The organism is Sphingomonas elodea ATCC 31461 (assembly GCF_000226955.1).
In the GTDB taxonomy this organism is placed as follows: domain Bacteria; phylum Pseudomonadota; class Alphaproteobacteria; order Sphingomonadales; family Sphingomonadaceae; genus Sphingomonas; species Sphingomonas elodea.
In genome coordinates this window covers 1-87580 of sequence record NZ_AGFU01000050.1, presented here as the reverse complement: position 1 = coordinate 87580, position 87580 = coordinate 1, and the positions used below count along the sequence as shown (strand labels likewise).

The following is an 87580-nucleotide window of genomic DNA, read 5'->3' as shown; positions in this document are numbered from 1 at the left end:
TGGAGAGTCCCCCACCCCAACCCCTCCCCTGAAGGGGAGGGGCTTAGAGTGCTGCGCCCGTTTCGCCCGCCATTTCGCTCGCAAAAGGAGAAGGCCATGCGCCTCTCACGCTTCTTCATCACCCGCCCGATCTTCGCGGCGGTGATCGCGATCCTCATCACGATCCTGGGCGGCATCGCCTATTTCGCGCTGCCCATCTCGCAATATCCCGACATCGTGCCGCCGACGGTCACGGTGACGGCCAGCTATCCCGGCGCCTCGGCCGAGACCGTGGCGGAAACCGTCGCCGCGCCGATCGAGCAGGAAATCAACGGCGTCGACGACATGCTCTACCAGTCGTCGCAGTCGACCGGCGACGGCAATGTGACGATCACCGTCACCTTCAAGACCGGCACCAATCTCGATGCCGCGCAGGTGCTGGTGCAGAACCGCGTCGCGGTCGCGATCCCGCGCCTGCCCGAGGAAGTGCAGCGCCTCGGCGTCGTCACGCGCAAGACCAGCCCCGACTTCCTGATGGTCGTCAACCTGATCTCGCCCGACAACTCGATCGATCGCAGCTACATCTCCAACTATGCGCTGACCCAGGTGAAGGACCGCCTCGCGCGGCTCGAGGGCGTGGGCGACGTGCGCATGTTCGGTGCGCGCGACTATGCGATGCGGGTGTGGATTGATCCCGGCCGTGCCGCCGCGCTGAACCTCACCGCCGGTGACATCGTCCAGGCGCTGCGCGGGCAGAACATCCAGGTGGCGGCGGGTTCGCTCGGCCAGCCGGGCTCGCAGCGCAGCGGCAACGCCTTCCAGCTCAACGTCGAGACGCAGGGGCGCCTGAAGACCCCGGCCGAGTTCGGTCGCGTCGTCATCCGCACCGATAGCGAGGGCCGCCAGGTCCGCGTGAGCGACGTGGCGCGCGTCGAGCTCGGCGCCGCCGACTATTCCTCCAACACCTATCTTTCGAACAAGCCGACCGTGATCCTGGCCGCCTTTCAGCGCCCGGGTTCCAACGCGCTCGCCGCCGCGCTGCGGATCAAGGCGGAGATGGACACGATTGCGAAGACCTTCCCCAAGGGCCTCGAATATCGCGTGATCTACAACCCCACCGAGTTCATCGCCCAGTCGATCGACGCGGTGTACCATACGCTCGGCGAAGCGGTGGTGCTCGTCGTCCTCGTCGTGATCGTGTTCCTCCAGAAGTGGCGGGCGGCGATCATCCCGGTGGTGGCGATTCCCGTATCGCTGATCGGCACCATGGCGATCCTGCTGCCGATGGGATACTCGCTCAACAACCTGTCGCTGTTCGGGCTGGTGCTCGCCATCGGCATCGTCGTCGACGACGCGATCGTCGTGGTCGAGAATGTCGAGCGCAACCTGGCCCAGGGCATGACTCCGCTCCAGGCCGCGCGCACCTCGATGGACGAAGTGTCGGGCGCGCTGGTCGCGATCGTGCTGGTGCTGTTCGCGGTGTTCCTGCCGACCCTGTTCCTCAACGGTCTGTCGGGCGCCTTCTACAAGCAGTTCGCGGTCACCATCTCGGTCGCCACCGCCATTTCGCTGCTCGTTTCGCTGACGCTCTCCCCGGCGCTCGCCGCGGTGCTGCTCAAGCATCACGAGGGCGAGGCCAAGGGCCGGATCGGGCGTGTGTTCGGCCGCGCGGCGGATGCCTTCAATCGCGGCTTCGAGCGGATGAGCAACGGCTATGCCCGCCTCACCCACAAGCTGGTCACCCGGCCCAAGCGGATGATGGTGGCCTATCTCGGCCTGATCGCCGCCACGGTCGCGACCTTCTGGGTGACGCCGGTCGGCTTCATCCCGGCGCAGGACCAGGGCTATTTCCTCACGGTAATCCAGCTGCCGCCGGGCTCGTCGCTCGAACGCACCGATGAAGTGATGCGCAAGGTCGTCGCGCGCATCCTGCCGATCCCGGGCGTGAAGGGATCCGTGATGCTCGCGGGCTTCGACGGCCCGTCGCAGACGCTCGCCCCGAACAGTGCTGCCGCCTACGTCCCGCTGCAGAGCTTCGAGGAGCGCAAGAAGCTCGGCGTCAACCTCGCCGGCATCATGGCCGAGGCACGCAAGCGCACCGCCGACATCAACGAGGCGATGCTGCTCGTGGTCCCGCCGCCGCTCATCCAGGGCATCGGCTCGGCCGGCGGCTATCGCCTGATGGTCGAGGATCGCGGCGAGCATGGCTATCAGGCGCTGGGCAACACCGCCTTCGGCCTGATCGGCCAGGCCAACAAGACGCCGGGGCTCGCCCAGGTCTATACCTTCTTCAACACCGCGACGCCGCGCGTCTTCGCCGACATCGATCGCCGCAAGGCCGAGATGCTGGGCGTGCCGCCTAGCCAAGTGTTCGAGGCGCTGAGCGTCTATCTCGGCTCCGCCTTCGTCAACGACTTCAACATGCTCGGCCGCACCTACCGCGTGACCGCGCAGGCCGACGCGCCGTTCCGTGCGACCGAGGCCGACATCGCCAACCTCAAGACGCGCTCGGACGCCGGCTTCATGGTGCCGATCGGATCGGTCGCGACCTTCGAGAACAAGACGGGCCCGTACCGCGTCACGCGCTACAACCTGTTCCCGGCGGTGGAAGTCGACGGCGATACCGCCCCCGGCTACAGCTCGGGCGCCTCGCTCGACGCGATGGAGAAGATTGCCGCCGAGCTGCCCGCCGGCTATGCGGGCGAGTGGACCGGTATTGCCTATCAGCAGAAGATGGCGGGAAGCACGGCGGGCCTGGTATTCGCGCTGGCGGTGCTGTTCGTCTTCCTGGTGCTGGCGGCGCAATATGAGAGCCTGACGCTGCCCCTGGCGATCATCCTGATCGTGCCGATGTGTCTGCTGGCGGCGATGGCGGGCGTGAACCTGCGAGGCATGGACAACAATGTGCTGACGCAGATCGGGCTGGTCGTGCTGATCGCGCTCGCCGCCAAGAACGCGATCCTCGTGGTCGAGTTCGCCCACCAGGCGGAGGTCCGCGACGGCCTGTCGCCGGTGGAAGCCGCGGTACGGGCGGCGCAGGACCGGTTACGGCCGATCCTGATGACCAGCTTCGCCTTCATCCTCGGCGCGGTGCCGCTGCTGATCGCGAGCGGCGCAGGCTCCGAGCTCCGCCAGGCGCTGGGAACGGCGGTGTTCTTCGGGATGATGGGCGTCACCGGCTTCGGCCTGCTGTTCACGCCGACCTTCTACGTGGTGTGCCGCGCGCTCGGTGCGCGGCTCGCCCGGCGGCGCGGGCGGGGTGGCGAACACCACCAGTTCCAGCCGGCCGAGTAAATTGAACCAATCGGCGGGCGCATCCCACGCGCCCGTCGCAGGAGATTTCGCATGCAACGCATGGCTTCGATCATGGCCGCAGTCTCGGCGCTGGCGCTTTCCGCCTGCGCCGCCGGCCCGAACTACACCGCGCCTACCCGGCCGCAGAGCGCGGCGGGAGCGTTCCTCTCGACCGGTCCGGCGGTCTCGACCGCGCCGGTGCAGCAGGGCTGGTGGCGGCTCTACAACGATCCGGTGCTCGACCGGCTGGTGACGGAAGCGCTCGCCGCCAACACCGATGTCCGCGTGGCGGTCGCCCGTATCGAGCGCGCCCGGGCGACGTTGCGCGGCGCAACTGCCAACCGGCTGCCGCAGGGCAGCGCGAGTAGCGGTGCCAACTATGCCCGGTTCCCGCAGATCCAGCGCCCGATCGGCGTGAGCGGCGAGACCTGGCAGATCGATGCCGGGCTCAGCATCAACTACGAGGTCGATCTGTTCGGTCGGCTTTCCCGCAACGTCGAGGCGGCGCGCGGCGATGTCGCGGCGGCGGAAGCGGATGCCGAAGCGGTGCGGGTCATCGTCGCGGCGGACACGGCGTGCGCCTATGCCGATGCGGTCTCGTCGGCCGAGCGACTGGCGGTGGCCGAGCATATCGTCGCGCTGCTCGACCAGTCGATCGACCTCACTCAGCGCCGCCGCACCGTCGGCCTGGCGACCCGGCTCGACGTCGCCCGCATCGCGGCGCTGCGCAACCAGCGCCAGGCCGAGGTGCCGGCACTCGCCGCCCAGCGCGATGCGGCGCTGTTCCGGCTCGCCACGCTGATCGGCAAGACCCCCGCCGAACTGCCCGCCGAGGCGCGCGCGCGCCGCACCACGTTGCGGCTCGACCAGCCGATCCCGGTGGGCGACGGCGCCGCGCTGCTCGCCCGCCGCCCGGACGTCCGTGCCGCCGAACGTCGGCTCGCCGCCGCCACCGCGCGGATCGGGGTGGCGACGGCGGACCTCTATCCGCGCATTTCGCTCGGTGCGTCGGGCGGGTCGACGGGGACGGATCTTGATGGCCTGTTCGGCGCGGGGCCGCTGCGCTGGTTGCTGGGCGGGCTGATCAACTGGACGGTGAATCCCGCGCCTGCCCGCGCCCGCATCGCCGCTGCCGAGGCCGACAGCCGCGCCGCGCTCGCCACGTTCGACGGCACGGTGCTGACCGCGCTGCAGGAAACCGAGACGGCGCTGTCCGCCTATGGCCGCGCGCTGGAACGGCGTACCGCGTTGCAGGCGGCGCTGGAGGAAGCCGAGGCGGCGGTGCGGATCGCCCGCGCGCGCCAGACCGAGGGGGATATCAACTCGCTCGACCTGCTCGATGCCGAGCGCACCTTCGCCGATGCCCAGGCCGCGCTGGCGACGGCGGATGCGGCGATCACCGAGGCGCAGGTCAATCTGTTCCGGGCGCTCGGCGGCGGCTGGCAGCGGACGGCGTGAGCAAGAGCGCGGTGGCGCCTACGCCGCCACCGCCACGCCGAGCAGCAGCGATCCCGCCTGCCGGAGATGGCAATGGGAACGCCCCTCGGTCGTCTCGGCGATCCAGCGGTCGGCATCCAGCACCCGGGTGTCGATCGCCGCGGGATCGATGGCGGACGCGATGCCGATCCGCTTGGCATGCGCCTCCTTGGCAACCCAGCAGGCGGTCCAGTCCAGCGGCGCGGCGTTCGCTATCCCCTCTCGCTCGCGCGCCGTCATCGCGTCGTCGGGCAGGGGGGCGTCCAGCATCTCCTCGAGATCGACGCCGATCGGCCGACGCGACACGCCGATCAGTGCCGCCGCCCCGCGCCCCGCAATGCTGACATGCCAGCCGGCGGGCTCGATCACCTGCGGCGCGCCCAGCGGCGAGCGCGTGAAGGCGATCGTATCGGGGTGCATTGCCGAAACCCGCGCGAGCAGCAGCCGCGTCAGCTGCCGCCGGCGGAGGCGCAGCGCGGCGCCCGGCCTGGTCGCGAGGTCGTGCCGATCCTCTGGCAGGATCGCGGCGGACCGGTAGAGCGGGTCCATCGCCGCATCGTCCAGCCGGACATGCCAGGCGATCGGCCGATCCGCTGTCGGCCAGTCCGCAACCGGGCCGGACAGCCAGACCGGCCCGGTCACGCCTCCTTCGCGAGCTGCGCGGGCGAGCCTTCCCACGACGTTCCCGCAGGCAGCGTCTCGCCCTTCATCACCACCGACAGATCGCCGAGCTGGACGTCCTCGCCGATCTCGGCATCGTAGAGCACGATCGCATAGGAGCCGATCGTAGCCCGGTCGCCGACCGTGACGCCGCTCACCTTCATCACCCGGTCCTCGAACAGATGCGTCTGGAGACCGGCGAAATCGTTGAGCGCGACGTCGTCGCCGATTCGTACCAGATCCTGCTCGGTCACGTCCGTCGTGTCGATATAGCAGCGCTTGCCGATCTTGCAGCCGAGCAGGCGGAGATAGGCGGGTAGCCAGGGCGTGCCGCGCAGCGGCTCGAGCAGGTTGGGCACCGCGAGATTCTCATAGGTCGCGGTCACCAGCTCGGTCCGCCAGACGAAGGTGCTCCACAACGGCTGGGTCGTCGGCTTGTACCGGCCCATCACCAGCCACTTCAGCAGCACGACCGACATGCCGCAGGCCAGCGCGAAGCCGACATAGAGGAAGGGGAAGGTCACGACGATCCAGTGGCCGCCGCCTCGCAGGTCGTCCAGCTCGCTGACGATCGACAAGAGCAGGCTGAAAAAGGCGACGAACAGGGTGAGCGACAGCGTCACGCGGATCGCCTCGATCGATAGACGGGTGGCGATCAGCCGTTTGCTCGGGTTGAAACGCGCGCCTTCGTCGAACAGGCCCACCGTCTGGCGGACCGGGAGCGAGATCGGCGGCGAGCCGAACCAGGTGCCGTCCGGATTGGCCGCGCTGCCGTCCTCGGGGGGCTTGGAAAGCACGCCGATCAGCACGCCGTCGCCGATCGTGGCGCCGGCCGGCAGCAGCGCCGAGTTGCCGATGAACGAGCGCCGGCCGATCCTGGTATGCGCCAGCTGGATGGCGCCGGGCTCGACGCGCGCGGCACCGAACAGCACCGCGTCGGCGATGAAGCTTTCCGGCCCCACCTCGACGAGGTCGGGCACGATCGCCGCCGCGGTCGAGATTTCCGCCCGCCGCCCGACCTTGACGCCAAGCGCACGGTACCAAGGGACCACATAGAGCGTCGCATAGATCGGGTGGAGCAGCCGCAGCGCCAGGTCGTTCACCTGCTGGACGAACCAGAAGCGGACATAGAACCAGCTGTGGATCGAATAGCGCCCCGGCGCGACACGCCCGAGGAACAGCCTTTTGGCCGCTACCGTCAGCACGCACATGAGCAGCACATAGGTGACCGCGAGCAACGGCGAGATCAGCAGGTAGCTGTAGCTCTCGGTGTTCCAGTCGATCTCGATCATCCAGACGAGGCCGGGCGCGATCGGCAGGATCGCGACGATCGGCAGGAGCAGCGCCCCGATGGTCAGCGCAACGCCGGTGAGCAGGCGCTGCAACGGCCCCGCCTCGCTGTCGTTCTGGCGGGGGATGCCCGTCGCGATCGATCGAGCGGGGGAGCCGCTCCAGCGCTCGCCGGCGGGAATGGCGGTGCCTACCGGCAGCGCCGACAGGTCTTCCAGCGCGGCGCCTTCGCCGATGGTGCAGTCCCGCCCGACCACCGCCATCGAGCCGAGGAAGGCGCCCGCCCCGATGGTGGCCGAGCCGAGGCGGAGCAACCCGCGCTCGACCGAGCTGGTCGCGAGCATCGCATAGTCGCTGACCACCGCATCGTCGCCGATCGAGACGAGATCCGCCGCGTCGATATTGCCGCGACCGATAAAGGCCCGCTTGCCCACCTTGGCGCCCATCAGGCGATAATAGGCTCGGATCATCGGCGTGCCGGCAAGATACGGGGTGGCGATCACCTCCGAGAAGCGGCGCACGAACCACCAGCGGAAATAATAGCTTCCCCACAGCGGATACTCGCCCGCGCGGTATCGACCGATCACTATCCACTTCACGACGATCGAGGCGAGCATCGCCAGCGGCGGGATGGCGAGGAAGCTCAGGCCGCTGAACAGCAGCGCCGGCACCCGGTCGAAGTCCCCGGTCAGGTGGACATAGGCGACATAGGGAAAGAACCATTGCAGGCCGGCGATCGCATAGATCGGCACCAGCGCGATGGTCTGGGCGATCCAGCACAGCCAGCGGGTTGCCGCCGGCGTGTGATGGAACGGCAGTTCGACGGCGTTCTCGCCGGTCAGCTTGTCCTTCAGCCGCTCGGCCAGCGCGCGGATATTGGGGGCGGCGTAGAGGTCCTGGATCGAGATGCCGGCCAGCCCCGGCGTCTTGCGGATCGCCGAGACCAGCCGCGCGGCCTTGAGCGAATGGCCGCCCAGATCCTCGAACAGGTCGTCGGTGACCGAGACCTTCTGCGGTGCGAATGCCTCGGCCCACACGGCGTGGAGCTGCGTTTCCAGCGGGGTGGCCGGGGCCACCGTCTCGCGGTCGCTCGCCGGGGCGAGTGCCGGGCGCTGGAGCGCCTTGCGATCGACCTTCCCCGAGGCGGCGAGGGTGGGGAGCGCGTCGAGCAGCTGATAGCCGGCCGGGCGCATATAGTTGGGCAGACGCTCACGCACGCGGGCGCGGACCGCCTCAAGGTCGATGGCGGCACCGCCGCGCGCGACGAGGAAGGCGGCGAGGAATTCGGCGCCGTCGTCGTCGCGGAACAGGTGGACGACCGCCTGGGCCACGGCGGGGTCGTCGGCGATCACCGCCTCGATCTCGCCGAGCTCGACGCGGAATCCGCGGATCTTTACCTGGGTGTCGATACGGCCGATGAATTCGATGTCCCCCACCGCATCCAGCCGGACCAGATCACCCGAACGATAGATCTTGGCCGGCTGCCCGTCCGGCCCGTGAAAGGGCGTGAAGACGAACTTGTCGCCGGTCAGGTCCGGACGGTTGACATAGCCTGCGCCGACGCCCGGTCCGCCGATGACCAGCTCGCCTTCGGCACCCGCCGGCACCGGCCACAGCTGCTCGTCGACGATCCAGGCGGTGTAGCCGGGCAGCGGGCGGCCGATGGTGACGCGGCGGCCGGGCTGGACCTCGGTCCAGGTCGCGGTGACCGTTGTCTCGGTCGGACCATAGGTGTTGAGGATGCGCAGGCCCGGTCTCGCCCAGCGATCGACCAGATCGGGCGGGCAGGCCTCGCCGCCCAGATTGAGCAGCCGAAGCGCCGGCATCTCGGTTTCGACAAGGGTGAGCAGCGAGGGCACGACGTGCCAGATCGTCACCTTCTCGGCGGCGAGCACTTCGGCCATGTCCGGCCCGGCCTTGGCCAGCGCCTCGTTCGCGACGAGCAGCTCCGCACCGACGAAGAAGGCGCTCCACATCGTCTCGACCGACATGTCGAACGCGAGGCTGAACCCGCCAAACACCTTGTCCTCCGGATCGAGCGCGAGGATCGCGCATTCGGAGCGGACGAGATGCGCCGCGTTGCGATGGGTGATCATCACGCCCTTGGGGCGGCCGGTCGTGCCCGAGGTGTAGATGATATAGGCGAGGTCGTCGGGCGTGCTGCCGGTCTCGGCACGAGGGAGCGGCAACGCCTCGCGCGCCGCAAGATCGCCGAGTGCGGTGTCGACCGCAAGGACGCGCGCGGTCATCTCCGCGGCGCGGGCGCTTTCGGTAACGACGAGCACGGCGCCGCTATCCTCGACGATGAAGTCGATACGGTCCTGTGGATAGGTCCAGTCGACCGGCACATAGCAGGCCCCGGCCCAGAGCACGCCGAGGATCGCCATGTACTGGTCGATCCCGCGGGGCAGGCAGAGCACGACACGGTCGCCGCGCCGGACCCCCATCTCGCGCAGCTGACGGGCAAAGCGCAGCGCGCGGTCGCGCAGCTCGACATAGCTGAGTGCGGTACGGCGGCTGCTCTCGGGATCGTCCCCAAGCAGGCGAACCGCGCAGCGCCAGCCATGCTGGCGGGCGGTCGCCTCGAACAGCTCGTGCAGCAGCTCGTCGCGCGCATAGGGTTCTTCCTCGCGCAGGGCGGGGGAGGGCGCGATCGAGGCGAAGACCGTCTGGACGGGTTCGCTCGCGGGGTCGTCGATCCTTGGGCTCATGCGGGGTGCTTACGCTCCGATGACCCGTCTGGAAACGGGCGAACGCCAATAGGCGCATCCCTGCCGTAAAATGCCCTGAACGAGCGACTAGGCAAGCGCGTCGAGGCTTGCCACACTTGCCGGAGCATAACCCAACGACATGCGGGGAACGACCCGCCCACCAGGGAGAGAAGATTGATGGCGACCAGCCCGCCCGATGCCACGCCGCGTCATCACGAGGCGACCCGCAGCGAGAAGCTGGTGATCACCGCCAGCTCGCTCGGTACCGTGTTCGAATGGTACGACTTTTACCTGTACGGGCTGCTGACGACGATCATCGCCGCACAGTTCCTCACCGGGCTCAATCCCACCACCTCGTTCATCATGGCGCTGCTGGTGTTCGCCGCCGGCTTCCTCGTGCGGCCGTTCGGCGCGCTGGTGTTCGGCCGGATCGGCGACATGGTCGGGCGGCGTTACACCTTCATCATTACCCTGCTGGTGATGGGGCTTTCCACCTTCCTGGTCGGCTGCCTGCCGACCTACAAGACGGCGGGGGTCGCAGCACCCATCCTGCTCGTCGTGCTGCGCATGTTCCAGGGGCTGGCGCTGGGTGGCGAATATGGCGGCGCGGCCACCTATGTCGCCGAGCACGCGCCGGAGGGGAAGCGCGGCTTCTACACCAGCTGGATCCAGATCACCGCGACCGCCGGCCTCGCCATGGCATTGCTTATCGTCATCACCGTGCGCTCGCCGGTGACCGGTGTCGGCGAGGCGGCGTTCGCGGACTGGGGCTGGCGGATTCCCTATCTGCTCTCGGGCCTGTTCCTCGCGCTCGGCCTGTGGCTGCGGCTGAAGCTCCACGAATCGCCGGTGTTCAAGAAGATGAAGGCCGAGGGCACCGCCTCCAAGGCGCCGCTGACCGAGGCGTTCGGGCGCTGGGGAAACCTCAAGATCGTGCTGATCGCGTTCTTCGGCGCGATCGCGGGGCAGGCGGTGATCTGGTATACCGGCCAGCTCTACGCGCTGTACTTCCTCGAGAAGATGCTGAAGGTCGACGGTCTCACCGCCAACACGCTGGCGATCACCGCGCTGGTGCTGGCCACGCCGTTCTTCCTCGTCTTCGGCTGGCTGTCGGACAAGGTGGGCCGCAAGCCGATCATCCTCACCGGCTGCGCGCTGGCGACGCTGACGCTGTTCCCGGTGTTCCATGCCCTGACCAGCGCCGCGAACCCGGCGCTGGCCCGCGCGCTCGCCTCGGCCCCCGTCACCGTCGCCGCCGACCCGGCCGAATGCTCGTCGCAGTTCGATCCGGTCGGCCAGAACAAGTTCGACGCTACCAGCTGCGACATCGTCAAGAACGCGCTCGCCAAGGCGGGGGTCAACTATGAGAATGTCGCGGCCGCACCGGGCACGCTCGCCACGATCACGATCGGTGGCAAGCAGTTCACCGCCCCCGATCCGCGCCAGGTGACCGGCGATGCGCGCAAGACGGCGATCGCCGCCTTCACCGCGCAGGTGGTCGGCGTGCCGGCCGTACCGGCCAAGGGCGACGCGGCCGCCCGGCCCGCGGTCACCGGCGAGCTCGCCAAGGTGGGCTATCCGACCAGGGCCGATCCGGCGGCGATCAACAAGCCGCTGGTGGTGGCGCTGCTCTTCTACCTCGTGCTGCTGGTGACGATGGTCTACGGTCCGATCGCGGCGATGCTGGTCGAGCTGTTCCCCAGCCGCATCCGCTACACCTCGATGTCGCTGCCCTATCATATCGGCAATGGCTGGCTGGGCGGACTGTTGCCGGCGATCGGCTTCGCGATGGTCGCGGCCAACGGCAACATCTATTACGGCTTCTGGTATCCGGTGGTAGTCGCCGCCGCGACCCTGGTGTTCGGGCTGTTCTTCCTGCCCGAGACCTTCCGCCGCGACGTCGACGGCTGAGCTGACCTCAACCGGCGGGTTGATCCGAACCCGCCGGCATCGTGCGCGCGAGGCCGATCATCCGGTTGGCGGTCTCGCGCTCGCCCATCACCACCTCGTCGGCGCCGAGGCCTTCGAGATGGGCGACCTCGTCGGCGGAGTGCGCGCGCACCACCACCGGCACGCCGGGGGCAAGCAGCCGGGCGTGCTGGAGGATCGCGCCCCCTTCGAAGCCGGCCGGGATCGCGATCAGCAGCTTGCTCGCCTGGCCGATGCCGGCGGCGACCAGCGTCTGCCCCTCCAGCGCATTGCCTTCGACGACGGTGATGCCCTTTGCCCGTGCCGCTGCCGCCATGTCGCCCTGGTCCTCGATCAGGGCAAAGGCCTTGCCGTGCTGCTGCAGGTCCTCGGCGATCATCCTGCCGACCCGGCCAAAGCCGATCAGGATCACATGCCCTGCCGGCAACGTGACCGGCGCGATCGGACCCTTGGCGGGTTCGGCCACGTCGTAGCGTTTCGCCACCCAGGCGAACAGGAACGGATTCAGGAAGATCGACAGCATCGCCGCCGCCAGCACCACGTCGCGCGCCGCCGCCGGCATCAGCCCGAGATCGGTGCCCAGCCCGGCGAGGATGAACGAGAATTCGCCGATCTGGGCGAGGCTGACCGCCACCGTCAGCCCGGTCTGGTTCGAATAGCCGAACAGCCGGACGATGGCATAGGCGGCGAGCGACTTGCCGACGAGGATGATCGCCACCGCCGCCGCCAGCACCAGCGGCTGTTCGATCAGCACTGCCGGATTGAACAGCATGCCGACCGAGACGAAGAACAGCACCGCGAAGGCGTCGCGCAGCGGCAACGTCTCTTCGGTCGCGCGGCGGCTGAGCGAGGTTTCGCCGAGGATCATGCCGGCGAAGAAGGCGCCGAGCGCGAACGACACATCGAACGCCAGCGCCGCGCCGAAGGCAACACCCAGCGCGATCGCCAGCACCGCCAGCCGGAACAGCTCGCGCGAACCGGTGCCGACCACCCATTGCAGCGTCCAGGGGATCACCCGCCGTCCCACCACCAGCATCAGCGCGACAAAGCCGGCGACCTTGAGGAAGGTGGAGAGCAGCGGCTGGAGCAGCGATCCGCCGCCGTCGCCGCCCATCACCTCGCCCAGCACCGGCAGCAGCACCAGCGCGATCACCATCGCCAGATCCTCGACGATCAGCCAGCCCACGGCGATGCGGCCGCGTTCGGTCTGGACGATGTCGTGCCCCTGCAGCGCGCGCAGCAGCACCACCGTGCTCGCCACCGAGAGCGACAGGCCGAAGACGATCCCCGCCGTCAGCCCCCAGCCGGCGGCGATGGCGAGTCCGATACCCATCGCGGTGGCCGCGGCGATCTGCACCACCGCGCCCGGCACCGCGATCCGCCGAACCGACAGCAGGTCGCGCAGCGAGAAATGGAGGCCCACGCCGAACATCAGCAGGATCACGCCGATCTCGGCGAGTTCGTTGGCAAGGCCCGAATTGGCGACGAAGCCGGGGGTGAACGGGCCGACGGCGACGCCAGCGAGCAGATAGCCGGCGATCGGCGATACCTTCAGCCGGTGCGCGATGGCGCCGAACAGGAAGGCGACGACCAGTCCGGCGACGATAGTGGCGATCAGCGGCGCATGATGCGGCATGGATCCTCCTTTTTGGATGTGCGGCGAACGGCACCGATCCGGGGTTGCAGGTCGGTGCCGTCGCGCTCAGGGCTGGGCCGTGCTGATCGCCGCCGCCAGCAGCGCCGCGGCGCCGGCAATGCCGGTCCACAGGGCGGGGGCGAACCACCAGGGCGGCCTTTTGCCGCGTCTCTTTCGCATGGAACCTCCTCTGTCGCGGGCACGACGAAGACGATGTGCGGGGTGGGGTGGCGCTATGCGCCTAGCCACGTGCGCGGTGGCGCGCGTGCGCCCAGACCGGTGCGGTACTCCGACCCGCGCGGCATCGGGAGCACGGCCGGCGAGGTCCGTGCGGACGGCAGGAAGAGCAGCGAAACGGCCGCCGCCGGCACCACGATGGCGCCGTGGCCGGTCGCGCCGTCGAACCGGGGCCCGTCGCCGGTGCGGTGCAGGGCCGCCACGACATGCGGGTCGCCGCGCCTGGCGGCGAGTGCGACGCTGGTCGTCGCCGGGTTGAACGCCGCGCCGTCGATCAGCGTGTCGGGCGGCCCCAGCGGGGCGACGGCGCCGAACAGCAGCGCCGCCACGAACAGCCACACCAGCCGGCCGGACAATCGGCCGCTGGTGGGGCTGGTGTGGAAACGAAGGCTGGCCATCGCCCGCTCAACGTATGAACGGCACGTGCGTGCCGTAACGAAATATGTACGCGAACCGATGGCCTCAGATATAGGTGCGCAGCAACTCGCCCAGTGCGCAGATCGCCAGGCTCTGGCCATAAGGCATCGAGGTGAGGCGGATATCCTTGTAGAATTGCAGGGTGTCGCCCATCGCGGTGCCGAAGCTGACCTGCTGCAGCTCGCCCGCCGCGTCGATATTGTCGAGCACACCGCGCACCGCCTTCAGGCCCACCGCTTCATAGTGCCGCGGCAGATAGCCCTTCCGCACCGCCTTCAGGATGCCATAGGCAAAGCCCGCGGTGGCCGAGGCCTCGAGATAGCTGGTCGGGTCCATCACCAGCGTGTGCCAAAGGCCGCTTTCGTCCTGCGTCTCGGCCAGCGTCTTCACCTGCGCGGCGAGCGTGTCGATCAGGAAGGTGCGGAAGGCGTCGCCTTCGGGCAGATCGAGAATCTCGATGATCTCGGGGATTGCGATCGTCACCCAGCAATTGCCGCGCGCCCACAGCGCCTCGGCGAAATTGTGCCGGCCGTTGAAGTCCCAGCCGTGAAACCAGAGGCCGGTCTTCTTGTCGAACAGATATTTGATATGGACGAGGAACTGGCGCTTGGCCTCCTCCACATAGTGCGGACGGTTCAGCAGCAGACCGATCTTGGCGAGCGGCAGCACGCTCATCATCAACGTGTCGTCCCACATCTCGCCCGGATTTTCGTCGTTATAGACGATGTGCTGGAAGCCGCCCTCCTCGGTCTTGGGCAGGCCGTCCGGCGCCATCAGCCATTCGGCCCAGGTGTCGAGATAGGGCAGGTAGCTGGGATCGGGTTCGTGCTCGTACAGCCAGGCGAGCGTGATGAACGGCGCCACGGTGTTGATGTTCTTGGTCGGCGTGCCCTCGGCGAAGCGGTCGGCGAACCAGCCCTTGATGATGCCCAGCGCCTTCTGGTCGCCGGTCTGCTCGAAATAGCGCCACATGCCGAACAGGCCGACGCCGTGGGTCCATTCCCAGCCGGCCCAGCCCTTGGTGTCGATGATGCGCCCGTCTTCGAGGTGGAGCAGGAACTCGCCGGTCTCGTCCTTGATGTGGACGAGATTGTCCATCAGCAGGTCGATCTTCTGCGTGACGAGGCTGCGGGGAATGTCGTGCGAGGCGGCCAAGGGATGTGTCTCCGTACGTAAAAGGGGGTCAGAGGCCGTGTCGGCGCGCGAAGCGCTCGAACAGGCCGGGCCAGGGATGGGGCGTGCCGTCGGGATCGACCAGGGGCAGGCCGTGGCCACCCTTCTCGAAGATCATCAGCTCGGACGGGAGCTTCGCTGCCTGCAGCGCGGCGAACAGGATCAGGCTGTTGGCCGGCTGCACCACCGGATCGTCGGCCGCGTGGGCGACGAGGGTGGGGGGCATGTCGGCCGGCAAGTCGTGTTCGGCGGAGAAGCGGCGGACCTGCTCCTCGCTTGGGCTGGTGCCGAGCAGTTCCTTGCGCGACCCGCCATGCGCCTCGGGCAAGCGCATCGTGATCACCGGAAAGAACAGGCCAAGCGCCACCGGGCGCGCCGAAAGCCGGTCGGCGGCGTCGACCGGTGCATAGGTGGCAAGGCTCGCGCGGCTGCCGAGCCGGGCGGTGAGATGGCCGCCGGCGGAAAAGCCCATCGCGCCGACCCGCGCGGGATCGATCTTCCACCGCGCGGCGCCGGCGCGGATCAGCCGCATCGCGCGCTGCGCATCCTGCAGCGGCGCGTCCGGACCCGCCGCCCAGCCGTCGTGCGGCAGGCGGTAGAGCAGCTCGAATACGGTAGTGCCGCGCGCGGCGAAGTGGCGGGCGATGCTGGAGCCGGTGCGGCCCAGTGCCACGCGGGCATAGCCGCCGCCGGGAATCATCAGCAGCGCCGAGCCGTCCGGCTTTTCAGCGGGAACGACGTTCAGCATCGGCGTCGCGACATGCGGCCAGGCGATGTCGTCGGCGTCACCGGTGGGGGAGCGCTTGACCCATTCGTCCTTCGCGGTGACGCCCTCGCCGCCGGGCGGACGACCGGGCCAGAGCGGCAGCCGCTCGATCGGTTCGGCGCGGACCGGGACCGCGGCAGCGGCGGTCGCCGCCGCCGAGGCGGCGAGCAGGGTGCGGCGGGTGATCATTGCAGCTCCTCCGGGCGCTGCGGTGCTGCGACCATCGCGACCGGCAGGCCGCCGCGAACGTTGCGCAGCGGTACCAGCTTCACCGGTTCCAGCGCATTGCCGGGCGCGCCGTCCGAGGTGACGGCCAGCGCGATGCTGTTGGCCCCGCGATGGTTGAGGATGCCCTCGGGCACCGGAAAGACGCGCTGGGGCCCGACATGGGCGATGAACTGGCCCATGTTCCAGCCATTGACGAAGATCAGCACGCGGTATCGGGCGCCGGGCGAGCGGGGCTTGCCGGTGTCGCCGAACGCCACGCCGATCGTCGCGTCCTGGCCCTTGGGCAGGTCGAGCGTGAAGCGGCTGCGGTACCAGGTCGTGCCGGGGGCGGCCGGCCCCGCCGCCTTCCAGCCGCGATCGTCGAAGCCGGGGAGATGCCAGCCCATCCGCTCGCCATATTGGCCGCCGTTGTTGGCCACGCCGCGCGCCGGATCGCGCAGATCCTCGCCGCCCTTGCTCCCCTGAATCTTCCAGGTGACCGGCACGGCGAAGCTCGGTCCCCCGGCGGGCTCGATCGAGGCGAAGACGATCCCGCGCGCTTCCTTGTGGAAATCGTCGGCGTCGAGGTCCCAGTTATGGCCGTTGTTGCGGACCATCACCGACAGGACATGGGTACCGGGCGACCGCGCTGCGGCGGGCAGGTCGAACTCGGCGACGCCGGTGGTGATCGGGCGGGGCAGGCCGGCGGGGATCTCGTCGCTGCCGACCAGCCTGCCGTCGAGGAACAGCTGCAGCATCCCTGCGCCGCCCGCGCCGTAATGGATGCGGATGCGCTCGGCGGCGGCGCTGCCTTCGAACCGGCCGCGATACCAGACGTCGCCGTCGTGGAAGCCATAGGCGTCCATCAGCATGTTGGGCACGCCGTCGGGCCGCGCGGTGATGCTGGCATAGGCGCGGTTGTCGATCGCCTGCCAGTCGCGGTCGTCGAAGTCGGGCGCTGCCTCGGGCGTGCCGGGGGCGGAAACCCAGGCGAGATCGGGCAGGGCGATCGGCACGGGGCCGGGGAGGGGCCCGGTCGCGACGAAGCTGCCCGAGGGGGTGCGGGTCGTCGCCACCGGCGCCCCGTTCCAGCGCAGGCTTCGGGTGGCCGCCGGTGCCCAGACTTCGAGCGGCGTCGGCCCTTCGGTATCGCCGGTGAGGGCGAGGCTGCTGCCTTCCGGCGTGGCATGACGGACGAGCGCCGGACCGCGTACCAGCAGGTCCCCCATCCGCCAGAAGCGCGCGCCCTCCGCCTCGTCGCCGATCAGCAGGATGCTCTCCGGCCGGCCGCCGCCGGTGATCCGCAGGCGGGTGAGGCCCTTGTGGGTGTAGGCGAGCTTCAGGTCGCCGCGGGCCGCATCGAAGCTGGAGGCGGCGGTGCCTTCCAGCACCTCGACCTTGGGGGCCGAGCGATAGCGCAGCACCGTTTCGCCCGTCTCGCCGGCGCGGCCGTAGAGCAGCAGCAGGTCGCGGCCGTCCTGGCGCAGCGCCGCCTGCAGCTCCGAACTCGCATAGACCAGCCGCTGTCCGCCCAGCGTCACCCCCGCGACCAGCCACTTCGCGTCGAAGCCATTGAGCGCCATCGGCCAGCTGTACCGCCCGTCGGGCAGGTCGGCGGTGACGGTGAAGCGGTCCTCGGTCTGGCCGTTGGAGGGCTTGTGGGTGACGAGCAGGAAGCGGGCGTCGGTCTCCGGGCTTTTGTTGTGATAGATCTGGATGCGGTCGGACGAAACTGCCACGGGCCCGGCCGGCACCATGCCAGCGAGATCGGGCACGCTCTGGATCAGCCCGGCGAGCTGCTTCAGCTCCTCGGCCTTGGGGCGCAACGCGCGCGTTTCGGCGATCGCCGAGCCATAGTCGTAGCTGGTGAACACCACCGGTGCGGGCAGCCAGCCCCAGCTGGTACCGCCAAAGCCCATGTAGAAGCTCTGGATGGAGATGCCGTTGGCGAGATTGGTGCCGTAGAACACGCGCTGGAACCGCTTGCCCCGCTGGATCGCGTTGCACTCGTAGCCGCCGTTCGATCCCCAGTAATCGAACCAGCCGCCGCCGAATTCGGCGAGGAAGCCCGGCGTGTTGGGCGAGGCGGAGGCGCCCCCCTTCGCGCCGCCGGGGCCGTAAAAGCCCCAATCGGGTGCCGCCGAGCCGCGGGTCGGCTTGCCTGCCACGGTGCAGGTGCCGCCGGGATAGCCGTCGAACGCATACAGGTCGTTCGGCCCCTCGACCGTCTTCTCGACGCCGCCGCCCGCCGGCACCCAATAGCCGTTGCGGCCCTGGTCGTTGTGGAACAGCGGCACGGTGATGCCGTCGGCGCGCGCCTTGGCGGCGAGATGGTCCATGTAGCGGCGCTGCGAAGGCGTGGTCAGCGCCAGTTCGTTCTCGATCTGGTGGAGGATCACATTGCCCTTGTGCCCCTTGCCGTCGCCGTTGATCTGGTGCCGCGCGATGATCGCATGAACCCGGGTCAGCCACTCGTCGGCGGCGGCCATATAGTCGGGATCGTCGGTGCGCGCCCGCGCCCGCTGGTTGATCAGCCAGCCGGGGAAGCCGCCGCGGGTCAGTTCGGCATTCACATAGGGCCCGGCGCGGGTGATGACGTAGAGGCCTTCCTCCTCCGCCATGGTGAGCAGCCGGTCGATGTCGCGGATGCCCGAAAAGTCGTAGACACCGCGCTTCGGGCTGTGAAAACCCCAGTCGAAATAGAAGGCGACGGTGTTGAAGCCGCTGGCCTTCATCTTCTGCAGCACGTCGCGCCAGAGGTCGGGCGAGGGCAGGCGGAAGGCGTGCATCTCGCTCGACCAGATCACCAGCCTTTTGCCGTCGATCATCAGCGAGCGGGCGTCATAGGACACGCGGCCGAAGGTCTTCACCGGCGCGGCGAGATTGGCGGTGGGCTTCGCTTCCTGCGCGGCGGCGGGCAGCGCGGCCAGCAGGGTCGAGGCGAGGAGCGCGGTACGCATCATGGCAGGTAGAAGACCGGGAGGAGCGGCCATTCGAGCGGCTGGTTGTCGGGCGCCACTTCCATCAGCGGCGCCATATGGTCCCACCAGCGGCGCATCACCGGATGGGCGGGCAGCTGGTCGTTGGTGGCGTCGTCGGTGAGCTTCAGCACCGCGAACAGCGCGCCGGTCGCCTCGTCGAGGAAGATCGAATAGTCGCGGATGCCGGCATCGTGCAGTAGCGCGGCCAGCTCCGGCCAGATCGCGTCATGGCGTGCCTTATATTCCTCCGCCATGCCGGCCTTGAGCTGCATCCGGAACGCATGTACCCGCATTTCCCCTCCGCTCCACTATGTGGAACTGTTATGCACGATATGGTAGCAATGCGAGGCGTCGGCGTCAAATGCGATCCGCGTATCGGCTGCATCCTCGAGCAGGATCGGCGCGCGTGCATCGCCGCCGCTCCGCTGGAGCGACAGGCGGGCGCCGCCCAGCCTGCGGACATGGCGTGCCCACAGCCCCCAGGCGGGGGTGGGGCCGAACATGCTCGGTTCGGGATAGGCATCGGCCAGCTCGGGCGGGGAGGGCGGCAGATGGCCTTCCAGTCCACCGTCGAATCGCAGGTCGATATCATACAGGCGGACGTCCTCGATCGGATGTCCGGGCAACCCGGCGAGGATCGCGGCGAAGCGGGGATCCACGCCCACGGCGTTCAGCCCGTGGATGCCGATGTTGCGAAGCGCGCCGACCCGCGTTCCCGCCGGCCCCCGCAGCCGCGCGCCGAGGCGGAGGAACAGCGGCGCGGTGGTGACTTCTTCCATCGTCAGATTCTCGGCGCGCACATCCTCGATCGTGCCGCCGTCGACGCTTTCGATCGCCAGGCCGCGGCTGCGTTCGAAGCGACAGTTGGTGATGGCGATGCGGCGGAAGTCGCCGTTGCTCTCGGTGCCGAGCTTGATGCGGCCGGTCACCCGGTCGCGGTCGGGGGAAAGCTGCTGGGTGCGGCCATGGCTGCCGTCGAGCAGCGTGCCGAGATCATAGCCGGAGATGGTGCAGTCCTCTATGGTCACGTCCTCGCAGGACGTGCGGCCGAGCGCGAGGCTGGTCTTGAGCACGATCGCGTCGTCATTGGGCGTGTTGACCCGGCACCGCGAGACGCGCGCACGGCGGACGCCGTCGAGGTCGATGCCGTCGCGGTTGCTGTCGATGGTGAGGCGGGTGCAGGCGAGGTCCTCCACCTCGCTTGCCAGGATCGCGAAATGGCCGCCGCGGAAAATCGTCAGACCCTCGATGGTGACGCGCCGGCAGCGGGCCAGCGCGATCGCCTTGTTGCCCTGGCCGCGCATCGCCGCGGCATCCTGTTCAAGCCTGGCGACGTCGGCGGGCGTCATCGTCGCCATCGAGAGCGGGCGTTCGCCGCGCTGGGCGCTCCACGGCGTGCCGGGGCCGTTGCGGGTGAGGCCGGCGCCGTCGATCCTGCCCTTGCCTAGGATCGCGATGTCCTCGGCGTCCTCGGCCCAGATCAGGCTGTTGTGCCAGTGGCTGTGGCCGAAATCCTGGTAGAGCTGGGCTCCGCGATCCTCGGGGAGGTCATAGGCACCGTCCGGTCCCGGCGTGGCGGCGAGCAAGGTGGCGCCGGCCTCGATGGCGAGGGTAACGCGGGAAGGCAGGCGCAGCGAGAAGCTGCGATAGGTGCCCGGCGGCAGCAGCACGATCCCGCCGCCAGCCTTGTGCGCGGCGGCAAGCGCGGCGGCGATGGCCGGGCCGTCGAGCGCAACGCCGTCGCCGCGCGCGCCATGGTCGCGGACGTCGAGGACGAGGCCGGTGCGCATCAGCTTCCCGCCGGGCGTTCGCTGCTGGCGGCCAGGCTCGGGGCGAGCCCGAGGCTGTCGAGCGCCGGCGGATGGGCCGGATCGAAGCGGCGCGCTTCGGGGGTGAGGTGGGCGGCGAGGTCCGGCACCGCCTCCGCCAGCCCTGCCGCCACCGCCCGCGCCAGCAGCCAGGCGCCTTCGTTGTTGTGGTGCGTCTTGTCGCGCCCGCCATCGTTGAACAGCTTCGCCGCCTCGGCGGGGCCATAGGCTTCGTACAGCGCGATCGTTGCGGTCTGCAGGTCGACCAGCGGCACCTGCTCTTGCCGTGCGACCTTGCGCATCGCCTCGGCATAGTCGGCCAGCGTGTGGCGGATGCGGCCGGCGTCGAAATTGCGCCGCTCGGGTGAGGTCACCAGCACCGGCCGCCCGCCGCGCCGCCGGACCTCGGCGATATAGGTGCGCAACCAGGCGGGATAGGTGACCGCCGGGTCCGCATAGGTCTGCGGCCATTCGGCCTTCTGGTCGTTATGGCCGAACTGGATCAGCACCCAGTCGCCCGGCTTCACCTGCGACAGCAGCTTGTCGAAGCGCAGCTCGGTGACGAAGGACTTGAGCGTTTCGCCCGATTCCGCGTGGTTGGCGACCGCGATGTTGGGCTGGAACAGCGCCGGCAGCATCTGGCCCCAGCTCGCGGCGGGTTCGGTGCGTTGATCCGTCACCGTGGAGTCCCCCGCGAGGAACACCGTCGGCACCGTCACCGGCTCGATGGTGACGCGCTGCACGCGCGGATCGCCGAGGAACTCGAGGGTGAGCTTGTCGTCCCAGGTGTAGCTGCCCGCCTCACGCGACTTGAGCCGTACCGCGGTGCCGCCGGGGGCATTCAACGGCGGCGCGGCGAGCGTGGCCGTGCGCACATTGACGACGAAGCTGGCGGTGACGAACTGCCCCGGCGCGGTGGTGATGGCGCGCAGCATCAGCCGGCGCGATTCCGCCTTCACCGTGGTGCGGCTGGCCGCGCGGGCATCGCCCAGCCGCACCGTCACCCGGTAATTGCCCTCGGGCACCGCTACCGAGAAGAGCCGCTCGCGCGCCTTGCCCCCCGGCTCATAGCCGAAGCCGCCCGGCTGATAGGGCGTGCCCTCGGCCACCGCGACGCTGCCGGGCCGGGCCGGCGCACCGGGCGCGAGATCGAAGGTCTGCGGACCGGTCACCATCGCGAGCATCGCGAGCATCCACATGGGGTCCCGGCCTATTTGTGCGTGGCAAGGTCGAACGAGAGATGCGGCGGCTGGTTGTACGCCGTGTTCTGCCAGGCGATGCCGAGCCGGTAGACCGGATCGTGCATCAGCGTCGGCAGCCGGATCGCGGTTGGGTACGGCGTGGCGTAGATGCGCAGCTCGCGGCTGTCGGTGCTGGGCAGCACCAGTTCCTCCCGCCAGTCGCCGAGGATGTCGGCGGAGAGGGCGGGGTTGCGCTTCGTGCCGTTGTTCGAGGTGGTGCCCGGCGGATCGAGCAGCAGCTTCTCGGTACTCGTGGTCCAGTCCCATTTGGTGATGCGGGTGCCGTCGAGCAACTCGGCCAGCGCGTCGCCATCCCAATAGATGCTGAAATTGGCCGCGCGCGGATGGCCGCCGGGGATCACCGTGCCGCGCGCGTCATAGAGCTCGGGCGAGTTGCTCGCCCAGGCCTCGGCGCCCGGGAAGCGGGGGTCGATGTCCACCGCGATGCCGCGGCCGGTATCCTTGTCCGCGGGGGTGGACCAGAGCAGCGCGCCGGTGCGCGCATCGAGCATCGCCGCGCCGCGATTGCCGCTGCGTCGCATCTCCTCGTGCACGCCGAACTTCTCCAGGCCGGGCCGCGTGGGATCGAGATCGCCGACATGCATGGTGTCGCCGTGCCCGAGGCCGGAGGACCACAGCCCCTTGCCGTCGTCGTCCACCGCCATCGATCCGTAGATCACCTCGTCGCGGCCATCGCCGTCGACATCGGCGACCGAGAGCTGGTGGTTGCCATTGTCGCCATATTTCTCGTTGCCGGGCGCCGCGCTGTCGAACAGCCAGCGCTGGGTGAGCTTGCCGTCGCGCCAGTCCCAGGCGGCGACGGTCGAGCGGGCATAATAGCCGCGGCCGAACACCAGGCTCGGCCGGTGTCCGTCGAGATAGGCGACGCCCGCCAGATAGCGCTCCGAGCGATTGCCATAGCCGTCGCCCCACAGCGCCTTGAGGCCGGCTTCGGTGTCGGCGCCGCGCGGCGGGGCATAGGGCGCGGTGGCGAGTGCGCGGCCGGTGCGGCCGTCGAACACGGTCAGATATTCCGGCCCGTCGAGGATGCGGCCCTTCAGGTTTGCCAGCTTGCGGCCGTCGCTGGTGACCGTGGAGCCGGTGCGATCGCCCACCTCCACCGTCGCATCGCCGTGGCGCCAGTCCTTGCGCGGATCGCCCACGGCCTTTCCGGTGCCGTCGATCGTTCCGTCGGCGGTCTTCATCGCGATTTCGGCGCGGCCGTCGCCGTCGAGGTCGAACACCATGAACTGGGTATAATGCGCGCCCGATCGGATGTTGCGGCCCAGGTCGATCCGCCAGAGCTTCCTGCCCTCCAGCGTATAGGCGTCGATCAGCGTCTCGCCGGTATAGCCGGCAAACGCATTGTCCTTGGCGATGCCGGGGGCCCATTTGACGATCAGCTCGTAGCGGCCGTCGCCGTCGAGATCGCCGACCGAAACGTCGTTGGCGCTGTAGCTATAGGGCTCGCCCTCGGGGGTGGTGCGGTCCGCCGGCTTTTCCAGCGGTACGGCGAGATAGCCCCCGGCCCAGACACCCACCGGACCCCCGGCCGCGCGGCCGTTCACCGCCAGCGCATAGCGTGAGGTCGGGGTACCGGCCTTGTCGAGGAAGCTGGTCGGCTGGCCGGCGGCGATGCTGGCGATCGGCCTGCCGTCGCGGTACAGGGTGAAGCGGATTCCCTTGGGGTCGGTACCGAGCAGCCGCCATGCGACATGCACGCCGCCGTCCGCGCCCGGCACCGCCACCAGCACGCGGTCCAGCCGTTCGACCTGGCGACCCTGCAGCGTGTCGGTGGTCTGCGCAGCGAGCGGCGCGGCAAGGGCGGCGGCGAACAGGGCGATACGCATCAACGGCAGCTCCTGGATACGCAAAAAAACGGGCCGCCGGGGTGAAAACGGCGGCCCGAGGGGAGGTAAGGGTCAGAACTGGAAATTGACGCCGAAGTTGAAGGTGCGCCCGATCCGCGTCTGGAACAGCGTGTCGCGGCGGACGCTGTCGATGTAGAGGTTGTTGCGCTCGTCGGTGAGGTTCTGCACCTCGGCGATCAGCTTGATATGGTCGTTCAGATTGTACGAGGCCGAAGCGTCGACGAAGGTGTTCGGCGAATTGCCCTGCAGGTCGCTGCCCGGCGAGGCCGGGATCGCGCGGATGTAGCGATCGCGGTAGCTGGCCGTCGCGCGGATGCTGAACTTGCTGTCTTCATAGAACAGCGTGCCGCTCGCCGTGTTCTTCGAAAGGCCGACCAGGTCCGCCGTTGTCGTCACGGTCGGCACGCCACCGGCGCTCGCCAGGATGTAGCGGATCTTCGAGGTCACGCGGGTATAGTTGCCCAGCACGCCCAGATTCTTCAGGAACCCCGGCAGGAAGCGCATCTGCACCTGCGCATTAACCTCGATGCCGTTCAGCTTGCCGCCCGGCGTGTTGACCGGCTGGCCGATGGTGAAGTCCTCGGTCGGTGCGGTGTTGGTGTTGTCGAGCAGCGCGACCGGCAGGCCCAGCTGGTTGAACGGGATCTGGCTCGTCACCCGCTGGATGTAGGTTTTGATGTTCTTGTGGAAATAGGCGACCGAGAGGAGCGAACCGGGCTGGAAATACCATTCCAGCGCAGCGTCGAACGTGTCGGCGCGGATCGGATCCAGATAGGGGTTGTTGATGTTGCCCACCCGCGTCGTGGCGGTAACGCCGCTGGTCGGGGCAAGCTGGCCCAGCTCGGGGCGGGACATGACCTTCGCGGCGGCAAGGCGGACGAGCAGGTTGCGGGCCGGCTCGATGACCAGGTTCGCCGAGGGCAGCCAGTCGTCATAGCCCCGCACGACCTGGCCATATTGTCCGCGCAAATTGGTCGGCGTCTGTCCGGCCGCGGCCACGCTGATATAGCCTGCCGCCAGCATGTCGGTCTTCACATAGCGCACGCCTGCGTCGCCGCGCACCTTGAACGGCAGCGCGAAACCGGTGTCGAAGGTCGCCATCGCATAGACGCTCTTCACCGATTCCCGGATGCGCGAGGCGACAGCACCGCATTCGGTGCGGCAGAACTGGATCGCGTCGTAATTGAAGACCTGCGCCCATTTGTCTGCATCGATCGACGCCCAGCTCTTGGGCGCGCCGCTGCCGAACAGCTGGTCCAGCCCGCTGATCTGGCGGGTGATGCTGGCGAGCGAGGTGCCGGCCGGCAGCGCCTGGACGATCGTCTGCGCCGCATAGGGCAGCGACGTATAGGCGTTGAAGTCGGCGTTGCGATACTGGCCGCCGACGCGCAGCTTGAGCGCGTCGCTGAAGCTGTAGTCGAGGTTCAACTCGCCGGTGAAATTGTCGGTCTGGTTCTTCGAGGGCTTGCCCTGGAAGCTGAACCCGCCGAGCACCGTGCCGTCGGCGCGGCCGGGGGCATAGCTGAAGTTGGCCGGGTCGGAGACGTCGAAACCGAAGCCGATCAGCGGGGTGCTGCGGCCGTTCCGGAAATCGACCGAGAAATTGGGCGTGTCGATCGCGTCCATGAAGGTCTGGAAGCGCTTGGGATTCCACCAGACCGACTGATTCTTGCCGACGAACATCTCGATCTGCAGATGATCGTTGAAACGGTGCCGCAGGTTGGTGTTCACCTGGAGGAAGTCGGAGGTCCAGTGGTCGACCAGGCCTTCGGAGCGGACGTCGACCCCGTCGAACAGGCCATAGACGAGCGAGCCGTTCGAGGTGAACTGCGCGTCGCGTACCGAGACCATCGGCTGGCCGTTGTTGGTGATCGAGCGACCGAACGAGATGCCGGCGATATAGTTGTCGCGGCGGGTCACCTCGAAGCGCGAATAGATCGCGTCGACGCTGATATCGGTGTCATCGTCCGGACGGAACTGTAGCGACAGCGTGCCGCCCATGCGTTCGGTGTTCTGCTCCGAATTCACGTAGCGGGGGAGGCGCGGCAGGAAGGCGCCGCTGCCCGGCACGTTGGGCAGGTCGGCGCGGCGGAGATTGGCGATGGTGTTGTATGCTGCCAGCGTGCCGGTGCGCGGGTTGCCGGTGCTGCACAAGGTCGCGGTGGCGCCTTTGGTGCCGACCGCCGGGCTGATCGGGGCATAGCCGACGGGCGTGCAGAAGGGCTGAACCGGTGCCGGGCCGGCCGCACCGTCGGGATCGACACCGTTGGTGTTGGCGGAGAGGATGTCGACCGCCGAATAGCCGACTTCGCGCATCCGCCGCTTCTGATAGGCAAAGCTGGCGAGCACGCCGAACCGGCCGTCGGCGAACTTCTTGCCGACCAGCAGCGAACCGCGCGGGTCGGTCTTCTTGCTGATCTCGTTGTAGACGCCGCGCAGCGTGGCGGTGAGAGTGAAATCTTTCTTGAGGTCGAGCGGCTTGGGGGCGCTCAGGTCCACCGTCGCGCCGAGCGAGCCTTCCTCGACATCGGCCGAGGTCGTCTTGCGGACGGCCAGCGCCGAGAAGATTTCGGTCGGGAAGACGTTGAAGTCGAAGCTGCGGCCCGAATTGCCCGCGCCGTAGATGTCGGACGAGCCGGTCTGCGAGCTGCCTTCCATCCCGTTGATGCGGACGCGGGTGAAGGCGGCGCCCAGGCCGCGGACCGAGATGTTGCGGCCCTCGCCGCCATCGCCGCGCGAGAGTGCGACGCCGGGCACGCGCTGCATCGATTCGGCGAGGTTGCTGTCGGGGAACTTGCCGATGTCCTCGGCGACGATCGAATCGACCGCCGCGGTCTCGTTGCGCTTCAGGCTCAGCGCGCTGTCGAGCGAGGCGCGGAAGCCGCGGACGACGATTTCGGCCTCTTCGGGCGGTGAGCTCTGGTCCTGCGCCGGGGGGCTGCTGGTCTGGGCTACCGCCGGGGCGGTCGCCGCGATGGCGATGGCAAGGGCGAAGCCCGAGGCGCCACGACGGACCGCGAGGGCATGCAATGCGGAACGATGGGACATTATCCTCTCCCTTTTCTAGGTTTCCGCGGGCGATGCGCCCGTCGGTTGCAGCGGTCTCACGCCGTGCTGTCCCAATATGTATTACGTAGTTCCATCATTTAGCCAAGCGGTTTTTTAGCGCAGCACGGCCGATCGCCGGCGCGAAGCGACGGACGGCAGCAGCCCGGGAACGGGGCGTGGAGATGGGGCGGGGCCGGGCGAGCCGCGCTGCGACTCGCCGCGCGATCAGCCCGGGGTGGGCACCAGCCGGACGGTGGTCGCCTCGCCCGCGAGCGGCACGGCCGTGGCACCCCGCTCGGGGGTCCCGCCCTCGACGCGATAGGCGCGTCCGGCGGTGGTCTTTTGCAGCCGCACCAGCGCGCGGGGCGTCGTCGCGTTGCGCGGATCGAGCGTCAGCGTCACCGTGCCGGTCGTCGGTACGTAGCGGGCAGCGGCGATCTTGCCGGCCTCGAGCGTGATCCACAGGCCCGCAGGCGCGACGAACAGGCGGCTGCGCGCGCCGTCCCTGGGCTGAATCGTGATCGCATCGGGGGCGACGCGAACATTGCCGCCATAGCCGAGCCAGCCGAAGGTCGGATCCTGCACCAGATAGGTGGCGGCGCCGTACGCATGGGCGAAATAGCCCGAGCCATAGTCGCCGCTATAGGGGTCCCATTCCATCCGGTCCGGCCAGCTGTGGAACGCCGCCGATCCGAAGCCGTCGCGATCGATGTTGGTGATGCCGCCCATCAGCCCGCCATAGGCGACGCGCAGCAGGTGCAGGTCGGACGGATTCGCGCGGAATGCCTCGAACAGCGGCAACGCGTTGTTGGTCGAGCCGTAATGGTGGATCTGGCGCTCGATACGCGGATATTTGCCGCCATAGAGGAAATCCCAATAGCGCCGGGCATTCCCGTTATAGCCCCAGTGCGGGATCAGCGGGTCATAGCCCAGGATCACCTCCACGGTTTCCGCCGCCTGCTTCGGATAACCGAAATAGCGCATCCAGGCATAGACCTCGGGCTGGCCGGTCGAATCCCACGCCATCTCACTGCCGAACGGATAGGCAAGGCCCTTCCAGTGATCGGCGCGGGACTTCATCAGCGCCTCGATCTGCGCGGCGCCGTCGGCGATCCCCTCGCGCTTCAGATCGTCGAGCACGTCGACGAAAACCTCACCCTCCATCTGGCCGAACTGGGTATAGTAAGGCGCATCGCGCATCATCGCGACGATCGTCAGCCGCGCATGGTCGAGATACCAGCGCCAGTCGTGATGGGTGACGAGCCCCGGATGGTTGCGCGCCAGCCGGTAGAGCGTCCAATAAGCGAGCGCGACATGCGGGTAGTTGAACGAGCGGCCGAGATCGCCGGCATCCTTCTTCGACCAGCTGGTCCAGCTCTTCCAGTTGGACTCGGGATCGTAATAGCCGGGCATGCCTTCGGGATCATAGTAGAAGAGGCTCTTCTTCACCGCGCCGATATGCTCGCCGTCTGCCACCTGCAGCTTGCCGAAGATCGTCTTGTCGACCAGCGTCTCCAGCCGCTCGATCTCGGCCGGGTCGGGATTGTCGAGCTGCTTCATGATCGCGGCGATCCAGCCGCCGGCGCCGCCCTCGTCGCTCATGCCGGCGATCCACACGCGCGGTTCCTGGGTCAGGACCTTGCCCGCCTCGCGATCATAGCTGAGGATCGCGGGCGACCGGCCGAACGGATCCTTGGGATCGTCGAACCACTGCTTGGTCGTGGTGAAACGGCCGAGATCGGCCATCGTCGCCTCGAGCGGCTTGGTGACGAAATACTGCACCGTCTGCGCGGTGCCGTCGGCATAGGTGATGGTGAGGCGGGCGCGGCCCCAGCCGGTCCCCCGCACCGCATAGCGCCGCCAGCCATTGACCATTCCCGCCGCCGTGACGGTCATCGCGCCGGCAGGCGAGACGTCCACCTTGCGCACGGGCTGGGCGTATTTGAGGAAGAGCGCGGCCTCGAGGTCGTTCGGCACGACATAACCGGGCACGCCCAGCGCCACGGGGCGCCCCTGTGCGACGAGGGTCGACTGGATGCCGCGGATCGACGGCGCCTGCACCAGCCGCACGCCGATGGTTCGCGCTTCGCCCGGCGCCAGCGTGAAGCTGGTGGGCGGATTCCATTGTTCACCCGCCTTGCGCCATTCCTGCTCGACAAAGCCCTTGGAGGCGACGGTCCAGTCGTAAAAGCCTTCGGAAACCTGGCTGCGCGGGCTCTTGTCGGTGAAGATCGCCAGCGGCTCGCGCGGGTTCTTGAGCGGCGCGTAACTCTCCAGCGGCGTTCGGCCGTCGGGCAGCACCAGCAGCGCCGGACCCTTGCCGTTCAGCCGCGTGACCTGGAGATAGCCGGCATCGCGGCCGATATAGGGATCGACGAAGCTCGCCGCCGCATGCGCCGTCTCCAGCGTGCGATCCTGAAGGATGTTGTCGAACACCATCGGCAGCCCCAGCCCGCCCACCTCGACCGGCGCGGCGGAGGTGTTGACCAGCCGGAAGCGCAGCACCGGCACGCCGGCCGCGTCCACCCAGCGCCGTTCGACGCGCAGCGGGATACCTTCCCCCATGCTGGCGGTGATGTCGGCCGCGGCGAACACGCCCGGCGTCCGCGGCAGCGCGGCGATGGGCTTGCGCGCGCGGGCCGAGGCGAAGTCCCGCCAGGCGCCACCCGCGGTTCGCAACCGGATGTTGATGTCGCCGACATGGTTGTAGCCGTCGCCTTGCCGCTCGGCCTCGCGTCCGCCGGGCACGAAATCGAAGCCGGGCTCTGCGACAGGCGATAGCCGGGCGAGCGTGCCGGTGTCGCTGCGCAGGGCGAGCAGGAAGGCGCCCACGCGCATCGGCGTGGTGCGGATCGGCGGATAGACCGGCTTTGCCTCCTGCTTCTCCTGCGCGAAGAGGGGGGCGGCGAAGGGCAGGCTGCTCACGCCGGCAAGGGCGGCGGTGGCAAGGATGAGGCGCGGGGCATGCAGTCGCGCCACACGTCCGCTGGTGCCATGCCGCCGATCCGCTACCATTCTCGCAACTCCCCTTGCAGGATCCGCGGTAGACCATGGCCGGTACAGCCGGTCAAGAATATTATACGATATAAGATGGCCGCGGCGGACGCTGCTTGACCGGACCGCGAAGCCTTCGTAGATCGTATACGATTGGAAGAGGGGTAGGAATGGCACGCACGCGAAGAGAGTTGTTGGCGGGGGCCGGCGGGGCATTGCTCGCAGCTGGGGCGCTGCCAACCGCCGTACGGGCCGCGGGTGCCACGATACTTCCGGCGAAGCTCTCGCCGCTTCCCTTGACGGCGATCCGCCTGCGCCCCTCCGATTATGCCAGCGCCGTGGAGGTCAACCACCGCGCGCTGCTCCAGCTCGAGCCCGACCGGCTACTCCACAATTTCCGCAAATATGCCGGACTGGAGCCGAAGGGTAAACTCTACGGCGGATGGGAGAGCGACACCATCGCCGGCCACACGCTCGGCCACTATCTCACCGCGCTGGTGCTGATGTGGCAGCAGACCGGCGATCCCGAGATGCGCCGCCGCGCCGACTATATCGTGGCGGAACTGGCCGAGGCGCAGGCGAAGCGCGGCACCGGCTATGTCGGCGCGCTGGGGCGCAAGCGGAAGGACGGCACGATCGTCGACGGCGAGGAGATCTTCCCCGAGATCATGCGCGGCGAGATCAAGTCGGGCGGCTTCGATCTCAACGGCAGCTGGTCGCCGCTCTACACCGTCCACAAGGTCTTCGCCGGGCTGCTCGACGTCCATGCCGGCTGGGGCAATGCCCAGGCGCTGCAGGTGACGCTGGGCCTTGCCGGCTATTTCGAGAAGGTGTTCGCCGCGCTCAACGACGCGCAGATGCAGCAGATGCTGGGCTGCGAATATGGCGGCCTGAACGAAAGCTATGCCGAGCTTTATGCCCGCACCCGCGATGCGCGCTGGATGGTGGTCGCCAAGCGGCTCTACGACGATCGCGTGCTGGGTCCGCTGAAGGCGGGCGAGGACAAGCTCGCCAACTTCCACGCCAACACCCAGGTGCCCAAGCTGATCGGCCTGGCGCGCATCCACGAGCTGACCGGCGATGCCGGCGACGCCACCGCCGCCCGCTTCTTCTGGGAACGGGTGACCGGGCATCACAGCTATGTGATCGGCGGCAATGCCGACCGCGAATATTTCTCCGCGCCCGACAGCATCGCCCAGCACATCACCGACCAGACGTGCGAGCATTGCAACACCTACAACATGCTCAAGCTGACCAGCCATTTGTTCGCCTGGCAGCCGAACGGCGTGCTGTTCGACTATTATGAGCGCGCCCACCTCAACCATGTGATGGCGGCGCAGAATCCCAAGACCGGCGGCTTCACCTATATGACCCCGCTGATGAGCGGCGCCGAGCGTCAATATTCGCAGCCGAACGAGGATGCCTTCTGGTGCTGCATCGGCTCGGGGCTGGAGAGCCATGCCAAGCATGGCGAGGCGGCGTTCTGGCAGGGCGAGGGCGCACTGCTCGTCAATCTCTACATCCCGGCGGAGATCGACTGGAAGGCCCAGAAGGCGAAGCTGGTGCTCGACACCGCCTATCCGTTCGAGGGCACGGCGACGCTCAAGGTCGAGCAGCTTGCCCGCGCGGCACGTTTCGCCATCGCGCTGCGCGTGCCCGGCTGGGCCGAGGGCAAGGCGGTAGTGACGGTGAACGGAAAGCCGGGGGACGCGGTGTTCGATCGCGGCTATGCGATCGTCGCGCGCAGCTGGAAGAGGGACGACACCATCGCCATCAGCCTGCCGATGGCGTTGCGGCTGGAGGCGGCGCCGGGCGACGACAGTACGGTCGCAGTGCTGCGCGGGCCGATGGTGCTGGCGGGCGACCTCGGTCCCACCTCCACCCCGTGGAATGCCGGCGATCCGGCGCTGGTGGGGACGGACTTGCTCGCCGCCTTCACCCCCGCGCCCGAGCCTGCGGTGTTCGAGACACGCGGCATCGTACGCCCGGCCGACCTGCGCTTCGTGCCCTTCTACCGCCAGGTCGAGCGGCGCAGCGCGGTCTATTTCCGGCGCTTCAGCGAGGCGCAGTGGCGGCAGGAACAGGCCGCCTTCCTCGCCGAGCAGGCCCGGCTGAAGGACGTGGCGGCGCGCTCGGTCGACGTGATGCACCTGGGTGAGATGCAGCCCGAGCGCGACCATGACCTGCGCTCGGACATTTCCTACCCCGTCTCCTATCGCGGGCGGCAGGGGCGCGATGCGCGCTCGGGCGGCTATTTCGACTTCAAGATGAAGGTGAAGGACGGCCCGCTGCTGCTCCAGGCGACCTATTGGGGTGGCGAGCGGGAGCGCAGCTTTGACATCTTGGTCGACGGCGTGAAGATCGCCACCCAGACGCTCAACGACAAGGAACAGCCGGGCAAGTTCTACGACGTCACCTATCCGCTCCCCGAGGCGCTGACCAAGGGCAAGAGAAGCGTGCGCGTCCGCTTTGTGCCGCACGATCGCAGCAGCGCCGGGCCCGTGTTCGGCGTGGTGCTGTTCACCGCCAGGCCGTGAGCGTGGCGACGCAAGGATCGGGTGTCCGCCTGACATTGGACGAGGTTCGCGCGCTCGCCCGGCGGGTGCTGCTTGCGGCAGGCCTTGCCGAGGACCATGTCGAGGCGGTCGCCGAGACGATGGTCGCGGGCGAGCGCGACGGCTGCGCCTCGCACGGCATCTACCGGCTGCTGGTCGCGGCGAACACCATCGCCAAGGGCAAGGTGGTGCGCGATGCCGTGCCGGTGCTGTCCGAGCCGGCCCGCGCGCTGGCCCGCGTGGAGGGCGGTGGCGGCTTCGCCCAGCTGGCCTTCGCAGTCGGCAAGCCGGCCTTGATCGCGAAGGCGCGCGCCTATGGCATTGCCGCGCTCGCGCTCAACAACGTCGTCCATTTCGCCGCGCTCTGGCCCGAGGTCGAGGCACTGGCGGAGGAAGGGCTGGTGGCGCTCGCCTTCACCCCCAGCCACGCCTGGGTCGCGCCCGCCGGGGGCACGCGGCCGGTGTTCGGCACCAATCCGATCGCGTTCGGCTGGCCCCGCCTGGCACCGGCGCCGCCTTTCGTCTTCGACTTCGCCACCAGCAAGGTCGCGCGCGGCGAGATCGAGCTGCACCGTCGCGCAGGCAAGGCGGTGCCGGAAGACTGGGGCATCGATGCGGAGGGTCGGCCGACCACCGACCCCGCCGCGATCCTCGACGGCGCGATGCGCACCTTTGGGGGGCACAAGGGATCCGCGCTCGCCGCGATGGTGGAGCTGGTCGCCGGCCCGCTGATCGGCGACTGGACCAGCGCGGAATCGATCGCCGCCGATGCCGGCGCGGGTGCCTCGCCGCTGGGCGGCGAGCTGATCGTCGCGATCGATCCCACCGGGTTCCTCGGCGAAGCGGTCGCTGGGCACCTGCTCCGGGCCGAGGCGCTCTTCGACGCGATCGAGGGGCAGGGCGCCCGCCTGCCCTCGGCGCGCCGCTATGCCGCCCGTGCGCGCAGCCTTGCCGAAGGGGTGCGGATCCCCGAGAAACTCTATGCCGACATTCTAGCGCTGGAAGCGAGCCTCACGCCATGAAGCCCATTCTCCTCCTCACCGCCGCCCTGCTCGCCACCGCCGGGGCGCCCGCGCCGAAGCCGGCGAGCCCCGATGCCCGCCTCAAGGCGATCATCGACAGCGAATACAAGTGGCGGACGGAGCAGCAGGGCCCGGGCGAGGACACGCCGGCGGCCAAGGGCGGCCTGCCCGATGTCGGGCCGGCAGCCCAGGCGGCCCGGCTCGCGCGCTGGACGGCGGTGTCGCGCCAGCTCGCCGCGATCGACCCGGCGAAGCTGAGCCCCAAGGGCCGGATCGACTATCTGGTGTACAAGGGTCAGATCGATGCACTGCTCGCCGAACAGCGTTTCCGCGATTACGAGAAGCCGCTGACCTCGGACACCAGCTTCTGGAGCGATCTCGCCGGATCGGCGCGGGAGAGCTTCCTGACCGAGGACCAGTACCGCGCCTACATCAAGACGCTGCGCGACATGCCCCGCTATTTCGACCAGAACATCGCCAATATGCGCGCCGGGCTCGCCCGCGGGTTCACGCCGCCCAAGGTGACGCTCACCGGCCGCGACATCGGTGTGGCGCAGGTGGTGGAGGCGCCGGTCGAGCAGAATCTCTATTACACCCCGTTCCAGAAATTTCCGGGCGCGATTCCGGCATCGGTTCAGGCCGAGCTGCGCCGCGAAGGGGCGGCGGCGATCCGTGAGGCGGTGATCCCGGCGCATGCCAAGCTGCTCGAGTTCCTGCGCAAGGACTATATCCCCGGCGCCCGCACGCCGCTCGCGGCGACGACGCTGCCCGACGGCCAGGCCTATTACCGCTCCAAGATCCGCGAATATGTGACCCGCGACATGACCGCCGAGCAGGTCCATGCCGTGGGGGTGCGCGAAGTGGCGAAGATCCGCGCCGAGATGATGACGGTGAAGGCCGAGGCGAAGTTCGACGGCGACCTGCCGGCGTTCCTCAACTTCCTGCGTACCGATCCGCAATTCTACGCCAAGACGCCGCGCGAGCTGCTCTACCACGCCGCCTGGGCGGCCAAGCAGTTCGACGGCAAGGCCGGGCAATATTTCGGCCATCTGCCGCGCCGCCGCTTCGCGATCGTGCCCGTGCCGGACGATCTCGCCCCCTTCTACACCGGCGGGCGCGGCGGGCCGGGCGTCTATCTGGTCAACACCTATGATCTCAAGTCGCGGCCCTTCTATCAGCTCACCGCGCTCACCCTGCACGAAAGCGCGCCGGGCCATGCCTTCCAGATGCCGCTGGCCAATGAGAACAAGGCGCTGCCGCCCTTCCGCCGCGATACCTATCTCTCCGCCTATGGTGAGGGCTGGGCGCTCTATTCGGAGAAGCTCGGCGTCGAGATGGGCATGTACGAGACGCCGTACGATCATTTCGGCATGCTCAGCTACCAGATGTGGCGCGCCGCGCGGCTGGTGGTCGATACCGGCATCCACGCGATGGGCTGGACGCGCGAGCAGGCCCAGGCCTTCCTCCGCGACAATACCGCGCTCAGCAATCACGAGATCGAGACCGAGGTCGACCGCTACATCGCCTGGCCCGGTCAGGCGCTGAGCTATTATATGGGCGAGCTGGCGTTTCTGGACGCGCGGGCGCGGGCCGAGAAGGCGCTCGGCCCCAAGTTCAACCTCCGCGCCTGGCACGATGCGATGCTGCAGCTGGGATCGGTGCCGCTGACCGTGATCGACCTGCGCACCGACCAGTTCATCCGCGAAGGCGGCAAGGGCCCCTATCCCGACGAGGAGTGACGCTCACCGCTTGCAGCGGGCGACGAGCGCCTGCGCCGTCGCGGCAGTCAGCGCCTCCTGGTGCCGGCCGCAGACCTGCCCGTCCGCGCCGATCGCCAGGCTGTAGGGCAGCCCGGCGGTCTCTTCGGAGATGGTCCGCCACAGCCGCCGCTGGATGCCCGTCTCGGGGTCCCAGCGCGCGGTGCGGGGTACCTGTTCGAGCATCAGCCGGGTGGCGCGGCTGTCGTCCACCGGCACCACCAGCACGCGATACGGCCGGGCGCCGCCGGTGATCTCGGCAAGGTGGCCAAGCTCGCCATGGCAGGGCGCGCACCACGCCGCGACGAACAGCAGCACGCTTTCCGGCGGATAGGGAAGGGGCTCCTCGCCTGCTGCGGGCGCCGTGCTTGAAAGTACTGCCGCCAAGAGCATGGCGCAGCGTCCGAAAATTTTGCCGCGGCTGCTTCTCGACATTGTCGCGCCTGCATGATTGGGTGGCTGCATCGATATGGGGGGTATCACAATGTCTTCGCTGATTCTTGCGCTATTGCTCGCAGGTGCCGCCGATCCGCAGCAGCAGGCGGGCGTGCCCGCCCTCACGTTGCAGCAGCTGTTTGACAAGGCGACCAAGGCCGCCGCCGACGGCGAATGCGCCGAGGCGGTGGCGACCTTCGCGCAGATCGAGAAGAACCCCAAGGCGATGGCGAGCGCCACCGTCCGCGCCGCGATCGACGTGCGGAAGGGCTATTGCCTGATCACGCTGGAGCAGGTGGAGGAAGGCGAGGCGGCGATCCGCCGCGGGCTGCCGGTGCTGGCGGCAAAGGGCGGCAGCTTCGAGGAGGAGGTGCTGCAGGCCCATCTCGCGCTGGGCAAGATCGCGGTGCTGCGGTTCGACTATACCACGGCGGCCGCCGAATTTCGCATCGCGCTGGACAGCAGCACCGGTGACAGGCGGATCAAGCCGCTGCTCGCGCTGTCGCAGGTGCTGATGTTCGACCAGGATGGGGAAGCGTTGCGCTACGCCACCGAGGCGCGCAGCCTGATCGTGGCGAACCCCAAGGCCGATCCGGGCGCTGTGGCGGCGGTGCAATCGCTCTATGCGCGGACCCTGCTCAACGCCGGCCGCGCCCAGGAAGCCTATGCCGAGCTCAAGAACAGTCTGCGCAAGCAGGGCGGGCTGAGCCTGAAGGTGGATAGCGCTGGCCTGGCGACGCGTTCGGATCTCGCCATCGCGGCGTGGATGAACCGGGATTTCGAATCCGCGCGCAATTATCTGGCCTATACCGGCGCCGGTCGTTTCCGCGATTCCCCGTTCGGTCGCGCCACCGAGATGGACCCGCCGCCCTGCGGCGAAGCGACAGGATTGAAGCCGGATGACGTCGCGATCGTCGAATTCTCGCTGGCGGAGGACGGGCATGTCGAAGGCGTACTGCCGGTCTACACGCTGGCCGGTCGGAAAGCCGCGTTGGCGTTCTCGCGCGCGGTGGCGGGCTGGTCGTGGACTGCGGAAACCGCGAAGAGCGTGCCGCTCTTTTTCCGTCGGGCGACCCGCATCGAGCTGCGCTGCTCGAACGGCGGCGATAATCCCTCGCTGATCCAGCCGCTTGCCGCCACCTTCGCCGATTGGATTGCCGGGCAGGGCGTTGCCGAAGGTGCCGACAAGGACGAACCCGACGCCAAGGCCCTGCCAGCACAGCAGGCTGCGCTGGCGACGGCGCGGGCGAAGGGCGATCGCGCCGCCGTTCTTGCCGCGGCTGTGGCGATCGGCCGGAACAGCGTCGCCGGCCAGGACCAGCGCAAGGCGATGCTGGGCGAGGCGGTCGTGCTGGCCGACGCGCTTGCCGCACCCATCCCGGCGCGCGCGTTCCTCGCCATCGAGCAGGCGAGCGTTTCGAGCCATGACGGGGGCTATGTGCAGCGGTTGCGCGCGCTGCTGGCCCGGCCCGAGTTCCAGCAGGATCCGCTTGCCGCAGCGACGCTGCGGCTGCTGGTCGCGCTGCCGCGTTCCCGTCGCGGGGTGCCTGGCGACGCCGATACGCTGCTCGCCCAGGTGATCGCGGCCCCGGCGCTGCCCGATCGCCATCCGCTCAAGGTGGCGGCGCTGCTCCAGCGGGCGAACCTCGCCGCGGCGAAGGGGCGCGTGGAAGAGGCGCAGCAGGCGTTCGCCGGTACCGGGCTGACCAGCAAGCAATGCGCGCTGCTCGGGCTCAAGCCGGCGGTGCGGTCCTACGGCAATACCGACCAATTTCCCGACACGGCGTCGCGCTTCGGCTTCGAAGGCTGGGTCCGTTCGGAGTTCGACGTCGCGCCAGACGGGCACACGCTGTCGCCGCGGGTCGTAAGCGCCTATCCCGCCTTTGTGTTCGACGAGGCCGGCATCGGCGTGGCCAAGGGCCTGCGGTACACCAGCAGCTACCGTCCGGAAGAGGGGGCGGCCTGTACCGCGCAGAACATGACGATCGCATTCCAGCAGTTCGGTCGTTGACGCGCTGGGACGGAGCAGCTTGAAGGCGATATGACCAACGCCTCCCACATTCTCTCGCGTCGGACGCTGATCGGCGCCGGCATGGGTATCGCTGCCTGCCCGTCGACGCTGCTGGCACGCACCTCTGCCGCGACCGGGCTGATCGCCGGCACCTATGCGAACGGGGGTGGGCCGGGGCTGGTGCGGCTGGTCGCAGGTCCGCAGGGCTGGCGGGCAGCGACGCCGCTGCCGGCGATCCGCAACGTGTCGTTCGGCGTGCGATCGGCGACTACGGGGCTCCGCTATCTGCTCGACGAGCAGACCGAGGGGCGGCTGGGCATCTACGATGCGCGGTTCAACAGGCTGGCGGATCTTTCCACGCTGGGCGCCGATCCGTGCCACGCTGCGCTTTCGCCCGACGGTCGGCGCCTCGCCGTCGCCAATTACTCCAGCGGGTGCGTCGCGCTGTTCGCGCTCGATCGCGCCGGGCGTCCGCTGGGCGAGGGCACGCGGATCCAGCATGAAGGCAGCGGCCCCAATCGCGATCGCCAGGCCGGGCCGCACGCGCACTGGGTGGGCTTCACCGCGCGCGGCAGCCAGCTCCATTCGGTCGATCTCGGCGCGGACGCGGTGTTCCTCCACCGGCTGGGGGCTGGCGGTGCGATCGATACCAGCATCGCCTACCGCACCGAGGCGGGCGCCGGGCCCCGTCATCTGGCGCGCCACCCGCGCCTGCCGGTCGCCTATCTCGTCACCGAGCTCGCCAATACGGTAACGGTGCTGCGCGCGCATCCCGATGGCAGGTTCACCGCGCTGGCGACGCTTTCCACGCTGCCCAAGGGCTTTGCCGGCGCCTCGGCCGCCGCGCATATCGCGGTGAACGCAGCCGGTACCCGGCTCTACATTTCCAATCGCGGGCATGACAGCATCGCGGTATTCGCGATTCAGCGCGACGGCGGGCTTACCCTGCTCCAGCATGCCGGCTGCGGCGGCCATTGGCCGCGGCTGTTCCTGCTGCGCGAGGCAGGCGGCGAGCTGCTCGTCGCCAATCAGCGGTCGGGCAACATTGCGCGGCTGCCACTCGCGCGAGACGGGCGGCTGGGCACGCCGTCGCGCGGGCTGGCGATGCCTGGCGTGGTATTCGTCTCCGCCTGACCCGTCAGCGAGCGAGCCGCACCGCGGCGGTGCCCTCCGCCCAGACCGGCAGATACAGTCCCTGGCCGGAAGCCTGCAGCGTGCCCGTCCGCGTCCGCTCCAGCCGCGCATCGATGCGCAGCGGCCCCTCGCGTCGGGTGTCGATTGCGCGGCTGACCTTGCCGAGCAGTTCGGCATAGTCGCGCTCGAAATTCTGCGTGAGCGATGCGGCGATGAAGCTGCTCATGCCCGGCGCGTTCATCAGCCGCAGGATGAGATCGCCGCCCGTCATGTCGGTGGTGCCGCTGACGCCGAGGCTCTGGAAGTCGACGCGGCGGGAGTTGGGCAGATTGACCGGCGTGGCGATCAGCCACACCGTGCCGCGCGTGCGCCCGATCCGCCCGGCGACATCCTCGGCGGCGAACAGCAGTCCGACGGCCATCTGCCCGCCCTTGGTGCCGTAGATCGTCGCCGTCTCGAACCGGGCGCGCACCGGACCGACGCCGGGCACGTCGAACGGCCGGGCGGAGCGCTTGACCAGCGCCTTCATCAGCACCGGTTCCAGTTCCCGATAATCCGCGATCACCGGCACGAACAGTGATACCTTCCCCATCGGCCCCTGGAGCGGCTGCATCGCGGGCAGCGGCGTGGCCGTGGGGTCGGCCGGCCGCTGGCCGACAAAGGTCTCGGTCAGCGCCTCCATGCCCAGCCGCAGCTGGAGCCGGTTGCCGGTGATGGCGTAGCCGCCATAGCGCAGCTGCCTCGGCGTCACCCGCATCCACACCGGCGGGTTCTCGCGGTTGAGCGACAGGGTGGTGAAGGCGGAGCGCCATGCCTCCTCGATCTTCTGCCGCACGCCGAGCTTGCGCAGTTCGCCGGGCAGTTCGCGTTCGAGCTTGGCGATCACCGGCGCCAGCTTGCGATCAGCCTTGTCGGTAAACTCGATGCGCTGGCCGAGCAGATCGACATGCGGCGCATCCCGCCACGCATAGTCGATGCTGATCTTGCCGCGCGGGTTCCAGTCCGGTCCGAGCGAGAGGCGGATCACCGCGTGCGCCATGGCGTCGGCCGTCGCGGTCTCGCGCTTCAGCACGCCGCCGATATCCTCGGCGCGGACCACCGCGTGGAGCGGCATGGCCAGCCGGATCGTCTCGCCGCTGCCGCCGATGGTCATGCGACCGCGCGTCACCTCGCCGACAATGCGGCACTTGATCTTGGGGGTCTTGAGGGTCGCGATGCCGAGATCGACGTGCTTCTGCGCGACGCAGGTCTGGCCGGGTGCGTCGATCCCCCACAGCCGGCGCGGCACCGCACGCTCCAGCGTGGCGGCGAGATCGGCAAGATTGGCTTCCAGGGGCAGGGTGAGCGTCGACAGTTCGGGCGTCACCGTGATCCCGTCCTTGGCGCGCGGCGGGGCGCCGCCGCCCCGGTCGCCCGAGCAGCCGGCCAGCACGAGCAGCACCAGCGTCCAGAGATACTGCCCGCGCATCGCTTTCCCCTTGTTGCCGGACCGGAACGAAGGGGCTCAACCAGCCGGAGGGCGAGCGGGTTCCCTGCGGATCAGTGCAGCATATGGGCCGGGGCTCGGGCGCCATGCACGGACGCGCGCGTGTCCGCCCGGAAATGGCTGGCCTTGTCGCTCAGCACCGCCACTTCCTCGGCCAGCTGGCGGGCGGCGACCGAGGTCTGCTCGACCATGGTCGCGTTCTGCTGCATGGATTCGTCCATCCGCGCCAGCGTGGCGCTGATCGCATTGACCGCGCGCGATTGCGACTGGTTGGCGGTCGCCATGTCGGCGAGGTCGGTGCGGACCTCGTCCACGTCGGTGGCGATCCCGGCAAAGGCGTCGTCTACCCGCTGGACCATGCCAAGCGCTTCCCCCACTTGAAGCTGGGTCGAGGTGAGCTGGTCCCGTGCGCGGCCCGCTTCCTCCTCTGCGCGCATCGCCAGGGCCGAAACCAGATCCGCCACGACCGCGAAGCCGCGGCCCGCCTCGCCGGCGCGGCCGGCTTCCACGGCGGCGTTCATCGCCAGCACGCGCGTCTGGAAGGCGATCTTGTCGAGCCCTTCGATCACGCTGTCGATGCCTTTGGCGCTCTCGTGCACGCGGCCCATCGCGCCCACTGCCTCGCCGGCGGCCGCGCGGCCGGCCTGCACCGTGACGACCGCATCGTTCGCCCGCGCGAGCGTGCGTCCGGCAGCGTCCGCGGTCGCGACCAGCCCCTCGTCTATACGCTTTACGGCGCCGGTCGTATCGCGCAGCGCGGCGGCATTCTCCTCGGTGCGCCGGCTCAACTGGTCGGCCACCTGGGCGATCTCGGTCGACCCGCCGCGAATGGCTGCGGCATTGTCGTTGATCGCTGCCAGCAGCCCCCGCAGTTGCTGCAGCGTTTCGTCGAACGCGCGTTCAAGGGCGGCATAGGCTTCCGGGAGGCGGCCCTTGAGCGACTGGCTGAGGTCGCCTTCGGCCAGTGCCGCCAGACCATCGCTCAGGATCGTGACGATGGTGCGCAGCTCCTCCGCCTGCCGACGGCGCGTGTCGGCGGTGGCGGTTTCGGCATCGGCGCGGTGCGTGCTTTCGGACTGAAGCGCCCCGATCAGACCGTTGATGCTGCCGGTCAGCAGGATCAGCGCGCCGGCCTGGGACACCAGGATCACCGCGTGCAGCACGATGCGCGGCAGGCCGCCGCCATTGGTGAACACCCAGTCCGGCACGAGCAGCCCGAACAGCAGGTGGTGCACCGCGACGACCGCCGTACCGGCGACGATCGCGCGCGCGTCGCACAGCACCGCGCAGGCCGCGAGCGCGGCGAAGAAGATCATGTGCAGGTCGGGCTGCCAGGCCTGACCGCGGAACACGATGAGCAGCAGCGCAGGCTGGGCCACGATGGTCATCGACACGATCAGGCGACATCGGGGATCAATCGCGCCCTGCAGCGCGAGGAGCAGCGGATAGGCCGCCACCACCAGCGAAGCGCCGGCGAGCATCGCCTGTCCGGTCGCCAGCCCGCCGACGGCACCGGCCAGTGCCAGAAGCGCCATCAGCGCGGCGAGCAGCCGCATGCCGGTGGATCGGAGGGAGTCGAGGGACAGGCGCGTCATCGGGGTTCCGAAGCGACGGGATCGCTGCAGAAGGGAGGGCTTCCGCGCAGCACCAGCACACCGTGCGCGAGCATGCGCGGCATGATCCTGTCGCGCGTGCCGGTGACGAACCGTGTCCCCGGCAGGCGGCCGACGCCGGTGATCGCCGCACCGGACTCCTCGGCCAGCCGCGCCAATGCGGCGGCACCGGCGTCCGTCAGCGGGATCAGTACCATGCTGCCATGGCTCGGCGGTACGAAGCCGAGCACGCCCACACCGGCGAGCGCGATCGCCTGCGCCGTCAGCGCAAAGGGTCCTGGCCTCCGCGGTGCGGGTGATCGACGGGAAAAGAGCATAGGTATCTATAGGCGATGCGCGGCTTCCCGGCGCTGCCAAGCACCTGTCTTTATGGACATACGGGCCGCCTCGGGGGCGGCTTACCCCGCGAGCAGGCGAAAGGCGCGCCGGTTGGCGATGGCCACGGCAGCATGGCCGCGCATCAGCCGTTCGGCCCGATCGGCATCGCCGCCGGCGATCGCCTCGAACACCGCCCGGTGTTCGTGATGTGCCGCCAGCAGGTGGCGATACTCGCCCTCCAGATCTTCCCAGTCGAGCGCCAATGCCGCTGCCGAGGCGAAGGGCAGGTGGTTGTTGCGTCCCAGCGCCAACGCGATCGAGGGATTGCCGCTCGCCGTGATCAACAGGTCGTGAAAGGCCAGATTGTAGCGGTAGAATCCGTCCAGGTCGCCGTCCGCCAGATGCCCCTTGGCGAACAGCGTGTCGCCATCGGCGAGGATCGCGGTGAGGTGTGCCTGTTCCTTCTCGGTCAGCCCGCGTTCGGCGAGACGACGTGCCGCGAGCCCCTCCAGCACGCCGCGCACCTCGATCGCGCCGGTGATTGCCGCGGCGTCGACCGCGCGCGGCGTATAGCCCCGCGCGCCGAGCTTCACCACCAGCCCTTCATGCTCCAGCGCCCGCAAGGCGGTGCGTACCGGCATGCGCGAGACGCCCAGCATCTCGGCGGTCGGGATCTCGGCGATGCGGTCGCCCGGCTGGATCGATCCGTCTGCGATCATTCGGCGAAGGGCGACCAGCACCTGCTGGCCCGGCTTGGCAGGCTTTTCCATCACCCGCGCTTAAAGCATTGGCGCGGCGTGGCGCCAAGGGGTCAGGCGGCGGCTTCGACTTCCGGGCGCCGCTCCGCCGCGATCGCCCGGTCGATCATCAGTCGGGAACGCACGCCGCCGGCATCGATGTTGAGCTTCATCAGTTTGCGCTCGGGATAGCGCAGCAGATTGGCCTGCTGGCGTTCGAGCATTTCCAGATCCTCGCCGAAGATCGTGCCCTGGCCGGTGCGGATCGTATCGGTCAGCGCCGTGTCGGCCACGGCGAAGCGGCGCGCCATGCCCCAGAAATAATGGTGCGACGTCTCGGTCTCGGGGGTGATGAAGTCGACGACGATGCTGGACGCCTTCCAGCGATCCTCGGCATCATAGCCGCCCTTGCCGGCGAGCGCGACGCCTACTTCGATCAGCACGTGGCTGGGCAGGGTGAAGCGGCAGATCTGCCAGCGATCCACCGGCTGGTCATCGGGTAGGCCCGCGCCGCGCAGCGCCATCTTCCAGAAGGGCGGTGCCTCGATCCCGTCCATGAACCGGCGAGTGACGACCTGTTCGCCATCGATCAGCGTCTCGACCGGCGCCTCGTCGATCTCCTTCTGGCCGATGCTGCTGCTGTGGACATAGGTCTCATGGGTGAGGTCCATGAGGTTGTCGATCATCAGCCGATAGTCGCAGTGGATGTGGTAATAGCCGCCGCCATAGGCCCATTCGGGGCTCTCCGCCCATTCGAGATGGTGGAGCCTAGCGGGATCGGCGGTCTCGAAATCGCCGGGCCAGACCCAGAGAAAGCCATAGCGTTCGATCACCGCGAAGCGGCGGACGCCGGCGAATCTGTCGACACGCTGGCCGGGCATTGACGTGGCGCGGCCCGTGCAGCCCATGACCAGCCCGTGATAGCCGCAGACCAGTTCGCCATCGCGGACGAAGCCGAGCGACAAGGGCGCGCCGCGGTGCGGGCAGAAATCCTCGAGCGCGATCGCCTGGCCCTCGGCCCCGCGGAAGAACACCATGGGCTGGCCACAGATTGTCCGGCCCAGCGGTCGGTCGGCCAATTCGCCGGCGGATGCGGCGACATACCAGGCCTCTTTGGGCCAGGTCTGGGGGGCGCGGTGCGTGGTGGCGATCTGCTCGACCATGGGTGTCCTCTCCGTTATTGGATCCAATAGAGGGTCAAACGGAGAGGGAGTCAAGTGCCCTATGCTCCGGCAATGCGGCCAGCATCGTCTTGGCCGCCCTCGCAAAGGCGGCGCAGTCCTCCTGCGCGGAGGGCAGCGCCTGGCGGAAATGGATGAAGCCATGGATCATGCCTTCGGCCTCCAGCCGTTGCACGGGCACGCCTGCCGCTTCCACCCGATCGGCATAGGCATGGGCGGCGTCGCGCAGCGGATCGAGGCCTGCGGTGTGGAGCAGCAACGGTACCGGGGGAATCGGCCCATGGATGCAGTCATGGCGCGGGTCGCCGGCGGGTGCCTGGTACTGGGCGTCGAACCAGGCCATCTCGTCCTTGCTGAGGAAGAAGCCTTCGCCGAACCTGCGGTAGGACGGCCAGTCGGTACCGCCGCCCATATAGGGATAAAAGGCCCAGCAGGCGCGCAGCGGCACCGCGGCGGGACGCAGCGCGAGCTGCTGGGCGGTGACGATGGCGAGATTGCCGCCCGCGCTGTCGCCGCAGGGGATGACGCCGGTAACCTGGAAGCCGAACGCGTCCGGCGTCGAGCCCACCCAGCGGGCTGCAGCCTCGGCATCCTCGGGCGCAGCGGGAAAGGGATGTTCGGGCGCGAGACGATAGTCGACCGCCAGCACCGGCAGGTCCAGCGTGTCGGCCAGCCAGGTACAGAAGCTGTGATGGGTGCCGAGGTCGCCGATGACGAAGCCGCCGCCATGGAAGAACAGGACCAGCGGGCTCGCAATGCGGTCGAGGCGTCGGTCGTAGAGCCGTGCGGGAAGCGGCCCGGCGGGGCCGGGTATGGTCCAATCCTGTACGCGCGCGATCGACAGCGGTGGCAGATCGGCTACCGCGCAATTCGCCCGCATCACCAGCCGCCCGGCTTCCACCGGCAACGCCGAAAGTGGGGGCGAGGCGTTTTCTGCCAGATAGGCGAGGAAGGCGGCGACGTCCGGCCGCAGCGTGGTTTCGGTCATGAATCCTGCTCCATCAGCAGCACCGGCTTGATCACGGCGCCGGTTTCCGAATCGTGCACCGCCTGGTCGATGGCGGCGAAGGGATAGGTCCGCACCAGTTTCTCCATCGGCAGCCAGCCGGCGCGATAGTGCTCGATCAGCTCGGGCACGAAGCGCTGCGGATCGATTCCGCCCTCCACTACCCCGACGATCCTGCGACCCAGGCTCATGATCGCCGAGGCGTCGATCGCGAGCTTGGGATCGGAGGGGTAGGCGCCGACCAGCGCCAAGGTTCCCCGCGCGGCAAGCAGGTCGACCGCCTGGACCAGCAGCGCCGGGACCCCGGTCGTGTCGACGACGAAGTCGAATGGCCCGCGGAGGGCGTCGATGCTCGTCGCGGTCTCCGTGGCGCCGAGCTCGCCGCCGAGGTCGAGGCGATGGGCGTGGCGGTCGAGCAGCGCGATCCGGCCGGCACCGGCGATACGCGCGGCCATCACGGCCGCAAGCCCGACCGCGCCCGCGCCGAACACCGCGATCGACTGGCCCGCCTGGAGTTTCAGCGTCTCCAGCACCGTGCCAGCACCGGTCTGGATGCCGCAACCTAGCGGCGCGAGCAGGTGGAGCGGCAGGTCCGCGTCCACCTTCACCACGTTTCGCGGATGGGCGAGCGCATGGCTCGCGAAGGCGGACTGGCCGAAGATGTTGCTCCCAACCCGTTCTTCCCCACGCCACAGGCCGCCCTGCCCGGGTGCCAGCGCGCCGAGGAAGTTGCGCGGGAAGAATTCGGGGCAATAGCCCGGCTGATGCTCGTGGCAGGCCGGGCATGCCCCGCAGCTGTCGAAGCTGAGCAGCACCGGGTCGCCGGGGGCGAGGCCGGTCACCCCCGGCCCCACCGCCTCGACCACCCCCGCGCCCTCATGGCCGAACACGGCGGGGAACGGCACGGGGAGGGCGCCGTCGCGCATCACCATGTCGGTGTGGCACACGCCGCAGGCGGTGATCCGCACCAGCACCTGTTCCGGCCCCGGCGGATCGATCCGCAGCGTCTCGATCCGGAAGCCGCCGCCTGCCGCCTCGGTGACGGCTGCCTGAATGTCCATGGAAGCGCTCCCGTCAGAACTTGAAGCCGAAGCGCGCATACCATTCGCGCGGGCGGCTATAGGTGCCGAAGAAGGTGCCGTCGGCGATGTTCGAGCCGCCGGAGGTGAGATAGCGGTTGTCGGTGAGGTTGGTGCCCCCGACCGTCAGCGTCCAATGCTCGCCGGGTTCCTGATAGGCGATGCTGGCATTGACCAGGTCGACCGCGGCACGTCGGAGGATGAAGGTGCGCTGGGTGTCGTTCCACAAACTGCTGGCATGGCTCCAGTCGGCGAGGAAGATCAGCGATCCGCCATTGCCGATCCGCGTTTCGTAGCGCGGCGAGAGGTTCACCTTCCAGTTCGGGGTCTTGGGGAGCGACGTGCCGACCAGCGTGCCCGCCTGGAACGCGTTGGTGCCGCCCACCGCGGCCGCGGCCGCCGAGACGCGGGTGTAGACCGCGTCGATATAGCCCAGCGAGGCGTTGACGGTCAGACCCCGCACCGGCGCGGCGATCGCTTCCAGTTCGAATCCTCGGATCCGCGCGTCGCCGGCATTGGCGATGGTGGGCGAGGTGCCGATCTGGATGTTGAGCTGGATATCCTTGTAGTCGGTGCTGAAGGCGGCGGCGTTCAGCTGCAGCTTCCGGTCGAGCAGCGTCGACTTCACGCCGACTTCCCAGGTCGTCGCGGTCTCCTCGTTGAAATCTGGCGCGACATTGCCCTGCGGGTTGGTGAGGCGGGTGGTCCAGCCGCCGGTCTTGTAGCCGCGCGACCAGCTGCCGTAGAGCATGACGTCGTCATTCGGGTGCAGCTGCACGCCGAATTTGGGCGAGAAATCGCTGAACGACTTGCGGTTCATTCCCGGCACATAGACGCGCACCGGATTGCTCGGATCCGGATAGCCCAGACCCACCCGGCAGGGGATGGGGGCGAGCGGGAAGGGTCCGTTCGGCGTGATGTTGCCGTTCGCGTCCGAGCAACCGAACAGCTTGTAGTTGAAGCCGTTCAGCTCCTGCTGGCCGCCCTCGAACCGCTTCTTCTCGTTGGTGTAGCGGCCGCCGACGGTCAGGCCGAGCCAGTCGGTCGGGCGATAGTCGATCTGGCCGAACGCGGCATAGTTGGCGGTTTCCAGCCGGTTGGGGCCATCCACCTGCACCTGGCCCTCGGCGAACGTCACGAAGTCGTGGAGGTTGCCCGCTTCCTTGAAATAATAGCCGCCGAGCACATAGTTCAGCTTGTTGTCGAGCGCCTTGCCGAGCAGCTGCACTTCCTGGCTGAACTGCCACTGGCGCATGTTGAAGCTGAGCTGGAGGAAGTTGAGCGGGGATCCATCCGCGTCCAGCCCGGCGCTCCAGTCGAGCTGGCGATAGGCGGTGATCGACTTGAGCGCGACCGCGTCGCTCAGGTCATAGTCGATAACGCCGGAAAAGCCCCAGTTCCTGAGATCGGAAAAGGCGTTGCCGGTGGCGTAGCTCTTGTCCGGATCGGAGAGCACATAGCGGCTGTCCCAGGGCAGGCGGTTGTTCGCCGGATTGCCGTCGACATTGACCCCGGCATAGCTCGGCACCTGAAAGCGTGGATTGAACTGGGTGCCGGAGGTGCCGCACAGCGCCTGTGCGCCGCGTGCGGCGATCTGCGCCTGGGTCGCTCCGATGCAGAAGTTGTAAAGCCCGGCGAAGTTGAAGCCGGTGGTGCCGGTTGGGTCGAAGCCGGTCCCGGGCAGGTTGGTGGTGCCGGCGAAGTTGCCGGGCACGGTCTCGGCCGTGCCGAGCAGCTTGTTGGCGCTGGTACCCTTGTCGCGGCTATAGTCGCCGGAGAGGGTGAGGGTGAGCGGCCCGCCGTTGGACCATTTGACCTTGCTGCGCAGGTTCCAGTTGTCGTTGCCGCCTTCGCGCTGGGCATTGCCATAGCCTGCGGCCGAGAAGGCCGTGTAGGACGGGGTATTGTTGGCGCGCTGGTCCGGATAGGGGATGCGCTCGAGGAAGCCGTCGCGCGACTGCACGCCAAAGCTCAGGATCGCGCCCAGCCCGTCGGTGATGGGGATGTCGATCGACCCGCGCGCACCCAGCCGCTTGTAGCTGCCGGTGGTCACGTCGCCCTGAACGCGGAAGTCCTTGCCCGGATCGCGGGTGACGATCGAGATCGCGCCGCCGATCGTGTTGCGGCCGAACAACGTGCCCTGCGGGCCCTTCAGCACCTCGACCCGGGCGACGTCCATCAGGTCCTGGTTCGCGCCCACCGTGCGCGCGAGATAGACGCCGTCGAGATAGAGGCCGACGCCGGGATCGATGTTGAAGGCGAAATCGTCCGAGCCGATGCCGCGGATATAGGCGGAGAGCACGGCGGGCGATCCCGAAAAGGGCGTGCCGGCATCGAGATTGACGTTGGGCGCGATGGCGGACAGCTGGGAGACGCTACCCACGGCGCGCTCCTGCAGCGTGTCGGCGCCGAAGGCGGAAATGGCGATCGGCACGTCCTGGACGTTCTCGGCGCGCTTCTGCGCCGTAACGACGATCTCCGCGATGCCGCCATCCTGCTGTTTGGTGTCCGGCTGGGCGGGTTGTTCGGTGGTTTGGGCCCAGACGGGCGCCGCCCATGCTGCCGACGCGAGCAGGGCCGTGGCGAGACCAATGCGCATTTTCCTCTCCCGATGACACGCCTTCTGCGGCGCTTATGGGGAGAGGCTAGCGCGGACCCGGCGGCCCGTCTTGGACGGGCGCGCACCGCGATCAGGACGGACGCGCACCCTTGCAGCGCCATTCGCGTGGGGTGGTGCCGAAGCGGCGGCGGAAGCAGCGGCTGAAAAACGCTGCATCGTTGAAGCCGAGCGCGAAGGCGATGTCGGTCACGCTGCGGCCGGGCTCCGTCACCAGCAGCTCGGCCGCGCGGGTAAGGCGGCGATCGGTGACGAAGGCGGTGGGGGTGAGGCCGGTTTCGCGGAGGAATGCCTTTTGCACCGCACGCGGGCTGAGCCCGGTCGCCGCACACAGGCTCGCGGTGCCGAGCTCGGGATCGCTGAGGTGGCGCAGCGCATAGGCGACCGGCGTCTCGGCGCCGCCGGCGATGAAGGAAGCACGGCGCTGCTGGCGGCAGACCAGCCGCGTCGCGTCGACCAGCAGCTCGCCCACGCCGTCATCGACGGCGCCGAGCATCGCGCGCTGGTCCCAGAGTCCCAGCAGCATATGGTTGAGAAAGGCGACGTGAGGGTCCTGTCCCGATAGCAGCCGGCCGTGCAGCGGGCCGAGCCCGATGCCGTCGCCGAGCAACGCTGCGGGCACTTGCAGGATCAGGCACTCGTTCGCGTCCGAAATGTCGATCGCATAGGGCCGGCTGTCGTCGGCGATCAGGATGTCGCCCATGCCACCCGAAACGGCGGTATCGCCGTGCAGCATCGTCAGCCGTCCGCGGCGCTGTAGATGGAGCAGCAGGTTATGCCCGTCGCGGTTGCCCTCGCGCCGCACCTGCGCCCGCGCGCTGCGGGCGCGGGCGAGGCCCACCGGACCCAGGTTCCACCGGGCGAGATCGGCGCGGATGCCTTCCGGAGCGATGGCGGTCATGCCCGGAAAGGCTTCGGCGACGATGTCGCGCCAGAAGAGGTGCCGCCGCTGGAGCGGCACCCCCTGGGTGGTGAAATGCTCGACCGCGCTCAGGCGGCCGGCTCCAGCTCGACGGCGTTGACGATGTGCGCCTGGGTATATTCGTGCAGCCCCGCCTGGCCGAGCTCGCCGCCGAGGCCCGACTGCTTCGATCCGCGGAACGGGATGCGGGGGTCAATGGCGAGGTGCTGGTTCACCCACACCGTGCCGCTGTCGATTTTCATCGCCACTTCGGTCGCCCGCGCGACGTCGCGACCCCAGATCGTGCCGCCCAGCCCGTATTCGGAATCATTGGCGCGGGCGATGACCTCGTCGATATCGCTGTACTTCAGCACCGGCAGTACCGGTCCGAACTGCTCTTCGCGGACCAGCGGGGCGTCGTCGTCGAGATCGCGGACGATCGTCGGCGGAATGAAATAGCCGGGCCGATCGAGCGCATCGCCGCCGGCCAGCACGGTGCCGCGCTCCTTGGCATCCTCGATCAGCGCCTTCACCTTCTCGAACTGCATCGCGTTCTGGACCGGGCCGACCTTGGCACCCTGCTTGGCGCCATCATCGACCACCGTGTTGCGGGCCAGTTCGGCGATCTCGTCGCAGAATTCCTCGTACATCCCCTCGGGCACATAGGCGCGCTTCACCGCGACGCAGATCTGCCCGGCATTGTACATCGCGCCCTGGAAGACCTTCCTGGCCGCCAGCGCCGGCTCGACATCGTCGAGCACGATCGCGGCGTCGTTGCCGCCCAGCTCCAGTGTCACGCGCTTCACGCCGTCGGCGGCGCTCGCCATCACCTTCTTGCCGGTGGCGGTCGATCCAGTGAAGGCGATCTTCGCGACATCGGGATGGGTGGTGAGCAGCGCGCCCAGATCGTTCTGGTCGCAGATGATGTTGATCACGCCCGGCGGCAGCAGTTCGGCGAAGATCTCGCCCATCAGCAGCGTGGTGAGCGGCGTCGTCGGCGCCGGCTTGAGTACCATGGTATTGCCGGCGACCAGCGCCGGGCCGATCTTGTTGGCGGCAAGGATCATCGGGAAGTTCCACGGCGTGATCGCCGCGACCACGCCCAGCGGGGTGCGATGCTCGACGATGCGATTGCCGCCCTCATCGCGCAGCACCTTGGTTTCCGGACGCATTTCTGTGAAGGCGCGCAGGGTGAACACCGTGCCCATCACCTCGCCGGTCGCCTGGTCGAGCGGCTTGCCCTGTTCGCTGGTGAGCAGGCTGGCGAATTCGCTCAGCCGCTCCTGCAACCGCGCGGCGACCGCCTCGACCTTGGCCGCGCGTTCCTCGATCGGCGTCGCGGCCCAGGCGGGGAAGGCGGCCTTGGCGGCAGCGACGGCGGCGTTCAGCTGATCGGCGTCCGCCTTGGGGCAGCGCGCAAAGGGCTCGGCGGTGGCGGGATTGATCACGTCGAACTGCGAGGCGCCGTCGACGGCCTCGCCATTGATCAGCAGCTTGAAGGTGCGTTCCAAAGCCATTCTCCTAAAACAGGCCGCGACTCGCGGCGGCGGATCTTCTATTTTCCCAGAATGTATCCCAGGCATACCGATTGGACAAGATGACCCAGACCATAGCCCAGGACCCCGAACTCGACATGCTGATCGGCTATCAGCTGCAGATGGCCCGCCTGCGCCTGATGGAGGCCGCGCACGCCGCGCTGGCCCCCTATGGCATCTCGCCCGCGCGGGTGACGGCGCTGGCGCTGATCCGCAGCCAGCCGGGCCTCGACCAGTCCGCGCTGGGCCGTGCGCTCTCGATCAACCGGGCCAGCGCGATGAAGCTGGTCAACCTGCTGGTCGAGCGCGGGCTGGTCGAGCGCCGTCCGGGGCGGAACCTGCGCAGCCACGCGCTGCACCTGACCTGCGAGGGCGCGACGCAGCTGCCGGAGATGATCGCGCGGCTGCGCGAATCCGAAGCGCCGCTGCTCGCCGACCTGGACGATGCCGAGCGTACGGCGCTGCTTGCGTTGCTGCACCGGATCCACGCCCCGCTCAGCCGCGATTGAGGTCGTAGGCGCCGAGGCCCGGCTTGTAGCTCTTCTCGTCGATGAACTGGCGGATGCCTTCCTTGCGGCCCTCGCTCTTGTCGTGGAAGTTCGCCGCCTCCTGCATCCGGACCAGATAGTCCTCGGCCTCGTCATAGGTGAGATTGCCTACCCGGCGCACGGCATCCTTGGCGAATTTGAGCGCGACGGGGTTCTTCTTCAGCAGCAGCTCGGCGATTTCGCGGGTGCGCGCCTCCAGCCGGTCGAGCGGTACGCTCTCGTTGACCAGCCGGCAGGCGGCGGCTTGGCGGCCGTCGATCAGGTCGCCGGTCAGCGTCAGCCACATCGCGTCGCGCATCGGCAGCAGGTCGACCACGACCTTGGTGACGCCGCCGCCCGGCAGGATGCCCCAGTTGATCTCGCTGAGCCCGAATTTGGCATCGTCCGCCGCCACCGCCAGGTCGCAGGCGAACAGCGGGCCGAAGCCGCCGCCGAAGCACCAGCCATTCACCATCGCGATCGTCGGCTTCTGGAACCAGCGCAGGCGGCGGAACCAGCCATAGCTTTCGCGCTGCGACTTGCGGATGCCGCCCAGCCCCTGCGCCTCGGTTTCGCGGAAATATTCCTTGAGATCCATGCCGGCGGACCAGGCATTGCCCTCGCCCCCCAGCACCAGCACGCCGACATCGTCGCGGAACTCGAGCTCGTCGAACACTTCCGCCATGCGCCGGTTGAGCGCGGGGTTCATCGCGTTGCGTTTTTCGGGCCGGGCGAAATAGACCCATGCGATGCGGTCCTCGACGCGATACGAAACGCCGTCCTTGGTGATCATCCGAACCTCTCCATCGATTGCCGTTTGAATGTATCATTGGCATACAATAAGCCGTTCGGGAAGGGGCAGCGTTCGATCTGCCCGCAAGGAGGGTTGTCCATGTCCAAGCCGTTGCCCAGCTTCGTTTTTCTCTGCGGATTGCTTAGCGATGCGCGGGTATGGGCGCCGGTGGCGGAGGCGCTGCCGGGACGGATCGTCGCGTTTCCGGGTTTCGAGTCGCTCGCGGTGATGGCGGAGTCGGTGCTGGCGGAAACGGAAGGCCCGCTGGTGCTGGTCGGCCATTCGATGGGCGGTCGCGTCGCGCTGGAGGCGGTGCGGCAGGCGCCCGGGCGGATCGCGGGGCTGGTACTGGCCAATACCGGTGTGCATCCGCCTGCGGAAAGCGAGGCGGCCGGGCGGCAGCGGATGATCGACATCGCCCGCGGCCAGGGCATGGCCGCGCTGGCCGAGGCCTGGCTACCGCCGATGATGGGTGCGGCGCCCGATCGGGTCGCGGCACTGATGCCGGATCTGCGAGCCATGGTGGAGACCTATTCGCTGCAGGCCTATCTCGGCCAGATTGCCGCGCTGCTCGGCCGCGCCGATGCGGGTCCGGTGCTGGCCGGTTATGGCGGCCCGGTGCTGCTGCTTTCGGCCGATCACGATCGCTGGTCGCCGCCGGCGCAGCACGAGGCGATGCACGCGCTGGCCCCCCAGGCAATGCTCCGGATCATCGTGGGCGCGGGGCATATGCTGCCGGTGGAGGTGCCGGAGGCAACCGCCGCGGCGATCCGCGACTGGGCGGTGGCGAACGGCCTGCTCGGCGATGCCGCGGCGTCGGCCTAGTCCTGTCGGGCCGCCGGTATGGGATAGGGGTCCCCATACCGACGGCCCTCCCCGGGGAACTCAGGCGGTCAGCATCAGCGCGTCGAGCGCCACCGCCCCGTCGGGACGGGCGATCACCGGATTGAGGTCGATCTCGCGAAGGGCCGGCGTGCCGGCGAGCAGCCGGCCGAGCGTCTGCACGATCGCCGCCACTGCATCGAGGTCCACCGCCGGGCTGCCGCGATAGCCGTCGAACAGCGCCGCGCCCTTCAACCGGCGGAGCGCTGCGACGATGCTCTCGCGGGTGAGGTCCGGGGGCAGCAGGCACACGTCCTTCATCAGCTCGGCGGTCACCCCGCCCAGGCCGACCAGGATCACCGGCCCCCATTCGGGATCGTTGCGCGCGCCGACGATCAGCTCGACGCCGCGTTCGCCCATCGCCTCGACCACCGCGCCGTCCAGCAGGATGCCGGCATCATAAGCCGCGACATTGGCATAGAGTTTCCGCCACGCCGCCCGCAGCGCCGCTTCGTCGGCGATGGAGAGGATCACCCCGCCCGCGTCGCTCTTGTGGCTGAGCGCTACCGCCTGTGCCTTCAGCGCAACCGGATAGCCGACCCGTTCCGCGATCGCGACGGCTTCGTCCGGGGTCTGGGCGAAGTCGCCCGGCGGGAACGGGATGCCGAGCGGGGCGAGCGCGCGCTTCGCCAGATATTCGGGCACCACGCCGTTCGGCAGCTCGATAGCCACCGGCGTCGCGGCCTCCACCGCCTGGTGCCGCTCGGGCTCGAGCAGGCGCGTCAGCGCGCGGAAGGCGCGGTCGGCGGTGGGGAAATAGGGGACGTTCTCGGCGTGCAGCGCCGCGATCATCTCCGGCGGCACCGGTGCGCCTTCGTCCAGCCCGGCGAAGATCACCGGCTTGGTCGGGGCAAGCGCCCGCACCGCTTCGGTGATCGGCGGGAACTTGCGCGCGCAGGTGCCCGCGTCCGTCTGGATGATGCCCAGCACCACCGCCGCATAGGCCGGGTCGGCGAGCAGCGGGTCCAGCGTGCGGCGGTACAGGTCGGGATCGACCAGCGCCTGCGCGGTGAGGTCCATGGGGTTGGAAACGCCGATAAAGTCCGGCAGCGTCGCGCGGATCGCGTCATGGGTCGCGCCGCCGATCGCCGGCAGCGGCATGCCGATCCGCTCGGCGAGGTCGAGCGTCAGCGCCTTGAACGCGCCCGATTCCGCCAGCACCGCCACGCCGCCCTGCGGCAGCGGCGGGGTGCGCGCGAGGATCTCGGCAACGTCGCCCAGCTCCTCCAGGCTTTCGACCACCACCACACCGGCGCGGGTGACCTTGGTCTTCATCAGCGACCAGTCGCCCGCCATGGCGCCGGTATGCGTCGCGGCGCTGTCGCGCGCGGCGCTCGACGTGCCGGGGTGGAGCAGCACGATCGGCTTGCCCGCCGCCTTGGCCTGCGCCGCGAGTTCCAGAAAGCGCGCCGGCTTGCGAAACTGCTCGACGATCATCGCGATCACGCGCGTGTTCGGCTCGTCGATCAGCCAGGCGACATAATCCTCGACGCCGGAGGCCGCTTCGTTGCCGGTCGAGATCCAGGCCGAGACGCCGAGCTGCTTGGCCGTCAGCGTGGTGCCGAGCACCGCCGCCATCGCGCCGGACTGCGAGACGATGCCGACGCAGGGGAGGCCCGTCACGTCGAGCGGTGGCATCTCGACGAAGGTGAGGGGGACGCCGGCGACATTGTTGGTAAGGCCGAGGCAGTTCGGCCCTTCCACCACCATGCCGTGCTCGCGGGCGATGCGTGCCACTTCGGCCTGCGCCGCCAGCCCGTCCGCACCGCCCTCGGCGAACCCGGCCGAGAAGATGATCGCGGCACCCACGCCGCGCGCGGCCAGCGCCCGGATCGCGTCGAGCACGGCGGGGCCGGGGATGGCGAGGATGGCGGCGTCGACGCCTTCCGGCAGCTGGTCGATCGAGGCGAGGCAGGGCCGCCCCTCGATCGTGTCGCGCTTGGGGTTGATCAGGTGGATGTCGCCCGCAAAGCCGTGGCGGACGAGGTTGGCGAGCACCGTCGCGCCCAGCGCGCCGGGTTTCTCGGAAGCGCCGACGATGGCGACCGAACGGGGGGTAAGCAGGCGGGCGAGATCCATTGCTGGCGTCCGTTTCTCAAAAGGGCAGGGGAAGATCAGCTGCGCGCGCGATCCTTGTCGTACGCGCCGAGACCGGGCTTGTAGCTCTTCTCGTCGATGAACTGGCGGATGCCTTCCTTGCGCCCTTCATTGTCGAAGCTGTTGGCGGCCTCCTGCGCGCGGACCAGATAGTCCTCGGCATCGTCATAGCTCATGATCGAGACGCGACGGACCGCATCCTTGGTCGCCTTGAGCGCCACCGGGTTCTTCTTCAGCAGCACGTTCGCCACTTCGGTGACACGCGCCTTGAGCTGGTCGAGCGGGTGGGCCTCGTTGACCAGGCCCCATTCGGCGGCCTTCTTGCCGTCGATATTCTCGCCCATCATCGCATGGTACATGGCGTTGCGGAACGAGGTGAGCTCCACGGCGACCTTGGTCGCGCCGCCGCCCGGCAGGATGCCCCAGTTGATCTCGCTGAGACCGAACTGCGCCTCTTCCGCCGCAAAGGCGAGGTCGCAGGCGAACAGCGGGCCATAGCCGCCGCCGAAGCACCAGCCATTGACCATCGCGATGGTCGGCTTCTGGTACCAGCGCAGGCGACGCCACCAGCCATAGCTCTCGCGCTGTGCCTGGCGTGTGGCGCCCAGGCCGCCGGCTTCGGTCTCGCGGAAATATTCCTTGAGGTCCATGCCCGCGGTCCAGGCGGCGCCTTCGCCGGTGAGCACCAGCACGCCGACATCGTCGCGGAATTCGAGCGCGTGGAGTACCTCCATCATGTCGCGGTTGAGCGTCGGCGACATGGCGTTGCGCTTCTCGGGGCGGTTGAATCGAACCCACGCGATTCCGCCTTCGACGTCGTAGGCCACGACGCCGTTGCTGCTTGTCTCGGTCATGTGCAGTCCTTGGTTTCGATTAGATCGGATAATGGCCGGGCTGGGTCTCGATGGTGATCCAGCGCAGCTCGGTGAAGAAATCGATGCCGGCCTTGCCGCCGAAGCGGCCATGGCCGCTGGCCTTGACGCCGCCGAAGGGCATCTGCGCCTCGTCGTGCACGGTGGGGCCGTTGATATGGCAGATGCCCGACTGGATCCGCCGTGCGACCCGCAGGCCGCGCGCGGTGTCGCGGGTGAAGACCGATGCCGAGAGGCCGTATTCGCTGTCGTTGGCCAGCGCGATCGCGGTCTCCTCGTCGGCGGCGCGGATGATGCCGACCACGGGTCCGAAGCTCTCCTCGCGGAACAGCCGCATCGCAGGGGTCACGCGATCCACGACATGCGCCGGCATCAGCACGCCGTCCGCCGGGCCTCCGGCGACCTGCACCGCGCCGTCCGCCACCGCATCGGCGACGAGCGACTGGACATGGCCCACGGTCTTGCGGTCGACCACCGCGCCCAGTGGCGCCTTGCCCTCGCGCGGATCGCCGACGGCCAACGTCGCGACCTTGGCGGCGAACTTCTCGACAAAGGCATCGGCAACGGCATCGAGCACGATGATCCGCTCGGTCGACATGCAGATCTGGCCCTGGTTCATGAACGCGCCGAACGCCGCGGCCTTTACCGCCTCGTGGAGATCGGCATCGTCGAGCACGATCAGCGGCGCCTTGCCGCCCAGCTCGAGCAGCACCGGCTTCAGATGCTCGGCCGAGCGCTGGGCGATGATCTTGCCGACATGGGTGGAGCCGGTGAAGTTGATCCGGCGGATCTTGGGATGGTCGATCAGCGCGCCGACCACCTCTGCGGCGTCTTCCGGCGCGTTGGTGACGATCGAGACCGCGCCGTCGGGCAGCCCGGCGTCTGCGAACGCTTCGGCGATCAGGCTATGGGTGCGCGGACATTGCTCGCTGGCCTTGAGCACCACCGTATTGCCGCAGGCGAGCGGCACCGCCACGGCCCGGACGCCCAGGATGATCGGCGCATTCCACGGCGCGATGCCGAGCAGCACGCCCACCGGTTCGCGCACCGCCATGGCGATGCAGCCGGGCTTGTCCGAAGGGATCACCTCGCCACCGATCTGGGTGGTAAGCGCGGCGGCCTCGCGCACCATGTTGGCGGCGAGCATCAGGTTGAAGCGGGCCCAGCCCTCGGTCGCGCCGATCTCGCCCATCATCGCCTCGACAAAGGCGTCGGCGCGGGCCTCGAGCGCATCGGCGGCGCGTACCAGCGCGGCGCGGCGGGCCGTCGGCCCCAGCCCCGACCATGCCGGGAAGGCGGCGTCGGCGCGCTCGACCGCGGCCGCTGCATCGGCGGGGGTGGCGGCAGTGCTGGTCGACGCCACGGCGCCGGTTACAGGGTTCAAACGGTCGAACGTGGTGGTCTTGGTCGCTTGCTCGATGGCCATCGACATCGTGCCTCTCCTTTATTGTTATGCGGCATAACTTAATCGGAAAAGCGGCGCAAGCGGCTTTCCTTCATGCCGGTGCGGCCGCCTCGATGCGCTTGAGCAGGGTGATGAGCGTCTCGCGCTCGGCCGAGGACAGCCCGGCCAGTAGCCGATCCTCGTGGCGGCGGATGCGTGCCAGCCCGTCCGCGACGGCGGCCGACCCCAAATCGGTAAGCTGGAACACGAAGGCACGGCGATCCTCGGGCGACACGGTGCGCAGGATGAAGCCCGCATCCATCAGCTCGTTGATCAGCGTCACCATATTGGCACGCTGGATGCCGAGCGCGGCGCCGATCCGGCCCTGGTTGATGCCGGGATTGGCCGCGATGATGGAGAGGACGCCGAACAGCACCTGGCGGATGCCGGTGCCGGCCATCGCCGCGTTGAAGTCGGCCGCCATCAGCGCCGAGCTGCGCCGCATGTGATAGCCGACGAAGGTGTCGAGCGGCCCCAGTGCAATGCCGTCGTCTTCCGCTGCCATGATGTCTCCCTGTTTCAACGCCCTGCCTAGTCGCGGGGCGGGGGCGGCTTCAAGCACCGACTGGCCGGATGGCATGCCGGACGGGTGACATGTGTCACTGGGCCGGTGCCTGTCGCTGCGGCACCCTGGCGCAAGGCAAGGAGCGGTGCGCACGGCGGCATCGGTGCCGGGAGGACCAACATGATGGACGATCTCGCCGCCGTCGCGCGGCTGTCGATGGTGACGAAGCGGCTGGGCGGCCGGGTGGTGCTCGACGGTCTCGACCTGGCGATCCGGGCCGGGGAGGTGACCGCGCTGCTCGGGCCGAACGGTGCCGGCAAGACGACCTCGGTGGCGCTGCTGACCGGCAGGCTGGCGCCGGACGCGGGCACGGCCTGCCTGTTCGGGTTGGATCCGCGCCGGCCGGCGGCGCGCCGTCGGCTGGGGGTGATGCTGCAGAGTGCCGGGCTTCCCGACGTGCTCACCCTTCGCGAGCTGGTGACGGTGCATGCCGGCTATTATCCCGATCCCCGCCCGATCGAGGAGACGCTCGCGCTCGCCGGACTGACCGATCTCGCCGATCGTCGCTGCGGCCAGCTTTCGGGCGGGCAGGCACGGCGGGTGCAATATGCGCTGGCGATCTGCGGCCGCGCCGACCTGCTGGTGCTCGACGAACCGACCGCCGCGATGGACTGCGGCGCGGCGCGGGCGCTGTGGGCCACGGTCCGCGCGCTCGCCGATGATGGCGCGGCCGTGCTGCTGACCAGCCATGATCTCGCCGAGGCCGATTCCCTTGCCGACCGCGTGCTGGTGATGGACGCCGGCAGGATCGTGGCCGACGACACGCCCGCCGCGCTGCGCGCCCGGGCAGGGGGGTCGGTGATCCGCTGCCGTTCCACACTACCCCCGAAGGCAGCCGCGCTGCTGCCGGCGGTGCGCGAGGCGGGGATGGAGGGCGCGGACCTGCGACTCGTCAGCGCCGATGCGGCGGCGACGGTACGCGCGCTGCTCGACGCGGACGGCCGGCTCGAGGCGCTCCGCATTGTCGACGCGACGCTGGAAGACGCCATCGCCGCGCTGCTCGCCCCCACCGAGGAAAGGATCGCCGCATGACCGCGCTGACCGCACCCGCCGCACCCGCCGGCATCTGGCGCCGCGAGGCGCTGACCGAAGTGAAGCGCAGCCTGCGCCTGCCGCAATTCCTGCTGCCCACCGCGCTGACCCCCGCCGCCTTCTACGCACTGTTCACCCTCGCGCTGCCGCATCCGCAGGCGCCCGGCTATGCCGCCGCGACGCTGGCCGGCTACGGCGTGTTCGCCGCGACCGGCCCGGCGCTGTTCGGCTTCGGCGCCGGCGTGGCGGTGGAGCGCGAACAGGGCCTGATCGAGCTGAAGCGCGTTTCGCCGATGCCCGCCGGCGCCTATGTCATGGCCAAGCTCGCGGCGGCGATGACGACGACGGCATTCGCGCTGGCGCTGATCTATGCGCTGGCGATCGTCGCGGGCGCGCGGCTTTCGGCCGGGACCTGGGCGATGATGGCGATGCTGCACCTTGCCTCCTGCATTCCTTTCGCACTGCTCGGCTTCGGCATGGGCATGCGGATGACCGCCAAGGGTGCGGTGGCGGTGGCCAATGCGCTGTTCCTCGGCTTTTCGGTGCTGGGCGGGCTGTGGATCCCGAGCGCGATGCTGCCCGGCTGGATGCAGACGCTGGGGGCATTCACGCCCTCCTTTCACCTCGCCCAGATCGCCCGGGCGGTCCTGGCACTGCCGGTGACGGGGGCGGTCGGGGTGCACGCGGTCACCGTGGTGGCGATGACGGCGGCGGCGGGCGGCTGGGCCTGGGCCGGCTGGCGGCGGAGCCCCGCTTGACCGACCGCCTGCCGATCCGCGAGGCTGGCGCCATGCAGACGCACACGCCCTATGAGCGGGCAGCCGGAAACGGCTGGCCCTGGCTTGCCTATCTGATCTTCGTGCCCTTCCCGTGGCTGTGGGCGACGCCGGACGTCACCATCATCACGGCAGCGGCGGTGGCGGTCGGCGTGTTCCTGCCGCTCTACCTGTTCTCGGCACGGATGTCGCAGCGAGCGCTGCCCTTCGTGGCAATGGCGATGCTGGCGATCGGGATCGCGGTGGCGCCGCTGCCGCTGGGCTGGACCACCTTCTGCATCTACGCCGCAGTGATCGCCGCGCGATTGCGCCCGCGCCGCCGCGCCCTGCTCGGCATCACCGCCGTCGCGCTGGCCACCGCGGCGACGGGGCTGGCCTGGGCACAGCCGGTCCTGTGGTTCGGACCGGGCGTGCTGTTCGTGGTGATGACCGGGGTCGCCACCATGTCGAGCGTCGCCTTCTACGAGCGTACCCAGGCGCTGCTCGCCAGCCAGGAGGAGGTCCGCCGTCTGGCGGGCACCGCCGAGCGCGAGCGGATCACCCGCGACCTGCACGATGTGGTTGGCCGAACGCTCACGCTGGTGGCGCTGAAGGCGGACCTGGCCGGGCGGCTGGTAGAGCGCGATCCGTTGGCGGCGCGGGCGGAGCTGGCGGCGATCGCCGCGGCGGCGCGTTCGGGGCTGGCGGAGGTGCGAGCGGCGCTCAGCGGCCAGCTGGGCGGCTCGCTCGCCAACGAGGCCTCGGCGTCGCTTGCCGCGCTGGAGACGGCGGGGATCGAGCCGGTGCTCACCGGCGATCCGGCCGCGGTGCCCGCCGATGCGGGCGCGATCCTGGCGATGACGCTGCGCGAGGCGGTGACCAATGTGATCCGCCATGCCGGCGCGCGGCGCTGCGCGATCGGGATCGAGGCGGGGAACGGCGACGCCCGGCTGGTGGTGGAGGATGACGGCGTGGGCCTTTCCTTCCGCGAGGGCAACGGCCTGCGCGGCATGCGCCAGCGGCTGGTCGCGGCCGGCGGGCGGCTGGAGCTGCAGGCGCTCCACCCCGGTATCCGTCTGGAAGCGAGCGTACCGGCATGATCCGCATCGTGCTTGCCGAGGATCAGGCGCTGGTGCTGGGCGCGATCGCCGCGCTGCTGGCACTGGAGCCGGACTTCCGGATCGTCGGTCGTGCCGCCAATGGCGACGAGGCGCTGGCGCTGGTCCGCGACCTGACGCCGGACATCCTGCTGACCGACATCGAGATGCCCTCGCGCACCGGGCTGGACTGTGCGCAGATCCTGGCGGCGGAGAAGGCGCGGACTGCGGTGGTGATCGTCACGACCTTCGCGCGGCCCGGCTATCTGGAGCGCGCCCGTGCCGCCGGGGTGCGGGGCTATCTCCTCAAGGACACGCCGGTCGACGATCTGGTGGCGGCGATCCGCGCGATCGCGGCGGGCGGCCGGGTGATCCCGGCCGACCTTGCCGCCGCGGCCTGGGAGGCGGGCAGCGACCCGCTCACCGATCGCGAGCGCGATGCGTTGCGGCTGGCCGAGGAAGGCCTGTCCAACAAGGACATCGCCCGGCGGCTGGGCCTCTCTCCGGGCACGGTGCGCAACTATCTTTCCGAGGCGGCGGGCAAGCTGGGGGCTGCCAACCGCATCGAAGCCGGCCGCACGGCGCGCGCCAATGGCTGGCTCTAGCGGCGATAGCCGTCGGGCGGGGCGGTGAAGCGGGTGGCCCAGGCCGAGGGCGCAGCGCCCATCTGCAGTTCCAGCGTGCCGCCGGCGATCAGTTCGGCATGGGCAATCCAGGCGCGGTCGATCGGCTTGCCGTTCAGGCTGGCGGCGACGACGTAGCGGTTCGCCTCGGACACGTCCCTGGCCACCACGGTGAAGCTGCGCCCGCCCTCCAGCGCGATGCGGCTGCGCGCGAAGATCGGCGACGCGATATAGTAATAGGGCTGGCCGGCATTGGGGTAGAGCCCCATCGCATTCCACACATACCAGCTCGACATCGCGCCGGCATCGTCATTGCCGGGCAGGCCGGTGCGGGTAAGGTGATAATGCCTGGCCATCAACTCGCGCACGATGGCGGCGGTGCGGTCCGGGCGGCCGGCATGGATATACAGATAGGGCGCGAGGATGTCGGGCTCGTTGCCCTGCGAATAATGCCCGTCGAACAGCCGGTCCAGCCAGGCGACGAAGCCGGCCGTGCCGCCGGTCCTGGCCATCAGCCCGGCGACGTCGTGCGGCACATAGGTGGAATATTGCAGCGCGTTGCCCTCGTAGAAGGGCGCTTCCCACCACGGCGTCGAGCGATCGGGATACTCATCGGTGCAGCTGTAATTCTCCAGCCAGCTGCCGTCGGGATAGCGCGGGCGGATGCAGCCGAGCCGCTCGTCCCACAGGTTGCGCCAGTTGCCCGCGCGGGTGCGGTAGCGGGCGGCGTCCTCCGTCTTGCCGAGCTGGCTCGCCACCGCGCCGATCGCGAAATCGTCATACGCATATTCCAGGGTGCGCGAGGCGGAGCGCGTCTGGGTGACGGAGACATAGCCGAGGGCCTTGTAATCCTCGAGCACGCGGCCCTGGAGGAAGGGTGCGTCGCTTTCGACCTCAGCATTCTTGACCAGTGCCTGATAGGCCTGGGCAATGTCGAAGCCGCCCAGCCCTTTCACAACCGCATCGGCGATCACCACGTCGCCGTTCGACCCCCCTTGGGTCATGCCGTTGCCGCCGGCGATCCGCGCGTCGGGCATCCAGCCGGTGTGCGCATAGGTGTCGATCAGCGAGCGGATCATGCCGCGCTGGCGCTCCGGCTGGATCAGGGTGAGCAGCGGGTGCACGGTGCGGAATGTGTCCCACAGCGTGTAGAAATCCTCATAGTGCGGCTCGGCCGACTGCCACCAGACATTCTCGCCGGTCAGGTCGTGCGGCATGGTGTGGGTGCGGTAGAGCGCGGTGGTGAAGATGCGCCGCTGCTCCTCGGTGCCGCCCTCCACCTCGATCTTGCCGAGCGCCGCATTCCACTGGCCGCGCGCCCGTGCCGCCGCGGCGTCGAAGTCCCAGTCGGGCAGTTCGGCGGCGAGGTTGGCGCGGGCCTTGTCGATGCCGAGGAACGATACCGCCAGCTTCATCCGCACCTGGCGACCGGCTTTGGGATCGAAGGTGAAATAGGTGCCCAGCCGATGCGCGAATTCCATGCGCGTGTCATATTCGATCATCAGCGCCTGGCGGTCGGCGGCCGCCTTGGTCTGGGTGCCGCCCTCGGCCTCGCCGGCGCCGGGGAGCGTTTCCATCCTGCCCTGGCTGGCCTTCCACGCGCCGAAGGCGAGCGCCGGTCGATCGAACTCTGCGTAGAAATAGAGTTTGTAGGGCACCGGGTTCCAGCCGCCCTCCACCTCGGTCCAGCCGGCCATGTGGCGATCGTCGATCAGCTGGACATGCGCCTTGCGGGTGCGCTGGCCGCTGCCGCGCATCGCGATCACCGAGCTTGCATCGAGCACGACATGGGCCGGCGCGCCTTCGGGGAAGGTGAGGCGCTGGAAGCCGGCCAGGCGGGTGGCGGTCAGCTCGACCTGGGTGACCCGGCCCTCGGTGTTGCGCAGGCCGACGCGGTAGATTCCGGGAGCGGCATGCTCCTCGCTGCGCGCGAAATGGAGATGCGCCACCCGCAGGTCGCCGCTGATCGGGGTCACGCGGAAGTTGCCATATTTGGCCGACCCGCCGGTGCCGCTGACATGCGTGTAGCTGAATCCCATGATCGGGCTGTGCGAGTCATACCCGTTGGTGTCGCCATTGGTCGTGTCGGGGCTGAACGACACGAAGCCGAACGGCACGCCCGCGCCCGGCACGGTGTTCCCGCCGGCGACCCCGCCGCCGTCCACGCCGACGAACGGATCGACCCGCGAAGCCGCATCCTGCGCCGACGCCGCCTGTTGCGAGGCGGCGGGCGGGACGAACAAGGCGGCGGACAGCAGCAGTGTCGAGAACAGGCGCATGGAAGCGATCGATCCTTGAGAAAAGGCGAAAAGGGGGCGGGGACGGCGACGGACGCGCGCGGATCTGGTTCGATGGCCCCCTTGTTGTTCCGGCGGCTCCCCTGCCGCGCGCTGGCTCCGCTGATTTCAGGGATCGCCGCGCATTGCAACCCGCCTGCTCGGGCCGCGTCGCGGCGGAACTGCCTTCGGTAGAGTAGGGGAGCGATGCCGAGGCGCGCGGCGAAATGCTGGCGGAAGTTGGCCGCGCTGCCGAGCCCCGAGGCATCGGCAATCCGATCGATCGACAACGGCGTGGTCTTCAGCAGGGTCCGCGCTGCCTCCACCCGCTGCGCGAGCAGCCAGGCGCCGGGTGTCATGCCGGTCGCGTCGTGGAAGCGGCGGGCGAGGGTGCGCCTGCTCATCACCGCACTCGCGGCCATGGTCGCGATGGTCCAGCGCCGGGCCGGATCGGCGCGGGTCGACCGGCAGCGGGCGCTCGACAAACTGCGCCTGCCCGCCGCTGCGATGCGCGGGCACCACAAGGCGCCGTCGTCTGCATAGAGCCCGTCGGTCTCGACGGTTACTTCGGGATAGGTCGCGCGCAGCGTGTCGGCATAGCGCCAATGAGTGGTCGCGCGCCGGCCGTCGAGTAGCCCGGTGGCGGCGAGCAGGAAGGCGCCCGAGCAGATCGTCACCAGCCGCGCACCGCGCGCATGCGCCGCCAGCAGCGCCGCGTGCAGTGCGGGAGAGGGAGCCGGGTCCTGCGTACGCCAACCGGGAACGACGATGGTGCCTGCCGTTGCCAGCACCTCAAGCCCAGCTTCCACTTCGACGTGCAGCTTGCCGACATTCTCCGCTTCGAGACGGATTGCCGGGATACCCATGAAGCGATGCAGGCGGAGGATCCCGGCTTCGTGCTGCTCGACGTGCGAGGGCCTGCGCTGTTCGCGCGGGGGCACGTGCCGGGCGCGATCAACCTGCCGCACGGCAAGATCGTCGCGTCGAAGATGGCGGCGTGGCCGGACGGCACGCTGTTCGTCGTCTATTGCGCCGGCCCGCACTGCAACGGCGCGGCACGCGCGGCGCTGCGGCTGGCGCGGCTCGGGCGACCGGTGAAGCTGATGGCGGGGGGAATCACCAGCTGGCTGGACGAAGGCTTCGTACTCGCCCGCCCCGCTTCACGCGCCTAGCTGGAGCGCCCGTCGTGCCTCGTCGGTCACCGCATAGACCGCATGGCGCTGGGCGCCGCGATTCTCGTGATCGACGCGGTAGCCGCGATAATGGCGACGGACCAGGCCCGCGCGCACCAACTCGGATACCGCGCGGCTGACATTGGTGCGGCCGGACAGGCGGATGCGGTGCTGCACCTCCGCCTCGATCGCCCGTTCGGCGGCTTCCGGGTCTCGGGGCAGGGTGCCCGCCTTTTCCAGCTCCGCCCGGGCGCGGGCGGCGAGCCCCAGCCGACGCGGATCGCGGCGTGCGACGGGGGTAAGGGCCTCGCTCAGCCAGTCGCGTACCGGCAGGCGGCGGCCGTTCGCCTCGATCCAGGGACCGGCCCAGCCGCTGCGGGCGCTGGCCTGCGCGATCAGCTGAAGCACCATGAAGCTGTAGCGCGGCCGCTCGCAGGTTTCGCTCAGCCGGTCGAGCACCGCGGGCAGGTCCATCGGCGGGGCGGGGCAGGCCGCGTCCGGCGCGGCGGCAGGTGCTGCGGCGAATAGATCATGCTGGAACATAGCAGGAATCTAAGCACATCCCGACTCGGCTGTGAATCCCCTCAATGGCGGCACGGCCACTTGGACCAGCCATGGCACTTTGCCCGGTTGCAGAACGACCGTTTGTGGCACTTTACCCGCCGGTAAAGTGCCACGCGCGGCAGATCCCGGGGGAGACTAGGCGCGGCGGCATCGCTGGGGTAGGATCACGAACGGCACGCGGGCACCAGGAGCAGGCGGGTCGCCACGCATTGCCGACGAGCCACGCCCTTGACCGAACCACGCCGTTCCTCTGCCCTTCCTGCCGCCGCATCGCTGTTTCCCGACATCCCACGCGTCTCGCAGGCTACGATCGGCTTTTCGCCGCTTCAGGTGCGCATCGCAGTTGTGATGGGCCTCGCGGCCTGCATGTCGCTGCTGTGGGCGACCGGACTCCGCGTCGACCTCTTCTCGCGCAGCAACATCCCCTATTACGCTATCCTCGCCGTCGGGCCGCTTGTCCGCGGATGGTGCCTTCGCGACGGGCGTCGCTGGAGCCTCGTCGTCGCGGATATCGTGGAATATTACACGCTGTTCATCGCGATGGCGCTGACCGGCGCCACCTGCTCCTATCCGGTGTCGGCGTTGAGCGTCGGCTTCGCCGATGCCGGGTTGCAGCGCATCGACGAGCTGCTGCAGTTCGATTGGGTCGCATGGTACGAGCTGGTGGCCGCGCATCGCTCGCTGCAACTGCTGGGCATCGCCGCCTATCAGAGCATCTTCGTCACGCCGGCCCTGTTGCTGGGCTGGTTCGCAGTGACCGGGCAGCGGCGCGAGGCGCATCGCTTTCTCGCCGCCTTCGCCATTTCGGCGGTGATGGCGCTGGCGATCTACAGCCAGATGCCGGCGATCGGGCCGTTCGCCTTTCTGTGGCACGGGCCGATCCCCTATATGCCGATGAGCGAGCTGTGGCAGCCGGACCTGATCCCGGCACTTCGCGCCCACAGCTTCACCGTGATCGATCTGGGCCAGCTGCGCGGGCTGGTTTCCGCCCCGAGCTTCCATGCCGCCTCGGCGACACTCTATATTGCCGCCGCGCAGCGGTGCGGGCCGTTGCGCTGGTGGCTTACCGCGTTGCCGTGCGCGATGCTGCTGTCCACGCCCGTCGAGGGCACCCATTATCTGATCGACCTGATCCTGGGCGCAGGAGTCGCTCTGGTCGGCTGGTGGGCGGCGACGCAGCTGATCCGCTGGCGAGTGCGGACCGCCGCCTGACGTCAGCCGCCGAACACGCCTTCCACCGCGGCACGCAACGCTCTGGGTGAGCATGGCTTCGAGCAGACGACCGCGTGCGGGTAGCGGCCGCGCAGCGACATCGCGTCGGCATGGCCGGAATGGAAGATGATCGGCACGCCTGCATCCCGCAGCACGTCGGCGGCAGGAAAGACCTCGCCGTCGATCAGGCGGACGTCGAGGATCGCGCATCCTGGAAGACGGGCGGCGACCGCTTCCAGCGCTTCGGCTACCGAGACATAGGGGCCGTCCACCGCGAAGCCGGCTTCCTCCACCACATCCTGCACGTCCAGCGCCACGAACAGCTCATCCTCGATGAGCATCACCGTCTTCGTCATTCGCAAGCACTTTCGCAGGCAGATGGATTTGAATGGCGAAGGTCCGGTCCTCCGCCGAGTGTGTGACGGAAACGCCAAGCTGGCGCGACGACGTTTGAACGAGGATCGTGCCGAAACCGGTACCCGATTCGACGGAGACGGGGCGATCGCCAGTCTCGCGCCAGTCGAGCCGGACGCCGTCCGGTACGCGCTGCCACACCACGTCGAGTTCTCCCGAAGCGGGCCCCAGTGCCCCATATTTGACCGAGTTCGTCGCCCATTCGTGGAGCATCAACGCAAGCGGCGACAAACAGGTCCGATGAATCTTCACGATGGGGCCGTGAATCTTCGTCACCGCATGGTCCCGGTACGGGGCAAGGGTGGTTTCTACCAGTTCGCCCAGGTCGATCGACTGCAGCGCACCGGCCGGCGAGGCGAGCGAATGGGCGCGGCCCAGCGCGGCGATCCGCTCGCGCATGTCGTTCGCGAAGCGGGTCACATCGTCATGGCTGCGCGCGCCGGCCGAGATCATGCCGCTGACGATCGCGAACAGGTTCTTCACCCGGTGATTCATCTCGCGCAGCATCAGCTCGCGGGTTTCGGCCAGGGCATATTCGGGGGTGACGTCGATCGAGACGCCGACCAGCCGGCGCGGATCGGCATCATGCACCATCCGGCCGAAGGTCTTGATACGGCGGATGTCGTCGCCCTCGAGGATCCGGTAGCTGACCTCCAGATCTCCGCCCTCCGCGATCACGCGGGCGAGCTCGGCATCGAACAGGCTGCGGTCCTCGGGATGGAGCCGGGCCAGCCGCGCCTCGGGATCGTCCGACGGTACGCCTGGGTCGATACCGAGGATCGCGCGGGCATGGTCGTCGACCAGCGTTTCGCCGGTATCGACGCGATACTCCCACACCGCGATGCCGCCGGCACGGATCGCCATGTCCAGCCGTTCGCGCTCGGCCGCAAGCGCACGTTCGAGCGACAGGGCGTCTGTGATGTCGGTGAGAACCAGGGTCGCGCCGTCGGTGGTGCCGTTCTGTGCGCGATAGGGCAGGGTGCGCATGGACAGCGTCCGGGCACCGTCCTGGGTGCTGACCCGCCGCTGCAGCGGACCCCCGCCCGCGATCACCGCCCGCGCGTCGCCCAGATAGTCGACGCCCGCCAGACGGCTGGAGACGTCGGCAAGCGGGCGGCCGCGATCGGTCGCCTGGAGCGGGAACAGCGCGGTTGCCGCTTCGGTGAAGCTGCGGATACGCAGGTCGCCGTCCAAGACGATTACGGCGAGGTCGGTCGATTCGAAGAAATTGCGCAGGTCCGAATTGGCGACGGTGAGCTGGTCGACCTTGCTCTTCAACTCGTCGTTGACCGTGGACAGCTCCTCGTTGGTCGACTGGAGCTCCTCGTTCATCGACATCATTTCTTCGTTGGAGCTCTTCAGCTCCTCATTCGCCGTCTCCAGTTCCTCCACCGTGGTGCGCAATCGGTGGCGAGTGACTCGCAACTCGTCTTCCAGCGCATCGAGATGGTCGTCACCGGCATCCAGCTCGGCGGTATCATCCTCCAGCGCGGGGCGGAAGGGGGCGGTCTCGCGGAAGACGAACAGCAGCGTGCCGTCGGGCAGCGGGTCGCACACCACATCGATCGCCTGGGCGCCATATTCGGACTCGACCGTCACGTCGCGTGCCACCACCCGCTTGCGCTGGTCGCGCCCGGCGCGGAGCAGCGGGCCGAGAACGTTGCGCAGCCCCGGTCGGGCAAGGCCGATCGCGCTGGATCCGCCGGTGCGGGTAACGGGGAAGTCGAAATAGCGGCCCAGCCGGCCATAGGCGGCGATGATCACGCCGTCCTGGTCGAGCACCAGGCTGGCGGGCGCATAGCGGTCGATCAGCCGTCGGACCGCCGCGGTCTCCTCGGCGCCGACCCGGCCGGACTGGCGCTCGTGCCGATCCTCGCGGGGACTGCGCGCACGGGCGCTGCCGGGCAGATCGATCGGGTAGTTCGGAGCCCCCGGCGAGCGCTGGAAGATCCGCGCCTGATGGTCCACCGCCGGGAAGAGATGGTCGAATCGGCCGATGCTTTCCGACGGCCCGAGGAACAGATAGCCCTCCGGCCGGATCGCGTAGTGGAGCAGCGGCATCACCGATTGCTGCAGGCGATCGTCGAAATAGATCAGCAGGTTCCGGCACGAGACCAGGTCGATCCGCGAAAAGGGCGGGTCCTTGACCAGGCTGTGGTTGGAAAAGCGGATCATGTCGCGGATCTGCGGCACGATCTGGAAGCGCTCGGTATGCGGTAGCGTATAGCGCTCGCGCATCGCCGGGGGCAGGTCGATCAGCGCCGAGGTGGGATAGACCCCGTTGCGGGCGATCTGCAGCATCTGCTCGTCGATGTCGGTCGCGAAGATCTGCACGCCGGTGGCAGGCATCCCCAGCTTGCGGCCCGCTTCGGCGAAGAGCATCGCGATGCTGTACGCCTCTTCGCCGGAAGAGCAGCCCGGCACCCAGACCCGGATGTCCTCCTCGCCGGTCCAGCTGCGCATCAGCGGCTCGATCACGCGGGTACGGAGCCGGTCGAACAGGTCGGCGTCGCGGAAGAATCGGGTGACGTTGATCAGCAGGTCGCGGAACAGCGCCTCGCATTCGTCGGCATCGGTCTTGGCGCGGGCGAGATAGGTGCGGCCGCTGGTAATGCCGAGCACATGCATGCGACGCTCGATCCGCCGGATCAGCGTCGTGCGCTTGTACCCCGAAAAGTCATGGCCGATGGCGGTGCGCAGCACCTTGCACAGCTCGTCGACATTGTCGGCGACGAGCGACGCCTCTTCCTCCCGCTCCTCGCCGTTGCGGTTGAAGAAGGCGAGCAGGCAATCGAGCATCTCGCCCGGCTGCTTCACGAAATCGACGAGGCCCGTGCCCACTGCGGAGAGCGGCATGCCGTCGTAGCGCGCGCTTTCCGGCTCCTGGACCAGGCAGACGCCGCCATGTTCCTTCACCGCGCGCAAGCCGATCGTGCCGTCCGCGCCGGTGCCGGAGAGGATCACGCAGGCGGCGTTGCCCTGCTGGTCGGCGGCGAGCGAGAGAAAGAAGTCGTCGATCGGCCGCCGCAGCCCGCGCGGCTGGGCGAAGTCGGTCAGCTCCAGCCGTCCGCCGCGGATGGCGAGGCCATGGCCCGGCGGGATGATGTAGACCTTGTCCGCTTCGATCTGCTCGCCGCCCTCGCACTGAAGCACTTCCAGGTTGGTTTGGCGATCGAGCAGCTGCGCCAGCATGCTCTCGTGATTGGGATCGAGATGCTGGACGATGACGAATGCCATGCCGGTCGGCGCGCGGGCCGGCGCGAGCATTTCGCGCAGCGCTTCCAGCCCGCCGGCCGAGGCGCCGATCCCGACCACGGGCAAGGTGGTTGTGGGCGCATCGAACGGCGCGTTCACAGGATGCTTCCCGCGTCGAGATCGGAAAGCGTCATCTTCGCCTGTGCGATGGTCGCGGCGGTATTGGCGATGGTGATCAGCGTGCCTTCTACCGCAATACCGCTTTCGGCCACGACGGGAGCAAGTCGTGCGATCGTTTGCCCGAGCGCCGCATCATAGTCCGCCAGCCGCTCGGGCTGGGTGCGGCTGACATCGAACTGCGAGGCGAAGATGTAGCGCACCTCGCCGGTGAGCGCCCGCAGCTTCGACATGTAAAGCAGGTTGACGAAGGCGCGCCCATCCTTGCGGAAATTGACGATCGCGGTGCGGACGCTGGTCTGCGCATCGTCACCCAGAAATGCATGGATGCGGGTCCGCGCTTCCCGATTGTCGCTGTCGCCTTGGAGAAAGCGGCAATTCTGGCCGACGATCTCGCTGGTCGCATAGCCGGTGAGGTCGCGGAACCGCTGGTTGGTCAGCAGCAGCGGATGGTCGCCGGCCGCCTCGCCGAGCGAGAGCGCGACGGGCGAGCCTTCGAAATAGTCGCGGAGCGCCTGGGGGAGTTCTACCGGGGGCATATCTGCTGGAACCTCATTAGGGAAGCAGAACGACCTGTCCCGAAAACTGATCCAGGATATGCACGATGGCACGACGAAACAACCCGCTGCAGCTGCGAAAGCATGACAGCAAGCGATGGCTAGGCATTGATTTCACTAGCGTTACGATCATCGGTGATAGGCAGCCTCGCCCCAGACGACGGGCAGCTTCTCGTTCACGGCACCGGGCGCACGCGCGACCAGCTCTACAAGCTTCACCCCGGCGACGTTCACCGCAAGCGACTTCGGTACCATGCCGCGCCGCAGGGGGCCGCTGCTTGCGAGCAGCTTGCGGTCGCCATAGACCGTGAACGTGACGGGACGGCTTGCATCGGTGGCGGAATCGTCGACGCCCACCGAAAGGGTGAGCTGGCGATAGCCGGGATTGCGCACCTCGAGACGCGAATTGGCCAGCACGCCGAGGCCGGCGGTCAGGCGCTTGCCCGCGATTTCCAGTTCGCGGCCATAGGGCGTGGCATCTGCCTGCGCTCCGCCCCAGCCTGCATATATCGGCCGCTGCCCGGCCCCGCGCGAGCCGCTCCAGGCGACGACGGCGCGGTGGATGCTTGGATCGGGCATCGGCGCGGTCACCCCGTCCACCGCCGGGTTCACGATGCCGGGCAGTTCGGATAGGTAGAAGCCGTCAGCGAGCAGCCGAGGCCCCTCCGCGCGGAATACCAGGGTCTCATGCGGGGCGAGCTTGAACTTGCGCTCGCCCTGCAGGCTGGAACGGGCGCCGGTCCACACGTCGGTGAGCGCGATCGGCGCGTCGGCGCGCAGCTTCAGATGTTGGGCGGTCAGGGTTGCCTCGATCGGCGCGGCGGTTCGGTTGAACAGCGCCACCGCCTTCTCGCCGTCCGCCAGCGTCTTTACCAGAATCTGGAAGTCGTCCGTATCGAAGGCGAGCACGGCCTGGTTGCCGGCGGGATCCTGGTCGATCGCGATCAGCGCGGCATTGCCGAAAATGTCCATCAGCGATTGCGGCGTCGTGCGCAGGTCCGCACCGATCAGCAGCGGTGCGGAGACCATCGCCCAGAGCGCGAAGTGGGAGCGCGCCTCGGTCAGATGCTCGGCATCGAACTCGCCCTTGCCGATGAACAGCATGTCGGGATCGTTCCAGGAGCCGGGATGCGCGTAGAGCGGCCGCCTGGCGGCGGTGTCGAAATTGGTCAGCAGGCGCGTCCAGTGCGGCGTGATGTCGTCGCTGGTGCGCGAGATATTGCCCACGTCCTTGGCCCAGGCGCGGACATTGGCCGAGCCCCAGATGCACAGCGAGAGGAGATAGTCGCCGTCCGGATCGGCGCGAACCAGCGCCGCCTTTACCTGCTCGAACATGCCGCGCACTGCCGGGATGTTCGAGCGGTTCACGTTCTCCAGGTCGAGCAGCGGCGCCAAGGCGCGGTGGCGTCCGGCGCGGACCAGCGGGCTGTCTTCGCCATAGGCGCGCAGGCCGCAGCCATCGATCTTGATATAGTCGAAGCCCCACGCGCCGAAATAGAGCGCGATGTCCTGGTCGATATGGCCGTACAGCCCCACCTCGCGCTCGGTCACGCTGCCGCGCGGCAGGTTGGGCTCGTTGGGGCCATAGGCTTGTGCGCAGGTATTGCGGCCGAGATCGGTGTAGATGCCGGCCTTCAGCCCCATTGCATGCAGCCGATCGGTGAACGGCCTGAACGACGTGGCGCCGTCGGGCGTGGCGGCGGAAGGAAACTTGTCCGCGCGCACCAGCATCCGTCCGTCGGCGCGGCGATGGTCCCACCAGCCCTCGTCGAGATTGACATAGCGATAGCCCTTGGCGGCGAGGCCGGTGTCGACGATCCTTTGCGCCGAGGCGAGCACCTTCTCCTCGTCGACATCGGTCGCGAAGGCGTTCCAGCTGTTCCAGCCCATCGGCGGCGTGGGCGCCCGGCCGTCGGTATTGGCGGACCAGCGACCGGTGGGGGCGAGCGGATCGCGCGGGGCGGCCTGCGCGCTCGCCGATGCCAGCAGCAGGGCCGTCATGCCTGCCAAGGTCTTGATCGCCATGTCTTCTCTCCCCCGCTTTCATTTGTCGGACTAACCGGAGCGGCGGGGGCGAGGCAAATGCTTTTCGGTGCGCCTGCGACCATTGCCCCCGCCGCCCGCGCGCCCTAGCAAGGGCCGCATGAATCCCGAGCGGCGGATCCTGATCCTGGGCGGCGGCACGGCGGGCTGGCTGACCGCGGCCTATCTCGCCCGCTATCTTGATATCGCCCATCAGCGCCGTTTCGCGATCACCCTGCTGGAATCTCCTGCGCTGGGCATTGTGGGGGTAGGCGAGGGCGGCTTTCCGACGATCCGCGAGACGCTGCAGTTCCTCGGCATCGACGAACGGGCGTTCGTGCGCAGTGCTTCGGCCACCTTCAAGCAGGGCATCCGCTTCGACGACTGGCTGCATGCACCGCAGCCTAATGGCACGCGCCACCGCTTCCTCCATCCCTTCGAGGCGCCGTTCCATACCGAGGGCGCGGGTCTGGTGCCCTATTGGCTGCTCCAGCCCGACCATGCCCGGCTTCCCTTCGCCGAGGCGATGACGATCCAGAACCGCGTTGCCGCACGCGGGCGGGCGCCGAAGCGGGCGGAGGAAGCCGGGTTCGGCGGGCCGCTCACCTATGCCTATCATTTCGATGCGGTGCGGCTGGCCCAGCTGCTGCGCGACCGCGCGATCGAACTGGGCGTGACGCATCTGGAGGGCGAGGCGTTCGACGCGCATACCGATGCCGAGGGCGCGATCGACCGGATCGAGACGCGGGAGCACGGCAGCCTGACCGCCGATCTCTACATCGATTGTTCGGGTTTCGAGGCGGCGTTGATCGGCAAGGCACTGGGTTCGCCCCTAACCTCGGTGCGGCACCAGCTGTTCACCGATCGCGCGCTCGCCTGCAAGCTGCCCTATGCCGACCCGCAGGCGCCGATTGCGACGACCACCATCGCCGCCGCGCACGAGGCCGGCTGGATCTGGGATATCGGGCTCCAGCAAGCGCGCGGCATCGGATGCGTCTATTCCTCGTCGCATCTCGACGACGATCGGGCGGCGGAGATCCTGGATGCGTATCTCGGCGGCGCGCGGCACGATGCGCGACTGATCCGGTTCGAGCCCGGCTATCGCCGTTCGCCCTGGATAAAAAACTGCGTCGCGGTGGGCCTGTCCGGCGGATTCCTGGAGCCGCTGGAGGCGACCGGCGTCGTGCTGATCGAGGCCGCGGCAGCGATGATCGCCGAGCTGTTTCCCCATGCGGGCCCGATCGACGCCCCCGCCACCCGCTTCAACATGCTGATGACCGCGCGCTACGAACGGATCGTCGACTTTCTAAAGCTCCATTATTGTCTCAGCCGACGAGCGGAGCCGTTCTGGCGGGACAATCGCGATCCCGCAACCATCCCGGACACGCTTTGCGCGCTGCTGGAGCAATGGCGACACCGCCCGCCGAGCCGGTTCGACTTTCTGCTCGACGTGGAGAGCTTCGCCTTCTTCAACTATCAGTACATCCTCTACGGGATGGACTTCCGCACCGACCTGTCCGGTGCTCGCGAGGGGTTCCCCCACGCCGCCGCCGCCGAGCGCCAGTTCGCCCGCATCCGCAGCTTCGGCGAGCAGGCGGTGGCGGATCTGCCCGGCCACCGCGAGCTGATCCGCCAGCTGGCGGGCTGAGGATCAGACCGCCGCCAGCTGCCCGTCGACGGCGTCCAGCTCGCCGCTTTCGCGCGCCTTGCGGCCATAGACGGCCTCGAACAGCGGGGTGGCCATCACCGTGGTCACGATCGCCATCAGCACCAGCATCGCGAACAGCGTCGGGCCGATAATGCCCTTCTGGAGGCCGATATTGATGATGATCAGCTCCATCAGCCCGCGCGAGTTCATCAGCGCGCCGATTCCGAGCGCGGTCCGGTTGTCCTCACCCGCGACCCGCGCCGCCGCCCAGCAGGCACCGAACTTGGCAAGCACCGAGACGGCCAGGATACCGAGCGCGATCAGCAGCAGCGACGGCGAATTGACCATGTCCATCCGGGTGTTGAGCCCCGAATAGGTGAAGAACATCGGCAGGAGCAGCACCACCGCCAGCGGCTCGACCTTGCGCTTCAGCTCCTCGACAAACAGCCCGCGCGGCATGCACACACCCATCAGGAACCCGCCGAAGATGGCGTGGATACCGATCGCATCCATCACGAAGGCAGAGAGGCAGAACAGCATCATCGTGATCGCGAGGATCGACGTGGTCATCTCGCCGCGTGCCTCGACGATACGGCCGAGCGGAGCGAGCAGGTGCCGGCCGACCAGCAGCATGAAGCCCGCATAGAGCACCGCCCCGCCGATCGCGAGCACGGCCACGCCCGCGCCTGCGCCGAACGTCGCCAGCACCAGCGCCAGCACGCACCAGGAGGCTGCGTCGTCGAACGCGCCGGCGGTGAGTGACAAGGTACCCAGCGCGGAGTTTGCCAGGCCGCGCTCGTTGATGATCCGCGCGAGCATCGGGAAGGCGGTCAGCGCGATGCAGGCGCCCATGAACAGCGTGGCATTGGACTGGCTGATGCCGGGTGTGAACAATCCCGGCACGGTCAGCAGGAACGGGGTGATCAGCGTGGCGAGCAGGAAGGGCGCGGCGATCCCGGCGGCGGAGACTCCCGCAGCGCTTTTCGCCTTGGACTGGAAGTGATCGAGCCGCAGCGTCAGCCCGACCATGAACATGTAGAGCCCCACCCCCAGCTGGGCACCGGCATAGAGTACGCTGCGCGTTTCCCTGGGGAAAATCGCCAGCTGCAGATCGGGGGCGAACAGCCCGAGCAGCGACGGGCCGAGCACCACGCCGGCGATCATTTCGCCGACCACCTGGGGCTGCTTCAGGAACCTCTGCCCCGCCCAGCCCACGACGCGGCAGGCGAGCAGGATGATCGCCAGCTGCAGGAAGAAGTGGATGCTGTAGTCGCCGGGCGCATAGGTCTTGGCGGCGTGGACGGCGGGGCCGTGCGGGTTCAGGACGTCGGTCAGCGCGTGCCATGCGCTGCTCAGCAGCTCGTTCATTCGGATCCCCTCGTGCGCACGGCCTCTCGGCGCCGTCGCGTATCGCGCTAGGAAGCGTGTCGTACCCGCTTCGACAAGAGGCGATCACCGGCGATCGCCCACTTTTCCCGGCAGGGGACGTCAAGTGTTGCCGGGGCTCCACAAGGTAGGTACGTACCTACACTGTAGCGCTACCATTTCGGCACGGGCAGGTGGGCGATGAAGGTGTTGAGCAGTCGCGAATTCAACCAGGACGTGAGCGCCGCCAAGCGATTCGCCCGCACCGAGCCCGTGTTCATCACCGACCGCGGCAAGCCCACGCACGTGTTGATGAGCATCGCCAGCTTCCGTGCTTTCACCGGCGAGCGCGAAAGCATCGTCGACGCGCTGGCGGCGGCCGAGCCCTTCCTGGTCGATTCCCAGCCCGGACGCTGGTGAATGTACCTGCTCGACACCGCCGTGCTCCTCGATCTGCGCAAGGCGCGCAGCGGCGGGGCGGACCAGAACCTCATCGCCTGGGCCGACAGCGTTTCGCGGGAGCAGCTGTTCGTCTCGACCCTCGCACTCGCCGAGGTCGAGGCCATGGCGGCGCGGGCGCCCCGCGGGGACGGGGCCGGGGCGATCCGTCGCTGGATCGACGAGCAACTGGTCCCGGCCTTCGGAACGCATTTGCTGCCGGTGGACACGGCCGTGGCGCGGCGCCGGGGACAGCTGACGCTGGCGAGCGACCGCCATGCGCTGGTCGCCGCCACCGCGCTCGAACATGCGCTGACCCTCGTCACCTATGATGCCGCGGCCTATCGCGGCGTGCGGCTGAAGCTGTTCGATCCGCGCCGCTACGACCCCGACGCGGCGGCGGACGATTGGCGCGCCGCCGCCCAGCGCAGCGGTCCGGTCTGGTTCCGCAACCTGTTCCTACGCAGCTGAGGCCATGCAACCGGGACGGTCGCCAAGCATTTGCCTGGAAAGGAGATTGTGCATGGCGACGGAAAAGCAGGCGACCCTCTACCGGATGGCGCTCCCGGATCATGTCTGCCCGTTCGGCGTCCGCGCCCGCGCGCTGTTGCTGGAGCGCGGCTATGACATCGACGATCGTGTTCTCAGCACCCGCGACGAGGTGGAGGCGGTGAAGGAGGAATTTGGCGTGGCCACCACGCCGGTGATCTTCCTCGGCGACGAGCGTATCGATGGGTCCGATGCGCTCGAGCACGTCCTGGCGTCGCGCCATGGATAGCTGCCTATCCGGCCTCGGTTCGTCCCATTCGGATTACGGCGACGGAACAAAGCGCCATGTCGTTGATTTCCGGTCCCAACGTTTTCCGACTGTACCAACGTAAAGGGCAATGACGATGAAGAAGATGCTCGTGCTCGGCGCTGCTGCCGGCCTTATCGCGCTTTCGGCGTGCAACAACACGCCGCGCGAACAGGCGGCCGACAATATCGAAGCGAACGCCGAAGCGCGCGCCGACAATATCGAGTCGATGGCCGGCAACGCCACCACCGATGCGGCGCAGGACAACCTGCAGAACCAGGCGGACGCCGTCCGCGCCGAGGGCGACGCCAAGGCCAAGGACATGCGCACCAACGATCCGGATACGAACCTGAAGAACGGCATGTAAACGCCGAAAGCTTCCGGCAATCGGGCCCGCTGTTCCCACGCAGGCAGCCGGGCCCGGGAGGGGCGCTCGCCGATGCGGGCGCCCTTTTTGCATGCGCAGAGGCCGGAGGCTCCGCCGCCCCCGGCCTCTCACCGTCTTACCAGATGCGGACGCGGTCTTCCGGCGCGACATATTGCTTCTGGCTGGGATCGATGTTCCACGCGGCGTACCAGGCATCGACGTTACGCAGCGGGTTGACCGCGCGGATCTGCCCCGGCGAGTGCGGATCGCTGACCAGCTGCTGGCGCAGCGCCTCGTTGCGGAACAGCGTTCGCCACACCTGGCCCCAGCCGAGGAAGAAGCGCTGGTCGCCGGTGAAGCCGTCGAGCACGGGCGCGGGCTTGCCGCCGAGCGACGCGTGATAGGCGTCGAGCGCGATCAGCACGCCGCCCAGATCGCCGATATTCTCGCCCATCGAGGCACGGCCGTTGATGTGCAGGCCGGGCAGCCCCTCGAAACTGTAGGCCTCGTACTGGGCACCCAGCCGCACCGCCTGCGCCTCGAACTTGGTTGCATCCTCCGGCGTCCACCAGTCGCGCAGCACGCCGTTGCCGTCGGACTTGCGGCCCTGGTCGTCGAAACCATGGCTGATCTCGTGCCCGATCACCCCGCCGATGCCGCCATAATTGACCGCATCGTCGGCCTTGGGATCGAAGAAAGGCGGCTGCAGGATCGCCGCCGGGAACACGATCTCGTTCTTGACCGAGTTGTAATAGGCGTTGACCGTCTGCGGCGTCATGCCCCACTCGGCCTTGTCGACCGGGCCGCCCAGCCGGTTGCGGCGATAGTCCCACTCGAACCTGCCGGCACGCTCGGCATTGCCGACCAGATCGCCGGGGCGCACGTCCAGCTTCGAATAGTCGCGCCACTTTGTCGGATAGCCGACCTTGACCGTGAAGCCCTGCAGCTTGGCGAGCGCCTGCTCCTTGGTCGCCGGGCTCATCCAGGCGAGGTTCTTGATGCGACCCGCCAGCGCGACGCGGAGGTTGCCGACGAGAACGTCCATCTTGGCCTTGCTCTCGGGCGGGAAATAGAGCGCGACATAGTCGCGGCCGACGCCCTCGCCGATCGCCCGCTCGGTGAAGGAGACGGCGCGCTTCCAGCGCTCGCGCTCCTTGGGCTGGCCGTTCATGAACTTGGAGCGGAAATCGAACTGCGCATCGGCGAAGCGCTTCGACAGCATCGGCGAGATATCGTCCGCGATCCGGAAGGCTTCCCATGCCTTGAGCGTCGCGAGATCGGTGTCGGCGAAGACCTGTGCGATCTTCGGCACCGCGCTGTTCTGCGCCACGATCACCCGGCTGGCCTTGGTGAGGCCGGCGGCCTGCCAGAACGGATCCCAGGCGAAGCCGGGCGCTTGCGCCTTCAGCGCGGCGACGGTCACCGGGTTGTAGGTCTTGTCGCGATCCCGGCTCTGGGCGCGGGTCCAGTGCGCCTGGGCGATGCGGGTTTCCATCGCGACGACCTTGTCGGCCGCGGCGGCCGCGTCCGGCCAGCCGGCCATGCCGAGCAGCTGCGCGACGTACTGGCGGTAGCGGGCGACCTGGGGCGCGAACTTCGCGTCGAGATAGAGGTCGCGATCGCCCAGACCGAGGCCCGACTGGCGCAGATAGAGCGCATAGACATCGGGCTGCTTGGCATCGTCGCTGACGCCCACGCCGAAGAAGCTGGCGCCGAACCCACCGATCGAGGCACCCATCAGGCGCGCCAGTTCGGCCTTGGTCTTGGCGGCCTTGAGAGGCTGGAGCCGCTGGAGAAGCGGCTTGGCGTCGAGCCTCTCGATCGCCGCCTCGTCGAGGAAGCCGCGATAGAGGATCGCTGCCTTGCGGCGGTCGGGATGGGCGGTGTCGGTCGGCTGATAGCCTTCGATCAGGGTCCGCAGCCGCATCTCGGAAAGGTCGCGCAGCACCGCGAAGGCGCCGAAGGACGAGCGGTCGTCGGGGATCTTGGTGCGATCCATCCAGCTGCCGTTGACGAAGCGGTACCAGTCGTCGCCCGGCTTCACGCTGCGATCCATGCCGGCGATGTCGAAGCCCCAGCTGCCATAGCGGGTCGCCTCGGTGCTCGGCGCGGCGGCCTGTTGCGGGTTGCGGCTGAGGGCGGGAGCGGCGATCGCCGCAATCGACAGGGTTGAGGCCAGAAGGACGTGCTTCAGCTGCAAGGATGCTCTCCAGATCAGGCGGTTAGCCATAGTGTGGCGGCACTCTACACACCTCGTCCCGGCTGGCAATCCGCCGCTGCCGGGCCGCAGCTCGGTGCAACCATGAAGCCTTGCGCGGCGCCGGCGGGGCGATAGGGAAGGGCGCATGCACGCTTCCCCCGATCTCGCCATCCGCATGGCCCGCGCGGCCTTCAACCGGGCGCTGGCGACCGCCGACCTTGCCGCGATCGGGCCCCTGCTCGCTCCCGATGTGGTGCTGGTGGCCGGTACGGACAGTGCGGTGATTGAGGGCCGCAAGGCGCAGCTGCTCGCCTGGAAGCGCGAGTTCGCGGCGCGGGAGCGGACCGTCTATACCCGGCTTCCGGACAGCGTGGTGGGCTCACCGGTCGCACCGATCGCGTTCGAGCACGGCCAGTGGCAGGGCGTGGCGGCAGAGGGCGGCGCGGTGCAGGCAAGCGGCAGCTACACCGCCAAGTGGCGCGAGATCGACGGCAGCTGGAAGATCGAGGCCGAGCTCTACCTGACCCTCGCCTGATCGGCCGCCGGGTACGGCACGGAACGAATTCCGGCCCGCACCGGTTGAGCGCAGGAGCCCGTGCTTGCGGGCAGGGAGATGCGCCATGCCAACGTCCCGCTTCTTCTTCGAACGCCGTGCCCAGGAAGAGCGTGCCCGCGCCGCCACCTGCCGCAATCCGGTGGTCGCGGCCGCCTTCCGCCGCCGCGCCGACGCCTTTCAGCGCCGGGCGAACGCGCAGACGGAGGAACCAGCCGAGATTGGTTGAGGACGCGCGTGACTCCCGCTTTCCCCCGGCGAACCTTTTCTTTCCTGCAATCCCACTCTGAAGATGGGAATTGGTGGCCAACCAAGACACAGAGATAAGGGGTTCATCATGCGTGCTTTTCGTACCATCCTGCTGATTGCGGCGTCCGCGACTGCGGTCGCTGCCGGTCACGCGCAAGCGCAGCAGGCCGCCGATCCCGCGGCCCAGGCCGATGCAGGTGCGAACGGCGGGACCGAAGAGATCGTCGTCACCGGCACGCGCAGCGAGGGCCGCTCGCGGCTGGATACCGCCTCGCCGGTCGACGTGCTGAGCAGCCAGGCGCTGAGCCGGCAGGGCACGACGGAACTGGGCGCGGCGATTGCGGCCGTTGCCCCCTCGATCGATTTCCCGCGCCCCTCGGCGACCGACGGCACGGATGCGATCCGCCCGGCGACGCTGCGCGGCCTCTCTCCCGATCAGGTGCTGGTGCTGGTGAACGGCGTGCGGGTGAACAGCTCGGCGCTGCTCAACATCAACGGCTCGGTCGGACGCGGCTCGGCGGCGGTCGACCTCAACACCATTCCTACCGCGTCGCTCGAGCGCATCGAAGTGCTGCGCGACGGTGCCTCGGCGCAATATGGTTCCGACGCGATCGCCGGCGTGATCAACCTGCGGCTGCGCGAAGCACGCTCGGGCGGCGCCGCCTCCGCCACCTACGGCATCTACCACACCGATATCGATACCGCGCGCGGCAGCCGCAGCACCACGGGCGAGCCCGTCTTCACCGCCTCCGTCTGGCAGGGTTTCGGTCTGGGGGACGATGGCTTCGTGACCATCACCGGCGAATATGTGAACCGCAAGCCGACCAACCGCGCGGATTTCGACCCGCGCGTGACGCCTTCCCGGGTGACCGGCCGCTTCGGCGATCCGCAGGTCGAGCAATATACCGGCACGATCAACGCCGGGAAGGGCATCGGCGGCGGCTGGAGCCTCTATGGCTGGGGCAGCTACCAGGATCGCGACACCCGCAGCGCCGCCTTCCCGCGTCTGGCGAGCGCGACGACCGCGCTGGTCGGCTATCCCGACGGGTTCCTGCCGATCATCAACACCAAGTCGACCAATGCCGTGGGCGCGGTCGGGGTGAAGGGGGACCTGGGTGATTGGGGCGTCGATCTCCATGCCGGCTATGGCCGCAACAAGATCGCCTATCGCACCCGCAACTCCGCCAACTATGCCTATGGTGCCGCGAGCCCGAAGAATTTCTACGACGGCGCGCTGATCTTCGATCAGTGGGTCGCCGGCCTCGACGTCCGCCGCAAGTTCGACCTGTTCCAGTCGCTCAACCTCGCCTTCGGTGCCGAAGGCCGGCGGGAAGGCTACAAGATCACGCCGGGCGAGCGCGCCTCCTACGACTATCCGCCTGCCGGCGCGGTGGCGGGCCAGTCGCCCGGGGCCCAGGGCTTTGGCGGTTTCGCGCCGGTCAACGCGATCGAGCGGTCCCGGCGCAGCATTTCCGGTTATGTCGACCTCGAAGCACAGGTGACCCAGGCGCTGCTGGTCGACGTGGCGGTGCGCGGCGAGCATTATTCGGACTTCGGCGACACCGCCAACGGCAAGATCTCTGCCCGGTACGACATCGCGCCGTGGTTCGCCCTGCGCGGCACCGTGTCCACCGGCTTCCGCGCACCGAGCCTGCAGCAGCAGTATTTCACCTCGGTGGCGCAGGTCATCCAGAACGGCACGCCGATCCTCACCGGCACCTTCCCCTCGACCGCACCGGTGGCGGCAGCGCTGGGCGGCAAGCCGTTGCAGCCGGAGAAGTCGACCAACCTGTCGGTCGGCACGGTGATCCGGGCCGGAGGGTTCGATCTCAGCGTCGATGCCTATGAGATCCGGCTGCGCGACCAGCTGGGGCTTTCGGAGAATATCCAGGCGAGCTTCAGCCCGCAGGTGGCGGCGATCCTCGCGCCGTTCAATGTGCCCTCGGCGCGCTTCTTCATCAACGGTCTGCGCTCGCGCACCCGGGGCATTGACGCGGTGGCGCATTACCGGCTCGGTAACGCCGCCGATGCGGCCGGCGCGTTCGACTTCACGCTGGCGGGCAACGTCAACGAAATCGTCGTCACCCGCGTGCCGACCAACACCGCGACGGTGAACCCCGCGCCCGTGCTGTTCGCGCGCAGCCGCGTGCTGACGATCGAGCAGGGCACGCCCGGCGAAAAGGTGACGGGCACGATCGACTGGACCAAGGGCGCGATCGGCCTGACGGTGCGTGGCACCTATTATGGCGACGTCAACCAGCCGGGCACGGCGGCCAACGGATCGGCCGACATCCACACCGGCCAGCACCTGATCAGCGACCTCGAGCTTCGCTACCAACCCCGCAAGGGCGCCCAGATCGCGATCGGCGCGAGCAACCTGTTCGACGTCTATCCGGATCGGACCATCCCGGCCAACAACTCGACGGGGGTAGTGGGCTTCCCCTATTACTCGCCGTTCGGTTTCAACGGGCGATATCTGTACGCCCGGCTCGGCGTGAACTGGTGACCGGCAAGGGGCGGGCCTGGCTCGCCCCGACCCGCTGCCGATGCGGGACAGCCGGTCCGCGATGCCGCTTCCGCTGGTGTCGGGATATGCCGAGAGTGAAGGGGTGGATGGCGAGCTGCCGCAACGGATCGAGCCGTTCCGCAAGGTCGTGGTGGCGGACCGCCTTGCGCGACGTGCGCCTTCGCCGTGACGCGCGGGCGTATCGACCGGATCGGCAGCTCAGGCGACCGTCGACTTGCGGACGATCAGGCGCGGTTCCAGGCGCAGGGTCTGCGGTGCGCCGCCGGACCCCGAGCTTAGATCGAGGACTCGCTTCGCCGCCATGTCTCCCAGCCGCTGACTGCTCTGGTCGACGGAGGTCAGCGGGACCCGCAGATACTCGGCGTATCGCAGATTGCCGCAGCCGATGAAGGCGATATCCTCGGGAATGCGCAGGCCGGCCTGCATCGCGGCGTCCATGGCGCCGATGGCGGAAAGATCGTTGTAGCAGAACACGGCATCCGGCGGCTCGGGCAAGGACAACAGTTCCTGCATGGCGTGGTAGCCGGTAGCGTCCCCGCTTTCGTCAAAGCCGTCCCGCGTGACGACATAGGCGTCGGGAAGGTCGATGCCCGCGGCGGTGAGCGCGCGCTGGAAGCCCCTGAGCCGATCCGCTGTCGGGCTGATGCCGCGGCCGCCGATATGGGCGATCCGCCTGCGGCCGATACCTGCCAGATGGCGCGCGGCCAGTTCCCCGACCATCAGATCGTTGGTGCCGACGAAATCCATCGGCAAATCCGCGAACTGCCGATCGATGAGCAGAACCGGCGTGGTGGTTTCCGCCAGCGCCGCCGGGGGCTGGGTGGCGGGCCGGCAGGACGCCACCAGCAGCACGTCGACGCCGCGCGCCAGCAGCGTCTTGATTTCCTGCTCCTCGATGTCCGGATCTTCCTCGGACGAGGCAAGGACCAGCACCAGCCCCTCCGAGCGCAGCGCGCCCGCCAGGGAGCGGGCGAATTCGCCGAAGAAGGGATGGACAAGATCCGGTACCACCAGCCCGACCGCCTGGGAACGTCCACCCGCCAGCGCCCGGGCAAGCATGTTCGGCTGATAGTTCAGCTCGCGCATGCGCTTCAGCACACGCTCGCGGGTCTTTTCTCCGATATCGGTCTGGCCGCGCAGCACCTTGGAGACGGTAACCGTCGAAACGCCGAGATCGCGGGCGATGTCCTTGAGCCTGACCGCCATTGGAGGAGCTTCTCGCGTGCGTTGAAACCGTTGTCGGGCCTATGCGCACACTCCCCCGACCGCGTCCAGACCGAGGCGGAGCGCTAGTTGAAGCGCGTGCGGGTCCACAATGCCCAGCAGCCTGCCGCCAGCGTCGCGAGCAGCAGGGCACAAAGTACCGCGACCCATTCCCACTGCATCGCCAGCGGCGGTACGACTGCGTTCGCACCCAGCCAGACGAAGAGCGAGACGGCGGCGGCGACGATGGCCCAGTCCCACCAGTGCCGCTTGCCCATCCCCGCGGCATCCCCGCCATGCTGGGCCTTCAGGGCATCGGCATAGGCAAGGCCGTAGCGATCGCACTCGCGCTGCAGCGCCGCATCGCGGCTGCGCATCTCGTCGGTTCCGGCTGCCGCCGTGCTGATCGCCAGCGCCCCCAGGATCATGAGCAGCGACCCGCCGACGACCAGGGCGAGGTGGGAACGATCGGCGGTCGCCAGTTCGCCGAACACGAGCGCTCCCCAGGCCAGCCCCCATAGCTGGTTGGTGTTGGACAGGGGAATGCCGCGGCTGATGCCGAGATACTTGGTGGCGAACTGCTGGAACAGGTCGCCGATCACCCATATGAACCCGCCGAGAAACAGCCAGAACAGCACCTCGCGATGCTGCAGAAGCTGCAGCGCGGACGAATTCGGGCCGCCGTCAAAGCACCAGGTGAGGGTCAGCATCGTACCCAGTTCGCCGAAGGTGAAGATCGTGACGAACGACAGCGGGCTCATGCCGCTCAGATAGGCCTTGCGGTAGGGCACGTACATGGTGCCCCACATCAGGCTGGCACCCGCCGCCGCGGCGAGCCCGCGGGCGGCGTGCGGGGAGGCGCCCGCATCGTGGAGCGTGCTGAAGCCCAGCATGATGGCGGCGGCGATGATCGCCAGCGTGCCGAGTACCACCTTGCCGGCGGTCCGTGCGCCGGCACCGCGCATCTCCCGGAACAACAGCCAGCCCCACAACAGCCCGATCAGCGAGTTGGTGTTCCACAAGGGAAAGGCGGTCGCCAGGCCCACGTCGCGGATCGCGAACACGGTCAGCGTGTTCGCCACCGCCCATAGCGCGCCGGCAAGCAGCGCCCAGATGATGAGATGGGGCTTGGAGGCGATGTCCGAAAAGACGAAACCGGTGCCCTTCATCAGGGTCGGGAAGGTCCAGCGTGCTGCGAAGACGCCCGCGACCATGCACAGCGAGATGGCGAAGGGCGAAAACCCCGCCGTGACCAATTTGGTCGGCGCCTCCGCCGCGCCAAGCCAGGCGCCGGCGGCAAGGCCGCACAGGACGCCGAGCATGTGTTGCGGGTTGGCCGATGCCGCAGCCGTCTTCTGCAAAGACGCCATATTGGCAGTCCTTTCTTTCCTGGGAGTGTATCCGGCTTGGGAAAAGGCGGGCTTTAGTTGATGATCGCCAGAAGAAGGACGCCGCCGGCAAGTACCAGCGCGGGAACCCAGAACTGAATATCCGTCAAAACCGCGCGCATCATGGACGCACGTGTCGCGTGCCGTTCGTTCATCCGCATCCTCATTTCCCATCGGCTCTTCCTTCTCTCTGGGGGAAGGTTTGGAGCGGAAGCGAGCGTTACCCATAACGTGAAAGGTGTCAAGGCGGCCTGGTTGCGGCGTGAAACGGGACTGTTGAGCTTCGTGTCGAGTTGCGATAGCCTGCTACGTAATCGATAACGTTGGCCGACAAGGCCAGGATCAGAGGATGCCTACGGATGGGTGCAACCGCGACACAGACTGCCGAAGCGAGCCGCTACAAGGAAGGCAAGGCCGAGGACGAGTTTCGTCAGTATGACGCGACCGTCGTTCCGCACGTCGCGCAGTTCTATCGCAACAATCACGAGCAGATGACCGTCGACTATGTCCTGCGCAAGGAGGCCGAGTATTTCGGCCTGACGCGAGGGGAAAAGTCGATCTGGGAAGCGGCCGAGTTCCTGAACGCACTGGTCGACGAGAGCGATCCGGACACGGATCTGTCGCAGACCGATCACCTGCTACAGACGTCGGAGGCCATGCGCCGCGACGGGCAGCCGCGCTGGATGATCCTCACCGGCTTTCTGCACGATCTGGGCAAGTGTCTGTGCCTGTGGGGCGAACCGCAATGGGGCGTTGTCGGGGATACCTATCCCGTGGGCTGCGCCTGGTCGGAGCACATCGTCTTTCACGAGTATTTCGCCGGCAACCCGGATCGCCACGTGGCGGAATATCAGACGAAATACGGCATCTACGAACCCAATTGCGGGCTCGAGAACGTGCACATGTCGTTCGGTCATGACGGCTACATCGCCGAGGTGATGAAGCCGTATCTGCCGGATGAAGCGCTGTACATGCTGCGCTTCCACTCCTTCTATCCCTGGCACAAGCACGGCGCCTATGACCACCTGTGCAACGACAAGGATCGTGCCATGCTGAAGTGGGTGCTGGAGTTCAACAAATACGACCTGTATTCGAAGGGGCACGCCAAGCCGGACCTGGCCCAGCTGAAGCCTTATTATGATGACCTGTTCGCCGAGTTCCTGCCTCCCAAGGTGGCGTGGTAGGTGAGCAGCCCCGAGTTTTCTAGACGCCTTCCGCCTTCAGAATCTGCTGCCGTTCGAATTGGACGGGCGACAGCATCCCGTTCCTGACCTGCTTGCGCACCGGGTTGTAGAACATCTCGATGTAATCGAACACGTCCTGCCGGGCTTCCTCGCGGGTTTTGTACGTTCGACGTCGGATGCGCTCGCGCTTGAGCGGGGAGAAAAAACTCTCCGCGACGGCATTGTCATGGCAGTTGTCGCGGCGGCTCATCGAGTGCTCAAGATTGTGCGCGCGTAGGAAG

The 87580-nt window shown here is 68.4% G+C and carries 66 protein-coding genes and 1 pseudogene; 26 read left to right on the top strand and 41 right to left on the bottom strand.

From position 1 onward, the window contains the following. The first annotated feature begins 96 nt into the window (after window positions 1-96). Window positions 97-3273, top strand: coding sequence for an efflux RND transporter permease subunit (locus KK7_RS0114215; RefSeq protein ID WP_010545310.1), 3177 nt, complete (start codon window positions 97-99; stop codon window positions 3271-3273). Between the two features lie 51 nt (window positions 3274-3324). Continuing rightward, window positions 3325-4731 (top strand): efflux transporter outer membrane subunit, encoded by a 1407-nt coding sequence (locus KK7_RS0114210; RefSeq protein ID WP_010545309.1) that lies wholly within the window; start codon window positions 3325-3327, stop codon window positions 4729-4731. 18 nt (window positions 4732-4749) lie between these two features. On the opposite strand, the gene KK7_RS21585 is transcribed toward KK7_RS0114210, so the two are convergent. Then, window positions 4750-5391: a 4'-phosphopantetheinyl transferase family protein gene (locus KK7_RS21585; protein ID WP_010545308.1), complete on the bottom strand. Its 642-nt coding sequence runs from the start codon at window positions 5389-5391 to the stop codon at window positions 4750-4752. Next, entirely contained in the window at window positions 5388-9410 is a 4023-nt protein-coding gene (locus KK7_RS0114200; protein ID WP_010545307.1) for a Pls/PosA family non-ribosomal peptide synthetase, read from the bottom strand. The genes KK7_RS21585 and KK7_RS0114200 overlap by 4 nt, the downstream gene beginning before the upstream one ends. A 177-nt stretch (window positions 9411-9587) precedes the next feature. Here KK7_RS0114200 and KK7_RS0114195 point away from each other — a divergent pair, with 177 nt between their 5' ends. Beyond that, a complete protein-coding gene (locus tag KK7_RS0114195) occupies window positions 9588-11321 on the top strand; it encodes an MFS transporter (RefSeq protein ID WP_010545306.1) in 1734 nt (577 codons plus the stop codon). 7 nt (window positions 11322-11328) lie between these two features. On the opposite strand, the gene KK7_RS0114190 is transcribed toward KK7_RS0114195, so the two are convergent. The 11 genes from KK7_RS0114190 to KK7_RS0114135 form a co-directional block, all read right to left on the bottom strand. After that, window positions 11329-12975, bottom strand: coding sequence for a cation:proton antiporter domain-containing protein (locus tag KK7_RS0114190; protein WP_010545305.1), 1647 nt, complete (start codon window positions 12973-12975; stop codon window positions 11329-11331). Between the two features lie 233 nt (window positions 12976-13208). Beyond that, on the bottom strand, window positions 13209-13610 hold the full coding sequence (locus KK7_RS21580) for a hypothetical protein (RefSeq protein WP_010545304.1): 402 nt from the start codon (window positions 13608-13610) through the stop codon (window positions 13209-13211). A gap of 64 nt (window positions 13611-13674) precedes the next feature. Further along, entirely contained in the window at window positions 13675-14727 is a 1053-nt protein-coding gene (gene bglB, locus KK7_RS0114175; RefSeq protein WP_051121336.1) for a beta-galactosidase BglB, read from the bottom strand. Window positions 14728-14812: 85 nt separating this feature from the next. After that, a complete protein-coding gene (locus tag KK7_RS0114170; protein ID WP_010545302.1) occupies window positions 14813-15757 on the bottom strand; it encodes an alpha/beta hydrolase in 945 nt (314 codons plus the stop codon). Then, the gene (locus KK7_RS0114165; protein WP_029623296.1) at window positions 15754-18735 is read right to left on the bottom strand and encodes a glycoside hydrolase family 35 protein; all 2982 of its coding nucleotides are present in this window, start codon (window positions 18733-18735) and stop codon (window positions 15754-15756) included. Before KK7_RS0114165 ends, KK7_RS0114170 begins: the two co-directional genes overlap by 4 nt. Further along, window positions 18735-19049: an L-rhamnose mutarotase gene (locus KK7_RS0114160; protein ID WP_010545300.1), complete on the bottom strand. Its 315-nt coding sequence runs from the start codon at window positions 19047-19049 to the stop codon at window positions 18735-18737. The genes KK7_RS0114165 and KK7_RS0114160 overlap by 1 nt, the downstream gene beginning before the upstream one ends. Window positions 19050-19064: 15 nt before the next feature. Then, entirely contained in the window at window positions 19065-20546 is a 1482-nt protein-coding gene (locus tag KK7_RS0114155; RefSeq protein WP_010545299.1) for a rhamnogalacturonidase, read from the bottom strand. After that, complete coding sequence (locus KK7_RS0114150) at window positions 20546-21763, bottom strand: rhamnogalacturonan acetylesterase (protein WP_010545298.1); 1218 nt, start codon at window positions 21761-21763, stop codon at window positions 20546-20548. Before KK7_RS0114150 ends, KK7_RS0114155 begins: the two co-directional genes overlap by 1 nt. 11 nt (window positions 21764-21774) lie before the next feature. Beyond that, window positions 21775-23655 carry a rhamnogalacturonan lyase gene (locus KK7_RS0114145; protein ID WP_010545297.1) on the bottom strand — a complete coding sequence of 627 codons (1881 nt, stop codon included), beginning with the start codon at window positions 23653-23655 and terminating at the stop codon, window positions 21775-21777. A 72-nt stretch (window positions 23656-23727) separates the two neighbouring features. Next, complete coding sequence (locus KK7_RS0114140) at window positions 23728-26724, bottom strand: TonB-dependent receptor (protein WP_086011771.1); 2997 nt, start codon at window positions 26722-26724, stop codon at window positions 23728-23730. 225 nt (window positions 26725-26949) lie between these two features. Beyond that, the gene (locus KK7_RS0114135) at window positions 26950-29739 is read right to left on the bottom strand and encodes a DUF5695 domain-containing protein (RefSeq protein WP_010545295.1); all 2790 of its coding nucleotides are present in this window, start codon (window positions 29737-29739) and stop codon (window positions 26950-26952) included. A 275-nt stretch (window positions 29740-30014) separates the two neighbouring features. On the opposite strand from KK7_RS0114135, the gene KK7_RS0114130 reads away from it, so the two are divergent. The 3 genes from KK7_RS0114130 to KK7_RS0114120 are packed head-to-tail and all read left to right on the top strand — an operon-like array spanning window position 30015 to window position 35034. Continuing rightward, window positions 30015-32255 carry a beta-L-arabinofuranosidase domain-containing protein gene (locus KK7_RS0114130; protein ID WP_010545294.1) on the top strand — a complete coding sequence of 747 codons (2241 nt, stop codon included), beginning with the start codon at window positions 30015-30017 and terminating at the stop codon, window positions 32253-32255. 2 nt (window positions 32256-32257) lie between these two features. After that, the gene (locus KK7_RS0114125) at window positions 32258-33295 is read left to right on the top strand and encodes an Ldh family oxidoreductase (RefSeq protein WP_237709219.1); all 1038 of its coding nucleotides are present in this window, start codon (window positions 32258-32260) and stop codon (window positions 33293-33295) included. Next, window positions 33292-35034 carry a DUF885 domain-containing protein gene (locus KK7_RS0114120; RefSeq protein ID WP_010545292.1) on the top strand — a complete coding sequence of 581 codons (1743 nt, stop codon included), beginning with the start codon at window positions 33292-33294 and terminating at the stop codon, window positions 35032-35034. The genes KK7_RS0114125 and KK7_RS0114120 overlap by 4 nt, the downstream gene beginning before the upstream one ends. A 3-nt stretch (window positions 35035-35037) precedes the next feature. On the opposite strand, the gene KK7_RS0114115 is transcribed toward KK7_RS0114120, so the two are convergent. Beyond that, on the bottom strand, window positions 35038-35445 hold the full coding sequence (locus tag KK7_RS0114115) for a TlpA family protein disulfide reductase (protein ID WP_029623291.1): 408 nt from the start codon (window positions 35443-35445) through the stop codon (window positions 35038-35040). Between the two features lie 91 nt (window positions 35446-35536). Between KK7_RS0114115 and KK7_RS0114110 the strand changes: the two genes are divergently transcribed. Further along, on the top strand, window positions 35537-37498 hold the full coding sequence (locus KK7_RS0114110) for an energy transducer TonB (RefSeq protein WP_010545290.1): 1962 nt from the start codon (window positions 35537-35539) through the stop codon (window positions 37496-37498). Between the two features lie 30 nt (window positions 37499-37528). Continuing rightward, window positions 37529-38632, top strand: coding sequence for a lactonase family protein (locus KK7_RS0114105; RefSeq protein WP_010545289.1), 1104 nt, complete (start codon window positions 37529-37531; stop codon window positions 38630-38632). Between the two features lie 4 nt (window positions 38633-38636). On the opposite strand, the gene KK7_RS0114100 is transcribed toward KK7_RS0114105, so the two are convergent. The 10 genes from KK7_RS0114100 to KK7_RS0114055 all read right to left on the bottom strand — a co-directional run bounded on the left by KK7_RS0114100 (window position 38637) and on the right by KK7_RS0114055 (window position 51081). Beyond that, window positions 38637-40100 carry a DUF4403 family protein gene (locus tag KK7_RS0114100; RefSeq protein WP_010545288.1) on the bottom strand — a complete coding sequence of 488 codons (1464 nt, stop codon included), beginning with the start codon at window positions 40098-40100 and terminating at the stop codon, window positions 38637-38639. Window positions 40101-40171: 71 nt separating this feature from the next. Next, window positions 40172-41713, bottom strand: a complete 1542-nt coding sequence (locus KK7_RS0114095; protein ID WP_010545287.1) for a methyl-accepting chemotaxis protein — start codon at window positions 41711-41713, stop codon at window positions 40172-40174. After that, the gene (locus KK7_RS20750) at window positions 41710-42048 is read right to left on the bottom strand and encodes a hypothetical protein (protein ID WP_138983968.1); all 339 of its coding nucleotides are present in this window, start codon (window positions 42046-42048) and stop codon (window positions 41710-41712) included. The genes KK7_RS0114095 and KK7_RS20750 overlap by 4 nt, the downstream gene beginning before the upstream one ends. Window positions 42049-42129: 81 nt before the next feature. Continuing rightward, window positions 42130-42819 (bottom strand): GntR family transcriptional regulator, encoded by a 690-nt coding sequence (locus KK7_RS0114085; RefSeq protein ID WP_010545285.1) that lies wholly within the window; start codon window positions 42817-42819, stop codon window positions 42130-42132. A gap of 41 nt (window positions 42820-42860) precedes the next feature. Then, complete coding sequence (locus KK7_RS0114080) at window positions 42861-43949, bottom strand: aromatic ring-hydroxylating oxygenase subunit alpha (protein ID WP_010545284.1); 1089 nt, start codon at window positions 43947-43949, stop codon at window positions 42861-42863. Window positions 43950-43983: 34 nt separating this feature from the next. Then, the gene (locus KK7_RS0114075) at window positions 43984-44955 is read right to left on the bottom strand and encodes an alpha/beta hydrolase (protein ID WP_010545283.1); all 972 of its coding nucleotides are present in this window, start codon (window positions 44953-44955) and stop codon (window positions 43984-43986) included. Further along, window positions 44952-46034, bottom strand: coding sequence for an NAD(P)-dependent alcohol dehydrogenase (locus KK7_RS0114070; protein ID WP_010545282.1), 1083 nt, complete (start codon window positions 46032-46034; stop codon window positions 44952-44954). Before KK7_RS0114070 ends, KK7_RS0114075 begins: the two co-directional genes overlap by 4 nt. A 13-nt stretch (window positions 46035-46047) precedes the next feature. Continuing rightward, entirely contained in the window at window positions 46048-48651 is a 2604-nt protein-coding gene (locus KK7_RS0114065; RefSeq protein WP_010545281.1) for a TonB-dependent receptor, read from the bottom strand. A 91-nt stretch (window positions 48652-48742) separates the two neighbouring features. Further along, the gene (locus KK7_RS0114060; RefSeq protein ID WP_010545280.1) at window positions 48743-49630 is read right to left on the bottom strand and encodes an AraC family transcriptional regulator; all 888 of its coding nucleotides are present in this window, start codon (window positions 49628-49630) and stop codon (window positions 48743-48745) included. A gap of 29 nt (window positions 49631-49659) precedes the next feature. Then, window positions 49660-51081 carry an aldehyde dehydrogenase family protein gene (locus KK7_RS0114055; protein WP_010545279.1) on the bottom strand — a complete coding sequence of 474 codons (1422 nt, stop codon included), beginning with the start codon at window positions 51079-51081 and terminating at the stop codon, window positions 49660-49662. A gap of 86 nt (window positions 51082-51167) precedes the next feature. On the opposite strand from KK7_RS0114055, the gene KK7_RS20745 reads away from it, so the two are divergent. Beyond that, entirely contained in the window at window positions 51168-51614 is a 447-nt protein-coding gene (locus KK7_RS20745) for a MarR family winged helix-turn-helix transcriptional regulator (protein ID WP_040598650.1), read from the top strand. Here KK7_RS20745 and KK7_RS0114045 read toward each other — a convergent pair. Further along, complete coding sequence (locus tag KK7_RS0114045; protein WP_010545277.1) at window positions 51601-52425, bottom strand: p-hydroxycinnamoyl CoA hydratase/lyase; 825 nt, start codon at window positions 52423-52425, stop codon at window positions 51601-51603. The two genes, KK7_RS20745 and KK7_RS0114045, sit on opposite strands and share 14 nt — an antisense overlap. A 99-nt stretch (window positions 52426-52524) precedes the next feature. Between KK7_RS0114045 and KK7_RS20740 the strand changes: the two genes are divergently transcribed. Further along, window positions 52525-53250 carry an alpha/beta fold hydrolase gene (locus tag KK7_RS20740; protein WP_010545276.1) on the top strand — a complete coding sequence of 242 codons (726 nt, stop codon included), beginning with the start codon at window positions 52525-52527 and terminating at the stop codon, window positions 53248-53250. 60 nt (window positions 53251-53310) lie between these two features. On the opposite strand, the gene KK7_RS0114035 is transcribed toward KK7_RS20740, so the two are convergent. From KK7_RS0114035 to KK7_RS0114020, 4 genes are all read right to left on the bottom strand, one after another. Continuing rightward, window positions 53311-55386: an acetate--CoA ligase family protein gene (locus tag KK7_RS0114035; RefSeq protein ID WP_010545275.1), complete on the bottom strand. Its 2076-nt coding sequence runs from the start codon at window positions 55384-55386 to the stop codon at window positions 53311-53313. Between the two features lie 35 nt (window positions 55387-55421). Beyond that, window positions 55422-56258 carry a p-hydroxycinnamoyl CoA hydratase/lyase gene (locus tag KK7_RS0114030; RefSeq protein ID WP_010545274.1) on the bottom strand — a complete coding sequence of 279 codons (837 nt, stop codon included), beginning with the start codon at window positions 56256-56258 and terminating at the stop codon, window positions 55422-55424. 19 nt (window positions 56259-56277) lie between these two features. Further along, window positions 56278-57708 carry an aldehyde dehydrogenase gene (locus tag KK7_RS0114025; RefSeq protein ID WP_010545273.1) on the bottom strand — a complete coding sequence of 477 codons (1431 nt, stop codon included), beginning with the start codon at window positions 57706-57708 and terminating at the stop codon, window positions 56278-56280. Between the two features lie 64 nt (window positions 57709-57772). Next, window positions 57773-58225 (bottom strand): MarR family winged helix-turn-helix transcriptional regulator, encoded by a 453-nt coding sequence (locus KK7_RS0114020; protein ID WP_010545272.1) that lies wholly within the window; start codon window positions 58223-58225, stop codon window positions 57773-57775. Window positions 58226-58405: 180 nt separating this feature from the next. Here KK7_RS0114020 and KK7_RS0114015 point away from each other — a divergent pair, with 180 nt between their 5' ends. From KK7_RS0114015 to KK7_RS0114000, 4 genes are read left to right on the top strand one after another with little or no spacing between them, the layout of a single operon-like run. Next, window positions 58406-59317, top strand: a complete 912-nt coding sequence (locus KK7_RS0114015; RefSeq protein ID WP_010545271.1) for an ABC transporter ATP-binding protein — start codon at window positions 58406-58408, stop codon at window positions 59315-59317. Further along, window positions 59314-60075, top strand: coding sequence for an ABC transporter permease (locus KK7_RS0114010; protein ID WP_010545270.1), 762 nt, complete (start codon window positions 59314-59316; stop codon window positions 60073-60075). Before KK7_RS0114015 ends, KK7_RS0114010 begins: the two co-directional genes overlap by 4 nt. Continuing rightward, window positions 60072-61172 (top strand): sensor histidine kinase, encoded by a 1101-nt coding sequence (locus tag KK7_RS0114005; RefSeq protein ID WP_010545269.1) that lies wholly within the window; start codon window positions 60072-60074, stop codon window positions 61170-61172. The genes KK7_RS0114010 and KK7_RS0114005 overlap by 4 nt, the downstream gene beginning before the upstream one ends. Then, entirely contained in the window at window positions 61169-61774 is a 606-nt protein-coding gene (locus KK7_RS0114000; RefSeq protein WP_010545268.1) for a response regulator transcription factor, read from the top strand. Before KK7_RS0114005 ends, KK7_RS0114000 begins: the two co-directional genes overlap by 4 nt. Here KK7_RS0114000 and KK7_RS23265 read toward each other — a convergent pair. Further along, the gene (locus KK7_RS23265; RefSeq protein ID WP_010545267.1) at window positions 61771-64071 is read right to left on the bottom strand and encodes a GH92 family glycosyl hydrolase; all 2301 of its coding nucleotides are present in this window, start codon (window positions 64069-64071) and stop codon (window positions 61771-61773) included. The two genes, KK7_RS0114000 and KK7_RS23265, sit on opposite strands and share 4 nt — an antisense overlap. Window positions 64072-64310: 239 nt before the next feature. Then, window positions 64311-64934, bottom strand: a pseudogene (locus KK7_RS23765) (helix-turn-helix domain-containing protein); the annotation flags it as partial. On the opposite strand from KK7_RS23765, the gene KK7_RS23250 reads away from it, so the two are divergent. After that, window positions 64884-65240: a rhodanese-like domain-containing protein gene (locus KK7_RS23250; protein WP_051121331.1), complete on the top strand. Its 357-nt coding sequence runs from the start codon at window positions 64884-64886 to the stop codon at window positions 65238-65240. The pseudogene KK7_RS23765 and the gene KK7_RS23250 sit on opposite strands and share 51 nt — an antisense overlap. Here KK7_RS23250 and KK7_RS0113980 read toward each other — a convergent pair. Continuing rightward, window positions 65229-65783, bottom strand: a complete 555-nt coding sequence (locus KK7_RS0113980; RefSeq protein WP_010545264.1) for a hypothetical protein — start codon at window positions 65781-65783, stop codon at window positions 65229-65231. The two genes, KK7_RS23250 and KK7_RS0113980, sit on opposite strands and share 12 nt — an antisense overlap. A 351-nt stretch (window positions 65784-66134) precedes the next feature. Here KK7_RS0113980 and KK7_RS0113975 point away from each other — a divergent pair, with 351 nt between their 5' ends. Further along, the gene (locus KK7_RS0113975) at window positions 66135-67016 is read left to right on the top strand and encodes a phosphatase PAP2 family protein (protein ID WP_237709217.1); all 882 of its coding nucleotides are present in this window, start codon (window positions 66135-66137) and stop codon (window positions 67014-67016) included. A 2-nt stretch (window positions 67017-67018) separates the two neighbouring features. On the opposite strand, the gene KK7_RS0113970 is transcribed toward KK7_RS0113975, so the two are convergent. The 4 genes from KK7_RS0113970 to KK7_RS0113955 form a co-directional block, all read right to left on the bottom strand. After that, entirely contained in the window at window positions 67019-67357 is a 339-nt protein-coding gene (locus KK7_RS0113970; RefSeq protein WP_010545262.1) for a response regulator, read from the bottom strand. Further along, the gene (locus KK7_RS0113965) at window positions 67341-70784 is read right to left on the bottom strand and encodes a CheR family methyltransferase (protein ID WP_010545261.1); all 3444 of its coding nucleotides are present in this window, start codon (window positions 70782-70784) and stop codon (window positions 67341-67343) included. The genes KK7_RS0113970 and KK7_RS0113965 overlap by 17 nt, the downstream gene beginning before the upstream one ends. Further along, the gene (locus KK7_RS0113960) at window positions 70781-71341 is read right to left on the bottom strand and encodes a PAS domain-containing protein (RefSeq protein WP_010545260.1); all 561 of its coding nucleotides are present in this window, start codon (window positions 71339-71341) and stop codon (window positions 70781-70783) included. Before KK7_RS0113960 ends, KK7_RS0113965 begins: the two co-directional genes overlap by 4 nt. A 147-nt stretch (window positions 71342-71488) precedes the next feature. Beyond that, entirely contained in the window at window positions 71489-73384 is a 1896-nt protein-coding gene (locus KK7_RS0113955) for an NPCBM/NEW2 domain-containing protein (RefSeq protein ID WP_010545259.1), read from the bottom strand. Window positions 73385-73502: 118 nt separating this feature from the next. Here KK7_RS0113955 and KK7_RS0113950 point away from each other — a divergent pair, with 118 nt between their 5' ends. Next, on the top strand, window positions 73503-75029 hold the full coding sequence (locus KK7_RS0113950) for a tryptophan halogenase family protein (protein ID WP_010545258.1): 1527 nt from the start codon (window positions 73503-73505) through the stop codon (window positions 75027-75029). A gap of 3 nt (window positions 75030-75032) precedes the next feature. On the opposite strand, the gene KK7_RS0113945 is transcribed toward KK7_RS0113950, so the two are convergent. Continuing rightward, on the bottom strand, window positions 75033-76397 hold the full coding sequence (locus tag KK7_RS0113945) for a cation:proton antiporter (protein ID WP_010545257.1): 1365 nt from the start codon (window positions 76395-76397) through the stop codon (window positions 75033-75035). 198 nt (window positions 76398-76595) lie between these two features. Here KK7_RS0113945 and KK7_RS0113940 point away from each other — a divergent pair, with 198 nt between their 5' ends. From KK7_RS0113940 to KK7_RS0113925, 4 genes are all read left to right on the top strand, one after another. Then, window positions 76596-76814 (top strand): type II toxin-antitoxin system Phd/YefM family antitoxin, encoded by a 219-nt coding sequence (locus KK7_RS0113940; RefSeq protein ID WP_010545256.1) that lies wholly within the window; start codon window positions 76596-76598, stop codon window positions 76812-76814. Continuing rightward, a complete protein-coding gene (locus KK7_RS0113935; protein WP_010545255.1) occupies window positions 76815-77303 on the top strand; it encodes a PIN domain-containing protein in 489 nt (162 codons plus the stop codon). A 52-nt stretch (window positions 77304-77355) separates the two neighbouring features. Further along, window positions 77356-77610, top strand: coding sequence for a glutaredoxin domain-containing protein (locus KK7_RS0113930; protein ID WP_010545254.1), 255 nt, complete (start codon window positions 77356-77358; stop codon window positions 77608-77610). Window positions 77611-77725: 115 nt separating this feature from the next. Continuing rightward, complete coding sequence (locus tag KK7_RS0113925) at window positions 77726-77995, top strand: hypothetical protein (RefSeq protein WP_010545253.1); 270 nt, start codon at window positions 77726-77728, stop codon at window positions 77993-77995. 136 nt (window positions 77996-78131) lie between these two features. Here KK7_RS0113925 and KK7_RS0113920 read toward each other — a convergent pair whose 3' ends face one another. Continuing rightward, window positions 78132-80195, bottom strand: a complete 2064-nt coding sequence (locus tag KK7_RS0113920) for a M13 family metallopeptidase (protein WP_010545252.1) — start codon at window positions 80193-80195, stop codon at window positions 78132-78134. A gap of 145 nt (window positions 80196-80340) precedes the next feature. Here KK7_RS0113920 and KK7_RS0113915 point away from each other — a divergent pair, with 145 nt between their 5' ends. From KK7_RS0113915 to KK7_RS23605, 4 genes are all read left to right on the top strand, one after another. Further along, window positions 80341-80730, top strand: a complete 390-nt coding sequence (locus KK7_RS0113915) for a YybH family protein (RefSeq protein ID WP_010545251.1) — start codon at window positions 80341-80343, stop codon at window positions 80728-80730. A gap of 85 nt (window positions 80731-80815) precedes the next feature. Continuing rightward, window positions 80816-80977 carry a hypothetical protein gene (locus KK7_RS22965; RefSeq protein WP_158000013.1) on the top strand — a complete coding sequence of 54 codons (162 nt, stop codon included), beginning with the start codon at window positions 80816-80818 and terminating at the stop codon, window positions 80975-80977. A gap of 108 nt (window positions 80978-81085) precedes the next feature. After that, the gene (locus KK7_RS0113905; RefSeq protein ID WP_010545250.1) at window positions 81086-83503 is read left to right on the top strand and encodes a TonB-dependent receptor plug domain-containing protein; all 2418 of its coding nucleotides are present in this window, start codon (window positions 81086-81088) and stop codon (window positions 83501-83503) included. A 61-nt stretch (window positions 83504-83564) separates the two neighbouring features. Further along, complete coding sequence (locus tag KK7_RS23605; protein ID WP_272941573.1) at window positions 83565-83693, top strand: hypothetical protein; 129 nt, start codon at window positions 83565-83567, stop codon at window positions 83691-83693. A 29-nt stretch (window positions 83694-83722) separates the two neighbouring features. Here KK7_RS23605 and KK7_RS0113895 read toward each other — a convergent pair whose 3' ends face one another. Together KK7_RS0113895 and KK7_RS0113890 are read right to left on the bottom strand one after the other, a co-directional pair. After that, complete coding sequence (locus KK7_RS0113895) at window positions 83723-84730, bottom strand: LacI family DNA-binding transcriptional regulator (RefSeq protein ID WP_010545249.1); 1008 nt, start codon at window positions 84728-84730, stop codon at window positions 83723-83725. An 83-nt stretch (window positions 84731-84813) separates the two neighbouring features. Next, a complete protein-coding gene (locus KK7_RS0113890; RefSeq protein WP_010545248.1) occupies window positions 84814-86097 on the bottom strand; it encodes a GRP family sugar transporter in 1284 nt (427 codons plus the stop codon). A 377-nt stretch (window positions 86098-86474) separates the two neighbouring features. On the opposite strand from KK7_RS0113890, the gene KK7_RS0113880 reads away from it, so the two are divergent. Continuing rightward, complete coding sequence (locus KK7_RS0113880; RefSeq protein ID WP_010545247.1) at window positions 86475-87299, top strand: inositol oxygenase family protein; 825 nt, start codon at window positions 86475-86477, stop codon at window positions 87297-87299. Between the two features lie 19 nt (window positions 87300-87318). On the opposite strand, the gene KK7_RS0113875 is transcribed toward KK7_RS0113880, so the two are convergent. After that, the coding region (locus KK7_RS0113875; protein WP_010545246.1) for an IS3 family transposase at window positions 87319-87580 on the bottom strand (262 nt) is incomplete at its 5' end.

Coding starts and splice junctions, on each gene's coding strand:
- KK7_RS0113925 (WP_010545253.1), top strand. CDS start 77,726: ATGAAGAAGATGCTCGTGCTCGGCGCTGCTGCCGGCCTTATCGCGCTT.
- KK7_RS0113935 (WP_010545255.1), top strand. CDS start 76,815: ATGTACCTGCTCGACACCGCCGTGCTCCTCGATCTGCGCAAGGCGCGC.
- KK7_RS0114210 (WP_010545309.1), top strand. CDS start 3,325: ATGCAACGCATGGCTTCGATCATGGCCGCAGTCTCGGCGCTGGCGCTT.
- bglB (WP_051121336.1), bottom strand. CDS start 14,727: ATGGACAATCTCGTCCACATCAAGGACGAGACCGGCGAGTTCCTGCTC.
- KK7_RS0114075 (WP_010545283.1), bottom strand. CDS start 44,955: ATGACCGAAACCACGCTGCGGCCGGACGTCGCCGCCTTCCTCGCCTAT.
- KK7_RS0114200 (WP_010545307.1), bottom strand. CDS start 9,410: ATGAGCCCAAGGATCGACGACCCCGCGAGCGAACCCGTCCAGACGGTC.
- KK7_RS0114080 (WP_010545284.1), bottom strand. CDS start 43,949: ATGGTCGAGCAGATCGCCACCACGCACCGCGCCCCCCAGACCTGGCCC.
- KK7_RS0113940 (WP_010545256.1), top strand. CDS start 76,596: ATGAAGGTGTTGAGCAGTCGCGAATTCAACCAGGACGTGAGCGCCGCC.
- KK7_RS0113945 (WP_010545257.1), bottom strand. CDS start 76,397: ATGAACGAGCTGCTGAGCAGCGCATGGCACGCGCTGACCGACGTCCTG.
- KK7_RS0114170 (WP_010545302.1), bottom strand. CDS start 15,757: ATGATCACCCGCCGCACCCTGCTCGCCGCCTCGGCGGCGGCGACCGCC.
- KK7_RS21580 (WP_010545304.1), bottom strand. CDS start 13,610: ATGGCCAGCCTTCGTTTCCACACCAGCCCCACCAGCGGCCGATTGTCC.
- KK7_RS0114150 (WP_010545298.1), bottom strand. CDS start 21,763: ATGTGGATGCTCGCGATGCTCGCGATGGTGACCGGTCCGCAGACCTTC.
- KK7_RS0114070 (WP_010545282.1), bottom strand. CDS start 46,034: ATGGACATTCAGGCAGCCGTCACCGAGGCGGCAGGCGGCGGCTTCCGG.
- KK7_RS0114010 (WP_010545270.1), top strand. CDS start 59,314: ATGACCGCGCTGACCGCACCCGCCGCACCCGCCGGCATCTGGCGCCGC.
- KK7_RS0113980 (WP_010545264.1), bottom strand. CDS start 65,783: ATGTTCCAGCATGATCTATTCGCCGCAGCACCTGCCGCCGCGCCGGAC.
- KK7_RS0114000 (WP_010545268.1), top strand. CDS start 61,169: ATGATCCGCATCGTGCTTGCCGAGGATCAGGCGCTGGTGCTGGGCGCG.
- KK7_RS0114100 (WP_010545288.1), bottom strand. CDS start 40,100: ATGCGCGGGCAGTATCTCTGGACGCTGGTGCTGCTCGTGCTGGCCGGC.
- KK7_RS0114190 (WP_010545305.1), bottom strand. CDS start 12,975: ATGCCGCATCATGCGCCGCTGATCGCCACTATCGTCGCCGGACTGGTC.
- KK7_RS0114140 (WP_086011771.1), bottom strand. CDS start 26,724: ATGTCCCATCGTTCCGCATTGCATGCCCTCGCGGTCCGTCGTGGCGCC.
- KK7_RS0114215 (WP_010545310.1), top strand. CDS start 97: ATGCGCCTCTCACGCTTCTTCATCACCCGCCCGATCTTCGCGGCGGTG.
- KK7_RS22965 (WP_158000013.1), top strand. CDS start 80,816: ATGCCAACGTCCCGCTTCTTCTTCGAACGCCGTGCCCAGGAAGAGCGT.
- KK7_RS0113905 (WP_010545250.1), top strand. CDS start 81,086: ATGCGTGCTTTTCGTACCATCCTGCTGATTGCGGCGTCCGCGACTGCG.
- KK7_RS0113970 (WP_010545262.1), bottom strand. CDS start 67,357: ATGCTCATCGAGGATGAGCTGTTCGTGGCGCTGGACGTGCAGGATGTG.
- KK7_RS20740 (WP_010545276.1), top strand. CDS start 52,525: ATGTCCAAGCCGTTGCCCAGCTTCGTTTTTCTCTGCGGATTGCTTAGC.
- KK7_RS20750 (WP_138983968.1), bottom strand. CDS start 42,048: ATGCTCTTTTCCCGTCGATCACCCGCACCGCGGAGGCCAGGACCCTTT.
- KK7_RS0114035 (WP_010545275.1), bottom strand. CDS start 55,386: ATGGATCTCGCCCGCCTGCTTACCCCCCGTTCGGTCGCCATCGTCGGC.
- KK7_RS0114105 (WP_010545289.1), top strand. CDS start 37,529: ATGACCAACGCCTCCCACATTCTCTCGCGTCGGACGCTGATCGGCGCC.
- KK7_RS0114115 (WP_029623291.1), bottom strand. CDS start 35,445: ATGCTCTTGGCGGCAGTACTTTCAAGCACGGCGCCCGCAGCAGGCGAG.
- KK7_RS0114155 (WP_010545299.1), bottom strand. CDS start 20,546: ATGCGCACCGGCCTCGTCCTCGACGTCCGCGACCATGGCGCGCGCGGC.
- KK7_RS0114085 (WP_010545285.1), bottom strand. CDS start 42,819: ATGGAAAAGCCTGCCAAGCCGGGCCAGCAGGTGCTGGTCGCCCTTCGC.
- KK7_RS0114160 (WP_010545300.1), bottom strand. CDS start 19,049: ATGCGGGTACATGCGTTCCGGATGCAGCTCAAGGCCGGCATGGCGGAG.
- KK7_RS0113955 (WP_010545259.1), bottom strand. CDS start 73,384: ATGGCGATCAAGACCTTGGCAGGCATGACGGCCCTGCTGCTGGCATCG.
- KK7_RS23605 (WP_272941573.1), top strand. CDS start 83,565: ATGCCGCTTCCGCTGGTGTCGGGATATGCCGAGAGTGAAGGGGTGGAT.
- KK7_RS0113950 (WP_010545258.1), top strand. CDS start 73,503: ATGAATCCCGAGCGGCGGATCCTGATCCTGGGCGGCGGCACGGCGGGC.
- KK7_RS0114145 (WP_010545297.1), bottom strand. CDS start 23,655: ATGCGTATCGCCCTGTTCGCCGCCGCCCTTGCCGCGCCGCTCGCTGCG.
- KK7_RS20745 (WP_040598650.1), top strand. CDS start 51,168: ATGACCCAGACCATAGCCCAGGACCCCGAACTCGACATGCTGATCGGC.
- KK7_RS0113895 (WP_010545249.1), bottom strand. CDS start 84,730: ATGGCGGTCAGGCTCAAGGACATCGCCCGCGATCTCGGCGTTTCGACG.
- KK7_RS0114045 (WP_010545277.1), bottom strand. CDS start 52,425: ATGATCACCAAGGACGGCGTTTCGTATCGCGTCGAGGACCGCATCGCA.
- KK7_RS0113880 (WP_010545247.1), top strand. CDS start 86,475: ATGGGTGCAACCGCGACACAGACTGCCGAAGCGAGCCGCTACAAGGAA.
- KK7_RS0114095 (WP_010545287.1), bottom strand. CDS start 41,713: ATGACGCGCCTGTCCCTCGACTCCCTCCGATCCACCGGCATGCGGCTG.
- KK7_RS0114135 (WP_010545295.1), bottom strand. CDS start 29,739: ATGGTAGCGGATCGGCGGCATGGCACCAGCGGACGTGTGGCGCGACTG.
- KK7_RS0113960 (WP_010545260.1), bottom strand. CDS start 71,341: ATGCCCCCGGTAGAACTCCCCCAGGCGCTCCGCGACTATTTCGAAGGC.
- KK7_RS0113915 (WP_010545251.1), top strand. CDS start 80,341: ATGCACGCTTCCCCCGATCTCGCCATCCGCATGGCCCGCGCGGCCTTC.
- KK7_RS0114065 (WP_010545281.1), bottom strand. CDS start 48,651: ATGCGCATTGGTCTCGCCACGGCCCTGCTCGCGTCGGCAGCATGGGCG.
- KK7_RS0114025 (WP_010545273.1), bottom strand. CDS start 57,708: ATGTCGATGGCCATCGAGCAAGCGACCAAGACCACCACGTTCGACCGT.
- KK7_RS0114195 (WP_010545306.1), top strand. CDS start 9,588: ATGGCGACCAGCCCGCCCGATGCCACGCCGCGTCATCACGAGGCGACC.
- KK7_RS0114110 (WP_010545290.1), top strand. CDS start 35,537: ATGTCTTCGCTGATTCTTGCGCTATTGCTCGCAGGTGCCGCCGATCCG.
- KK7_RS0113930 (WP_010545254.1), top strand. CDS start 77,356: ATGGCGACGGAAAAGCAGGCGACCCTCTACCGGATGGCGCTCCCGGAT.
- KK7_RS0114020 (WP_010545272.1), bottom strand. CDS start 58,225: ATGGCAGCGGAAGACGACGGCATTGCACTGGGGCCGCTCGACACCTTC.
- KK7_RS23265 (WP_010545267.1), bottom strand. CDS start 64,071: ATGCGCCTGTTCTCGACACTGCTGCTGTCCGCCGCCTTGTTCGTCCCG.
- KK7_RS0114030 (WP_010545274.1), bottom strand. CDS start 56,258: ATGACCGAGACAAGCAGCAACGGCGTCGTGGCCTACGACGTCGAAGGC.
- KK7_RS0114015 (WP_010545271.1), top strand. CDS start 58,406: ATGATGGACGATCTCGCCGCCGTCGCGCGGCTGTCGATGGTGACGAAG.
- KK7_RS0114120 (WP_010545292.1), top strand. CDS start 33,292: ATGAAGCCCATTCTCCTCCTCACCGCCGCCCTGCTCGCCACCGCCGGG.
- KK7_RS0113890 (WP_010545248.1), bottom strand. CDS start 86,097: ATGGCGTCTTTGCAGAAGACGGCTGCGGCATCGGCCAACCCGCAACAC.
- KK7_RS0114165 (WP_029623296.1), bottom strand. CDS start 18,735: ATGCGTACCGCGCTCCTCGCCTCGACCCTGCTGGCCGCGCTGCCCGCC.